At 43.2% G+C, this 115343-nt stretch carries 88 protein-coding genes (2 of these 88 only partly in view); 52 read left to right on the forward strand and 36 right to left on the reverse strand.

The window, feature by feature from the left end; genetic code table 11:
• Window positions 1-806, reverse strand: partial view of a manganese catalase family protein gene (locus MTO98_RS30870; protein ID WP_243483100.1) — the 5' portion only. The gene continues 121 nt to the left of window position 1, outside the view; 806 of the gene's 927 nt are visible here — the first part of the coding sequence; it begins with the start codon at window positions 804-806; its stop codon lies off the left edge, out of view.
• Between the two features lie 179 nt (window positions 807-985).
• Between MTO98_RS30870 and MTO98_RS30875 the strand changes: the two genes are divergently transcribed.
• From MTO98_RS30875 to MTO98_RS30895, 5 genes are all read left to right on the forward strand, one after another.
• Window positions 986-3187 carry a hypothetical protein gene (locus MTO98_RS30875; RefSeq protein ID WP_243483102.1) on the forward strand — a complete coding sequence of 734 codons (2202 nt, stop codon included), beginning with the start codon at window positions 986-988 and terminating at the stop codon, window positions 3185-3187.
• On the forward strand, window positions 3184-3642 hold the full coding sequence (locus tag MTO98_RS30880) for a low affinity iron permease family protein (protein WP_243483103.1): 459 nt from the start codon (window positions 3184-3186) through the stop codon (window positions 3640-3642). Before MTO98_RS30875 ends, MTO98_RS30880 begins: the two co-directional genes overlap by 4 nt.
• A complete protein-coding gene (locus MTO98_RS30885; protein ID WP_243483105.1) occupies window positions 3639-4838 on the forward strand; it encodes a DUF2252 domain-containing protein in 1200 nt (399 codons plus the stop codon). Before MTO98_RS30880 ends, MTO98_RS30885 begins: the two co-directional genes overlap by 4 nt.
• 225 nt (window positions 4839-5063) lie before the next feature.
• Complete coding sequence (locus MTO98_RS30890; RefSeq protein WP_243483107.1) at window positions 5064-5744, forward strand: DUF421 domain-containing protein; 681 nt, start codon at window positions 5064-5066, stop codon at window positions 5742-5744.
• A 54-nt stretch (window positions 5745-5798) separates the two neighbouring features.
• Window positions 5799-6341: a ferritin-like domain-containing protein gene (locus MTO98_RS30895; protein WP_243483109.1), complete on the forward strand. Its 543-nt coding sequence runs from the start codon at window positions 5799-5801 to the stop codon at window positions 6339-6341.
• A 667-nt stretch (window positions 6342-7008) separates the two neighbouring features.
• Here the strand turns inward: MTO98_RS30895 and MTO98_RS30900 are convergent.
• The 4 genes from MTO98_RS30900 to MTO98_RS30915 all read right to left on the reverse strand — a co-directional run bounded on the left by MTO98_RS30900 (window position 7009) and on the right by MTO98_RS30915 (window position 8496).
• Window positions 7009-7596, reverse strand: a complete 588-nt coding sequence (locus MTO98_RS30900; RefSeq protein ID WP_243483111.1) for a DUF4142 domain-containing protein — start codon at window positions 7594-7596, stop codon at window positions 7009-7011.
• Between the two features lie 60 nt (window positions 7597-7656).
• Entirely contained in the window at window positions 7657-7914 is a 258-nt protein-coding gene (locus MTO98_RS30905; RefSeq protein WP_243483113.1) for a hypothetical protein, read from the reverse strand.
• A 161-nt stretch (window positions 7915-8075) separates the two neighbouring features.
• The gene (locus tag MTO98_RS30910) at window positions 8076-8321 is read right to left on the reverse strand and encodes a hypothetical protein (protein ID WP_243483116.1); all 246 of its coding nucleotides are present in this window, start codon (window positions 8319-8321) and stop codon (window positions 8076-8078) included.
• Between the two features lie 16 nt (window positions 8322-8337).
• On the reverse strand, window positions 8338-8496 hold the full coding sequence (locus MTO98_RS30915; protein ID WP_243483118.1) for a hypothetical protein: 159 nt from the start codon (window positions 8494-8496) through the stop codon (window positions 8338-8340).
• Window positions 8497-8797: 301 nt separating this feature from the next.
• Between MTO98_RS30915 and MTO98_RS30920 the strand changes: the two genes are divergently transcribed.
• The 4 genes from MTO98_RS30920 (at window position 8798) to MTO98_RS30935 (ending at window position 15373) form a co-directional block, all read left to right on the forward strand.
• Window positions 8798-9181 carry a PleD family two-component system response regulator gene (locus tag MTO98_RS30920; RefSeq protein WP_243483120.1) on the forward strand — a complete coding sequence of 128 codons (384 nt, stop codon included), beginning with the start codon at window positions 8798-8800 and terminating at the stop codon, window positions 9179-9181.
• A gap of 246 nt (window positions 9182-9427) precedes the next feature.
• On the forward strand, window positions 9428-9625 hold the full coding sequence (locus MTO98_RS30925; RefSeq protein ID WP_243483122.1) for a hypothetical protein: 198 nt from the start codon (window positions 9428-9430) through the stop codon (window positions 9623-9625).
• Window positions 9626-9782: 157 nt separating this feature from the next.
• On the forward strand, window positions 9783-11303 hold the full coding sequence (locus tag MTO98_RS30930; RefSeq protein ID WP_243483125.1) for a GAF domain-containing protein: 1521 nt from the start codon (window positions 9783-9785) through the stop codon (window positions 11301-11303).
• 2 nt (window positions 11304-11305) lie between these two features.
• Entirely contained in the window at window positions 11306-15373 is a 4068-nt protein-coding gene (locus MTO98_RS30935; protein ID WP_243483128.1) for a chemotaxis protein CheB, read from the forward strand.
• A gap of 589 nt (window positions 15374-15962) precedes the next feature.
• Here the strand turns inward: MTO98_RS30935 and MTO98_RS30940 are convergent.
• Window positions 15963-16154 carry a hypothetical protein gene (locus tag MTO98_RS30940; RefSeq protein WP_243483130.1) on the reverse strand — a complete coding sequence of 64 codons (192 nt, stop codon included), beginning with the start codon at window positions 16152-16154 and terminating at the stop codon, window positions 15963-15965.
• An 843-nt stretch (window positions 16155-16997) separates the two neighbouring features.
• Between MTO98_RS30940 and MTO98_RS30945 the strand changes: the two genes are divergently transcribed.
• Window positions 16998-19580 (forward strand): CheR family methyltransferase, encoded by a 2583-nt coding sequence (locus tag MTO98_RS30945; protein WP_243483132.1) that lies wholly within the window; start codon window positions 16998-17000, stop codon window positions 19578-19580.
• A gap of 501 nt (window positions 19581-20081) precedes the next feature.
• Here MTO98_RS30945 and MTO98_RS30950 read toward each other — a convergent pair.
• The 4 genes from MTO98_RS30950 to MTO98_RS30965 form a co-directional block, all read right to left on the reverse strand.
• Window positions 20082-20837, reverse strand: coding sequence for an SDR family oxidoreductase (locus tag MTO98_RS30950; protein WP_243483134.1), 756 nt, complete (start codon window positions 20835-20837; stop codon window positions 20082-20084).
• Between the two features lie 81 nt (window positions 20838-20918).
• Complete coding sequence (locus MTO98_RS30955) at window positions 20919-21341, reverse strand: cupin domain-containing protein (RefSeq protein ID WP_243483136.1); 423 nt, start codon at window positions 21339-21341, stop codon at window positions 20919-20921.
• A gap of 268 nt (window positions 21342-21609) precedes the next feature.
• Window positions 21610-22368: an SDR family oxidoreductase gene (locus MTO98_RS30960; protein ID WP_114941186.1), complete on the reverse strand. Its 759-nt coding sequence runs from the start codon at window positions 22366-22368 to the stop codon at window positions 21610-21612.
• Window positions 22369-22653: 285 nt separating this feature from the next.
• A complete protein-coding gene (locus MTO98_RS30965) occupies window positions 22654-25335 on the reverse strand; it encodes a sigma 54-interacting transcriptional regulator (RefSeq protein ID WP_243483138.1) in 2682 nt (893 codons plus the stop codon).
• Between the two features lie 420 nt (window positions 25336-25755).
• On the opposite strand from MTO98_RS30965, the gene MTO98_RS30970 reads away from it, so the two are divergent.
• From MTO98_RS30970 to MTO98_RS30995, 7 genes are all read left to right on the forward strand, one after another.
• Window positions 25756-27657: a sigma 54-interacting transcriptional regulator gene (locus MTO98_RS30970; protein ID WP_243483140.1), complete on the forward strand. Its 1902-nt coding sequence runs from the start codon at window positions 25756-25758 to the stop codon at window positions 27655-27657.
• A gap of 68 nt (window positions 27658-27725) precedes the next feature.
• Complete coding sequence (locus MTO98_RS30975) at window positions 27726-30056, forward strand: sensor histidine kinase (RefSeq protein WP_243483142.1); 2331 nt, start codon at window positions 27726-27728, stop codon at window positions 30054-30056.
• Window positions 30057-30305: 249 nt separating this feature from the next.
• Window positions 30306-31514, forward strand: a complete 1209-nt coding sequence (locus MTO98_RS30980; RefSeq protein WP_243483144.1) for an NAD(P)/FAD-dependent oxidoreductase — start codon at window positions 30306-30308, stop codon at window positions 31512-31514.
• Window positions 31515-31567: 53 nt separating this feature from the next.
• The gene (locus tag MTO98_RS30985; protein WP_114941190.1) at window positions 31568-32020 is read left to right on the forward strand and encodes a DoxX family protein; all 453 of its coding nucleotides are present in this window, start codon (window positions 31568-31570) and stop codon (window positions 32018-32020) included.
• A gap of 103 nt (window positions 32021-32123) precedes the next feature.
• Complete coding sequence (locus MTO98_RS30990; protein ID WP_256464337.1) at window positions 32124-32690, forward strand: NAD(P)/FAD-dependent oxidoreductase; 567 nt, start codon at window positions 32124-32126, stop codon at window positions 32688-32690.
• Window positions 32691-32701: 11 nt separating this feature from the next.
• Window positions 32702-32986, forward strand: coding sequence for an FAD-dependent oxidoreductase (locus MTO98_RS34340; RefSeq protein ID WP_208645672.1), 285 nt, complete (start codon window positions 32702-32704; stop codon window positions 32984-32986).
• On the forward strand, window positions 32974-33390 hold the full coding sequence (locus MTO98_RS30995; protein WP_243483146.1) for a hypothetical protein: 417 nt from the start codon (window positions 32974-32976) through the stop codon (window positions 33388-33390). Before MTO98_RS34340 ends, MTO98_RS30995 begins: the two co-directional genes overlap by 13 nt.
• Window positions 33391-33497: 107 nt before the next feature.
• Here the strand turns inward: MTO98_RS30995 and MTO98_RS31000 are convergent, their stop codons facing one another.
• Window positions 33498-34283, reverse strand: a complete 786-nt coding sequence (locus MTO98_RS31000; RefSeq protein ID WP_243483147.1) for a sensor histidine kinase KdpD — start codon at window positions 34281-34283, stop codon at window positions 33498-33500.
• Between the two features lie 658 nt (window positions 34284-34941).
• Here MTO98_RS31000 and MTO98_RS31005 point away from each other — a divergent pair.
• The 17 genes from MTO98_RS31005 to MTO98_RS31085 all read left to right on the forward strand — a co-directional run bounded on the left by MTO98_RS31005 (window position 34942) and on the right by MTO98_RS31085 (window position 55023).
• Complete coding sequence (locus tag MTO98_RS31005) at window positions 34942-37068, forward strand: cbb3-type cytochrome c oxidase subunit I (RefSeq protein WP_243483149.1); 2127 nt, start codon at window positions 34942-34944, stop codon at window positions 37066-37068.
• A 17-nt stretch (window positions 37069-37085) separates the two neighbouring features.
• Entirely contained in the window at window positions 37086-38093 is a 1008-nt protein-coding gene (locus tag MTO98_RS31010) for a cytochrome c (RefSeq protein ID WP_243483152.1), read from the forward strand.
• Window positions 38094-38383: 290 nt separating this feature from the next.
• Window positions 38384-38791 (forward strand): cytochrome C, encoded by a 408-nt coding sequence (locus tag MTO98_RS31015; RefSeq protein ID WP_243483154.1) that lies wholly within the window; start codon window positions 38384-38386, stop codon window positions 38789-38791.
• Window positions 38792-38905: 114 nt separating this feature from the next.
• The gene (locus MTO98_RS31020; RefSeq protein WP_154402500.1) at window positions 38906-39187 is read left to right on the forward strand and encodes a group III truncated hemoglobin; all 282 of its coding nucleotides are present in this window, start codon (window positions 38906-38908) and stop codon (window positions 39185-39187) included.
• An 87-nt stretch (window positions 39188-39274) separates the two neighbouring features.
• Window positions 39275-40636, forward strand: a complete 1362-nt coding sequence (locus tag MTO98_RS31025; protein WP_243483155.1) for a TolC family protein — start codon at window positions 39275-39277, stop codon at window positions 40634-40636.
• Window positions 40637-40660: 24 nt separating this feature from the next.
• Window positions 40661-41704 carry an HlyD family secretion protein gene (locus MTO98_RS31030; protein WP_114941197.1) on the forward strand — a complete coding sequence of 348 codons (1044 nt, stop codon included), beginning with the start codon at window positions 40661-40663 and terminating at the stop codon, window positions 41702-41704.
• Window positions 41701-43284: an MFS transporter gene (locus MTO98_RS31035; protein WP_243483157.1), complete on the forward strand. Its 1584-nt coding sequence runs from the start codon at window positions 41701-41703 to the stop codon at window positions 43282-43284. The genes MTO98_RS31030 and MTO98_RS31035 overlap by 4 nt, the downstream gene beginning before the upstream one ends.
• A gap of 669 nt (window positions 43285-43953) precedes the next feature.
• Entirely contained in the window at window positions 43954-44400 is a 447-nt protein-coding gene (locus tag MTO98_RS31040; RefSeq protein WP_243483159.1) for a GNAT family N-acetyltransferase, read from the forward strand.
• Between the two features lie 713 nt (window positions 44401-45113).
• The gene (locus tag MTO98_RS31045; protein WP_243483161.1) at window positions 45114-45764 is read left to right on the forward strand and encodes a sterol desaturase family protein; all 651 of its coding nucleotides are present in this window, start codon (window positions 45114-45116) and stop codon (window positions 45762-45764) included.
• 30 nt (window positions 45765-45794) lie between these two features.
• Window positions 45795-47264 carry a PLP-dependent aminotransferase family protein gene (locus MTO98_RS31050; RefSeq protein ID WP_243483163.1) on the forward strand — a complete coding sequence of 490 codons (1470 nt, stop codon included), beginning with the start codon at window positions 45795-45797 and terminating at the stop codon, window positions 47262-47264.
• A 240-nt stretch (window positions 47265-47504) separates the two neighbouring features.
• Window positions 47505-48182: a Crp/Fnr family transcriptional regulator gene (locus tag MTO98_RS31055; protein ID WP_243483165.1), complete on the forward strand. Its 678-nt coding sequence runs from the start codon at window positions 47505-47507 to the stop codon at window positions 48180-48182.
• A 584-nt stretch (window positions 48183-48766) separates the two neighbouring features.
• A complete protein-coding gene (locus tag MTO98_RS31060; RefSeq protein WP_243483167.1) occupies window positions 48767-49324 on the forward strand; it encodes a hypothetical protein in 558 nt (185 codons plus the stop codon).
• A 310-nt stretch (window positions 49325-49634) separates the two neighbouring features.
• Window positions 49635-50558 carry an AraC family transcriptional regulator gene (locus MTO98_RS31065; protein ID WP_243483170.1) on the forward strand — a complete coding sequence of 308 codons (924 nt, stop codon included), beginning with the start codon at window positions 49635-49637 and terminating at the stop codon, window positions 50556-50558.
• 440 nt (window positions 50559-50998) lie between these two features.
• Window positions 50999-51718 carry an adenylate/guanylate cyclase domain-containing protein gene (locus MTO98_RS31070; RefSeq protein ID WP_243483172.1) on the forward strand — a complete coding sequence of 240 codons (720 nt, stop codon included), beginning with the start codon at window positions 50999-51001 and terminating at the stop codon, window positions 51716-51718.
• Between the two features lie 40 nt (window positions 51719-51758).
• The gene (locus tag MTO98_RS31075) at window positions 51759-52361 is read left to right on the forward strand and encodes an FMN-dependent NADH-azoreductase (RefSeq protein ID WP_114941208.1); all 603 of its coding nucleotides are present in this window, start codon (window positions 51759-51761) and stop codon (window positions 52359-52361) included.
• 409 nt (window positions 52362-52770) lie between these two features.
• The gene (locus tag MTO98_RS31080; RefSeq protein WP_243483174.1) at window positions 52771-54189 is read left to right on the forward strand and encodes an aldehyde dehydrogenase family protein; all 1419 of its coding nucleotides are present in this window, start codon (window positions 52771-52773) and stop codon (window positions 54187-54189) included.
• A gap of 30 nt (window positions 54190-54219) precedes the next feature.
• Complete coding sequence (locus MTO98_RS31085; protein WP_243483175.1) at window positions 54220-55023, forward strand: AraC family transcriptional regulator; 804 nt, start codon at window positions 54220-54222, stop codon at window positions 55021-55023.
• A 372-nt stretch (window positions 55024-55395) separates the two neighbouring features.
• Here the strand turns inward: MTO98_RS31085 and MTO98_RS31090 are convergent, their stop codons facing one another.
• Entirely contained in the window at window positions 55396-56256 is an 861-nt protein-coding gene (locus tag MTO98_RS31090) for an RNA polymerase sigma factor RpoD/SigA (RefSeq protein WP_243483178.1), read from the reverse strand.
• 433 nt (window positions 56257-56689) lie between these two features.
• On the opposite strand from MTO98_RS31090, the gene MTO98_RS31095 reads away from it, so the two are divergent.
• A complete protein-coding gene (locus MTO98_RS31095) occupies window positions 56690-57751 on the forward strand; it encodes an alpha/beta hydrolase (protein ID WP_114941212.1) in 1062 nt (353 codons plus the stop codon).
• A gap of 178 nt (window positions 57752-57929) precedes the next feature.
• Window positions 57930-59405 carry a PLP-dependent aminotransferase family protein gene (locus tag MTO98_RS31100; protein ID WP_243483180.1) on the forward strand — a complete coding sequence of 492 codons (1476 nt, stop codon included), beginning with the start codon at window positions 57930-57932 and terminating at the stop codon, window positions 59403-59405.
• A 49-nt stretch (window positions 59406-59454) separates the two neighbouring features.
• Here the strand turns inward: MTO98_RS31100 and MTO98_RS31105 are convergent, their stop codons facing one another.
• A complete protein-coding gene (locus MTO98_RS31105; RefSeq protein ID WP_243483182.1) occupies window positions 59455-60198 on the reverse strand; it encodes an SDR family oxidoreductase in 744 nt (247 codons plus the stop codon).
• A 1252-nt stretch (window positions 60199-61450) separates the two neighbouring features.
• Here MTO98_RS31105 and MTO98_RS31110 point away from each other — a divergent pair.
• The gene (locus MTO98_RS31110; protein ID WP_243483184.1) at window positions 61451-61639 is read left to right on the forward strand and encodes a hypothetical protein; all 189 of its coding nucleotides are present in this window, start codon (window positions 61451-61453) and stop codon (window positions 61637-61639) included.
• A gap of 165 nt (window positions 61640-61804) precedes the next feature.
• A complete protein-coding gene (locus MTO98_RS34525) occupies window positions 61805-62002 on the forward strand; it encodes a gliding motility-associated C-terminal domain-containing protein (protein ID WP_371825439.1) in 198 nt (65 codons plus the stop codon).
• Window positions 62003-62092: 90 nt separating this feature from the next.
• On the opposite strand, the gene MTO98_RS31115 is transcribed toward MTO98_RS34525, so the two are convergent.
• Window positions 62093-64279 (reverse strand): M56 family metallopeptidase, encoded by a 2187-nt coding sequence (locus MTO98_RS31115; protein ID WP_243483186.1) that lies wholly within the window; start codon window positions 64277-64279, stop codon window positions 62093-62095.
• Complete coding sequence (locus tag MTO98_RS31120) at window positions 64276-64644, reverse strand: BlaI/MecI/CopY family transcriptional regulator (RefSeq protein ID WP_243483188.1); 369 nt, start codon at window positions 64642-64644, stop codon at window positions 64276-64278. The genes MTO98_RS31115 and MTO98_RS31120 overlap by 4 nt, the downstream gene beginning before the upstream one ends.
• A 590-nt stretch (window positions 64645-65234) precedes the next feature.
• On the opposite strand from MTO98_RS31120, the gene MTO98_RS31125 reads away from it, so the two are divergent.
• Both MTO98_RS31125 and MTO98_RS31130 read left to right on the forward strand, forming a co-directional pair.
• Window positions 65235-66416 carry an alginate lyase family protein gene (locus MTO98_RS31125; RefSeq protein WP_243483190.1) on the forward strand — a complete coding sequence of 394 codons (1182 nt, stop codon included), beginning with the start codon at window positions 65235-65237 and terminating at the stop codon, window positions 66414-66416.
• A gap of 166 nt (window positions 66417-66582) precedes the next feature.
• Window positions 66583-68100: a cryptochrome/photolyase family protein gene (locus tag MTO98_RS31130; protein ID WP_243483192.1), complete on the forward strand. Its 1518-nt coding sequence runs from the start codon at window positions 66583-66585 to the stop codon at window positions 68098-68100.
• Window positions 68101-68255: 155 nt separating this feature from the next.
• On the opposite strand, the gene MTO98_RS31135 is transcribed toward MTO98_RS31130, so the two are convergent.
• Both MTO98_RS31135 and MTO98_RS31140 read right to left on the reverse strand, forming a co-directional pair.
• On the reverse strand, window positions 68256-69152 hold the full coding sequence (locus tag MTO98_RS31135; protein ID WP_243483195.1) for a DMT family transporter: 897 nt from the start codon (window positions 69150-69152) through the stop codon (window positions 68256-68258).
• 1 nt (window position 69153) lies between these two features.
• Window positions 69154-69795, reverse strand: coding sequence for an FMN-dependent NADH-azoreductase (locus MTO98_RS31140; protein ID WP_243483197.1), 642 nt, complete (start codon window positions 69793-69795; stop codon window positions 69154-69156).
• A gap of 76 nt (window positions 69796-69871) precedes the next feature.
• On the opposite strand from MTO98_RS31140, the gene MTO98_RS31145 reads away from it, so the two are divergent.
• Window positions 69872-71335, forward strand: coding sequence for a PLP-dependent aminotransferase family protein (locus MTO98_RS31145; protein WP_243483199.1), 1464 nt, complete (start codon window positions 69872-69874; stop codon window positions 71333-71335).
• 84 nt (window positions 71336-71419) lie between these two features.
• The gene (locus tag MTO98_RS31150; RefSeq protein WP_243483201.1) at window positions 71420-71854 is read left to right on the forward strand and encodes a carboxymuconolactone decarboxylase family protein; all 435 of its coding nucleotides are present in this window, start codon (window positions 71420-71422) and stop codon (window positions 71852-71854) included.
• 79 nt (window positions 71855-71933) lie between these two features.
• On the opposite strand, the gene MTO98_RS31155 is transcribed toward MTO98_RS31150, so the two are convergent.
• The 5 genes from MTO98_RS31155 to uxuA all read right to left on the reverse strand — a co-directional run bounded on the left by MTO98_RS31155 (window position 71934) and on the right by uxuA (window position 79224).
• Window positions 71934-73562 (reverse strand): DUF5597 domain-containing protein, encoded by a 1629-nt coding sequence (locus MTO98_RS31155; protein WP_243483204.1) that lies wholly within the window; start codon window positions 73560-73562, stop codon window positions 71934-71936.
• A 39-nt stretch (window positions 73563-73601) separates the two neighbouring features.
• Window positions 73602-74438 (reverse strand): alpha/beta hydrolase, encoded by an 837-nt coding sequence (locus MTO98_RS31160; RefSeq protein ID WP_243483205.1) that lies wholly within the window; start codon window positions 74436-74438, stop codon window positions 73602-73604.
• Between the two features lie 11 nt (window positions 74439-74449).
• Entirely contained in the window at window positions 74450-75562 is a 1113-nt protein-coding gene (locus MTO98_RS31165) for a glycoside hydrolase family 43 protein (protein ID WP_243483207.1), read from the reverse strand.
• Between the two features lie 23 nt (window positions 75563-75585).
• Window positions 75586-77766: an alpha-glucuronidase family glycosyl hydrolase gene (locus tag MTO98_RS31170; protein WP_243483209.1), complete on the reverse strand. Its 2181-nt coding sequence runs from the start codon at window positions 77764-77766 to the stop codon at window positions 75586-75588.
• A 264-nt stretch (window positions 77767-78030) separates the two neighbouring features.
• Window positions 78031-79224 carry a mannonate dehydratase gene (gene uxuA, locus MTO98_RS31175; protein ID WP_243483211.1) on the reverse strand — a complete coding sequence of 398 codons (1194 nt, stop codon included), beginning with the start codon at window positions 79222-79224 and terminating at the stop codon, window positions 78031-78033.
• 156 nt (window positions 79225-79380) lie between these two features.
• Between uxuA and MTO98_RS31180 the strand changes: the two genes are divergently transcribed.
• Together MTO98_RS31180 and MTO98_RS31185 are read left to right on the forward strand one after the other, a co-directional pair.
• Entirely contained in the window at window positions 79381-80412 is a 1032-nt protein-coding gene (locus tag MTO98_RS31180; RefSeq protein WP_243483213.1) for a LacI family DNA-binding transcriptional regulator, read from the forward strand.
• Window positions 80413-80427: 15 nt separating this feature from the next.
• Entirely contained in the window at window positions 80428-81174 is a 747-nt protein-coding gene (locus MTO98_RS31185; RefSeq protein WP_243483215.1) for an SDR family NAD(P)-dependent oxidoreductase, read from the forward strand.
• A 520-nt stretch (window positions 81175-81694) separates the two neighbouring features.
• Here MTO98_RS31185 and MTO98_RS31190 read toward each other — a convergent pair.
• Window positions 81695-83215, reverse strand: coding sequence for an acetylxylan esterase (locus MTO98_RS31190; RefSeq protein ID WP_243483217.1), 1521 nt, complete (start codon window positions 83213-83215; stop codon window positions 81695-81697).
• A gap of 144 nt (window positions 83216-83359) precedes the next feature.
• A complete protein-coding gene (locus tag MTO98_RS31195) occupies window positions 83360-85285 on the reverse strand; it encodes a sialate O-acetylesterase (protein ID WP_243483219.1) in 1926 nt (641 codons plus the stop codon).
• 235 nt (window positions 85286-85520) lie between these two features.
• Between MTO98_RS31195 and MTO98_RS31200 the strand changes: the two genes are divergently transcribed.
• Window positions 85521-87350 carry an ABC transporter ATP-binding protein gene (locus tag MTO98_RS31200; protein ID WP_243483221.1) on the forward strand — a complete coding sequence of 610 codons (1830 nt, stop codon included), beginning with the start codon at window positions 85521-85523 and terminating at the stop codon, window positions 87348-87350.
• A 449-nt stretch (window positions 87351-87799) separates the two neighbouring features.
• Here MTO98_RS31200 and MTO98_RS31205 read toward each other — a convergent pair whose 3' ends face one another.
• From MTO98_RS31205 to MTO98_RS31215, 3 genes are all read right to left on the reverse strand, one after another.
• Window positions 87800-89125 (reverse strand): vanadium-dependent haloperoxidase, encoded by a 1326-nt coding sequence (locus tag MTO98_RS31205; protein WP_243483224.1) that lies wholly within the window; start codon window positions 89123-89125, stop codon window positions 87800-87802.
• Between the two features lie 9 nt (window positions 89126-89134).
• Window positions 89135-92485, reverse strand: coding sequence for a VCBS repeat-containing protein (locus MTO98_RS31210; protein ID WP_243483225.1), 3351 nt, complete (start codon window positions 92483-92485; stop codon window positions 89135-89137).
• Window positions 92486-92642: 157 nt separating this feature from the next.
• Entirely contained in the window at window positions 92643-93656 is a 1014-nt protein-coding gene (locus tag MTO98_RS31215; RefSeq protein ID WP_243483227.1) for a glycosyl hydrolase 53 family protein, read from the reverse strand.
• 171 nt (window positions 93657-93827) lie between these two features.
• On the opposite strand from MTO98_RS31215, the gene MTO98_RS31220 reads away from it, so the two are divergent.
• Together MTO98_RS31220 and MTO98_RS31225 are read left to right on the forward strand one after the other, a co-directional pair.
• The gene (locus tag MTO98_RS31220; RefSeq protein WP_243483229.1) at window positions 93828-94400 is read left to right on the forward strand and encodes a thioredoxin family protein; all 573 of its coding nucleotides are present in this window, start codon (window positions 93828-93830) and stop codon (window positions 94398-94400) included.
• A gap of 109 nt (window positions 94401-94509) precedes the next feature.
• Window positions 94510-95685 (forward strand): TlpA disulfide reductase family protein, encoded by a 1176-nt coding sequence (locus MTO98_RS31225; protein WP_243483232.1) that lies wholly within the window; start codon window positions 94510-94512, stop codon window positions 95683-95685.
• A 78-nt stretch (window positions 95686-95763) separates the two neighbouring features.
• On the opposite strand, the gene MTO98_RS31230 is transcribed toward MTO98_RS31225, so the two are convergent.
• The 5 genes from MTO98_RS31230 to MTO98_RS31250 all read right to left on the reverse strand — a co-directional run bounded on the left by MTO98_RS31230 (window position 95764) and on the right by MTO98_RS31250 (window position 106157).
• Window positions 95764-96864 carry a phytase gene (locus MTO98_RS31230; RefSeq protein WP_243483233.1) on the reverse strand — a complete coding sequence of 367 codons (1101 nt, stop codon included), beginning with the start codon at window positions 96862-96864 and terminating at the stop codon, window positions 95764-95766.
• A gap of 55 nt (window positions 96865-96919) precedes the next feature.
• Entirely contained in the window at window positions 96920-98176 is a 1257-nt protein-coding gene (locus MTO98_RS31235) for a right-handed parallel beta-helix repeat-containing protein (RefSeq protein WP_243483235.1), read from the reverse strand.
• Between the two features lie 32 nt (window positions 98177-98208).
• The gene (locus MTO98_RS31240; protein WP_243483238.1) at window positions 98209-100980 is read right to left on the reverse strand and encodes a TonB-dependent receptor; all 2772 of its coding nucleotides are present in this window, start codon (window positions 100978-100980) and stop codon (window positions 98209-98211) included.
• A gap of 257 nt (window positions 100981-101237) precedes the next feature.
• On the reverse strand, window positions 101238-102881 hold the full coding sequence (locus MTO98_RS31245; RefSeq protein ID WP_243483240.1) for a tetratricopeptide repeat protein: 1644 nt from the start codon (window positions 102879-102881) through the stop codon (window positions 101238-101240).
• Between the two features lie 159 nt (window positions 102882-103040).
• Entirely contained in the window at window positions 103041-106157 is a 3117-nt protein-coding gene (locus MTO98_RS31250; RefSeq protein WP_243483243.1) for an AsmA-like C-terminal region-containing protein, read from the reverse strand.
• Between the two features lie 404 nt (window positions 106158-106561).
• On the opposite strand from MTO98_RS31250, the gene MTO98_RS31255 reads away from it, so the two are divergent.
• Complete coding sequence (locus MTO98_RS31255; RefSeq protein ID WP_243483245.1) at window positions 106562-107068, forward strand: transposase; 507 nt, start codon at window positions 106562-106564, stop codon at window positions 107066-107068.
• Between the two features lie 202 nt (window positions 107069-107270).
• Here the strand turns inward: MTO98_RS31255 and MTO98_RS31260 are convergent, their stop codons facing one another.
• Both MTO98_RS31260 and MTO98_RS31265 read right to left on the reverse strand, forming a co-directional pair.
• Window positions 107271-109748: a glutaminase family protein gene (locus tag MTO98_RS31260; RefSeq protein ID WP_243483247.1), complete on the reverse strand. Its 2478-nt coding sequence runs from the start codon at window positions 109746-109748 to the stop codon at window positions 107271-107273.
• 69 nt (window positions 109749-109817) lie between these two features.
• A complete protein-coding gene (locus MTO98_RS31265) occupies window positions 109818-110060 on the reverse strand; it encodes a hypothetical protein (protein WP_243483249.1) in 243 nt (80 codons plus the stop codon).
• A gap of 213 nt (window positions 110061-110273) precedes the next feature.
• Between MTO98_RS31265 and MTO98_RS31270 the strand changes: the two genes are divergently transcribed.
• Window positions 110274-110741: a DinB family protein gene (locus MTO98_RS31270; protein ID WP_243483251.1), complete on the forward strand. Its 468-nt coding sequence runs from the start codon at window positions 110274-110276 to the stop codon at window positions 110739-110741.
• 62 nt (window positions 110742-110803) lie between these two features.
• On the opposite strand, the gene MTO98_RS31275 is transcribed toward MTO98_RS31270, so the two are convergent.
• A complete protein-coding gene (locus MTO98_RS31275) occupies window positions 110804-111334 on the reverse strand; it encodes an OmpA family protein (RefSeq protein ID WP_243483253.1) in 531 nt (176 codons plus the stop codon).
• A 272-nt stretch (window positions 111335-111606) separates the two neighbouring features.
• On the opposite strand from MTO98_RS31275, the gene MTO98_RS31280 reads away from it, so the two are divergent.
• The 3 genes from MTO98_RS31280 (at window position 111607) to MTO98_RS31290 (ending at window position 115082) form a co-directional block, all read left to right on the forward strand.
• The gene (locus MTO98_RS31280; RefSeq protein ID WP_243483255.1) at window positions 111607-112032 is read left to right on the forward strand and encodes an SMI1/KNR4 family protein; all 426 of its coding nucleotides are present in this window, start codon (window positions 111607-111609) and stop codon (window positions 112030-112032) included.
• 89 nt (window positions 112033-112121) lie between these two features.
• Window positions 112122-113303 carry an alginate lyase family protein gene (locus MTO98_RS31285; protein WP_243483257.1) on the forward strand — a complete coding sequence of 394 codons (1182 nt, stop codon included), beginning with the start codon at window positions 112122-112124 and terminating at the stop codon, window positions 113301-113303.
• Window positions 113304-113669: 366 nt separating this feature from the next.
• Entirely contained in the window at window positions 113670-115082 is a 1413-nt protein-coding gene (locus MTO98_RS31290) for a glycosyl hydrolase family 18 protein (protein WP_243483259.1), read from the forward strand.
• A gap of 167 nt (window positions 115083-115249) precedes the next feature.
• On the opposite strand, the gene MTO98_RS31295 is transcribed toward MTO98_RS31290, so the two are convergent.
• Window positions 115250-115343: the end of a hypothetical protein gene (locus tag MTO98_RS31295; RefSeq protein ID WP_243483262.1), read on the reverse strand. The gene runs 719 nt beyond the window's last position; 94 of the gene's 813 nt are visible here — the last part of the coding sequence; its start codon lies off the right edge, out of view; it ends in the stop codon at window positions 115250-115252.

Raw genomic sequence — 115343 nt, forward strand, 5'->3', positions numbered from 1 at the left:
GCAAGCTTGGTCTGCCCCTCAGTTTCCTTCGCCTGCGCGATTGGATCTTCTACATATACAAAATCCTTGCCCATGCCTTTGATCTCGCCTTCATTCCACGGACCTCGTATGGTGCCTTCAGACATATTATAGGCATTTTGCAGGTATCGCGGATCTGCGGCCAAAACTGCCGGCGGGAAATTGGGCTGGATGCTTTCCAACGCCGCTTCAAACATTTTGTAATGAGTCACCTCGCGGGTCATCAAAAAGGACAGCGTTTCATGGATATACGGGTCATCCGTAAACTTCATCAGGTGTTCGTAGACCAGTTTCGCCCTGGATTCGGAAGCCAGATTACTACGTAAATCGACCGTGAGGTCACCGTTGGAATTAATGTAAGAAGCGCACCAGGGGATGCCCTGACTATTGCGCGGAGTGACCCCGCCGCCGGTAATGATCCCGAATTGCGGGTTAGCAAAGACAGCCTGGTGGATAATATCCTCTTTGGCGGCCTTTCCGTTCATCACCTGCATAATTTCAGAACTATCAGCTGCATTTTTCAGCTCGCCGTTAACGCCTTTGAGCAGCATCTGAATAGTCGCCCCCACGATCTCGAGATGGCTGAACTCTTCAGTGGCAATATCCATCAGCATATCGTATTTGTCAGGGTGCGGGACTTTGGCTCCAAAAGCCTGAGTGAAATACTGCATAGCCGCGGCCAGTTCGCCGTTCTCCCCGCCGAACTGTTCCAGTAATAAGTTGGCGAACCGGGGGTCGGGTTTGGAAACCCGCGCATTGAATTGTAATTCTTTAACGTGGTGAAACATAATTGTAAAATTTAATGGTGATTGGATAGAGATCGGCTCCGTGGAAAGGATCGTACTATTTTTACAACCACAGGCGCTGAGATATGTTTTTTAATTAAAAGATTTAATTATCAGTAAATTTTAAAACAAAAAATTTAATGCTTTAGTTATATAACACACTTTACAACCTTACGCTGATTATGCAAGGACTTTCACCCTGGACTATAGCGGTACAAAATTTATTTCATGGGCAGGATCTTCCGGCCATATTTAAATTTGATCTGGCTGGTTATGCGGTCCACCTCCATCATCTCAATAATTCCTTATGGATATGCGTGACCTGTCCCAAAGGCGTACAGATTGTCCTCCGGCCAGCTTACGCACCTAATGACCACCTGGAAATTACCCGCGTAAGCAAACACGAACTTGGTCTATCCCTTCATCTGAAAGGTTCAATCGGCGATTACACGGTGTTGGTGAACTTTCCGGCACGGGAGAAGCCCATCATCCACTACCAGACGCTCATAAAAACCCATAAGCCGTTATTGTTCCCTTTTTGGCCTCGGGACATGGTTATCACCGGGCCTGACAGCGAAAGCCAGGAAATGGCGGGAACACTTCTTGTAAGTCAGGTAGGAGCCCGTTCTGGCTTGCAGTATGTTACGCTGGACCGGCCCCAAAGCGGAGCCTTGCTGTATTTCCAGAATTTGACCGCGTTAAATGATTATGCCCGGCTAACGGAAACCTCTTTAGGCGATACGGTGGGCGGAAGCTGGCCGGAACTGGGCTTTGCATTACCGCCGACCTTAAATAATAAAGCGATCCCGGCACATCGGGAAGTAGTGCTATCTGATGCCTTCATCGCTTTTGATCCGGAGTATCCCAAAGATGAACTGGCACAGGCCAGACAATTTTTAGAGCTGTTGGCGGATATCTATCTGGTACTGCCGAAACCCGAAACCCGATATTATCCCTGGCCGGAGATGGTCGGCAAAGGATTGCACGACCTGGAATTCAGTCACGGCTGCTGGTCGCACGGCGCGGGACAGGACTACCTGAATGCCTATGTTGCCGATTACCAGACACCGCCGGAATTGATGGTACAACTTGCGGTGTTAATGCCGCTGACAGATTACTACGACTGGTGCAAGACTGAATTGCCAGCGATCCAAAAAATCCGAAATGGGCTGGAAGGATTTTATAGCAAAAGACTGAAAACAGTTGTTCGCTTTCTGCCCGCTCTAGCCGGTCAGTTGAACGGCGAGGAGGAACAGTTACAACCCAACGTGATGGATTCCTGGTACCTGCATCATCCTTTACTTAATTTAGGGCGGCTGGCCATTCGAGGCGATCAGCAAGGGAAAAAACTGTTTTTAGATTCCCTGGATTATACTATCCGGGTCGCCCGGCATTTTAATTATGAGTGGCCCGTGTTATATCACATGGAAACGCTGGAAGCAGTCAAAGCGGAGACCCAGCCCGGCAAAGGCGGAGAAAAGGATGTCGCCGGGCTTTACGCGCTGGTGATGCTGCATGCGTGGCAGCTCACTCGGATGAACAGGTACCTGCTCGAAGCCAAACGGGCGGCTAAAACCCTGCAGGGTAAAGGTTTCGACCTGTTTTACCAGGCTAATAACACAGCGTTTGGCGCCAATGCGATGCTGTGGTTATATCTGGAAACCAAAGAGCAGCTGTATCTGAACCTGGCCTATGTATGCCTGGCTAACCTTTTGAAGAATATGCAGTTATGGGATTGCGATTACGGCTACGCCAGAAACTATCCTACCTTTTTTGCAGTATTTCCTTTGAACGACGCCCCTTATACGGCGGCTTACGAAGAACAGGAAGTATTTGCAGCGCTTCATAATTTCTTGCTTTATGCAGAAAATCAAGCTGTCCTGCCAGCGGTAAATATTCTGTTGCCGGAGTTCCTGCGCTACGTGGTAAACCGGGCCCCATATTATTATCCGCCCAATTTGCCAAAGGAAATGTTGTCCGAAAAGGTAAAGACCGGGCAAGTCGATCATAAATTATGGATCGCGATCGAGGATATGCACGACGGTTGGGAACAGTCCGGCACAGTCGGACAGGAAGTTTACGGAGCGGGCGTGGCTTTTGGAATCATCCCCCGACATTTTTACCGGGTACCGGGCGAAGATTTTTGGATCTTTCTGGATTATCCGAACGCGCATTTCAGTCACAGCTCCGGCCGGCTCAGCTTCAGCGTTAAAGGAGATGAGCGCCTTCACTGCCGCATGCTGATTCTAAAAACAGGTAAAAAAGCGCTGCCAACATTTACTGTAAAAACAAAGATGACTTTACTCAGCGGCAAAAAAGTAAAAAACGGTCATCAGGAATTCACGGTACCCGGCAACAGCACAATTCATATGCATTGGTTATGAAAAAGAAAGAAGGTTTTTTTGAGGCTTTTTCCAATTGGGCTACTGCGGCAGCCGGAAGTTCGGCAGCGTTTATCATAGCCGTTGCGATCGTGGTGGTCTGGGCAGTGACCGGACCACTGTTCCACTATTCGGAAACCTGGCAACTGGTCATCAACACAGGGACGACCATTGTGACCTTTCTGATGGTATTCCTAATTCAGAAATCCCAGAACAAAGATTCAAAAGCCATTCACCTAAAGTTGAACGAGTTACTAGCCTCGCACGAGGGTAGCAGCAACCGTCTCGTGGATAGCGAGAACCTCACCGAGAAGGAACTGGACCGCCTGCATCATTTTTATGCACAGCTATCTACCCTGGCCGAAGAAGATAATGACCTGACCCGGACGCATTCGATCGATGCCGCGGAGGAAAACCACTATCGTAAATCCGGGAGGCGCCAATTGAAAACCAAATGAAACTGAAAGAACGTCTGAAATCTTTTAATCAAGGCTTGTTGCCGGATAAAGTTAAATTAAAATACGAGGCGATGGCAGAAAATGCGTTTCGTTTTTTCCGGGGAACCTGCCACTTGTTTTACGAAGACCTGGCAGTTGCCGAACCCTTGCCACTATCGCCGCTAGCCTGGATCTGCGGCGACCTGCATATCGAGAATTTCGGGAGCTATAGAGGTGATAACAAGCTGGTGTACTTTGACCTGAATGATTTTGACGAGGCGCTGCTGGCGCCGGCCAGTTATGAAACCGTGCGTATGGTCACCAGCATTTTTATCGCTTTCGATAACCTTGGCTTTGAAGAGAAAAAGGCGCTGAAGATGGCGCGTTTATTCTTAAAGACCTATTCGGCCACCCTGGCGAAGGGCAGGGCGATCAGCATAGAACCGCGGACCGCCAAAGGCATTGTTCATGATTTTCTGACCAGAGCCACCAAAAGCACCTATCATGACCTGCTCAAAAAACGCACGGTCAGTAAAAAGAAAAGCATCATGCTTTCGCTGGAAGATGAACGGCATTTTAAGCTGGATCGACCGCTTCGAAAAGCTTTGAAAGCTCATATCCAGGAATGGATTGAAACCAGTAGTGACGGCCCCTATAATTATGAAGTACAAAGCGTTGTTTTTCGTCTGGCAGGCACGGGCAGCATTGGAGTCAAGCGGTATTTGTTCTTACTGAAAAGCACCAATGCCAAAAATCAATATTTACTATTGGATATGAAGCAGGCGCGGGCTTCTTCGGCAATACCTTTTGTACCGGTACAGCAACTCGCATGGGATACAGAAGCGGCGAGGGTGATCGGCGTGCAGCAACGGATGCAAAATGTACCGGCAGCGTTGCTTAGCACGACTGTCTTTCAAAATGATGCTTTTATTATCCAGGAACTGCAGCCGGTCAAGGATAGCATCAAGTTCAGGTTATTAAAAGATTACCGCGATATGTATCGGGTTATAGACGATATGGCGGCACTGACCGCTTCGGCGCAATTGCGCAGCGGCGGGAGGCAGGGTTCAGGAACTTTGGACGAACTGATAGCATTTGGGCTGGACCTCGGATGGCAGGAAGCAGTGATCGCCTACGCACAACGCTATGCTGCCAGAACAAAACAATACTACAACGAGTTTGTAAAAGATTATAAAACCGAAAAATATGAAGAATAAATTTCTTATAGTCATGAACGAAAGCTCGACGGCCTTCGTTGAAATATCGATTTAGATAAAAAAAGAAACGCTTCCGCCTCAATAGAATATCCGGCGTGCTCACACGGGTAAAGGGATCCGCTGGATGTCATTTGTGGATAATACGGATCATTCCTGATCTAACTGGCGGATTTTGGGATTACCGACGCTATCCATTGCGAGCAGAACGGGCGGGACGGTAGGACAATGCGCGATGAAAGCATGGTCGGTGTCACGGATACTTTGCAATTGTTTCCAGATTTTAAAGCGCTGCAGACAGGGAAAGCCAAAGGCCATTTAAATCAGCCGGAATACATCTTTAAAAATTATGATCAACAGGCCGGCAAGCTTATCCGGGTGACCGCCCGGCTGAGCGCCAAGCAGGCCCAAAACTTATTGCGAATGGAAATATTAGTTAAACTTTTTGGAGAGGGTGAAAAGTTGAGCGTGCTGCAAATGAGCAGCCGAGGTGCCCTGATGTTTCTGATCATGCTGGTGCTGATTCGCATCTCGGGCCGCCGGTCATTCGGGATGCGGACGGCGCTGGATAACATCATCGCCGTTTCGCTGGGCGCCATAATGAGCCGGGCTGTGGTCGGCGCCTCTCCCCTTATCCCAGTCGTTGTTTGTTGCCTGGTGATCGTGCTGCTACACCGCGCCGTAGGCCGGCTGATCGCGGCGAGTAAGAAATTCGGCCGCGTGGTGGAAGGCGAAAAGATCTTGCTATTTGAAGACGGTGTGTTCTTAAAAGAACACATGAAAAGGGCTCTAATCTGCGAAGAAGACCTAATGCAAGGCGTGAGAAAATCGGCTTTGACCGAGGATATGGAAAAAATAAAAAAAGTTTACATGGAACGCAACGGGGAAATCAGCGCGATCCGGAAATAGCCACTTTTGGAATGCTATTTGCATAGGTTGTGTACATTATTAAATCTGAATACCATGAAAACAAAAGCAAGCAAAAATGTGAGCCGCACCCCTGAAGCAGAGAGTGCGTTAAAGGAATTATTCGTTGACGAATTAAAAGATATTTATTGGGCGGAAAAACACCTGGCGACTGCCTTACCGAAAATGATTAAGGGCGCCACTTCAGAGGACCTTAAAAACACCATCAGCACGCACCTGGAGGAAACCAAAGGTCAGATCACCCGCTTAGAAAGCGTATTTGAATCAATAGGTGAAAAAGCCGCTGCAAAGAAATGCCTGGCGATGGAAGGCTTGCTGAAGGAAGCGTCTGAATTACTGGAAGATACCGACAAAGGTACCGAAGTACGTGACGTAGCTATTATTTCGGCCGCGCAAAAAGTGGAACACTATGAGATCGCCTCTTACGGCACACTGCGTACGCTGGCCGGAACTTTGGGTTTTAGCGAAGCACAAAGCCTGCTGGATGAGACCTTAGCCGAAGAAAAAAATGCCGATTCCCTGTTGACCCAAGTAGCCGAAAATTACGTGAACCAAGCCGCCGCCGCAGAAGTAGAATAATCATCCGCAAAATTGTGATTAACGAGGGGATGCCGGAAGGTATCCCTTTTTTTATGGCCCGATTTTTAAGTGAATTTTTATAGGAATGCAAACTATGCAGCGCCGCAACAGATAACAGTGCGTATAAAAGATCAGTTCATGGGTCTTAAGTCAGATGACTTTGAATGCACATTTAACGTTAATACCGGATGGACTCCAAGCATACCCGCCACATTTCGGCCTTTGGAACCGGCACTACCTACACTAGAAGATTATTTATGGCATCGCGGAGAAGTCCGAACAGGAAGTCAGAGCGGGATCGGCTGAGTGTATCATTTCAGCTTACCTTTTGAGCATGGATCCACCACAATCACCACGTGCCAGGGTAAAAACAACTCAGCTTATTTAACTTATGAATTTATAACAATCGTAGGAAACAACGGTGCTAAACAGTTGAGAGACGCTCATACCCTCTATCAGCTGTCCGCTTAATTTCAGAGAAATCCAACGATTTGTAAATGGATTCAATCTCTTCACCATATCAAAATTTAGAGCAACAGGCATTTTGAAAAGACCAATGTGATGAAACTTTGAAACCAAAAACGAAATAAATTATTTATGACCTACGGCAATATTTGTTATAGCCTATATGATTGCAGGCTCATTCTGCAACTGCGAACCGCTAATATTAGTCGGGCGTTTGCATTTTTATTTTTTCGATAGTAGCCAGGTGCATCTTCAGCATTGGTAAGGTCTTATCTATAAGCGCCTTCATTTCCGGATATTTTACCTTATGACGTGCGTTTTCAAAGGTAGCGATATCCTTTCCATGATCATCCACCATTGCATCAATATAGGCTTTGTTAAATTCATTAGCGGGTATCGAGGCAAGCTTAACTTTTAGTTCGGCTTCTTCTTTGCCAACGGAGTCTGGTAAGACAATACGTTTGCTTTTAGCCAGTTCTTTTAATTCCAAATTGGCCTTTGAATGATCATCGATCATCATCTTTCCAAAATCCTTTACTGCTTTAGAAGTGCCTTTTTCCTGCGCAAGTTTGCCCAGTTCCACTTCGGCCATCCCCCTGGTTGCCGCTTCTACCGCGAATTTGGCGTCGGGAGCACTTATCGCCCAGTCGCCAGTACCTGTTTGTTTGTTATGGATCGAGTCTTGATGAGTATTTGTACTATCAGCTTTTTCTTTACTGTCTTTGTTCGAATTGCATCCGCTAATCACAATATTTGCAGATGCTAATAATATAATAATTAGCTTTTTCATAATCATTTAGTAAATTTAGTTTTCGACTATCCTTCCCTTAAGGTCCTTTTTAAAAGGTCATTAATGATTGCTTTTCGAAGAGCTGCCGCTTGGATCCGCATTGCCATTGCCATTAGTATCCCCTTTCAACGTATCTTTCCTGGCAGCTTTTCGCTGGTCATTGATCGTATTGGTATCAGGCTGTACCCCGCTCCCTGCTTTGAAAGTTGCGGTAGTGTCTGTAGAACCGTTCAGTTTCTTATTACGATCATTCGGATTACAGGCTGTCAAAGCAAAAGCACTCATTACAAAAAATGCAATCAATTTTAAAGCTTTCATAGATTTGATAAATTAATTATTCAGTTAAACTTCTTACAATTCCCCTACCTGTAAATTGAAAATTTCCCTCCCAAAGGAAACGGCGTGCCTATTACAAGAAAAAGAAAACTCACCGCGTTTGCCGACATGATACATTTGCAATACACTATTATTCGCAAACATTACCTCTTGACGCTATCTATTTTAGAGGTATCCGCTTTTTTTGTTTTAGTACCACCGGAAGCACTGTTATCGATTGTCGATGCATCGCCGGTAGCGCTGGTCGTTTTTGAAGTATCTAAATTTGACGGCGCATCGTGTTTGGCTTGTGCGGTGTCTTCCCCTGATCTGGCAGAATGATCACCATTGCACGCCATGATGAGGCTTACTGAAAGCACGAATAAGCCGGTTAAAATGTTCTTTCTCATATTCGATCTTAATTAATTATTTCTGAGTGGTAGTTTTTGTTTCTCGTTTTACAGGAGGTCCAGGGTCGCCGTTTTCGTTGTCAGGTGTTACCGTTGGGACTCTTGATGCTTCCGGCTTTTTTTGTTCACCAGCTAAACGGCCCTTGCTCGTTTCCGTATTGACTTTTGATTTCATAGGTTTGAATTAAATAATCAGTTGAATACTTCATTTTACTTTTAATTAATAAAAATCCGGAGGGAAAGTTTTTGAAAAATTAAAATGAGAAAGATTTTTTCAAAGTTTTGAACACACAATAGATTCATTTAAAATAGAATATGCATGTTTGTTTTTTGGAAAGATATCTGGAATAGCCACAAATTCAAATTTAATTTTAATTTATATATTTTATTTTCAAGCAATATTTATTAACTTCACTTCTAATAGGTTTAATCAATACCTCAATCTAAAACCAATTAACAACCTTGTTTGAAAGCACATGAAAAAGAGAATTGTTGTAGTCGATGATGATGATGATATCCTACAAATAATCCGCTTTATACTGGAAGAACAAGGTTATTTGGTTGAGGCGGCCACAGATATCCTCTCATTTAATAAATTGGGCGACGTCAAGCCTGATTTAATCCTGCTTGATGACTGGCTTAGCGATGGATATGGCCACTTGCTATGCAGGGCATTGAAGCAGAACCAAAAGACCAAAACAATTCCGGTGTTACTGATTTCTGCAAAGAATGACATCGAAGCCATTGCTGGAAAAAGCCATGCAGATGATTATATTGCCAAACCGTTCGATCTCGGTTTCTTTATGAATAAAGTTCAGTCTTGGCTATCGCCGCATAAAAACGCCCTCAGGCCGGACTAATTTGAGTCTATTCAAATATTTAATGAAGTAATACGGAAAGTTTATCCTTTTAATCAACTGCCACAAGCTGCTGTGATTAGCTCCAGCGTTCCTACAACTATCCCTGTAATTCTTCGTAGCGAAGACCTACATTTTTCCCGAAATTTAATATTTGAAAACTTTTTTTATTGGAGAAGGTTTACAATGTGGTAAATTTTGAAGCAGGAATAAATGGATATAGCACATATACAAAGGTTGTTGTCCGAGATGGCGGAAAATCGCAGGCAGTACGCAGAAAATTATAAAGAACTGCAACGTTCCCTTTTTTTGTTCAAGACAGGCTTGAGCAATGTAAACGGAAAGATCGAATCCACTGCCGAAAGCTATGCCGCTCTTATCCAATCGGAGCAATTGGAACAAACGCAGGATGTCACTCTTGGTCTGATGCACCGAAGGGCTTCCTGATACTCCTATCTGGTGTGAGCGTGAAATTGTTTCCTTAAAGGAAAATAGATATTTTAGCACCCGATCCGCTATTCCCTGAAATCAGTTTGCCGTTACTTTTTTGCTGATATACTTCTTAGCTATATCATTACTACCTGTTTTAATTTGTATTTGGCTGATGGCTAAGAGAAAAAATTATGATTCCGAATTTTGTGGCAGCCTGCCGCTCAACCATATTAATGTTGTTCAGGATTATGGTTATTTGCTTGTGCTGAGTAAAGACCAGTTAACTATTCTGCAACTTAGCGAAAATGCTTCTGATCTGTTTGAAAAACCCCTGAAGTCTATTCCGGGTACACTATTTTCGGATTTTACCGATACCAGCATTATCAAGTCGCTCAGCGAGCGTTTTGATCAAAATTCAAAAGAAAAATTTCCGCTTACCATTACACTCAAATCGCGAAAAATGATGGCGCTGGCACATTTTAAGCCGGAGTATATCATCCTGGAGATCGAAAAAGCTGACCTTCCTACTGAACGCTCTTTTACGAGTGTTTACGAGGAAGTTAAATACGCAATGGCCGCTATTGAGGCCGCGGAAACCATTGAAGACGCAAGTCAGGCGGCTATACATGAACTGCGCCGAATTACCGGCTTTGACGGCATTATGATGTACCGTTTTGACGAAGATTGGAACGGCACCGTTATCGCAGAGGAGAAAGATGCGCCGGAACTTGAACATTACCTCGGGCATACTTTCCCAGGCTCCGATGTCCCCAGGCAAGCGCGTGACCTTTATTTAAAAAACCCTTACCGTCTAATCCCTGATCGTGATTTCACTCCGGTGAGGCTTTATCCGGTGATGAACCCGGTAATCAACACTTTCATCGATCTGTCTGATTGTAACCTTCGTGGCGTAGCAGCGGTACATCTGGAGTACCTTAAAAACATGAATGTAAAAGCATCAATGTCTATTCGTGTGATCGATAATGGAAAACTCTGGGGCTTGATCGCGTGCCACCATGTCCGCCCGCATTACCTGAGCTTCGAAACAGGCGCTGTCTGTGAAATGCTTTCTTCGGTTATTTCAAACCGTATTTCCAGTATTACCCATAAAGCGCAATATGATGCCGATAGCAAGCTGCAACAACTCCAAACAGAGCTGATAGCGCAAACTTATGCTAAGGATGACCTGTGGGATGGGCTTTTTGACGCCGGAGACGTTCGGTTAACAGACCTGTTGAAAAGCAGCGGCGCTGCTGCCAATATAGGTCAGGTCTTATGCACGCAAGGCGATGTTCCTGACCAGGATACGTTGGAAAATTTATTCCTGTGGCTGCAAAACAAACAGGATGGCAAGGGGTTCAGCACCGATAGCCTGCCCGAAGTTTTCGATGAAGCAATCCCACATGCCAAAATTGCAAGTGGGTTACTTTCAATTCCAGTTAACCCGGAAAGCGGCGAATTCATCGTAGTTTTCCGCCCTGAGACGGTACGCACCATTAACTGGGGCGGTGATCCGGCCAAAACGATCAATTTCGACCCTGACGGCAAGAAATACCACCCGCGGGCTTCGTTTAAATTATGGCAGGAAACTGTACGCAATACCGCGGCCGCGTGGACACCACAGGAAATCGCCGCTGCCGAAAACCTACGGGCCTTTATTTTCGAATTCAATACTAAAAAATCAAGACCATAAACGTGGCTGCTCCAAAACATATCACTTTTCCGGAAGCAACTTCGCTGGACCGATATATTGTTGCTATTGGCGCATCGGCCGGTGGGCTGGAAGCTATTCACGAGTTTTTTGATCATATGCCCCAGGATTCGGGGCTAACCTTTATCGTAATACAGCATTTATCGCCGGACTATAAAAGCCTGTTGGTTGAACTGGTTGCCAAGCATACTCAAATGAAAGTTGCCGAAGCAGCCAATGATATGACCTTACAGCGCAACTGCGTCTATATCATTCCCAATAAAAAGCTGATGACCATTAAAGGCCATAAGCTGAAGCTCGCTGACAAGGTTAAAGACAAATCGCCGAATACAGCGATCGACACCTTTTTCTTCAGCCTGGCCAGCGATAAAAAGGATAAAGCTATAGCGGTCATCTTATCCGGAACCGGAACTGACGGCACCAAAGGTATCGAGGCCATCAAAGATGCGGGGGGCATGGTTATCGTCCAGGAACCTGCTACCGCAAAATTCGACGGCATGCCCAACAGTGCCATCACCTCGGGCAATGCTGATTTTATCCTGCCACCCGCGAAGATGAACGAGGAACTGCGCAATTTTATCAGCCAGCAAATCAGTCCTGACCTGCCGGGCAAACATATCGATGATAAGCTACTCGACGAGTTGTTCCAGCTGGTCAGTACCAGCAGCGGACAGGATTTTAACCTTTATAAGACACCGACAATTCTGCGCCGGATCGCCCGTCGTATGCTGGCTGTCGATATTGCCAACGTAAAAGATTATGTAGCCTACCTGCACAATCATGAACAGGAGGTCAAACTGCTGGCCAAGGATTTTTTGATCGGGGTTACGAAGTTCTTCCGGGACAAGGCCGCCTTCGAAGTGCTGGCCAAAGATATTATTCCTGAAATTATAGCTCATAAACAGGACGGTGAATTGCTCAAGGTGTGGGTTTGTGCGTGCAGTACCGGTGAGGAGGCGTATTCCATCGCCGTGCTGATCAATGATTGCGTTAAGAAATCCGGCAAGCAACTGGATATTAAAATATTTGCCACCGATGTAGACGAAACCAGCATTGAGATCGCGGGGAAGAACAGTTATCCCTTAAGTGTAGCTAAAGAGATTCCTGCCGAACTGCTGAAGAAATATTTTGTTAAAGACCGTGAAGCTTATTCTGTCATTCCGTCTATCCGTAAACAGATCGTATTCGCCAGGCACAACGTCATCAAGTCGCCGCCGTTTATCAAGAACGACCTGGTAACTTGCCGGAACATGCTGATCTACATGAACACTTTGTTGCAGCAGAAAGTAATTGCAACTTTTCATTATTCGCTGGTGAAAGACGGTTTTTTGTTTTTAGGTTCCAGTGAAAATGCTGCCGGGATCAAAGAAGGGATCACCGAAATATCCGGTCGCTGGAAAATCTACCAGAAAACCGGTACTATTAATTATGGCCTGCACCATACTTACACCTCAGTCAGCCCGTCTCTTAAGCTCAAAGTAAAAGAGAAAGAAAGTGTACCGGAGCCGGAAAAATCACCGGAACAGGAATTTATTGACTTATTGGCGGAAGAATCGGGGCCTGTAGCTGTATTCATTGACAAACATTTTACAGTCAAAGAAACAATCGGTAACTATCGCCGCTATCTGCACCTGCCTGAGAAAAAAATCGACCTTAACATCCTGAACCTTGTTAATAAAGAAATAGCCATTGTACTGAACACAGCAATCCGCAGGGCCTGGAAGGAACATAAAAAAACATATCTCAACAGGGTTCGATTGAAGCTTAAAGAAGAAGAAGCCTTCCTTCAGATCGTGATCAAACCGCCCGGCTCATCTTCACAGCGTGGATTAACCCTGATCATGTTCACTGAGATCAAAGGGGAACTAAGTGATAAAGACGGGATCGATCTGAGCTTTGCTGGTACAGACCAACATCAGGAGCACTTGCTTGAGGTGGAAGCCGAACTAAATGAAACCCGCGCCAACCTGCAAATGGCGGTAGAGGAAATGGAGACGACCAACGAAGAGTTGCAGTCGAGTAACGAAGAACTCTTATCTGCCAATGAAGAACTTCAATCAGGCAATGAAGAATTGCAGTCCTTGAATGAAGAGCTTCATACGCTGAATACCGAACACCAGGCTAAGATTCGTGAACTGATCGAACTAAACGACGACCTTGACAATTATTTTAAAAGTACAGATATCGGCCAGATTTTTATAGATGGAAACCTGCATATCCGGAAATTTAATCCGGCTGCCGTTAAATTGGTTAACCTTATCGAGGCAGACATAGGCCGTCCTATCAATCATATTTCGAGCAATATTCAGTATGATAATCTGGTGAATGATATTCACATGGTTTTATCTGATGCCCAGGTTGTTGAAAAAGAAGTGCAGCTTAAGAACGGAACGACTAACCTGATGCGCATCATGCCTTATGTCCGTAAGGATAAAAAGCGGGACGGTGTGGTAATTTCCTTTATCGATATCTCTGTCATTACAGAGTTGAACAATATTATTTCAGGCGTATTTAATGCAAGTTCTGCAGCCATTCTGGCTTTTAAAGAAGTGCGCAATCACCACAAAGTCATCGATTACCAATGTATTGCTTATAACAATACAGCATTGGCATTAGTTGGAAAAACAGTCGATGACCTTTCAACAAAGCCTTCATTACATTCTTTCGAGGATTTGGAATCCATTAGTTTCGAGGAATTAGCTAAAGTGATCGAAACCGGAAAGGCGCTGCAATCTGAATTGAAGGCCCATAACGATAAATGGTACCAGGTGGTAACTGCCAAAATGAACGACGGTTTTGTGGTGAGCCTGAATGACGTGACCGATCGGAAAATCGCAGAACAAAAACTTCGTAAAAATTACCAGGAATTAATCACAGCACGCGAAGGGCTCAAGACGCTTAACCTGGAGTTAGAAGACCGGGTGACGGAACGCACACAAAAACTCTCGGAAAGTGAGGAACGTTTTAACCTGGTAGCAAAGGCAACCAACGATACGATCTGGGACTGGGACCTGGTGAGTAATACAATGTGGAGGAGCGAGAATTTTACAACCATGTTCGGTTATCCCCGTGATGAAGAAACTAACCGGATCAGTTTTTGGTTTGACAAAGTTCATCCCGAAGACCGTGACCGCATACAGGATACCGTTTATGAGGCAATCAATGATCATGCGAAGAACTGGTCCGCAGAATACCGTTTTTTAAAATCAGATGGTGATTATGCCTACATCCTTGACCGGGGCAGTATCCTGGAAGATGAATTTAAAACGCCTTACCGCCTGGTTGGATCGATCATTGATATCACCAGTCAAAAAGCTATTGAGATTGAACTGATCAAGGCCCAGACCGCGACCGAAGAACTCATGCGTAAAAAGGATGAGTTTATGAGCATAGCCAGCCATGAACTAAAAACCCCGGTAACAAGTTTGAAAGGTTCTCTGCAGATCCTGCAACGAATAGCTGGAAAACTGGACCCAAAAGATCAAATGGTTTCGTTCATCAATAAAGCAGAAAGGCAAACTCAAAAAATGACCGCTTTACTCAATGACCTACTTGATGTAACCAAAATCCAAGAAGGTAAATTACAGTTGAATTATAGCACTTTTGATGCTTGTCAGATGGTGAAGGAAAGTGTAGATGAAGTTGGCTTGCAGAATAATTCACACCGTTTGATTTTTGAAGACGAATGTGTGCTAGAGATAATAGCTGATCGTACGCGTTTGGAGCAGGTGGTCAATAACTTTTTGACAAATGCCATAAAATATTCCCCTGAAGCCAAAGAGGTTCTGATCAATTGCCGCATTGAAAAAGATCAATTCGTAGCGGAAGTTAAAGACTACGGCATTGGCATTCCCCCCAATAAGAGGGAATTCCTCTTTGACCGCTTTTACCGTGTCCAGGAATCGTCGTCCCATTTTTCAGGTCTTGGCCTCGGTCTTTATATTTCTGCAGAAATTGTCCGTCGCCATGATGGCAGTATTGGTGTAAAGGACAACAATGGCCAGGGTTCGACTTTCTGGTTTAGGGTGCCGGTAAAACCTAAAACCCGATGAACTTTTCTATAAGGCTTTTATTGGGTTGGGCGCTAATGACAGTGCCGCTTTGAATATTGCCTATCAGCTGGATAAAAATATGGTCGCTTGTTTGTTTTTATGAGCCGCTATGCGAAATCTTATGTAAAAGAGCGTTGGAAGGCACACCCTTGCAATGCGCCGAAGATATTACCGCTTTGGCCATCCTTTTTACGCATACCCGTTTGTCAAAAAGTGAATCATCTCCGTGAGACTGACGATTGCTGAAAATTCACGTTGCAATATCTTTTACAAAAACTGGAAAACTTTCATTTGGAGCAATACTTAAAAAAGAGCATTATTAACAAGGAAGATCTTAAAAAATAGCAGCAGAAATTGTACCGGAACAATGACGAACCTTCAAAAGAGCGGGGAATAGTGTGGTCAATGGCACCTTATTCTCTAATATCGCTTCGCTAACCTAGATCAAATCAAGCACATTTAATAAGCTTGATTTCAATTTGCTTATGCATTCAATAGTAATGTATTTACTATCTTTCCGTTAAGATTTGCGCCTCCATTTTCAGGCAGAAAAAACTGGTGAGCCACGCGGTGAGTCGATTTTTAAAAATCACATAATAAACTGAAAACCAAAATGATACATAGAATATCCTGAACCCTCCTTGAAAGTACCGGTGCTTAAACCGGCTTCAACACCGTAGCTTAATTTAATGCTCCTTGAAGAGCCATCTTGCGCCTTTGCAGTTAATATGTTACCAAATAATACGGCTACCAATACTGCTGTTGTCATTTTTGTTTTCATGGTTTCTGTTGTTTGATTAATAAATTATTTATATAATATGTAAAAGAGATCGAGCGCCTTTAGAAAGAGGGTGAAATAGCTTGCACTTAAGAATTTTTTTAAGTTGGTGATTGGGGCTTTGGTAACTTGCGTTTTCATTTGTCTTCTTGATAAAAGTTCTTCGATCAATTTTGGCATATCAAATACATAACTCATTCCAATACATTAAACAATTGACATACTGGTAGTTACTATAAAAAAGAACATCTTAAACCAAACGATATTTCGCCAATTCTATATTATTGGCCCGCCTTTGGAACTTCGATAGAAAGGAAATTCAGTGATGATAAATAATTGCAAATGGGCCTGCTATAGCAGGAGATCCGCTCACATACCTGTTTGCCATTACCTATGATTATATGCATACCGGGAACTTGTCTTTAACGAAATAACATCGCGCGTGAACGATACCCATTTGCATCTTTGCAACTTATAAAAGCTTCGCAATTGGACACTATATCGCAGAAGTTCCGAAAAGATTAATCCCGCATGGGACAACCGGTGAACAGTGATGAGATCGCGCATATCTCTAAAATATTGAAGTAGTATCCGGGATATCTCACTGGAAATCCCGGAACGCGTTGACAGAAAGGATTTGTCGTGACAAAAAAAACTCTTTATTTTACAGAAAGTATTCTGCAAAATAAAGAGTTGTAAATTTAGCTCAGTTGATGATCTTATTTACCATTCGCCGCCGATTCGATCACGGCTGCAACTGCCTTTGCCTGGGTCATGAATAAAGTATGCCCACCACTTACATTGGTGATCTTCGCCTTTGTTCTTTCATTCATCATCAAAGAATATTTGATAAAAAACGGCATCACGTTAAATATTAAAATATTTGCGACCGATATCAACCAACACGCCTTAAACCAAGCATCCCGCGGAATTTACAAAGCACAATCCCTCAGCTCCGTATCTGCTGAACGAAAACAAAGCTTTTTTGATGAAGCCGAATTCGGCTTCAAGATCAAACCAGAAATACGGAGTATGCTTGTATTTGCACAGCATGACCTTACCCGTAATCCCCCTTATTGCAACCTCGACCTGATATCTTGCCGTAACATGCTTATATATGTTAAGCCGTCGCTGCAAAAAATCATCTTATCAAAGTTTACTTTTGGCTTAAAGAAGCATGCATTTTTGTTTTTAGGTTCCAGCGAAAATATTTCTGGCTTCAAAGATGATTATACGGAAATCAGCGCCAAATGGAATATTTACCAAAGAACCGATAGTATAAAGAAATTCGGCTTTGAAAGTTACTTACCCCCTGCCCTAACGGGTATAAATTTTAATGGTGTGCAAAAATCAAACCAGTCCCCTCAACAATTTTCCTCAATATCTTTGGCACCAGACCTATCAGAATTGATACTCCTGGAATCCGGTTACTGCGGTGTTAGCACAGACGAAGAATTAAAAGTTTTGCAGGCTTACGGAGACCTCTCTTTATATCTGAAAAAGGAATTTTTTAACAACAATTTACCGGAATTGCTTCCCGAGCCTTTAATGCTGGCATTGCGGGCTGCAGCCCAAAAAGCGCTGCTTCATTCTGAGCGTCAAAAAATTTCCGGTATTGTGTTCTCACTTGACGATTCGAAAATTCAACGTAGCACCAATTTGATTGTTAGTCCTTTCATTGATAAAAAATCAAGAAAGAGAGGCTTGCTGATACTCTTTGAAGGAAATCATGCCATTTCTGAAAGTGACCTGTCAAGTCCTTTTGATATGGATAAAGTGACCAAGGAGCATATAGAGCACCTTGAAAGCGAATTAATCCGTCTTAAGGAAGAACTTCAGACAGCGAATGATTATCTTGAGTCGTCGCAGGAGTCAATGCAGGCTTATAACGAAGAGTTGCTTTCAGCAAATGAAGAAATGCAGAGTGCGAATGAAGAGATGCAATCTATTAACGAAGAGTTGGAGTCCATTAATAACGAACACAAATACACCATTCAGGAACTGACCTCGGTTAACAATGATTTAAATAACTATTTCAGAAACAATGCAAATAGCCAACTGATCGTAGATCGGGATCTTCTGTTAAAAAAATATTCTCCTGGCGCAGTTAAGCATATCAATATCCAGGAGGGTGACATCGGACGTCCACTCAGTAATATAACCACGAATATCAAACTGGAAACAATCTTAGACGACATCAGGAAAGTTATTTCCAGCGGTGAGACGATTATGCGCGAAGTCGAATCGTTAAACGGAAACTATTATCACGTACTGACTAGTCCTTACATTAAGCAAAAAGAAAAGATAATAGATGGTGCAATCATTTCTTTCTACAATGTTACGGAACTGAGAAATACACGAAAAGAGTTAGATCATAGCAATAATATATTGCGGCTTGCTACGGAATCGGCGGAAATGGCAACCTGGTCCATTAATCTAGGTACCATGGAATTTATCCCGTCTCCGAGACTTAAAAAATTATTCGGCTTCAATGTTGATGAAGACATGTCATTGGAAATGTCCATCAATCAAATCAGTGTAGAATACCGCTCGCTATTTTCGGAAGCTATGGCCGATACAATGGCCAGTGATAAAAAATTTGAATTAGAATTTTCTTTAAGAGGTTATCGGGACGGCGACTTGCGCTGGATCCGGGCCATTGGAAACGTTTCACCGCAGATCGTTGGGGAAACATCCTATTTTATCGGGTTCATGCATGATATCAGCGAGCAAAAGCTGAATGATATCCGAAAGTATGATTTTATAGCTATGGCAAGTCATGAACTTAAAACCCCCCTTACCGCTATCGAGGGTTCGCTCAAATTGCTGACAGGAAATTTACAGGACACGGAAACAAATGCTTTCGCATTGAAAAATGCCAATATTCAATTAAAACGGATGTTTCGGTTAGTGAACGGATTTCTCAACGTCTCAAAAATCAGCGTCGGCAATTTTACGGTCAACAGGAACGTTTTTGAGATCGGAGCATTAATCAGGGAAAGTTTTGCGGAAGTTAAGCTGCTTGCAAGTAATCATATAATAAACTTTCACCCTGCATCGCTCATTGAAGTAGTCGCAGACCGCGAAAAGATCGGACAGGTAATTAATAATATTTTATCGAACGCTGTTAAGTTTTCACCCGAGCAAAGTACTATCGAGATCAATTATCGAAAAACTAAAGGCTATTTGGAGGTCTCCGTTAAGGACAACGGAATGGGCATAAAAAGTCATGATTTGCCAAAGTTATTTGAACGATTTTATAGAATTGAAAATGTCCCCACTCAAGTCATCCCAGGATTCGGCATAGGCTTATATATGTCTGCGGAGATCATCAGGCTTCATAAAGGGAAGATTTGGGCAGAAAGTGAATTTGGTAAAGGGTCCATTTTCTCTTTTATGATACCGCTAAATCCTGAAGGCTTGAATTGATCATTTTGAAAGCCTTTTATTAATGCTCTTAATCCGGCACGAACCAGTTGTTGCTTACTGTTATGCATGAACCATTTAGTTTCGTTTATTTAGATATTCCGGAAGGCTTGACTAGGGTATTCAGTGCGCTTTGGAGCAACGGGTTGTTTAAGCAATCAAGAAACTCACAATAGTAATCAATAAATGACTTGGTCACCGTGTTACTGAAGCTGTTTGCTTTTTGGCAGCGCATCAAATGTATAAATGCCGCGCATGACTATTCCGGGTATACCGCTATGCCATTTGATCCGCTTATCATAAAAATGCAAAACCTGCACTCAATAAAATATTTTTTCGCAAACAGCTTTGGTAAGAATTTGCGATTTAAAAGTCCTCTAAAAAAAACAAATTTTCCGGTCGTTTTCGGCCGGAAAATACAAAGTGGTCTGCATAATAAATACAAACCATAATTTGGGGATAAAAAGACAGGAGTGCTTATTTCTCTCGTCCGGTACCCATAATTTAATTTTTTGCCGCGTTACTGGCAAGCCACTGTGAGAAACTTGTTTTACCTGTATAAGCCTCTCCTGCCGGAACCAGCGCCGACTGCGGAACCGGAGCAGCAATGTATACTCTATCGTTGTTGGCGATCACAGTACGCTGATCATTACCGGCTTTCAGGTAATCTTCGGCAAAGAGATCCATACCTTTACGATCAGGGCCGGCTATATCAATGGTAGTATTAGCAGGTTCCTCCAGAGCAAACCGGGCGATCAGCGAAGCTACATCTGCAGCAGCGATCGGCTGAAAATCCAGTTTTGAAAGATGGACAACTGTCCCTTGGGTCGCTATACTAGTTAAAGTAGGGACGAATTCATGAAACTGGGTGCTCCTGACGATTGTATAGGGTATGCCAGAAAGTTTTACAGTATCTTCCTGAACCTTTTTCGCCTTCATGTAACCAATTTTTTGCATGAGATCGATGCCAACGATAGACAATACAAGGTAATGTCCGATATCAGCCTTTTTACCGGCTCGGACCAGATTAGCGCTGGCAGTCCTAAAAAAATCCATAACAGGCTCATCTTCAAATGTTGCAGAGTTAATAAGATCGAGAACAACATCGGTCCCTTCGAATGCTGCGTCCAGACCTTCACCGGTGATCGCATTGATGCCGGCGGATGGAGATGCCGCAAAGACGGTATGACCAGCGTTCTGTAATTCCTGAGAGACCTTAGAGCCGATCAGCCCGGTCCCCCCAATAATTAAGAATTTCATAAGAATCGGTTTATTGCATGTTTATATGAGAAATAAAATATGATGATGCCTGCACTTATCGGTATCATCCTTTAAAGAAATTTATTTTTTTTCAGGAACTAAGAACGGTTTTCCTGCGTCCCCTACGAATATGGCGAGTAATTTGGCCGGTTTAGTTTTGCTGACATTACGTGTTCCGTTATGCAAACCATTAGGCTCCTCATAAAAAGTATCACCTGCTTTGTAACGGTAAACCTTACCCTCGAAAGTGGATTCGAGTTCCCCTTCAAGAACATAACCGAAGGTTGGGATCGGATGACGATGACCGGAAGACTGTTCACCGGGACCAAATGTTACGACAACCATTTTAAACTCCTGGTTTTTAAGAGACTCAGTGTTCAGTATCTTTGAGAAAATAACCTTTGGAGGTGTCGCAGTTACCGTTTCATGTTCAGCATGTTGGGCACTGACTTTATTAGCAAAAAATGTGGCCAAAAGGATTACTGGCAAAATTATTTTTTTCATTTTATTTAATGTTTATGCAATTGATTGTTGCAATTGCTGTTGCAAATTTATTTCAGGTTTTGACCATCTGATGGTCCAGGCATTCTAAAAAAATGGTCCAGAACGCTATTCGTTGGATCCGGGCAACTTCTTCTTGGTATGTGATCTCAACGACTAAAGAATGCCGCCACCCTGTTCTCAACGACACATAAAAACAATGAATGAACCATACACCTTTCGGCGCAAAAACAAAAATATCGCTCAAACCGGGCAGCAGGCATTTCCTTCATCAGGCGTTTAGAGATTTCGCAGAAGATTCCGCAAACCAGGAATCAAATGTTTGTGCGGCAACCCAATCGGGAAATTCTGGTGACAGACGCGCATCATTTACGAAAACACCGTCATACCCTATTTTGTCATCAGTGATTACTTTTCGGCTGTCCCCTATTTTCTGAAGATAGCGTGCAACGATTTCCGGAAGAATGAATCGTTCTGGACCAGCTATGTTTTTGATCCCGTTCAACGGGGCAGATAATGCAGTCTTAGCAAGCTCAAAAGCGACGTCTGCAGATGAAATTGGCTGAACAGTTGCCGGAGTAAGGTGAATTATACCCTCCTGGGTATAGAGATCTGCAAGAGTACCTAGAAATTCAAAAAACTGGGTTGCTCTGACAATGGTGTAAGGAATACCACTGTTTCTGACAATCGATTCCTGGTTTGCCTTCGCACGGAAATAATTGCTTTCTGTAAGTTGCGGAGTACCTACAATAGAGAGCACAATATAATGCTTTACCCCGGCCTTTCTTGCCGCTTCCACAAGGTTGTTGCCCGAAGTCTCAAAAAACTGCAGCGATTCGTTATAAACCGGCGCATTTGAAACGTCGACAATAACTTCAGCGCCTGAAAGCGCATCAGCAAGGCCTTCGCCCGTAACGCTGTTAATTCCGTTTGCCGGCGCAGCAGCTATCACTTCGTAATGATGCAGCCTCAGATTGCTCACCAGTTGGGTCCCGATCATTCCGGTTCCACCTATGACTATTATTTTCATATTAAGAATTATTTTTTTGCCTCCGTTCAATCGAAGCACAACTTGATTTCCCCAGAGAACGCAAGTGACATTCCAGTTTTTTAAAAAAACTGATTACCAATTAATTACAATAAAGCACTGCAGATATTCCACGCTATATAAAGCGGATTTCATTCCACGCACGATATTTGGCTACCTTTTGTATACCGCTAAAAAAACCGGATCGCTCCGGTTTTCAACAATTAAATGTGACGGGTGATTAGGATGGGTAAGGTATATTTCCTGACGGTGCTGAGTTCCTATTAGTTATAAGGTATGACCTCTTTTAATGCCTAACCGCCTCATTTTGGAATTCAGAGTCGTGGGGGGGACGCCAAGAATCTCTGCAGCGTTTCCGATGCCGGCAATCCTTCCGCCGCAATGGTTTAATATATTGAGGATGTGCTGGCGCTCGTGCTCATCGATAGTTCTTAGTATTACCTGTTCTTCTTTTCCAGGTACAAATACTTGCTCTACTTTCATAAGCGGCAGAGGAACCTGTTTGATGATATTCGTGTTTGCTAGTAAAATACTTCGTTCGATCATATGCTCGAGCTCGCGAATGTTTCCAGGCCAATGATACCTTTTCAGGTCTAAAAGAGCATTTGGTCCTATTCCCTGAATATTTTTACCGCATCTTTTACTATACTTTTCGATGAAATGATTGACCAGCACCTCTATATCATCGCGCCTTTCACGTAAAGGAGGGAGGCTGATCGGAAATATATTCAAACGATAATACAAATCCTTTCTGAAACGCCCGGCAGACATTTCCTCTTCCAAGTCCCTGTTCGTTGCTGCAATAATCCGGACATCTACGGCTATGGTTGTTTTCCCGCCTACCCGCTCGATCTCTTTTTCCTGCAGAGCCCGCAGAAGTTTTACCTGAAGATCCAGCGGCATTTCACCTACCTCATCAAGAAAAAGCGTACCGCCATGAGCGAGTTCGAACTTACCGATCCGCCTTTCTGTCGCTCCTGTAAAACTTCCTTTCTCATGACCAAAAAGTTCACTCTCGATTAGATTCGGTGGAATTGCGGCACAATTAACCTTGATCATCAGTTTATTCTTTCGTGGAGAATTATTGTGTATAGCCCGGGCAAACAATTCCTTTCCCGTTCCGGTTTCTCCAAGGATCAACACAGTACTGCTCGACCTTGCTACTTGTGAAACCAAATGGTATACACTACGGAGGGATTTACTCGTTCCGACGATCTCAGAATTATTGAGAAGTGTACTGATCTCTTCAAAAAGATAGGTTTTTTCTACTTCCAAACGCTGCCTGTAGCGATCCGTTTCCTTAAGTTGGTTTTCGAGCTTTTGATGCGCCGTTATGTTGGTGATGATGATGCCTAATTGAGAACAAAAACTGTCGAATATTTGTCGTTCAGCACTGATTGCGCGCATTCCTTCGCAGGTCATCAGTAAAATACCAACCGCTTCATCGCCTATCGTGATCTTTGCTCCGACAAGCACATCATCGTCTGTCGGCGTGAGCAGGTCCTGAAAAACAGAATTTTCAAGAGTATTAGCAGGAAATCTCAACGGGGTAGGACTTTTCATGATTTCCCTGAAGAGCTCGTGATCCAGGGAAATCTCATTCGCACCATTAGAACGGAATGCCTGATTATTTACGAATTCATGCGCATGGTCGTAGAAAAAAAGTCGACAGGAAGACCGATCCTCCGAAATAACCGTTATTGCAAACTCTCGGACCTGCAACAACTCCTGAATTTGTTTTTTGATAATCTGGGACAGTAACCGGATATCTTTAGTCATTCTTAACTCAATTCCGAAAGATAACATGGTCGATTTTAGCCAAAGTAATTTATTGACTTGCTGCAACGCAAGAATATTGGAAACAGCTACCGAGATCTGATGACCGATACCCGTTAATAACGCCATCGTATCGTTGTTTAACTGCGTCGCTTTGTCGAAAAAGAAAACAAGAATACCCAGTGTTTTTTCTTCAGTTCGAAAGCCATGCCCCCACAATACTTTGATTCCACATTCCTTGTTGACCCGCAGGTAGACTGGCAAATCTTCCGACGCGTAGTCCTCCAGATTAAAACTAACGGTATATGGCGTCGCACTCATTTTCCTGGTAAAAGCGTCATTTAATTCGAAGTTTTTCGTTTTTAATTTCGGATATTCCGGATGGTCTTTGGATTTTGAATGCGGATCCAGCGAAAAAAGATTGTAAGACTTTCTCGACTCATCATATAAAGCAATCGCCGTATGACTGAAACCAAGGTACTTTTTCAGATGCTGGCTTAAGGTCAGCTGCAACTGTTCCTGGTTCCGCACCTTGGCAATAGCAATACTAAGGGACAATAGGAGATCACGCTCTTCCTGTTGTTTACTGATTGTATTATTGACTGTTATTCGATTTACGGTTTGACTAACCTGGTCGCAAAAAAATTGCATAGATGGGGTCCTGAAAGAAACAGGCACCCTTATCCCTTCAAAAATAAACAGACAAACGCCGATTAGCTGCTTACCCAGCCGCAAACCGATAATTTGATGTAAAAACGAATCCTTGAAATATAATTTTTCTACAAAAAGGTCAATAGCCAAAGTTGATACCAGACGATCAATATCAATTGGTAGCTCCGAGGTAATCCCATTCCTGAATTGTTGCTCAAATCCACGGATATTATTAAAGGGAATTTCCGGCCTGAAACAAACCGGCACCATTCCCATTACCTGATCCTGTTCAAGAAAAATGTTTCTAAATGATGCTGTCTCCCGCGAAATCGCATAAATACAAAATTCTTTAATTCCCAATACCGGCGAGATGAGGCTTTTAAGCATTCCAAATAGTTCAGGCGCGGTTTGAATTGTAGCGAGAATTCTACTGAAGCTGGACAAAGAGTCCAGTCGTTCTGTTGATTCGGCAAGCCATGAGACATCTTCAATTGCCTGCGAAAAATTTAAAGCTCCTGACATAATTATGATAATTTTAGTAAACAGGTTATATACAATTCCCGTTAGAGCGACTCTAAAGGTGTGCCACATTTAAAAAGGTCTTATATGACCGTTTGGATTCCGTAACAGCCGAAATACCGTCTCTCAGGCAATTTCATCCGACTGCATATCGTCTGCAAGACACGATACCAGCCATGCCATATTTTAATCAATGCAGAATTATTTTTCCAAATTAAAAAGTGTTTGAAAAGTCGGGGATTTATCCCGAATTTAGGTGTATCTATCTTGAGGAATAAGAAAATTTAAAGTACTAATCACAAGCGTAAAACAAGACTATTTCATTCAGTTTTATACGTAATTGCTGTTTCGGATCACCGGGCAACAGGAAAGGGTAACTGAAAAATAACATGAGACTTACGTAAATAAACACCGGCATCTATTATGAAAAAAATACTGATCGTGGAGGACGAATCACTCGTTTCACAACATATCAAATCGGTATTATGGAATTCAGGCTTCAAAGTTAGCGGGATCGCAGATAACGTTGAAGAAGCCTTTGCATTGATCGAGGAGCATCATCCTGATCTCGTATTAATCGATATCCAGCTGAAAGGAGATCTTAACGGAATAGATCTCGCAAGGTCACTTACCTCCAAAAATCTACCTTTCGTCTTCCTGACAGCAAACTTTGAAGGAAAATTACTCGAACAGGCTAAAGAAACTTTGCCACTGGGTTTCATCGTCAAGCCTTTCCGGGAATATGACCTGTTGACGACATTGGACGTCGCATTTTACAGGCATGAGCACATGATGGATTCCAGATATAAAAATGAGCAGGAACTGAATATCAAATTAAAGAAAATTACAGATGAATCTGGCGATCTCAAGGCTTTGCTACTAAAGATTGCCGAAGCCATACAGCACCACGTTCCCTTTGACTACCTCAATATCGTAAAAATCAACACAGCTACTTCCGGCGAAGATCATGCAGGGTTACTAAGAATAGGTTTTGAGGAATATCAATATATTGAAGACGGAGGCTTTACAAACATAACAGGGTATACGTCAAATGAGATTCAAAATGATTTAAATAGCCGTAATACCTATAAAAAACCTCGAATATTCAAAGAAGCGGAATTTTCCAACCTGCTCCGGGGGAATACAAGAAGCCAGTTGATCTCCGATATATATAATATACAATCAGCATTCTTTTTTCCCATGGATACCGGGGAGCCAGTTGTCACCCGACTGGAGTTTTACAATCGCAGACCTAACATTTATACCATACAGCATGCAGTACTCTTAACCCGTACCCAGGCAACACTGGCGAACTTATTTACTGATACTGTCAATGGTAAAGATCATCAGGCGCTAAACGGGAAATTACAGACAATTACAACAATCAATTTTGACGGCATGGTCGGCCAAAGCCCGGAAATGTTATCGGTTTTGGACAAAATCGAGATTGTTGCTCCCCTGGATACTTCTGTTCTGATCCTGGGCGAAAGTGGCACAGGGAAGGAACGGATCGCCCGAAGCATTCATCAAAGATCGAACCGTAGGGACCGCCCGTTGACCGTGGTAAATTGCGCCTCTTTACCCGTGAACCTAGTTGAAACAGAACTTTTCGGCCACGAGAAAGGAGCGTTCACCGGTGCTGTTGAGCGGCGCTTAGGTAAATTTGAAATAGCAGACGGTGGAACTATTTTTCTTGACGAAATCGGTGAACTCTCGGTGGATATCCAAGTGAAATTTTTGAGGGTGCTCCAGGAGCAGGAGATCGACAGGATTGGCGGTAGGTCGCCGATCAAGATCGATGTCAGAATCATTGCAGCAACTAACCGTAAATTGGAAGCAGAGATGGAGGCGGGCCATTTCAGGCTAGATCTTTACTACCGGCTGTTCGTGTTCCCGATTACAATTCCGCCCCTTCGTGACCGGCCCGGAGATATTGTAGCATTAACCGAATATTTCGTTGACAGATATGCTAAAAAATATAAAAAAGCGATCAGTGGGGTTTCTAAAGAATTGATGGACCGGATGTCCACTTATCCCTGGCCTGGAAATGTAAGGGAGTTGGAACACTTTATTGAGCGCTCCGTACTTTTAACCAGAGGGATGCTCATCACAGATGCAGAACTACCTCAACAGGTGAAACCAACGGCACCCGGGCCGACATCACGCCCTGTGTTGAAGACTATTGATGAAAATGAAAGAGATTATATTCTTGCAGTGCTTGAAAATTGCCACGGGCGAATCCGCGGCGCCAAAGGTGCTGCCGAAATCATGGGTCTGCCGCCGACCACACTCCATTCTAAGATGAAGCGGCTGGGAATACGTTGAGAAATTTGCAGGTGTATCTGATGGCGGCTTTTTAACAAAACAAACGATAGATCAAAGAGAGAGACGGAATGCGCATCACTATTGGGAAATTACTGATTTGCCTTGCATTGGCAGCAATCTGGCTCAGCACATCAGCGCAAAACCGCGACCGGTTATTGCAGAATCTGAAAAGCTCTGGTGTTGACAGTAACCGGATCGTCACACTATTGAAACTGGGGAGATATTATCTGGATAAACCGGGTGATGATAAGATTGATATGGACAGCACAGCTTTCTATATCAATAAAGCTGCAAAGCTCAGTGAAGACCTGCACCTGACTTATTACGTTTATGAATGCGTTCTTGCTAATGCATGCCTCACTGCGACACTTCATGATTTTGAAAAGGCGAACCGGCTATTCACGCAAGCTGCCAGGTATTATGAAAACTCAGGGAACAAAAGAAAAGCTGCTGAGATTTGGGAATTATACGGTAACTGGATATGGTACGTGGATACAGAACATTCGGACTTCAGGGCAAAGGCTTACCTCAATGCTTACGGCATTCTGAGCAGCCTCAATGAAAAACAAAAAGCGGCTGACATTCTTGGACAGGTTGCCGATGCATACCTGCGCGCTGGCAAACTGGACGCGGCTGAGAAAGCAATAGAGTCGGCTATTGAGCAATATAAATTGCTAAAATATTCGAAAATCTATTACGGTTACTACATACTTGGCGAAATACTTTATCGGAAAAACGATATTAAAAAAGGGTTGATCGCAAGAATTGAAACTGCAAATAGTTTTAACAACGATCCGACGGGAAAACCGCTTGACGGAGCACGTTTTTATTTTAATCTCGCCGGAGCGTACTACAACGACATGCAAAACCAGAACGCGCTTGAGGCGTATGTGAGGTGTATGGAATATGCCTTGAAGGCGGGTGCAAAAGATTATTATTATTTGTCTGTGAGGGGCGCTGGATTATGTTACAGTAAATTACATCGTTTTCATGAAGGAATTACTTTCTTCGAAAACAATGATGACCGGTTTCCGAAGAAATCCCCGTATGACGAAATGTTAATACTCTCAGCAAAATTACAGCTTTATACACAGGGAGGGCAACTACAGAAAGCCGCTGCGCTCATCGGCCCGTTCCGAAATGTGGCTCATAAAGTCCTGGCTGACATTGGCAATCAGACTGAGTACTATAAGATTGACAATTACATTGCCATCTCAGACCCCCTTTTAAGATATTTTATAAAGGCTGGAAAATGGGATGAGTTTCTGAATTCCCTGAGGCAACTGGAATCTTTGCCGAAAACCGGTCAATCGATTCTGATCAAAAGGCGTATGCTGGATTATAGTTACACCCGGGATTCCATCAGCGGAAATCTGATGGCTGCGCTCCGAAGATACAGGCAAATTACGCGAATCAATGACTCTATCAACAATGCAGCGGCAACGAAACACATTCGGGAACTTGAGGCCAGGTATCGGTCTCTGGCTAAGGATAAAACGATCCAGGGTCTCCATAATGAATCGCTAATGCAGAAAGAACGGCTGCGGCGGCGATCAACGCAACTCTACGGCTCATTGATCGGCTCACTTCTGTTCCTTATTCTGACCTGTACTTTATATTATGCCTATAACCAGAAGAAAAAAGCAAACGTTGCGTTACGCAGCAAGCAGGCCCAAATCAATGAACAAAACCATCAGCTTTCTGCTCTTCTGACCGACAAGGAAACATTGATCGAACAAAAAGATTCGCTCCTTGTCGAAAAGGAGTTGTTGCTAAGAGAGGTCCACCATCGCGTAAAAAATAATCTCCAAATTGTCATTAGTCTGCTCTATAGCCAATCTTCCCATTCAAAGAACCCGGAAGCAATAAGGGCGATTCGTAATGTTCAGGATCAGATACAGTCGATCTCAATTATTCATCAAAAACTTTACAAAAAATCGGGAATCTCGACGATACGCCTGTCGGAATATGTTCAGGATCTCATCGGCTATCTTTCCGGAGTCTACATGCCCAAGCTCCGCAAGGTTAAAATCACCCAGGAATTGGATGTGATTGACCTCAATACTGGCCAGGCGGTACCGATTGGTCTAATCATGAATGAAGCGATCACAAATTCGATAAAGTATGCGTTTAGTGAGTCTGGTGGTGAAATAAAGATCATTGCCAAATACCTGCAGCCGCGGCTTGTTAAACTGGTTATCGCTGATAATGGGCCAGGATTCAGGGATATAATGAAAAATGATCCACCGTCACTTGGACTTGAAATGATGAAAGCCCTTGCCCGACAGATCAACGGGACCTTTGAATGGAAAAATGAAGGGGGGGCTTTGATTTCTATTGTATTCAAAATAAATAGCCATGAGTTCTCAATGCTGGAAACCGGGATCCTACCCAGGTAACAAAGCACGCCCAAGACTGAATATAACGCCATTTTATTACTTTCTTTTTCCTCCCATTTCCACATACCATTTCCATGCGGCTGCGACCAATCGTCACAGAGAGTAATCCCCGCGATATAACGCCATTGCTAGTCCGGACGACCTTTAGATAAAAATCTGGCGCACAATAAATTCCAGCATGGCACTTCTATTGTTTATGTTGTCAACCAACTTTAGCGGAGTCATACAAGCTTGAGAACTTATGGAACTATGAAAAAAAAACTTGTCGTCATCGGTGCTGGTTTTGCAGGGTTTTGGAGTGTTCTGAGTGCCGTAAGGCAGAGCAGGGCACTCCAAAAACAGGATGAACTGGAGATTTCAATGATCAATCCGGACGAATATTTAACGATTAGGCCTCGCCTTTATGAGGCTTCACTGGAAGGGCTGAGAATCGAACTCGCACATTATACAAAGCCGCTGGGTATAAGACGTATTACCGGTTATGTCAATCTTATTGACCCTGCTTCCCATTTTTTGTATATAACCTCTCTAAAGGAAAAACTGGTATTGAATTACGATTATCTTGTATTGGCAGCAGGAAGCACCCTTCAATCGTTCGACATCCCAGGTATGGAACTCACATACAACATAGATACTTTTGCAGCCGCAAAGAAACTGGAGAACCACATGATAGATCTCGCTGGTAATGGGTTCCGGGCAGATGGCTCGGAAAACTTTGTTATTGTCGGTGGAGGGCTCACAGGTATAGAAGCTGTAACCGGCATTATAGGAAAAGCGGAGCATATCAGCCATTACTATTTAGATGCGTTACCATCTTTTAAAGCGATTGTCATCGAAAGGAAGGCTTCTATAGCAAGCGAATATTCTATAGAAGCACGAAAGTATATCCAGGGCATTATTTCCCTTAAAAACATTGAAGTTATCACCGGAACGGCCGTATCGTCGATTGAGCCGCGAAAAGTTCACCTCAGTAATGGGATGAGCATCCCGACACAAACGGTCATATGGACCGCAGGGATGCAGGCAAGCCGGTTGACAGAGTATTTTTATGGGGAACGGGATATGTACGGTCGGTTGAAGGTTGATCAATTTTTAAAATTGCCTGGATATACCAACGTAATTGTCGCCGGAGACGCAGCAAACGTGACAGTTGATAACGGATTAACAGCTCCAATGGCATTTCAGTACAGCAACTTCCAGGGTCGATGGGCTGGGCACAATGCAGTGAACGACATGTTCGGAATGCCTTTGGAGAAATATATCCAGGAAGGTTACGTTACTTGCCTTGATCTCGGACACGGCGAAGCGCTTTTTACAAGAGGCTGGGAACGGGCTCTTGAACTGACGGGTAGCGACGCGAGCAAAGTAAAAACATTCATCAACACCCAACTGATCTATCCGCCTGCTGATGCTGAGGATGCCGTTACAGCCTCATATCCCGAAATACCTGAATTTTGAGTTCCGCTAATTCGAACTTTTTATCTAAACATTTAATTATTAAATATCATTTTATGAAACAAAAAGATTACGCTCAAATTTTGCTCCGTCTGTCGATTGGTATCGGCTTTCTTTCTGCCGTTCTTGATAGGATTGGATGGCTAGGCGGACCGGGGAGTCATAATATCAATTGGGGAAACTGGCAAAACTTCCTTAATTATACCCATGTCCTTATCCCCTGGGCCTCGCAGGGACTGACCAGTTTTTTGGGTCTTATTGCTACCATTGCCGAAGCCCTGATCGGGGCGCTCCTGGTGCTCGGCTATCAAACTAGGGCCAGTGCGGCCGGGGCCTTTCTCCTCACTTTGACTTTCATATGTTGCATGATTTTTTCGGTGGGAATGAAAGCCGTGTTCAACTATTCTGTCCCATCTGTATGTGCAGGAGCATTATTGCTTTCAGCTTTTACAGATTTCAGGTGGAGCTTGGATAATATCGTGAAAACCAGTGACAGTATACTTAAATAAAGGCTCAGATCGTCATACCGACGCGGATTTCCGGCGCCGAAATAGTAGTCAGCGTCGGATGCTGTTATCATTAATCCCCAATGCAAACCGATTATAATTAGATATGAAAAATTGTACACCTCAAAAGCACCTGGTGATCGTTGGTGGTGGATTTGCAGGACTTAACCTTGCTCAACATCTTATTAACGATAAGAAATTCCGCATTACGCTAATAGCTACGAACAATTACAATTATTTTCCACCCCTGCTTTATCAGGTTGCCACTTCATTTTTAGACCCATCCAGCATCAGTGCGCCTTTTCGCAAATTATTTCGTAGGAGCAGGGTGCACTTTCGGTATGCCGAGGTTATGAGCGTCGACACTGACCTACATTTGTTATATCTCAATAACGGGCTAATAAATTATGATTTCCTGGTTTTTGCAGCAGGAAGCAAGGTAAACTTTTACGGGAACGAGCATTTCCTTGATCACGCGGTCCCGATGAAAACCATCGACGATGCGCTACGCATGCGTAATATAATGGAGAAAGCTGTGATAAATACGGACCCCGCCGAACGAAGAAAACTACTAACCACCGTAATAGCAGGCGGAGGGCCTACCGGAGTCGAAGTTGCAGGGATGCTGGCAGAAATGAGGAACACATTCTGCCGCGGGATTATCCTGAACTGAAACACGAGGTCATGGATATTTATATTGTGGAAGGCGCCCCAAGCCTATTAATGCCGATGGGCAAAAAAACACACGAGGAAGCTTATCTCTTCCTGACCAATCGTGGCGTACGGGTCATCCTGGATACGACCGTAAAAGATTTTGATGGTGATACGGTCAAGCTGAGCGATAATAGATCGATCAGGGCCATGACGTTGATCTGGACAGCCGGGATAACTGCGAATACATTCGATGGCATTCCAGTCACGAGTTTGGGGTTAGTAAACGTATGTGCACTGACAGGATGGCGAGGGTAGCAGGACTGACCGACATCTTTGCTATTGGCCATGTCGCTCTGATCAGTAACGACCCCGATTATCCTAAGGGGCATCCCCAGATTGCCCAGCCGGCAATCCAGATGGGAAAAAAACTTGCCGCGAATCTCAGCGCCCTTGTCCGTAACGAATCATTACAACCATTTAAATATTTCGATAAAGGGGACATGGCCATTATCGGGAGAACAAAGGCCATGGCTGATCTTTTCAAACTTCGTGTACACATTAGCGGACCTTTAGGTTTAATGATATGGCTGTTCATACACCTTCTTTCTTTGGTGAGTTTCCGGAATAAGTTCATCACCTTGTATGACTGGGTGACAGCGTATATCTCTAAAGACAAGTCGCTCCGAATGATCTTTCGTACTGAAAAACACCAGCCCTAAAAAGTCCGCTTCATGAATAATCATGTTTGATGCTTAGCCTATCGGGTTATCGTTTTAAAATCAATGTTGACCAAAACCAATTGTATTTTTTTCCATAATTTCCAGGTTCAGTATATCACCGGCAGGCTAAAAAAGAAATGGGATCCTTCTCCAACGACACTTGATACACCGACCCTGCCCCCATGTTCGTCGATAATTTCCTTAACGATAAATAAGCCAAGGCCGCTTCCTTCAATATTCTGAACAGCTAAAGTATCGGGGCGGAAAGCCTTCTGAAATATCCGTTCGCATAACGATGGTTCGATCCCGATTCCAAAATCCCTGACAGCGACGATCACATCCTCTGAACTGCGAATACAATATATGCTGATATCCTTTAGTCCTCCGGAATATTTAACAGCGTTGCTGAGAAGATTATTCAATACTTGTTTGATCCGGTGCCGCTCGGCCTTCACCACCACGCTCTCGCTCCCGTTAAACTCGATAACGAATTCCGGATAAAGCTGATCGGCTTCCAGCAATAGTTCCCGGATCAAGTCGACCAAATCAAACTGATGAAATGTAAGCGATCTCCCGGATTGTGGACAACGGAATTTTTGCACAAAATCATCGGTCATTCTACTGATCGTATCGACCTGTACATTTGCCTTCTCTAGGATACCACTAACCTGGTCAGAATTTCCGTTGGATAAACGCTGAGCCATTTGAAGATATATCTTGATCAGGGAGAGCGGCGTTTTGAGTTCATGACCGAGGATTTGGATTGCTTCAGCAGAATGATTTCCAGTCGCCTCTGTGCCTGCGACTTCTTTATTCAGGGAATTATGGACCAGATGAGCTGCTCCCAATGTTCGGATTGCTTCGAGCGTTGTTTCAATGTTGTTAATTTTCATAGCTATTTATTTAGAAATGACTGGGAGGGCAATACCAGTTACGTGTCACTTTGACGACCTCCAAGTCTTTGTTTTCAGCAGGTTCGCTTTACATTCTCTTTTGCGAAGCTTATGTTACTCAATGCCGGTGCCAACACTCAAAGCACTGGTAGAAAAGACCTTGGCCAGTATTTATGAAAATATCGCCGCTTAATATCGCGGTTTCAAAACAAAAAAACCATTACGGGCCACTGGCTAACCGCCTACAGAACGGTTAAGGCTGACAGATTTTTATCTTCGGTCCTGCGGGTTCGCTCAACGGATTTTCGAAATCGGTCAGTGCCCTCCTTCAGGTACATTTCAGGTTGGCAACCCACTTTATATCGCGCCGCGGGCCACGCATTAGAGCGCAAGCCCGAATTATCGTATGATCATAATCCTCTCTTTTACATCAATTCGTTGAAATACAAAATTTTAAAGCAATGGCACAATAGTAGCAAAACACCGCAAGCGATACAAAACCGATCAGCATCACGTGTATGAAAAAAAGCGCAGCATACTTAGATCCTCTTTGTATCATCAAGCGCTACATTATCCGGAACAGATCAGTAGTCAGTGTAGCTAATGGCATGTGTGAGCAAATGGAATATCAATGTAAAATCGAATGAACTGTTAAGATATGAGAACAAAAACAAAGATGATGACCGTAATTTTCATGGGCAGCACACTTGCTACACATGCAGATACGATTTCAGGATATTCTGACAACGAAATCAGTGCCATTTTATTAGGGCTACTTATGGGTATGGTTGTATTTATACTCTTACTTCTTTCACTATGGCTTTATCGCCTGGTAACGCGGTTACGTTCGGAAACTAAAGAACGGGACCCCGATTTTCAAAACTGGTGCGAACAGCAATTAACGGGACTTGACCAGGCAGAAATCGACCATCTGATCGCCCGTCACGACATTCGTCAAAAAAAGACAGGAGGAAAAAGCAAGTTCATCCTCCTGATGATTGTAATAATCACAACAACGAAAGCCCATGCTCAAATTACTCCTGCCGACGCAGGGCTGATGAAAAGCCCAGGGATGATCATCATGCTTACGCTCATACTGATCCCATTATTGCTGGCCTTGTGGTTGACCGGTATTAAAATATCGAGAATCATTGCAAGAGCGCAGTACAGAAGAATTAAAAAAGACATTTCAGATCTGACCAATACTGCATTTGCTGATCCGGAATTCTATCGTAAATTGATAGAGAGAAAAGCAGCACTTGATTTTCGGCTCGCCGATACAGAGTTGAGAGGTCGTGAACCTGTTGCAGATACACGTGGTATGTTACATAATGTGTCGGAAGTCCATTCACCTCGATTCCTGTCATCGAAACGCAAGGCCCTGTTACCTCACGAACTGCCCCCCGGGACTGTAAAGTTGATTCTCTGGTATCTGGCCAGTGCAACAGTATGGCTAATTATCGGAACTTCTATAGGGGAATATTTAGGAATAAAATTTGTGTCTCCTGACGCAGATCATATAAGCTGGCTGAGTTTCGGACGTCTGAGACCAGTACATACCAACATGGTATTCTGGGGATGGTCCTCTCTTGCTATGGTTGGATTAGGCTATTATGTTGTACCAAAGGTCGGCAACAGTCATTTCTTCAACCTGAGAATCGCCTACTGGTCACTCATTGCAATAAATACTGCCATCATATGCGGTACAGTATCATTAATGGCTGGCATCAATAATGGCGGCGGTGAATACAGAGAATACACCTGGCCGGTCATGAGTCTTTTCGCTGCAGGCATTCTTCTTTCTCTGTATAACTATTTTCAAACCATTGGAAGCCGCAGAACAAAAGAGATCTATATCTCAAACTGGTATATCGTATCGGCGATGATGTTCATTGCTATCATTGCAATTGTCGGATATGTGCCTTGGTGGCAAAACGGGCTGGGCGAAACCATCGTGCAGGGGTATTACATGCACCAGGCAGTTGGCATGTGGTTTATGCTATTTAATCTGGGGCTTATATATTATTTCCTTCCCCAGCAACTCAACACTCCTATCTATTCATACAGCCTCGGGATACTAGCTTTCTGGGCACAAATACTTTTCTACACTTTAATAGGAACTCACCATTTTTTATTCAGTTCCATTCCATGGTGGCTACAGACCATAGCGATCGTTGGAAGCGTTGGTATGCTAATCCCGGTTTTTGCCGGAACCACGAATTTTTTGATGACCATGCGCGGTAACTTCAACAAGATCGGCAGGAGTTATACGCTTCCATTTTATTTAGTAGGCATTTTATTTTATTTCACCGGATCAACCCAGGGCACCGCTGAAGCCTTCCGCGAAACGAACCTCGTCTGGCATTTTACAGATTTTACCACCGCCCACTCCCACCTGACTATGTATGGAATCATTGCCTTTATGCTGTGGGCCTCAATTTACACCCTTGTTCCCAGACTTACCGGTAAAGAACCGGCGCAACACTGGGTTGGAGCGCATTTCTGGCTTGCATTGCTGGGCCTCTTATTTTATACAATTCCATTAATGATCGGTGGAACCTTAAGGGGTATGGCCTGGCAGACGGGCAGACCATTCATTGAGAGCGTGACCTTAATGGCTCCTTATTGGTTGTGGAGGGCAATCGGCGGCACGCTGATGTGGCTTTCCCACCTGATCTTTTGCTGGAATATGTATTCGATGACTCTGAGGAAAACTGAAAGCGAAATAAGACGAAAGGTACTGGATGCAATAGATGACAGCATAAATATTACAACCGCCATATAAACGATTCATGAATTATTATGGAAATATATTCAAATCATAAAAAGCTATTTATACTGGCCTTGGGATTCTTTGGAACACTGACGCTTTTTGTAGCCATACTCCCAGCTATGAACAACCAGCAATCTGTGAATATCTTGCCTGGGGCAAAGCCTTTGACACCATTGCAGATTGAAGGAAAAGCTGTATTTATAGGAGAAGGTTGCGTTGCCTGTCATACACAACAAGTTCGCAACCTTGAAATGGATAAAGTCTGGGGAAACCGCCCGAGTATCGCCGCAGATTACGCCGTTATAAACAGGACTGACATATGGCGTAATACCGCCACCCTGATGGGATCGGAACGCACCGGCCCGGACCTGACTAGTATCGGCAGCAGGCAACCGAGTACGGATTGGCACCTGCTTCATCTTTACAACCCACGTTCCGTTGTAAAGGAATCAGTTATGCCGTCCTATGAATGGTTATTTCTAAATAAAGAATATCCATTCCCCGAAGAAACTCTGGTCAATGTTCCTGAGGAATTCAAAAGTGGAAGCGGAAAGATTGTCGCATCCCACAGGGCACTGGCACTGGTAGCCTATTTGCAATCCCTCCAGCAGGTGAAATTGCCGGACGGCCGCCCTGTCCCTATATTCCTTTACGGAAAACAAGCGAGCAACGCCCCCCTGCTTACCGGAGCAAAATTATCTGAAAAGTCCCAATTTGACGGCGAGGCCCTGTATTCGAGTAACTGTTCTAGCTGTCATCAACCTAACGGTGAAGGTCTTGTTGGTGCCTTCCCACCACTTAAAGGAAGCAAGATCGTCCTTAACCCCGATCCAAATGTCCAGATTACGATCATCATGAAAGGTTATAACGGTCGTGAAAGCGAAGGCTATAGCGCTATGCCTGCAGTCGGAACAAACAATAACCTGAAACCCGAAGAAGTTGCGGCGATCATAAATCACGAGCGAAGCAGTTGGGGAAACGACAGCAAACAAGTGAGCGTGGAGGAAGTCAAAAAAGTTATATCAGCACTTAAATAATCACCTTTAATTTAACATCCTGAGATAATGAAAAAATACATATTCATCGCTTTACAATTGACGAGCAGCAAATGCTTACTGGCCTGTGAGGCCTGTAAAAAACAACAAAGTAACCCGTTTACAGAAATTACACATGGCCGCGGACCCGAGAACAGTTGGGACTACCTTGTAGTAGCCATCATGGTCCTCATTACATTGTATGTTCTTTTCGCATCCTTAAAATACTTACTGAGGCCTGCAGAGCGAAACAGAGCGCACATCAAGAACATAATTTTTCAACAAGAGCTGACATGAAAGATAAAAGTTTTGTCACCCTATTCATAGATGAACAGCCGCAGCCCATTGGAGAATTTCCGGCCCCCGTCTCCTTTGAATTGGACACGCGAAAATTGACCGACGGCAAACATACGCTGAGGATCATCAGCAGGGACTTGTCTGGCCGAGAGGGCGTTCGAACAATCCCATTTATTGTGCGCAATGGTCCCGCTATTGCTGTCGAAGGCCTGAAAAAAGATGAGATCGTCGAAGGCGTTCTACCTCTGATGATTAATGCCTATGGTAAAGGAGACCAGAAAACATTTCTGCTCCATGGCAGCGAAACGCCTCAAAGTATACCGTGGTGGGTCGTTACCGGGATTATTCTTTTTATTGCCTGGACGGGCTATTTTATTATTTCATCACTTTCAATTAAACTTTGAAACGCAAACTTTGGTATGACGGACATCAACAATGATATATGTATTCAACTGCTCGTAAGTAACTTCTATGATAACATCAAGCAGGACAAACTTCTGGGGCCTGTTTTTTCCGCAATGATCGGAGATTCCGAGGCACACTTGTACACGATGAATTCGTTCTGGAAGGTGGTACTCTTTGGTACACCGGGCTATACCGAAAATCCATTTGCAAAATATGACCAATTCATAATCACTGCCCGGCACTTAGAGCGCTGGCTGAAATTATTTCAAATAACCGTAGATACGCATTTTAAAGGCTCTAAAGCCGAAGAGGCAAAAGTAAGTGCAGGTAAAATGGCGATTGTTTTTCAAAATAAACTGGCCAGAGTAAGAGACAAGGACAGGATCATACTGTGATGTCTATCAAAGGAGCTTAAAATCAAATGAAGTGCCCCCTCCTTACTGTCCATATTAATAGTGATCAGCTTAAAATAAAACCCAATTATGAACGCTCTCAGGTCTATATCGCTTATCCGCTGGATTTTAATGACCTCGACCAGTTTTTTCTTCGGCATGCAAAATCCAAGTTATGCACAACAGAATGTTCCTGCGGCCCAAATCCGACCAATGTCCCTTCAGCAGGCCATCGCACTAGGAAAAACGGAAAATAATTTGGTAAAAGCAGCCGCAAGCGAAGAGGCCGCTGCTTTAGAAGATCTGAAAGATACAAAAATGAATGCGTTTCCGACAATACTTGCAAATTCCGATTATCAGCGTTTTACGAAACTGACTTTATTCGAAAGCGGGCTTGGAAGTGCCCATTCGATCCCTAAGCGCCCCACGCAATATGGTGCAGATGCAGGATTGTCCGCTATTTTCAATATATATTCAGGAGGAAAACAAAGAGCAGCCAAGCAGGAACAACAGCATCGAAAAGATCTTGCGGGAACAAGCAAACTGGAACAAAGTGCAGCAATCGGGCTCCGCGTCGTCAATCAATACCTGGACATGGTTAGACTCCGCGACCAGCGCAGATTGATCATTGATCAAGTCAAAAGGGCCGAAACGCGCTACAGGGACATTACCGCCTTTTTCAATAACCAAAAAGTAACACGTAGTGATTTGTTACGCGCAGAATTGAACCTTTCCGCGGTAAAGCTGAATCTCGAGCAAATAGAAAATGATCTAACCATCAGCAATCAGAAACTGAACGTTCTGATTAATTTTCCCGGTTATATAAAAATCGAACCAACGGATTCGGCCAACATGGTGCGCCCTCAGGCTGCTGAGTTGTCTTCATTGGCGGCTACAGCACCTGCAAATTCTTTCCTGGCGCGCAAAGCCGCTCAAAATCTTCGCTTTCAGGCCGCAAGGGTCGAAGCTTTACGAAGTAGCAACCGGCCTTCGATTTCGCTGTTCTCTGCTTATGGTCTTACTTATCCAAACGCGATTTTCTACCCCCCGGTTGATCAGGCTTACGCGATTGGTTTCATCGGAGTCAAAGTACAATATAATATATCTTCATTGTACCAGAATAAAAATAAAGTATCGGCAGGGCGTATTCGCTACCAGGAATTAGAGTACCTACAGCAAAATGTTAATGACGACGTAATGCAGGAAACCGCGAGTCTGGTAATCAAATATCAGGAAGCATTAAACAGAATAATTGTTGCAGAGCAATCAATCGAACAGGCACGGATCAATTACAGAATTATAAACGCCAAGTACCTCAACCAGCTGGCTTTACTGACGGACCTTTTAGATGCCGATAATCTATTGCAAGAGTCACGGTACAACATAGTTTTGGCACAAACTAATGCTCAACTAATATATTACCGGCTGCTGTACGTTTCAGGTAAACTATGAATAATCTATTTAAATACCTATATCATGAATGGTACTTCTATCAAACACCCGCTTAAAGTTGTTTTCTCAGGACTTGCAATCTGTGTAATTTTGGTGAGCCTATATTTCTATGCCGCGTACCTGTGGAGGGGCAACAGTTTCCAGGAAACTAATGACGCTCAGGTAGAATGCTACATCAACCCAGTTTCAGCGCGGGTTGGCGGTTATATTAAGTCGGTCTCCTTTGAAGAGCATCAAATAGTTGCTGCCGGTGATACGCTTATGATACTGGATGACAGAGAATACCTCCAAAAAGTGAAGGAAGCCGAAGCCGTTGTTGAAGATGTACGGGCCCAGATGCTTGTTTTGAATGCAGGTATAGCCAGTCAGGAAACCGCTTCAAAAGTAAACACTGATCAAATTGAAGCTGCGAAAGCAAGACTTACATTACAGAAGGCAGATATTGACCGTTATAAAAAACTGATAAGAGAAGAAGCGATAACTGGGGCTGACCTTGACGCAGTTCAATCACGATTTGATGTTTCCCGCAGTGAATATAGTGCTGCGGTAAACTCATTGAGAACGAACTATGCTAAGATCAATGAACTGAAAACCCACAGAGCATTGCTCTCCGCTGATTTGAAACGAAAATCTGCTTTACTCGAGTTGGCACGTATTAACATGAGATATACGGCTATCACTGCACCCTACGCGGGAAAGTTGGGGAGAAAAACCATTCAGGAAGGACAGCAAATTCAACCGGGACAACCCCTTGTATTAATTGTAAATGAGCAGAGAAAGTGGATTACAGCAAACTTTAAAGAGACCCAAATAAGTAAAATGTACGTAGGGCAACCAGTCGAAATCAGCGTCGACGCTATAGATGACAAAATTTATCACGGACAGATCGAGGCCATTTCGGCTTCTACGGGGTCCAAGTATTCACTTTTGCCGCCGGATAATTCGACCGGAAATTTTGTAAAAGTTGTGCAGCGGGTTCCTGTTAGGATCCGCTTTGTCAGCAAGGATATCGCGGCGGTGAAAGCGGGTATGAATGTTCTCGTATCTGTAAAAAATAAAAATATATGAATCCTCCTGTGTATCTCAAGCCTTGGCTGCACGCCCGCCCCGCAGTCGCACGCATATTACTGCAGTTTATTATGCTCTCCGGAGTATTTCAATTTGGTGTGTTTGCACTCAGCCAAAACTTTGTTGTATCCTATTTGGGAGCCCAGCCGGAGGATGTAACCTTGGCCCTACAGATGACTTATATCGGGATTCTTGTCATGCTGCCGATACAATTTAGGTTTCAGCGTTATTTCCAACCCAGAAATTATTTGATTGTTGTAATTTCATTAGGAATTTTCCTGGCTGCCGCCTGCATGGTGGTTCAGGACCTGATCCTGTTCTTTATTATCCGTTTTTTACAGGGTATAGTCGTTTGCGGGATGGCTGCATGCATGCTTGTGCACATTACGGCATACTTAACTCCAGCGCACCGTCAGGTAACACCCTCTGTCCTGCTATACGGTACCGTGCTGGCTAATGCCATCCTGATCGGCATGATCGCCTCAAGGGTGACACTCACGGGCGATTTTCAGCACCTGTATTATTACATTATCCTCTTCCTTGTGACCTCTTTACTGATCGTAATCTTTGCTTTTAAAAATTATACTGAACGAAGGCCCTATCCGCTTTGGCAAATTGACTGGGCCGGAGCTGTCTTTTTCGTTTTATCGGCCATAGCGATGGCGTATTGTTTGATCTACGGATCAAAATATGAATGGTTCGCTGACAGCCGAATAAAAATGTCCGCAGTCGCTTTGATTTTCGGGCTAATTCTGTTTTTATCAAGGGAAATAACTTTTAAGCGCCCTTTGATTCAGGTTACAGTATTGAAAAATCCAAAGATGTGGCTTGGACTAATGTTGCTTGGCACTTATTACGGTATGAAGGAAAGTATTAATTTATTGTTTGGATATACCAGTACAATTCTTACATGGAGCCCGGAACAAACCATGCAGCTCGGGTTGTTGAACATAGCCGGCCTAACCATTTGCATAACTATTTCAACTATATGTTTGGTTCGGGGCTTTACTAATTTACCGATGTATATTGTGAGTGGTTTTGGTTTGCTTTTCATTTATCATATTTGGATATACCTGGTCATGACAAACGACCTTTCCTTTGAGGATCTCATGATTCCATTTTTCCTTCAAGGCGCAGCTTCCGGGATAATGTTTATACCGATGGTCATCTTCATAGTGAAGACAGCAACCCCCAAGGCAGGATATACTGGCTTAGTTATTGGCGCTTATGCCCGTTTTATTTCCCTGCTAAATGCCAGCGCTGGATTCTTTAATCTTCAGCTCTATTTTAACCAACAATACAAAGAATCTTTTCTTGGTAAGATCACCGTGCTGGACGGACCAATCAGCGAAAGACTCGATAAACTGTTTGAATTTTATAGCACACGAGGGTTCGCAGCCAGCCAGGCCAGTGCGTTAGCCAACTCAGCATTGGCAAAAACACTCAGCATGCAAACACAATTACTAACTATCAGGGCGATATTTATGACACTTTCAATAATCGCAGCTCTGATCATGGTAACCGCACTGATCATAATTATCCTTTCGGCGATCCTAAAATCCAGACAAATGCAGGTATAATAAAATTTGTCTATATAGAAAAAGTCCGAGCGGTAAGCAGCGCACGGGATATATCGCCAGCCGCTTCTATTGCACGCAGGGAAGGCGCAAACATTAAAAAACACACAAATATTAAAAAAACAATAACTTAAGTCGAACCATATGATATTTACTAACATTTACGACCATGTAAATATGCATTTTGTAATAAATCATGTTATTATGTATTTGTACTTCAGAAGAAACCGAAAGTTAAATTGTGTTATCACCAAAAGTGTAATTGAATTGCATGGCATGGGATACGATCAGGATTTTTCAATGAAAGCCGGGCAACTGATTTGTGTGCAAAATAGCCGACATTTTACCACATATGAAGTAGCTATACGTGTCATAGATCAAGGTTACGATCATGTTGATCATTGTTTTAAATACGTCCACAGTATTGACACTTTCAATGGTGAAAAAGGGGTTTTCATCACGAATGCAATCATCACGAATTCCTCGGTCAGCCCTGTTGAATGACGATTCAGTGGCCGGAAAGCAAAATGCAACGAACATTATACTGGCCCGGTCAATAGGATTTTCTGCCCCATCTTATGAAAAGCTTTCGCCTTTAATGTTACATGAAGTTTCAGTCCATATTTCACTCGAAATGTAACTCAACGATTACCAACATAAAATATCAAATTTATGCTATGCAAAAAAGTGAATTCCCGGACAGATATCGAAGTTTGTAAAAATCTGATCCTGGATTTCAGACCACATCTAAACCCGGCAACAGTAACTGACCTTGTCGAAAAAATGATCAGAAACGATAGTTATGAACTCATATACGCATTTGAGGAAAGCGACCGAAAAGCCATGGCGTTTGCCGGGTATCGTAAATACGAGATGTTGAGAACAGGAAAGATCGTATATATTGACGACCTTTTTACATCACCCGACAACAGAAAGAAAGGGTGCGGTAACTTCTTGCTATCTTTCATCGAGAACGAAGCCAGACAAGCGCAGGTAAAAAGTATCCACCTGGATAGTGGTTACACTCTTCACCCGGCTCACCGCCTCTACCTGAACCGAGGCTTTATACTTGCCTGCAATCATTTTTCCAAAGACATCCCAACCGTTAATAAAAGGTAATAATAAACCAGGTTTTAAAGTTTAAATGACAATAACAAAGTTTTATAGCACCAATAATCCTGTGATTTCGAAAGCATTATGGGCGTCTTTTTCAGGACCTATGAATGTGCTATCCGCGTGGCATTTTTTCTCGCTCATTAGACCGAACACGGTTCCAGTGTTGGAATTAGAGAAAAAACATCAGAAGGAATTGATTAATGTTCAAAACTTAACCCCTGCCCGCTTCATGATGAATTTAGAATTAGCCTAAATGAGCTCACGAAACTCATGCAGAAAACTACTGTAAAATCATTTAATGTTGATCTCTGTATGCCGTTATATTTCTAATACGCTGATTCAAACATTTGACAGTGATATTTTTTCGTTATGCGCTACAACCAGAGTCAATCAGAAAAGTATTAATGAGAAGACAGGTTTCCGTCCGGTAAAAAAATGGCTTCGTGTCCGCACTTTTACTTGGTTTAGACCACATCAAAGAAACAGAATTAATGTATTATAAAGATTTGGATCGCAGGCGACCTCATGCAAATCATTTTTTGTTGGCCCCCCGGCCCTGGTTCAATTGGTCCCTTCAAAGTGTTACTTGTACTTATAATTTTGCGCCCATTCGATCTCCATGACTGGCTTTCTGGTTCACCGGGGAATACTAGATCATTGATCTGGATGCGCTTTTGAATCAAATTAAAAATATAAACTGTTAATCATCGATCAAAATGACTTCTGTTAAAAAAAAATTCATCTCAAACTCTGAAGAATCTGTCAGGATGTTTAAAAGTGGCCTTTTGGAAGCACTTTCGAAAGTTCATTTTACTGTACCGATTTACCTGTTTCTGCCGGTAATTATTTACTGTTGTTACCGTTCCGCGGCTTCAGCCATGCTTTGGTGGGAGTACCCTCCGGTGTTGATTATTGCCTTAATAGTATGGACACTGGTGGAATATGTGATGCATCGCTATGTCTTCCATTTCGAATTACCCGGGACCATTGGCAGAAGACTTCATTTTATCATACATGGAGTCCATCACGATTACCCAAGTGACAGACTGAGGTTGGTCATGCCGCCATCTTTAAGTATTCCACTTGCTTTTGGATTTTTCTCGCTCTTCAGGGCGCTCTTACCGGCCCGCTATTTTTGGTTTTTCTTTGCCATTTTCTTGGTGGGTTATCTGGTTTATGACATTGGGCACTATGCAATGCATCACTTTAATTTTAAAAGCGGTATTTTTAAGAAAATCAAGCAACACCATATGCGCCATCACTATCAGGAGCCAGAAAAGGGTTATGGCGTCAGTTCGCCTTTATGGGACCACATTACAGGATCTTTGTTTAGTAAAAATACATCGGCTGGACCATATCGTAAATAAACCGGAATTTGAAGATAATGAGCAAAGAGCATGTTACCATTCATTAATCTTATCGTAGCTGACCGTAACTCCAAAATAACAATCGCTAAACAGGTTGGCAATCAAATCGTGAAGCTCATCAGGGATGGCGTAGTAGTTCCTGGCGCACTGCTTCCGGCGACAAGGGTGCTTGCCGATCTGATCGGAGTGAACAGGAAGACAATAAACAAAGCCTATGCAGAGCTACTGAACGAAGAATGGATAGAGTCGGTTCCCAGACAGGGCTTTCGGGTCAAAACAAATCTTCCTCTGATAAAGCCCAGATCTTTCCACCCGCAAAATAAATTCGAAAAAACAGATTTGGAACAACCGCCACTAACAGAACACGAGGAGATTCCCAAACTCCAAAAACGCCGGATAGCTGATAATGAATTGTTGATCAATGACGGACTTCCCGATTACCGGCTTACGCCCTACCAGGAAATGAATCGAGAATACCGCAAACATTTCAACAACACTGCGCTCAACCGGGCTGCATACTTTTTAGACCAAGGCGGTCATCCTTCATTAAAAACTGCCACCGCTACATTTCTGAACGGAACGAGGGGGTTAAATGCAGGAGAGAATAATATCATCATTACCAGGGGAGGACAAATGGCGATCTATCTCGCAATCACTCTTCTTGTTGAAAAAGGAGAAACAGTGGTGGCAACAGAGCCGAATTATATATTTGCTGATGAAACTTTTAAGAACGCCGGAGCAGTGATTAACCGGATAGCCGTTGATGAAGAAGGGATGATCATTGAAGAGTTTGAAAAAATACTCCAAAGTAAACCTGTAAAAATGCTCTATCTCGCTCCACATCACCACCATCCCACAACGGTAACGATGAGTTCCGAAAGAAGGCTCCGGTTACTCCAACTCATGTCCAAATTTGATTTTTGGGTATTGGAAGATGATTACGACTATGATTATCACCACAGTAACCGGCCTATACTACCGCTTGCTACAAGTTGCCACAACGGCAAAATCATCTATGTAGGATCCTATAGCAAATTACTGGGCCCTTCGGTACGGCTGGGCTTTATGGTCAGCTCCCCCAAGCTTATACAGCGTGCACTACAGTTAAAAAGATTATTCGACCTGAAAGGGGATGTTTTTGGCGAATATGTAATCGCACAAATGATTATGTCAGGCGCGTTGGACCGGCACATACAGCATGTAAACAAAGTCTACACATCCAGGTGTCATTTGATGTCAACACAGATTACGACATATCTTGGGGATAAAGTTTCCTTTAAGATACCTCAGGGGGGACTGGCCTTATGGGTGAAATTTGATCACTCGTTTGAATTGAAAAAGCTCATCAAGAAGGCGGCAGAAAATGGCTTGCATCTTCTTGGCAATGTCTGCCACAATAAACATTCACGACATAATAATTCGATCAGGCTCGGCTTTGCTTCCTTGGAAGAACAAGAGATTACCCAGGCAATCAGTATACTTAGCAAACTGATTACTTAGACCAATCAGCGAACCGTTCGCCCCCTCTTCTAGTCACACTTAAACTGAAGATGCCGCTACGTGTTTATACAAATGTTCGCCATACGACCTTCAGACTGCTGTACTGACAACCCATGAGATTAAGCAGTTACGCGAAATAAAGTATACAATAAGATGCCGACCCGAAATAAAATACTGGCCAACAGGTGTTTATAAACAGGCATTCTTATTGGAACGCTTTGACCGGAAACCTTTACAATTATGCAAGCTGCAACCAGATTATTTCCCACAACTATTTTAACCGGTACAAACATGCGACCTGTTGCCGGCGCAAGGATGGATTCAGAGCAGAATGAATGGGATGAGGCATTCAGAACATTGATTCAGTACGTTCAGTCCTACACCGGGGTCAGACTGACAACGGAAGAAACTACCCTGCTTTCTCAAACTATCAGATTTAAATCGTTGAGAAGAAGGCAGTATCTGCTTCAGGAAGGAGATATTTGCCGGTATCTGACCTTTGTTGCGAGTGGGGCGCTGAAAATGTACAATCTTAACGACAGGGGATATGAAGCGATTATAGCTTTTAGTATCGAAAAAAGCTGGATGGCGGACAGGGAGAGTATGGAGCTGCAAACAGCTTCGATCTACAACATTGAAGCCATAGAAAAAACACAGATCTTCCAGCTTACAACAGGACAATTGGATACCCTGTCTCAAACCGTCCCGGCCATTGCTGAAATGGTCAGGCTTCAAAACAAACAACTTGCAATCGATACACAAAAACGCATCCGCGCGGCGATAAGCATGACCGCAGAAGAAAGATTTCACGATCTGATCGCATGTAATCCCGAATATATACAGCGATTTTCGCAAAATATGATCGCTTCTTACCTCGGCATCAAAGCAGAAACACTAAGCCGCCTCAGAAAGCGTTGACCTTATTGATATATGTCAAATACCGAATTGATTTTGTTTCTGACCTGCAAAACTGTTTCTGTTAAAATTCCATCCACAATTTGACCGGATTCAATCTCTCAGATAGATCGAAATCCGATCCGTCGCTGAAATACTGAACTTTGATTATATCATCTCCAGCCTGGCTTCTCCCTTACAGGTAATAATGACTCGTCGTAAGCTAAATAGCCGGCGCTTAATGGCAGATGTCCTCACCCCATAAGCTCTCCATTCAACGAAAGCAACTATGTAAAGGCAGCCTCCCCCCGGGATGCTTTCGCTATATCGTAAGCAGGACTGGAGTTTTCAGGAAAAAGGGGTAAATAAACAATCGGAATTGGACCTGATTTTCCGCAGCGAATCCCCGTTATAAAAATTTGCCATATTTAGGTAAATCCTATAAATCCAAACTGATGAATGCTAGGATGCTTTGCGATAAGTCAATTTCTATTATTGACTTTTATCAAAGATCTTTTTTGACGAATGTCGCTATTACAGTATACCCTCTCCATGCAACTTTGTAACGTTCGAACGATAGATCATACAATTTTTAAAAACGAAAAATTATGAAAAACTTCATCAAATTATTCTTGACATTGGTATTGATAAGCCAGATTACACTGAACAAAGCCTTAGCACAAAACACAAAAACCAATTCCGGAATCCGGTTAAGCGTTGGTCCGGAATCCGGAATTCCTGTCGGGAACATGCATGACCGGTACAATTGGAACCTTGGAGGTTCAGTGCAGGTTGATGTACCGATCAGCGGGAACCCCATATATTTAACAGGGCTTGCAGGCTTCAATAATTTCTTCTCCAAAAACGAACTGACCAATGTCCCGGATCTGCAGATAATACCGGTAAAAGCGGGTCTGAAATATTTTCCGCTAAACAATTTTTACATTCAGGGCCAAGCTGGTGCATCCTTCCTTTTAGATAAAGCAAAAAACGGTTACGATAATTCGACAGCTTTTAGCTATGCTCCTCAAGTTGGCTATCAGTTTCCCGTAGGCTCGAGTTATATTGATGCGAGTGTGAAATGGGAAGGCAATACTAAATTTAAAACGGGAGGAACTTCTAATAATTTCATCGGCTTAAGGTTAGCTTATGGATTCGGTGTTTAAGAACAAACGTCCAAATTGCCGACAAGTGGCCGTCTCTAAGGGGATGGCCATATTTTAACCTTTTATGCATTGACAAAATAATTGATCGGAATGCGTTTAGGCCGGGAGGCCTGATTTCGGCAACATCTTCTAAAAAGCCGAAAGATACTTTTCTCCTGCCGGGCGAGGAGTTTGAGGTAATCTGACCGCAATAAATCAGCAATACTCAAATTTAATGATAGGACTAGTTTAAAAATCATGAAGGGCCTCTCAATTAATTTTTAACGCTATGCCATCATTCCATGAAAGCAAATTACATTAATTTAGTTCAATGAATAAATCACCCAAAATATCTGGTATCAGAACTACAGTCAAATCCCATATCACCTTTGATGAAAGCCGTTTAGAGACCTTTGGGATCAACAATTTTGATCCGTTCACCACTACAGAAGAATTTATTCCGTTAAGCAATCAAGGTTCCCTGAAAACCGGGCCACCGTTAAGAACAGATTTTTACATCCTGGTACTTTGTTTGAAAGGAGAGTCCCAGAAAAACATTGGCCCATTCACAATTGACGTTAAGCCCCTGACCATTCATTTGGTATCTCCGAAATATATCAGTTCCTATCGTGATAAAACAGACGATCTGGAGCTTTATATGCTACTCTTCAAACTGGAGTTCCTCACCCGGTCATTCATAAAAGAAGAAGTCATTCTGCAGCTGTTGGAAATCTCCCCCGACATGACCCCTATTTATGATCTTAGCGAAGATGCTTTCTATCAGCTAAAAGCACTATTTGAACAGATTGACCGGGAATACCGGGAGCGAAAAGCCTATAATCGACAAATAGTAAGGCTCTTGCTGATTCAGTCCCTTTTTGAAATGAGCAGAGCCTGCGAAAAGTGTAAAATTTCTGCGGCAAAACAAGCCAGCAGGCAAAGTAAGATCGTAATGGATTTTAAAAAACATGTTGACCGCTATTTTTTGGAGAAGCGCAGCGTTCAGGAATATGCTCAAATATTACATATCTCCCCTAAGTACCTCCTTGAAGTTGTGAAAAAGGAAACCGGACAAACTGCTTTAAACATCATCCATAGCCGTATTTATCTCGAAGCTCAATTCCTCCTGAGCCAGTCACAAAAAAGCATAAAGGAAATCGCGCTGGGGTTGGGGTTCGATACAAGCTCCCACTTCAGTCGATTCTTCAGACAATTTGAAGGCAAAACGCCGTTACAATACCAGCAACAACTGTAAAATTGGTTCTATTTACCGAAATATAGGGACTATTCCCGCTCGCTATAACCGGAACTTTGGCGTGTTCAATAAAACGAATAACACTAATATTCATAGGTCATGGAAAGCAAATATAATAGAATAGTACCCCATTCATATTGTGCCAGCTTGTTTCAGCAAATACAGACTGAAAGAGACTTACATCGAACCCGCAAATTGTCTCTCAATCGGTTAATCCGAAAAAATGGTTTTCGCTTCAGGGTTTACATCGGTATTCCACCTTCAGTTAATAACACGAGATTAACGTGTTGTTTTGCGTTAAAAGCGGTCATAACAAAGCTTACCGGAGGGTACCGCTTTGTTAAAAAGCTGCGATATTTTCTGGTACACACTCCGATTAATTCCCTCTGCTGAACATTTTAAATCCTGCCCGCCACCATCAACCACTAAATATCATTTCGATGTACTGTGTAAAGCTAAATAACAACGAGATTCATTGCCCGGATGTAAATTCAGAAAGTCATTGCCTTGCCCGACGCTCTCTTGGCAGGGAAAAGCAGCTTGCTATATTTTTCCTTGATATCAGGAACTACACGAAGTTAATGGATACATACGCTCATTACGATGTCCTTTTTATCGCCAGAATTCTTTTGGAAAGCTTTTGTAAAACGATCATTTCACTAGGCGGCAAAATTATTGAAGTAAGCGGCGATAACATTTACGCAGTCTTTGGAATCAACTCTGATCTTCGGTCAGCGGTGAGGTCTTCTTTAAAAGCCGCAAGAGCTGTACTCGCCCAACTCAAGGAATTCAACCAGGAACATATTTTTCCCTATTGCAATTCAATCCTGGAAATAGGCATCGGACTGCACCAGGGAAATGTTATCGTAGGCAGGACTAAAATTTTGGGGAGATCACAACTGACCGTCATGGGCCTTCCGGTAAATATAGCGTCACGTATTCAGGGAGAAACAAAAATACTCAACAATAATTTGTTGGTTTCCGAGGAGGCCTTCTCCATGCTTGCTGATGAGGATTTAACTCATGAGTCGTTTTCCGTTATGCTCAGGGGGGTGTCCAATCCGGTAAAATTACATCTTTTGGGTAACCCTTACGAAAAAGTCCCGCCCGTAGCCCCGGCTGAAGATCAGCTACCATATCATATGGCCGTGGCAGGTTAATAATCCACAAAAATTCACCATATACAAAGTCAAATCATACATGAAAAAGATCCTTCATATCATTTCAAGCCCGCGAGGCAATTCATCATTTAGTATCAAACTAGGCGAAGCTATAGTTAACAAAATCCAGGAGACTTACCCAGGGAGCACCATACGTAATTATGACCTCATTTCAAAAAATTTCCCGCATCTGGAGGAACATCACGTAACCTCATTTTATACTCCGGCCGATCAGAGAAGCCCGGAAGCTATTCAGGCGTTGTTCCATTCTGACGATGCGATCGGGGAAATCAGGAGTGCAGATATCATTGTCATCGGAGCTCCGCTGTACAACTTTGGGATCCATTCATCATTAAAGGCCTGGATCGACCATATCACGAGGATCGGAGAAACCTTCAATTATACTGAAAATGGCCCCGAAGGCCTTGTTAAAGGAAAGAAAGTCTATATCGCTATGTCTTCCGGCGGAATCTATTCGGATGGGGATGCAAAGCGTTTTGATTTCGTTACACCTTACCTAACGACGATCTTAGGATTTTTAGGGATGACGGATGTGACGACATTCAGGGTAGAAGGAACCGGTCTGGCTGAATTTAAAGACAATGCAGTCGAAAAAGGTATTGCCTCAATAACCCTGGATTAAAAAAAAAAAATTTTAATTTTCAGAGTTCAGCAATAGTATGAGGTCGCTTGTTTTACAAGGTGGCCTTTTGTATCAGGTAAGGCACAGGTTATTCTCCCGGTAGCTTCTGAAAACAATGGCTCGCATTCGGCCACGTTCCCATTGTGTTCGGAAGAATCAGCTGTACATGATTAATTATTGTCTACACTTTATATCGCTACTGATCGGGTTTTCTACGTTATTTCGAAGTACAACCAAAGCAAAAAACGACAAAACAGCTGTTAAACAGACACTTGAAAAACAGGAACATTCCTTGCTTTTGCAAAAACACATTGATGAAAAAATTGTCCTGGACTACTCAACAAACCAAAATTGAACCACCGGGCAAAGTATCGAAGCACAATCAGATTTATTTTTGTAAAAAAAACATATGAAAACAGTAAATCAAATTTTGGTTGACGGAAAACTGATTCAACCGATCGGCAGTGAAACGATGCCTTTATATAACCCATCAACAGCCGAAATTATCGGCGAAGTTAGGCTGGGAAACGAACAGGATGTAGAACTTGGAGTGCGGGCTGCAAAAAAAGCGTTCAAAAAACATGCGGTCCGCTCTGTTGAAGCGCGTTCTGAAATACTACAGAAATTGCACGATGCCGTTCTGAACCGGGAAGATGAATTGAGTGAAGCAGCGATACTGGAATATGGGTCCCCGGTAACGGCAACCAGGGGCAGGACAAAACTGGCCGCCCAGTTCTTTCTCGACGCCAAAAATGCTTTAGAAGAAATTAAATTTGAAACACTTTTCGAAAAAGCAGCTGTCATCAAGGAACCACTTGGCGTTGTTGCTGCAATAACACCATGGAACGCTGATTATATACACATCTGCGGCAAGATCGCACCTGCGCTGGCTGCCGGATGCACCATTGTCATAAAACCAAGTGAATTTAATGCCATCGAGACTCAGCTTTTGGCTGAATGCTTTATAAGTGCGGACATTCCCGCAGGTCTGATAAATATCATAAACGGAACCGGGGCCGTCGTGGGTTCTGCACTAACAAGGCACCCGGATGTCTCGATGATCTCATTTACCGGCTCGACACAAACAGGGAGAGCCATTGGCAAGATAGCTGCGGATACCATGAAAAGGACAATTTTAGAACTTGGCGGAAAATCTCCAAACATCCTTCTGGATGATTGCGATTTTGAATCCGCTATACCCCGAGCTATAGCGATCTCGTTCAGCAATAGCGGGCAGGCCTGCCATGCAGGCACACGCCTGATTGTACCTGCGCACAGGCTTGAATTGGTTTCAAAATTACTGACGCAGACTGTAGCGGGAATAAAAACAGGTCATTTAAATGATCCGAGCTCTTCAATCGGTCCTATGGTCAACGCCCAGCAGTTTGACCGTGTACAGTCCTATATACAAAAAGGCATCGATGAAGGAGCAAAATTACTTATTGGAGGGCTGGGACATCCTGATGGCCTGGATGGTTTTTACGTGAAGCCCACCGTTTTCACAAATGTCACTCCAGATATGGTTATCGCACGGGAGGAAATCTTCGGCCCGGTATTATCAGTGATCAGCTATCGTACTGAAGAAGAAGCAATTTCTATTGCTAATGATTCGATCTACGGACTTTCAGCTTACATAAGCTCAGGAGATGTTGCAAGAGCCCAAAAACTATCAAGGCAAATTGAATCCGGCCGCGTGATCATTAATGGGATTATCAATACAGAAACCAGGACACCTTTCGGGGGATTCAAACAATCCGGTATCGGGCGCACTGGCTGGAGTTATGGCATAGAAATGCACCTCGAACCTAAAGTTATTGCCTGGAGTTGATACTTTATTGAATTACTGAATATTTATAACATGAATGGAAAATCACAGGCAATCAAAGCTCATTACAGCACGAAATCAGTAACAGGGGAAAGCTTCATCAGCGACCATATGTTTGCGTTCCAGACGGCCGGGACGCTAAAGGTTGTTGATGGGGCCTTAACCTCATTATTTAAAGCGGGCGACTTCAGGCTTGGTATAAGGAACAGCCTGGCACGTTTTGTAAAAATCCCCGTGAACGGCGATTACGGATCCGTAACGCTGACGTTTTCAAGAGAATTTCTTCAGGAATTTGCATCTGAGCGTCAGATCAGCATTTTACCAGTCAGGCAAAAAAAGCCGCCGGTTCTGAAGCTTAAAGACCACCGTTTCTACCGCGCTTTCATATCTTCTGTTCAGCTATATTTCCCGTTTCCTAGCGGCGATGATGACTCTTTGGTTAAACTTAAGCTGGAGGAAATTTTGGTTATTCTCTTAAAAGTACAACCAGAATTAAAAAATATTCTGTTTGATTTTACTGAACCGTCCAAAATTGATCTTAAAGCCTATATGGAACAGAACTTCAGGTACAATCTAAAAATATCACGATATGCATATTTAACAGGGCGGAGCCTCTCGGCATTCAAACGTGACTTTGAAAAAACATTTCACTATTCCCCTTCTAAATGGCTAGTCAGGAAAAGATTGGATGAAGCTTATTTTATGATTCATGAAAAAAAAATGAAGCCGCTTGATGTATTTATGGAAGTTGGATTCCAGGATCTCTCACATTTTTCATACGCCTTCAAAAAACAGTTCGGAATATCCCCATCACACGTGCGGCACAAGTCAACATAAATTATAATTATCCTATTGAAAAATTCCCGTGCCGCAGGTTCTGTCAAAGATGATAAAATAAACTAAATACTTAAAAATGAAGCCATAGCGAACACCGAAGAAGATTCGTAATGAAGCTTTGTATTCCATCGCGTAGCGGTTTCCGAATAATTTCCCGGCAGGGGTCTGGCCAAGACATTGCTTTATCAGGTCGATCGTTTGCACGGAAAAATGCCATTTACAACTTACGGGCCGATACCAATTTCAAGAACACAGCGATGCTAAACTTTTTTAATAAATTCGGCTATATCTATTGTGGAGAGGACATGTTCAGGGGAGTCCACGGGAAGCATTCGAATATTGATTTTCCTTATAAGTTATTTTTTCGCATTTTCAAATGAAGCAGCTTTTTAACCTGTGGACGTGTTTCGATTCCCTCAGCTTCTGAATCGCCCGATCTTTGATTCGACCTGTCTGTTTCGATGACAGTCTCACAACCTGCGCGATTTCGTCAAGCCTGGTAAGCGGTTCCCCGTTCAAACCGAAATAAAGATTTATGATCTTTCGTTCTCTAATATCCAGATTTTCCAATGCTTTCGAGATTTCCCAACGTACTGATTCATCCATAAGAGATTTATCCGGGCAATCATCCTCGTGATGAATTAAATCTGATAATACCATATCCGTTTCGCTATTGACTGGCCGGTCTAACGATGTGGTTGCTTGTGTTTTGACAAGCAGTTCCTCTAACCGCCAGACCTCTGTCCCCAGCGCTTTTGCAGCATCTTCCATAGACGGGCTTCTACTATCTTTTTGTTCGAGTTCCGAACAGATTCTTAAATACTGGTTCAGCAGACAAACCTTATTCATTGGAATATGAATAAACCGTGTATGATCTTCGATGGCTTTAAGCATCGCCTCCCGTATCCACCACACCGCAAAACTAACGAAGCGAAAACCTCTGGTATGGTCGAATTTCTTTGCGGCACGGATTAATCCCAGGTTTCCTTCATTAATAAGGTCATTGAGAGTTAGTCCTTTGGTTTGGTGCTGTTTTGCTACCGAAATAACGAAACGAAGGTTTGCTAGTACAAGCTTGGTTGCCGCAGCCGGATCACCCATAGAAATAAGCCGGCATAATTCCACTTCTTCTGACATGTTAATCATGGCAATTTTGTCAATATCCCTGAAATACCGGGTCAGCGAGTCGCTTTCCCTCTTCGTAAACGAATTTGGAATCGCCAATTGTCTCATATTTGTTTGATTAATGATCGATTATTACAAAAATCAGCACGAAGGTTGAAATTCAATATTGACAAAAAGCACAAAATATCATTGACTTTTATCATTAGTAATTTCTTATCATATACAGGTCAAACAGTTCCTTAAGTCGGAAAACCAATAATTACATCGCCATCCGGTTTTATTATCAAACACTCTGAGGCCTAATGACGGAGTTTATTCATCATGAGATTCATGCCGGCTGGTATAATTCCGAACATTTCAATTTTCACTGCTTGTAGGCAGCACCAAAACAGTCTATTTCGTCAAAACCAATATTTCTGGCGATATATGATAGGATACAGAAAATTCAATTTAAGTCCAAAACGCTGACTATCAGAAAATTAACAAACAGGCATCATCATTGATCAAATCGCGTATATTTTAACCTTTAATTTACAATTCAATGAAAAACAAAACGAACGCGCTTCTAAAAAATGCCAGACGTCCTATTTTACTAATTGCATTGACCATTGCGGGGTCTTTCGCGACACAGGCTCAGGTAGCGGATTATTCAACGGATGAGCACCTTAGCCCCGAGGTACGAACATTTCTCAAGGCCCTTAATAATGGGGGACCTGCGGTAGAAAGCTTAAAGCCGGCAGAAGCACAAAAAGTCCTGGTAGATGCTCAAGCCGGGGTAAAAGTTGATTATTCGGGGATAACCGAATCTGAAAAAACGATCAAAACGGATGGGTTTACTATAAAATTGAATATTGTTCGCCCTTCAGGTGCCAAGGGAACCTTGCCGGCCTTCATTTTTATTCATGGCGGCGGTTGGGTTCTGGGCGATTATCCTACTCATAAACGGATGGTCCGTGATCTCGCCGTAGGATCAGGTGCCGCCGGCATTTTTGTTAATTATACCCGTACCCCCGAAGCACAGTATCCGGTGGCTATTAACGAGATCTATGCAGCCCTTAAATGGGTATCTGAACATGGAGCAGAAATTCATGTAGACGGGAAACGGATTGGAGTAATTGGAAATAGTGTAGGGGGAAATATGACAGCGGTAATGTCACTGATGGCAAAAGAGCGGAAGGGACCTGAGATCAAAGTCGCCGTTATGATGTGGCCGATAGTGGATGCCGGATTCGACACCGAATCTTACCGGCTATTTGGCCAAGATCGTTTTTTGACAACTCCTCTAATGAAATGGATGTATGACATGTACATCCCACAACCCGAAAAGCGCAAGGAAATCTACGCATCTCCGCTGCAAGCCAGTATCGAACAGTTAAGAGGGTTGCCGCCTACGTTAATACAAACTGCAGAAAATGATATTCTTCGTGACGAGGGTGAAGCTTACGGCCGAAAACTTCTGGAAGCTGGTGTTAAGGCTACGACAGTAAGATACAATGGCGTGATACACGATTTCGGCCTGCTCAATGGACTGGCTACGATTCCACAAACGGAGGCTTTGTTTGTCCAGGCTTCTGCTGAGCTAAAGAAGTATCTCTTTAAATAAAAAGCAGGTTTAACCAGAAAGCCCGAATCATCTTGTGCGTTCGGGCTTTCTTTTTTTCCGCCGCTAAACACTTAGACAATACTTCCGGTTAGAATTTCAAGAAAATCGTTCTATTTCATTTTAATTTTATGCCTAAATTAGAATTAAATTGATGAGTTTGTAAACAGCACCGACCTTAATGTCCATTCAGACCCTACCTTACAGCAATCTGCTAACGATTGACAGAACCTCAGATACGCCGGTGTTCAGACAGCTAGCGAATGGTTTAATGACACTGATCAGAAACGGCAAAATTCAACCCGGACATCAACTACCTCCCAGCCGTGAGATGTCTGCTATGATAGGACTTAATCGTACTACAATCATTGCTGCATATGATGAGTTAAAAGCCCAGGGATGGCTGGAAGTAAACGGAAAAAAAGGGGTGTTCGTTGCCGGGCATTTGCCGGTCGTCACCCCAAAGTCTTTCAAAACTGAAGCCCGGTCAGTTTCTACTGCTCCCGATGAAACGAACTTTCAAAAAAAAAATCATTTTAACCGGCCTCCTTTCCGGGAGGTCAAACCATTTCAATTACTGATCAATGATGGTTATCCAGATCCACGGATAGCTCCACTTAATTCGATAGCCAATCGTTATAAAACATTATTGGACAAAGCGGCTTTACACGGCCCGTTAATGACCGGCCACGCTGCGGGTAGTCTGTCGTTAAGAATGGAACTGGCTGAATTCTTATCAAGAACCAGAGCTTTGAATATCAAAAGTGAGCATGTACTGGTCACACAAGGCGCTCAATTAGCGATCTATATCGCGGCCAGCCTATTATTGAAACCTGGCAGCTCAGTTATTGTAGCGGATATGAATTATATCCTAGCGGATATGCTGTTTGAACAATTAGGGGCCACATTAATCAAAGTGAAGGTGGACGAACATGGAATTGATGTAGACGAGATCGAAGAGGTTTGCCGAAAGTCCAGGCCGGATCTATTATATATTATTCCGCATCACCATCACCCGACGACCGTGACGCTAAGTGCGGAAAGGAGGATGAAATTATTGGCTATCATCCGAAGGTATCAACTGCCTGTGATCGAAGATGATTACGACTATGATTTTCACTATAATAATGGTCCGACCTTGCCCCTTGCAAGTGCAGACCACAACGGCTATGTGCTTTATGTTGGCTCCATTTCTAAAACATTAGCACCTTCTGTCCGCCTAGGTTATCTCATAGGCAGCACGGACTTTATCATTAAAGCTACACGGCTTAAGCAATTGGTATCGATACGTAGCGATGTATTATTCGAAGAGTCCGTAGCGCAATTGTTTAATACCGGCGAAATGCAGCGCCATCTGCGGAAGTCGGTCAAGTTATACATGCAGCGGCGCAACCGGTTTTGCGAACTTTTAAAGGTGGCTCTCGGAGATCTAATACAATTTACCAATCCCGAGGGCGGCATGGCCGTCTGGATTGTCTTTCCGGATAATTATTCCGTAAGTGAACTGGCGATGAGATTGTACGCTAAAGGGATTCATATGAATGACGGCAGTATTTATCCTTACTCAACTACCATTAACGGCACGAGAGTAGGATTTGCATCATTGAATGATTCGGAGATGGACATGTTCGCGCAGGCGCTTGTTCAAGTTAAATAACCGAAGGCAGGTCTTTACCGGGCCTGACTTCGGCTAATTTTGACCCATATTAATTTGCTTTAAGCCAGTCATCAAAAAGGATCGAACCGGCCCGAAACTCACCAAGCGGAACCAACAGGTCTTTTGGGATGTCAAAAAACATATATTTGTCCTCATCGTTCGGAATAAGAACCTTGCTATTACCTTTATGAGTAATATATCTTTGGACAAAATCAGTCATTGACGCACGTTCAGCACCTGCGATCTCCACAGTTCCGTTTTTAGGTTTTTCCAAGGCCAGCTTTACGACAAGATCTACGACATCGGCAGCAGCGATCGGCTGGTACTCAACGGTAGAAATATTCACTTCCGTCTCGTTACCCTGAACCGCAATTAAAGTCGTGATATGTTCATGAAACTGGGTAGAACGAATAATCGTGTAAGGGATCCCGGAACTTTTGATGTTATCTTCTTGTTCTTTCTTAGCTTTGAGGTATCCGATATAGGTAGCGCGGTCTGTCCCTACGATCGACAGTACTAGGTGGTGTTTAACGTCTGCTTTCTTTTCCAACGCGGCAAGATTCTTTCCTGCGGCCCTAAAGAAATTCAATGCCGTTTCATCATCCGGCGACGAAGAATTGGACAGGTCTATAACCACATCCGTACCATCCAGCGCCTGTTCCAGGCCCTCGCCAGAAACAACGTCGATACCTTTTGAGGGTGATCCAATGATCACTTCATGACCTGCTTCAGTCAATTTTCTGCTGACGTCCTTGCCAATCAGTCCGGTCCCTCCAACTACTAAAATTTTCATAAGTGCTATATCTTTTTATTATCTCAATTAGCGAACACAATGTACTCCCCCTTGATCAAGATTTTCGGTCTAATGAGAACATTACAATAGCGATCGCTTTATTTAAGCAAAATAAAGGATCCTGTGGATGAAGGTAATCATCCAAGCTTCAAAAACATGACCATCCAGAAGGAAACCATAATTGGTACTCTGTGGCCGGCCGGGAATTACTTTTGATGAAAACTTATTCCTCTTATTTGGCAAGTAACCTAAATTCAATCACAACCATGAAATAATCTTATCGACAGTTTAAACGAATCTCGTTTTCAGAAATTCAAAAAAACGCCATTTTCTTGCTATAATTTCATTCAAATTATCATTACAAGGAGCTTTTAGTTAGTTATCTTTATAAGGCCGCCGCCAAATATTTTAATACCCCTAGATGGCCTTAAATCTACCTTAAGCCCGCCTGCAAGACGGGCTTTTTTTAGTGCAACGCCGAAACCTTTATAAGTTAATAAAGTTTGTATATCAGGTTATTTTAATAGGGGTATTAAATAGCCAATTGTGGCAATGCTTTTAAAAAGCATGGCTTCTTCATAGCTTCTTCTGGGCATAAACCGGCTTAATGGTGGGTATTCCGGAAGGCATAACCAGGCCATTCCGTGCGCATTGGAGCTCCAGGTTGTGTAAGCATTTAAGAAAATCGCAATTAGTACTCAATAAACTACGATGATCAAAGTGTTACGGAATTAGCTGTTTGCTAATCCGTGAAAGGGTGATCAATGACTCCGGAATGTCCAGTTTCGGGCACTTATTAAAACCCACTTAACTACCCCAAGCGAAGACTCCGGGAAATCCCTGAAGACACAATTAGAAATTTGGAAGCACAACCATGATCAGCTCTTGCGATCTCCAAAAGGGATGATTCCTCCAGATATATTTTCGATAAATAATTCAAATTTTAGAATATGATTAGTACCTACATCTTATCTTTGCGTAAGATTTGCGTCCCCATTTTCAGACAAGAAAAAACTGGTGAGTCACGCGGTGAGTCAATTTTCGAAAAACTAATAATTGACTGAAGATCAAAGGAATACAGAGACAGGTTCTGAACCCTCCCTCTCCGCTGATTTTGATAAAGAATTTTTCAAAAGCCTGCAATTAATAATTTGCAGGCTTTTTATTTTTATTATCCGGCAGTAAAACGAAACAAGTATCTTCGGGGGCTAATAATGTTACCCTAAACTATGCACAATAAGTTACTGGCAGTGTGTTTTATCTGCCTTTTTGTTTAAACTCACTGGTATCACATGCACAAATTATAACAGCTGCTGCCGCCACCGGCACCATTACCGGCTGTGCAGGCTCTGCCTCAGCAAATCCCAACCTGCAACAAATTGTTGTTACCGGAAGCGGCCTATCATCTGTTATTACGGCTACGGCACCGGCGTACTGGTAAATGCTACAGTGAAAACGTTGCCAATGGTTAACGCTATTACTGATCAAACAGTTGCTGCCGGTAATTTAACGGCTCCGGTTAATTTCGCCGGTTCGTCGCCAGTTTACCGGTAATACTTTTACACCCAATGGTGACGGCATTAATGATCTGTGGGTTATTAAAGATCTGCAATATTATCCCGGCTGCGCAGTAGAGATCTATAACAGGTATGGCCAGCATTTATATCATTCACGTGGTTACAGCCAGGCATGGGATGGTACTTATAACAACCAGCCATTACCCTTCGGCACCTATTATTACATCGTAAACCTGAACGACGACTCCAAGGCAAGGCTTTCGGGGTATGTGACCATTATTCGGTAGTTGTATACAGCATATCGCTGATGAATCGTTAAACGGAAGAAGCCGCCTCATCATTGCTTATGAAACGGCTTCTTCTATTTAACACCTCAATTAAACCTTTTCGTAGAACTTCGAAAACAGTTCGGGATTTTTGATGCCGTAATCCTTCATATCTGTTGTCAACGTTATCCAGTCGTTAACAATATATTCTTTAGCACCAGTCCGTTTTTCACCTATAAACCGGAACCTTACATGATCGCCATACTCAATACCTTTAAAATCAGGCGCATTGGGTTTAATATTAAATTTGATATGATACCCGTTCACTACCTCCACAACCGCACTTTTCCATTTCCCATTTGGATATTTTGTTATCGAAGTAATCTGTCCATCGGCAAAGCGCACTCTGTTGGCTTCATATAAAAACGGTTGCGTAGGTATCTGATCAGCTTCAACAAGCTGAAATATTTTTTCACCGTTAAAAACCACAGTTGCCGGCTGTATTTGAATGGGCTCTCCCTGGCCCATCGCCGCTGTAAAAACTTTAATGTTCAACACATCGCCTATCTTGAATTTATTTTGCAGTTGTTTTTCCTGGCCGTAACTGGTGCGCATTAAAAATGTATAGCCATCATTTTCAAGCTGGATGCAACTTTTATTTCCGGTAAGGCCAAATGTACCAAAGCCAACTACTTTAAATGGCAGGTCTTTGCCCAGCACACGCCCGGTTTGCTCAAACTTCTGTTTATACTCATCTGTTTTTTTAAAATCCTCATATTTCTTGTGTTCCTTTTCAAAGGCAATTTCCTGCTGTGGTGTGCGCTTTATTTTTTGACGATATTTAATGGTATCGCTTGTAAATAAGAAATAGTGTTTGTAACCCGACAGGTCAACACCAATATCTGCCTTGGGGCCGGCATCGATAGAACCCGCGCTAAAAACAGTTAGCTTTTGGTCTTTGACCATTTGCTCAAGCTTATCAGCATCAGCTTCGGTATAGATCTTTTTACCGCTTACCAGGGCTGGCTTTTCATCAATGGCAAGCTGCGAACTCATGCTTCCGCCGCCCGGCATCTGAAAAAACACTTCATCGTACTCACTGCCATCCTCATTTTTTAATCGTAGTCTTGAGTAAAACTTTCCCGCCGGGATAGCCGCCTTCTTTATCAGGTTTTCTTTTTCAACCGGCGTCATTGTCAAAATAACCTGCCTTTTGGTAAGAATGCTTACCACGCCGTCTTTAGCTTTTGCACCATACTTGCTGGCACCGGAACTGAGGATACTTGATGATGAAAGGCACCTGCCGCTAATCGTATAAAGAATATCGTCCTTATACTCCTTCCCATCAATAATAACAAGCGGGTGTTTGCCGAGCTTGCTAAGATCGCCAACAGCGCTTATGCGTTTGTTTTTTTCATCAGTTTTGCCTTTTATGTTTGCAAAAGCCAGGCAGCTTACTACTGCCAGCGGCAGTATCAGCAAATAAATGATCTTTTTCATATTAGAAGAGGGTTGGTTAAATAACATGGTAATACGTTTTTTAAGCGGCGCTTTACTAAAGCTGTTATAAAGCAGGTGGTTTCCGGATATTGATAGGCGAAGCATCAGGTTGGCATAAATACCCTTATCGGCATCCCGGGCGGCAATACGGTCAACCTCAAACTCGTGATTTTCTTCAATAGAGCGTATATAACAATATACAAACGGGTTAAACCAAAGTACTACTTGTACAAAGCGGGCTATCAACCTATCAACCGAATGCAACAGTCTGATGTGCAGTACTTCGTGAGCTAACACCTGCTTTACCTCTTCGGGCTTAAGCTCATCATCGTTCAAAAAAACAATGTTGCCAAATGAGCTATTGGTGGTGCGCTTACTGCTTTTTATTACTTTGATATTGCCCATTTGCAGGAGTTGGCGGCCCCTGGTACGCCGCCAAAAAACCAGAAGCGTGATTAATAAGTGTATAAAAAAGGCTATTGCGATTATATAATAAGTATTGGCCAGCAACCCTGCCCAGTTAAACGGAGCAACATCGCTAACCGCATTAATGGTAGCCTGTATTTGCTGCGGTTGCTTCATATAATACTGGTAAATAACAGGTTGCTGAACTACCAGTTGAGGCACCGAACTAACCGGAATGGTAATGAGAGGGATCCCGAAGCTCGCAACTGGTGTTAGCAGCAGGTACCAGCGGTTAAGTCCAAAAAAGGTAAGTTTACGCAAACACACAAAGTAAAACAGATAAAACACGGCAGTACAGGCCGATACCTGCAGCAAATACATTAGCATGCTCATGATTGTTGGTTTTTATCGATAATGTCTTGAATTGTCTTAATATCGTCGGCGCTAAGCTTTTCTTCTTTAGCCATAAATGACAGCAGGCTTGTTGCCGAATCATCAAAGTATCCCGCCAGCATTTTTTTGAATGATACCTTCCGGTATTCAGGTTTCGATATCAGCGCAAAGTATTCGTAGGTTTTACCATAGGCTTTATAGCCTACATAACCTTTTTTTTCCAGCAGCCGCACAACAGACGATATAGTATTGTAAGGCGGTTTCGGGTCATCGGGCAAAGCATCAATAATGTCTTTTACGAAAGCTGTTTTCAACTTCCAAATCACTTGCATCACACGCTCTTCAGTCTTGGTTAATTCTTCCATAACCAAATCTAAAACTTAATTTTCAGTTTTACAACTTATTTTTCAGTTATATAACTATTTTTTCAGTTTTAAATAAAAACAGCTTTGGTCAAGTCTGTATATTAGAGCCTGTATCCGCAAAGCCACATGTTTACCACGTTGATGTTAATGATTTATGTATTTAGTTTCGGTATTAGTTAGTACTAAAAAAACATAGAAAAAACCTGTGATATTGAGCTTTCAAAAGCCTGCGATTAAAAAATCGGCGGGCGTTTGTCTTCCATAATCTCTGCAAACTGCCCTCCAATTACCCCTCAATTCATCTCTTATTACGAGGATAGACCGTATCAGGCAAAAAAAAATAATTTTTTTTGCCACTAAAGCAGTCTCCCTAATCGCAAAGTGCAATTGCGGATAAAGCGTATCGGCACCAACTCATCTTGCTTTTAATCAATAGTTTACAATAATTTTGTTTTGTCAAACCAATTATCGGCACCTTTTTCAACAACGGCAAAAACCTAATACGAGGCAAAAGTACGCCCCGGTAATTCCCAAACTGCCTGTTTTATAAGCTACGCCGGTCATAACAATTGTAAACTAAAAATCAATTTATGAACAACAAACCAAAAACTACCTTTGCAACCCTATTGGGCCTGGCACTGTTTACAGCCCTGTTTTTCACTTATTGCACCAAAAAACAAGTAACACCGGCGGCGGCCAATAACCCGGCTTCGCCTGCATTAAAAACCCAGGCTACCGGCTTTATCCACCCCGGTATCCTTAACACGCAGCAAACGCTTGATTATGCAGGCCAGCAAGCAAACTCAAACGACGCCAACCGATTGGCTACTTACCAGTTTGTGCTCAACTACTGCAACAACCATAGTCCCAGCGGTGCATACAAAGCCACTGTACAGGTTGCAGGCGGCGTTACCACTCCCGATGAAATTGCTTTTAAAGGCGACGCCTTGCTGAGCTACGCCCTGGCGTTGCGCTGGGCAAAAACCGGCACTGCATCATACGCAACTACGGTAAAACAAATTCTTGATGGCTGGGCCAGTCATTTTCAAAATTTCAGCGTAACAGGTTCACAGCCTAACCAGGCTTCGCTTGAGGCATCATGGGCTGCACCCACTTTTGCTGCCGCTGCCGAAATTATCAAATATTACATCCCGGCCAGCGGTGTGGGCGGCGGCTGGACCACAGCCGAAAACACACAGTTTGTAAGCTTTCTGAATAACATGAAAGATAATTACATCAATAACGTACCCAATTTTAACAATAACTGGAACGTATCTGCAGGTTACGCAAAAATGGCTATCGGCATATTTGAAGATAGCCAGGCTGTGTATCAAAACGGCATCACCGCTGTAAAAACCGTACTGCCTAATGTAATTGCTTCAGACGGCTCGATGAACGGTGAAGTTTGCGGTTCACATAATGATTATGTACACTATCAGTATTCACTTACGGGTTTAAGTTATGCAGCTAACATTGCCGGCATTCAGGGTGATCTATCTATTTACTCGGCAAGCAGCAGCCGGCTTTTAACCGGGTTCAATTATCAATACAAGCTGATGCATGGCACCGTGTCGCCGCCATGTTCGCCTAACGGAAATGTCAATAATCCTATCTGGCCGGGCATAGAAGTGGCTAACCGTCATTACGGTACTGCAGAAACCAGCTATATTGCCAGCCACTATGTGTGCGACAGCAATGGCCTGCCCAATGGCGATATAGGTTTCCTTTGCTGGACAAACTACACCCATTATAACGTACCTACTACTTTTTAACAAAACACATATTAATAAAAATATATAACAGCCACCCCGGTCATTCATCACCGGGTGGCTGTTATATATGAATGAAAACAAGAAGTAATGAAAGGATAAAAAGGCATCTAAAAAATGAATAATAGCAATGTGAAACATATTTAACAATGCATTTATTATTCATTACATGGATCAAAACAGTGTGTCACTTATATTTCCGCACCAGTTGTTCAAGCACAATACCCTGTTAAACCAATTGCGACAGGTTTACCTGGTAGAGGAAACCCTATTTTTCAACCAATACAATTTCAACAAGAAAAAACTGGTCTTGCACCGTGCGTCGATGAAGTTTTATGAACATCATCTTTCCGGGCAGCATACCGTGGTGAAATATATTGACGCTCAAGATCCGCTTGCAGATGTTGGCCGGTTAATTACCTCATTGGCTGAAAAAGGCATAAAAAATATTCATTACACCGATACTGCCGATAATTGGCTGGAAAGCAGGCTAAATAAAGCCTGCCTTAAAAATAATGTCCGGCCTATCAAATACCCAAGCCCCAATTTTTTGAATAGCCCTGAAGATGCCGCTGATTTTTTCGACAAAAAGAAAGCCTATTTTCAAACCGATTTTTACATACACCAGCGCCGGCAACGAAATATTTTGCTTGAACCAGACGGGCGGCCCATAGGTGGAAAATGGACTTATGACAGTGATAACCGGCACAAATTCCCCAAAAATGGATTGATCCCTCTATTGAACGCCCCTCCGGAAAACGAATATTTGAAAGAAGCCCGGCTTTATGTAGATACACATTTCCCCAATAATTATGGCAGCACCAAATCTCCTTTTGGCAACCTCGGTGGTTTTTATCCAAGTACTCATGAGGAAGCAGAACGCTGGCTGGATGATTTTTTGCAGCATCGCTTTCGGGATTTCGGTATCTACGAAGATGCTATGGTAGCCAATGAAAGTTTTTTAAATCATTCAGTGTTAACCCCTATGCTCAACATCGGCCTGCTTAACCCTCAACAAATCATTGATAAAGCCCTGGATATGGCTGCCGGCACAGACATTCCCTTAAACTCTTTAGAAGGATTTATAAGGCAGGTGATGGGCTGGCGCGAATTTATCCATGTGGTTTATGAGCGCGAAGGAACGAGGCAGCGCACCAAAAATTACTGGGGCTTCAACCGCCGCATTCCTCATTCGTTTTGGAAGGGTAATACAGGTATCCACCCGGTTGATGTGGTGATCAAAAAGGTGTTGGCCACCGGATATACACACCATATTGAACGCCTGATGGTGATGGGCAATTTCTTTTTACTATGTGAATTTCACCCCGATGATGTATACCTGTGGTTTATGGAAATGTATGTAGATGCCTATGATTGGGTGATGGTGCCCAATACCTACGGCATGACCCAATTTGCCGATGGGGGCCTAATGATGACCAAGCCTTACATAAGCGGCAGCAACTACCTGTTGAAAATGGGCGATTGGAAAAAAGGCGACTGGCAGGATACCTGGGATGGCTTGTTCTGGCGCTTTATGCATGTGCACCGCAACTTTTTTCTGCAAAACCCTCGTTTGAGTATGCTTGTGAAAACTTTTGATAAAATGCCCCCGGAAAAACAAAGAACACATTTAAACAACGCCGAACAATTTCTTAGGCAGCTTGATGAAGATGCCAACTGTTTATAAATTTTTAACTGTTTAAATGGATTTAAACCTATTACCGATTAAAGCAAATACGATAACTATACCCCCTACCCTAAAAACTAAAAAGGGCCAAAAGAATTTGTAAAACAGCATAAAATGTATTCGAAAAAAGGTATGATCTTTCTTCGAATACATTTTTAATGAACCTGCATTTTCTTCCCCACATTCATCAATACCACAGCAAGCAAAATAAATACAACCCCCAGCCACTGCAGCCATCCAACATACTCCTTTAGCAGTATACTTGCCATTATTATAGATACCGGTATCTCCATAGATGCGATGATTGCGCCTAAACCCATACCGGTAAGCGGCATACCTCTGGTAAACAACAGCGGCGGAATGATAGTTCCGAACAGGGATAAGAAAAGGCCCCAGCGCATAAATATCTTACATGAAAATTCGCTGTTTAACGATGAATGAAAAACAAGGATAATTATTATCAAGCCCCCCGTAATCATATACAGGCTTCGCTTTAACGGCGGAAAACCGAGTTCAACATTGTTTGACGAGTACATACTTGCAGTGTATGAAAGGGCGGCCATAACACCCCAGCCCAATCCTACCCAGTTGATACCGGCCGATTGCTCAAACATGCCTGTAGCCAGAATGGTGCCGCCTAGGATAACAAAAACCGACATTATTTTACGCAGTCCGGGTAATTTTTTATGCAGTATCGCTTCCAGCACCATACTTATCCACACCGTTTGCATTAACAAAACAATCCCAATACTAACCGGAACATATTGAACCGCCTGATAGAAAAAAACACTGGTTAGCCCCAAAGAGATACCAGCCATTATTAACCTCATTATCCCTTTAGTACCCGGTGTTTTTGCTGCGGTTGCCGGTTTCTGCTTACGGAATAGTGTTAAAATCAGTAGTCCTAAAAAGCCCAGGCCAAATTGTGAAACTGTTACTTCTGCCAAACTAAAACCTTCGCGATACGCCAGTTTCACAAAAGTTGCCAGCATCCCGTAACTACAGGCCCCAAGTGCAATAAAAGCACTTCCTTTCAATACGCTGTTTTTCATCTTACACCAACTCCAGGCCTATCAAATCTTTTAGCTCCTGGTACGATGTTTCTACAGTAGTTTGAAGTTTCTCAGGTGCGTAGTTGATTCCGTTAATTGTAACTACGTGAATATTGCTCACACCTATGATATTAAATACCGTTTTTAAATAAGTGCTCTGAAAGTTAAGATGTTCGTTATAGTCTCCCTTTTCGTATCCTGGTGCACCCCGCGAAAGTAAAAGGAATACCGTTTTATTTTTAAGCAATCCTATATACGGGTTCTCAATATCAGCCTTATTAAACTCAAATGTTTCATTCACCCGCACAACCTGGTCAATATAGGCCTTTAATGCACTCGGTACCGACCAGTTATACATTGGCGAAGCAACTACAATAATGTCGGCTTCCAGCAATTCCGAAATATAAATGTCACTTATCTTTAGCGCTTCCTTTTCTGCCTCCGATCTTTCCTTTTCGGGTTTAAAAGCAGCAGCAATCCAGTTTTCATTAATGTGCGGCACATCTTCGGCACCCAATTCGCGATATCTGATAACCGGGTTTGTTTCAATACTTTTCCAGTGATCAACAAATGCTTCGGCAAGTTTCCGGCTTTGTGATTTAGCTGTCCTTGCACTTGCATTAATAACCAATACTTTTTTCATTTTACTAATTTTATACAAAAGTACCGGGCACCTGGATTATATTTACATACCAGTTTACATAAAAACTACAGCCCAGATGTTACCATACAAATCGCTGATGCAGGTTGATCGAAACGCCTCTGTATCGTTACATATCCAGGTATGCAATATGTTTATATCGTTAATTACCAATGGCACATTGCAGCCTGCCGATATTTTACCGGGTTCCCGCGTACTTGCACAACTTATTGGTATTAACAGGAACACGGTAAAGCTGGCTTACGAAGAACTGGTTAGCCAGGGCTGGGCCGAATCAATTGAACGTAAAGGTGTTTTTGTACTTTCAAAATTACCTGTACTTTCCAAACCCGTTGTTCCTGAGCACGGCAAGCACAAACCCAGTCAGGAAGCTTTCATCTGGACTAACAGATTTGAAAATGCTTGGATCACCAAAGGGCCCGAAAAAATGATGCTCACTATTGACGGTGGCTTCCCGGATGTAAGGCTGGCACCAATAGATTTGCTGATGCGGGAATACCGGAGCCTTTCAAGGAGACTACATGGGAAAACCTTTTTGAAATACGGAAGCTCTAAAGGATCAGAAAATCTTCGTGCAGCCATTTGCAACTATCTATCCCACACCAGGGGGCTAACTGTCCCTGTCGAAAATATAATTATCACAAAGGGCAGCCAGATGGGGATCTATTTAGCTGCGCAGTTATTGCTCAATCCTTCGGATAACGTTGCTGTCGGGCTGTCAAATTACGTTTTGGCAGATGATACTTTCAAGTATGCCGGCGCTAATTTGGTACGGATCCCTGTTGATGGTAACGGGATGGACATTGATCACCTCGAAACAGTTTTACAACATACCAAAATCAAGGCAGTATACATCATTCCGCATCATCACTACCCAACAACGGTAACCATGAGCACGGAGCGCAGGCTAAAATTGTTAAAACTGGCAAAGGAATATCGTTTTGCTATTATAGAAGATGATTACGATTTTGATTTCCACTATAACAACAAGCCCTACCTGCCACTGGCCAGTATCGACCATAATCAAAATGTAATTTATATAGGCTCCGTTACCAAAACATTTGCCCCCGCCCTGCGCATCGGCTTTATGACAGGGCCTTCGGCATTTGTTGATGCAGCTGCCGCGTTCAGAGAACTTATAGACAAACAGGGCGACACCGTGCTGGAAGAGGCCTTTGCCGTGCTTTTTAACAATGGGGAGATGGACAGGTATTTCCGAAAATCGCTAAAAATTTACAGACAGCGCAGAAACTTGCTTTGCCAGATCCTGCAATCAGATTTTAGTGAGCACATCACATTCAACGTTCCAGAGGGGGGACTTGCCGTGTGGACTAATTTTAGCGAACAGGTTAATTTAGTTAAACTGGTAGAAGATGCTGCAAAGAAGAGGCTTCAGATAGATGACGCAAGTTTTTACAGAAACGAATCTTTTGCTGTTAACGGAACCAGGATGGGCTTTGCATCACTTAATGAAAATGAGATGGTTGAAGCGCTTAGTATCCTCAAAAAAGTACTTAATTAACATTGCTGGGCCACCCTTTATTTCAAAGCTGGTATAATTACCGCCTGTATCGTAGCCCTAATTTTGTGTCAAATATTTTTAAAAATGGAAACACGAATTAAAATCGACAAAGTATCACCCGCCGGATACAAAGCTATTCTTGGTCTGGAAGGATTTATTGAAAGCACCCCTCTCTCAAAAAAACATAAAGACCTCATCAAAATCAGGGCCTCACAAATAAACGGATGCGCTTTTTGCATTGACATGCACACTAAAGATGCCCGCAAAGCAGGTGAAACAGAACAACGCATTTATGCCCTTAATGCCTGGCGGGATACGCCATTCTTTTCGGAAGAAGAACGGGCGATATTGGCATTGACAGAAGAAGTTACTTTGATCAGTAACCATGTAAAAGACGAAACCTATCAACAGGCGGCCAAAGTACTGGAAGAAACCTACCTGGCACAGGTGATCCTGGCAATTATTACTATTAATGCATGGAACAGGATTGGGATTACCACCAATCTGATACCTGCATAGTTTTAGCAGATAAAGCAAAGCGTCGCCTTAAGTGGAAAATGTTTTTTAAACATCTTCCACTTTTTAGTGCTACCGGAAATCATTTATAATTATAAAGCTTGATCCGCTGTATCCCATATTCGCCCGCAGGGATCCGCAAATGTCTTCCCTGGTGATCTTCATCGCCATTTAAACGGCGTCCGGGCTGCCATTTTCCGTCAACAAATACACCTTCGTCTACCTGTAAGATACCTGCACGCTCCCCATCTTTGATTGGTTTAAAGCTGATGACCAAACCTGTTCCGCCTACATAAAACTCATTGTTAGTTAAAGCGATGATAATACCACCTGTTAACGGCCAGTTTGCGTCCTTAGCTTTTGGCGACCAGCCCAAGGTTAAATCGTGCGCAACCGTCAGGACATAATCACCCAGTTGCAGGCGTACCGTATCCGCATCCTTACTTAACAACACGCCCTCCATAGTTCCCTTGCGTTTTGCCTTGCTGATCTCTCCCGATAACTGCTGAATGATCTTGTATGATTGGCTAAGTGGTTCGCCTGCCGTTTTATTATCTGTTTCGATAGAAAAAGGAGAAAAGCCGAGCGCCTTGTAATGGCCAATGGCATAAAGAGCCTTAGCATCCACCCCATCCTCAAAACGATGCTCGGGGATAAACAATGCATTATCCGGCCGGGTATAGTGGTCATTCCAGTACTTAAAGTTAGGGTTATAAAAATCGGGAGATAGCAGGTCAAGATCCGGCGCTGCGGCTTTCCAGATATCAATTAAATGCGGCAGCGGGCCCGCAGAAGGATATTGCCCGGGCTTTTTGCCCGGGGCATTAAGGGCAGCGTTCACATACATTGGGAGCGGGTAAATGGCCTTGCCTGCTTTAGCCACAGCGTTGGCATATTCGGCAAAATACCAGGCCATAAACAGTTCGTCGGTAGCCAGGCTTTTACCAAAAACTGCTTCCCAGTTGCCTGAAGTTTTATTTCCACCCTCCTGCCATATTTTTTGCATCTCGGGCACAAGCCCGGCTTTGTGTGAACTTAAATAAGAAATAAGCTTTGCAGGAACCGGCTGATTGAAAGCTTCGCCCGCCAGCGTTGAATGATCACGGGCATCGGGCAACATCCCTATTTCGTTTTCAACCTGTACCATTATCACGGTGTGAAACTTGCTATCAGTTTCTTTAACATGCCGCATTAACGAACTAAATGCTTTGATATCGGCCAACGAAGCATCTTTGGAGAACGGTGTAATGATCTCTTCAGGCCCACCCGTACTGTTTGCCACACGCGGAAAACGCTTTTGATCAGTTTTAACCCAACCCGGAGCATAACAGCTCATGCTATTTTTCCAGGTGCCAAACCAAAGCAGCACCAGTTTCATGTGATACTGCCGGGCACTTTTTACCAGGTCATCAATTAGTGTAAAATTAAACCTGCCCTCCTGCGGTTCCAGTAACTCCCAATAAACCGGCGCTATCACCGTATTCAGGTGCATTTTTTGCAGCTTGGGCCAAATCGGGTTCATGTATGCCATGCTTGAGGCACTTGAGTTTCCGAGTTCGCCGCCTGTTATTAAATACGGAGCCCCATCCACCAACAGCTCGGCATTACTGCCGTAATATTGGATATGAGGTATTGCTTGTACTGTAGTTTGTGCCTTAAGTTTAAAGGTGATCAAACAGCACAAAACAAATATTAATAGGCGTGGCTTCATTTTATTTTGATTACGCTGATATAAGAAGAAACCTTACTGTTACTTATGCGCATATGCCCACGCCAAAGCTTTCAGCATGGTAACAGGCTTGCCCGATAAATGGGTAACATCGTCAATAATGATATGCTTAAAAACAAGGTTTTCATAATGCCGGCTATCCAATAACGCCGTCAGTTGTTTGTTAGGTTCAACCTGGCCTGGTGTTTCCAACGCGCCTACTTCCATAAAAACATTTACGGGCAGGTTTTTATGTTTGGCAGCGTATTGCTTTTCAGTTGCAAATACCGCTCCGTTAGCATAACCCAATGCCGGGCTGCCTATCAGGATATTTTTAAATAGTGTTGGCTTTGTAAACAAGGTATAAGTTGCAAACAAGCCCCCCATCGAATATCCATACAGCGTACGGTTTGTGGGATCGGATTTTAAGCTTGCATCTACCGATGGGATCAATTCCTTTTCAATAAAATCAAGGAATACCGGTGCTCCGCCGCTTTCGGCCGCATTTGGGTTTACAACTGGTGTAAAATCCCGGTTGCGTTTGTTACCGGGGGTACCAATCAGGCCACCATCGCCAATAGCTACCAATATGGGTTCGGGGATATGATATTCGGCCATTAATAGTCCTAAATACTCAAGCGATGGTGAAAAGTCATTATCACCATCAACCACGTACAATACCGGAAATTTCCGTTTGGCGGTATCATACCCCGCCGGGTAATGAATATAAATATCATAGTCATTCCCCGCCAGCTTAGAGTGCATTTGCCGGTGCTCGGAGTGGGGGATAGTCACTAACTTGGCCTGCTGGGCGAAACCAGGCATACCCGGCAAGTTAAAGCACAGCAGTACCAGGGTTAAAATTTTAAGGATTTTCATATCGGTGAGGTTTACAAAAACGGATCGATCAGCTTGATAGAACCATCGGCATTATGCTGTAGTTCGGTTACCTTCACGTTGCGCAGGTGTGTTTTGCCCGATAATTGGGTGTCATGATAAAATATGTACCATTTGCCTTTTATCTCAATGATGGAATGGTGGGTTGTCCAACCCTGTACCGGTTTCATAAACACGCCTTTATAAGTGAATGGCCCCAGCGGGCTGCTGCCTATCGCATAGCAAAGCAAATGGGTATCGCCGGTTGAATAGGTGAAGTAATATTTACCGTTGTATTTATGCATCCATGAGCCCTCAAAAAAGCGGCGGTCATGATCTTTGGTCAATAACGGTTTGCCCAGGCTATCTACAATAACGGCGTCTTTTACTGCACCATCAAAAGTTTTCATATTCGGTTTAAGCAGGGCTACCTTACAGCTTATGGCCGGGGCATCTTCCTGTTTCGAGTCGGTTTTTGAACCATCGGCTTCATATTTCCCGGTCATCCAGCGCTGAAGCTGACCACCCCAGATCCCGCCGAAATACATATAGGTTTTACCATCGCTATCAGTAAATACAGCAGGGTCGATACTGTAACTGCCTGCTATTGGCTCAGGTTCGGCCTTGAATGGGCCAACCGGACTGGCAGAAGTTGCTACGCCGATATGGAACACATCTTTCTTGTCTTTCACCGGGAAATACAGGTAATAAGTACCGTCTTTAAACGCTGCATCCGGAGCCCAAAGCTGCCGGCCCGCCCATGGGATATCCTTAATATTAAGTGCCACACCATTATCCGTAACCTTACCGCCAATGCTATCCATCGACAGGATGTGATAATCCTTCATGGCAAAATGGTCGCCGTTGTCATTTTCGGGGATCCCGGCGTTGATATCATGCGAGGGATAGATATAAATTTTACCGTTGAATACATGGGCTGAAGGATCGGCCGTATAAATAGAACTAATCAACGGCTCAGAAAGGTATTTTACTTTCTTCCCGGTATCTGCTTTTGTGCTGTCGGCAGCATCGGCTGTTTTCTTAGCTGACGAATTACATGCACTCAAAATGCACAAGGGTGCAAAAAGCGTGAGGACTAATTTTGCTGTGGTAAACTGCTTGGTCATTAGCGTTTGGTTTATGGTGATGATTAATTGGTCATGTAATTATTGCCCCCGATACCCGGCACATAATAAAATTTCATGCTTTTATAGTAGTTAAGCGGATACTGCGGTTTTGGATAGGCAGCTCCTATGGGCATTTTTGAAAACGTTTGGAAATATAAAACACAGGCATCCCGCCAGGTTGTAGCCTCATTGAGCTGAACCTGCATCAGTTGCTTTACTTCGGTGAAACGCTCCGCGTCAATCTTGCCCTGCATTTTACCCCAGGTTAAGCTCATTTGTTTAACAGAATCGGCCCCCATGTAATAATGATGAACCAGTTCATCCCACAATGATCTGCCTGATCGCATTTTGTAGGTCCAGCTTAAATGATGGAACCACAGCAGGTATTCATCGGGGCAGGTTTGCAGGTTTCCCCAATAGGCTTTAACCTCGGGTGCATATTGTGACAATGCGTTACTGCCCGTACCTGTACGGTCAAAGCCTATCCCCGCCGAATCTGCCCTATGATAATAAGTAGCATTCCAATCCGGGCGACCGGCATTATCAGTCCACGGGCCGGGGCCATAATGGGTTGATACGCCCATAATATGGTGCAGCCCGAGCGGGGTCATATAATCAACCGTATTTTCTCTTGATTGCAGCATAAACTTTTTTACTGGCGACACAAACCCTGCATCATTGGTAAAGGTCATTTTGAGCCAGTCGGCGGCAATTACTGCCGGGGATTGATCCGGGTTCCAGGCCATACGGCCGAAGGCATACCAGTTGGCCTGCGCAAAAGGGTGCCCGCACCAGTTTAAATCAGTACCGATATTAGCTACACCCGCCATGCCGGTTATTAGTTTTTTGTTAAAATCACCTTTGATTACCCGTGCAACTGCTGAGCCTTTCCCCTGTGTATAGGTATCCGATTGCAGGCATTCGGCAAACAATGGCGCTTCATAAACTAAATGTGTTGAAAAACCAAGGTATTCCTGTGTCAGTTGAAATTCCATCATCAGCGGGGTATTGGGCATAGCTCCAAACAATGGGTGAAATGGTTCCCTCGGCTGAAAATCAATCGGGCCGTTTTTAACCTGGATGATCACATTATCCTTAAACTTTCCGTCAAAAGGTTTAAACTCGTTATAGGCTTGCTTAAAGCGGTCGTCGGGTACTTTATTATCATAAACAAAGGCCCGCCACATCACTATGCCATGATGCGGGGCTAAAGCATCGGCCAGCATATTGGCACCATCGGCGTGGGTACGGCCATAACTTTGCGGACCAGGCTGCCCTTCTGAATTAGCCTTCACCAAAAATCCCCCGAAATCAGGGATGTAGCGGTAAATTTCATCGGCTTTATCGGCCCACCATTTTTTCACAGCAGGATCGAGCGGATCGGCAGTTTTTAAGCCGCCCAGCTCAACCGGGCTGCTGAATTTTACCGACAGGTAGATCCTGATGCCATACCTTCTGAAAACATTGGCCAAAGCCTGCACTTTTAATAAATATGAAGGCGAAAGGATCAGCGCGTCGGCATTTACATTATTGACAACCGAACCATTGATACCTATCGAAGCATTGGCCCGGGCATAGTCAATATAGCGCTGATCAACAATACCAGGGAGCTTGTGCCAGTTCCAGATAGATGAGCCCGCATACCCCCGCTCAATTGTGCGGTTCAGGTTATCCCAATGATCCAATACCCTGTACATGATACGTGGATGATCGGCAAGATCCAGTTTATTAATAGGTTGGTTAGTTTGTATGAGCTTTAAAAAATTAAAAACGCCATACATCACCCCTGCATCGGTGTTAGCGGCAATGACAATGCATTTTTTTTGATTGATCAGAGCAGTTTTGATAAGATACCCTTCACTCCCTAAACTATCAGGAACAATTGTCGAAAACGCATTTAATGTTCGCGGCGTGCCGATTATAATGGTTTGCCCGCCCGTTATGTTTTTAGTATCGGTTGGTTTTAATGCCAGCATGCCATCCAGTCCGGTTAAAAGCTCGGCCTTTGCCGCTTTAAGCTGGTCTGATTGTGCCGGAAAGATCATGTACTGCAACTGTTGCCTGTAAGCCGCTGCCAATGGACTATTGGTTATCTTATTATATTCAAGCCATAACTTATAGCCATTATCCGCATAAACGTTGTTTATCGCCGCAAAGAAAAGCAGCGCCGGCAAACACATGTTCTTTATTGAATATTTAGCCATAGCGTTATTAGTTCAGCTTTATAAATCACTAAGGCGATTTATAAAAAACACAATTGATCTGTTGAAAAGTTCATGAATGAAACAGGCTAAGATCCTGCCTCATTTAGTACGGTTTATAAAATCTTTAATCTTATGCAATCGATTGCAAGATATAAACTTTCATGACATTTAGCAATAGGAATTTAATTATTGACTCCTTATTTAAGCAACTATTTAGATTTGGAAAACCGCATTTAAAATCTCCCCATTTTATTATAGCTATTACTAATCGTACAGTGCCCGCTTAATCCCCATCTCCAACCCACGTAACTCGGCCAGGCCTTTAAGCCTGCCGATCACGGAATAACCGGGATAGGTATTATAATTAAAATCATCAAGCAACTTATGCCCGTGGTCTGGTCGCATAGGGATAGCGATATCACTCCGACCTGCATTTTTGCGGGCTACCTGTTCGTTAATAATGGCCTTCATCACGGCATACATATCAACACTTCCTGCTAAGTGATCGGCTTCATAAAAACTACCATCCTGCTGGCGGGCCACATTGCGCAGGTGCAGGAAATGGATCTTATTGCCTAATTGAGCTATAATTTGAGAAATATCATTTTTCCCCGATGCCCCTAATGAGCCTGTACAAAGTGTTATACCGTTAGCAATTGAAGGATAGCTGTTTACGATATCAGTTAAATCATCCAGGGATGAGGCTACACGGGGCAGCCCCAAAATAGGAAACGGCGGATCATCCGGATGGATACACATTTTAATACCCAGCTTTTCGGCATAGGGAATGATCGCCCTTAAAAAGTAAAACAGGTTTTCTTTTAATGTATTAGCATCTACCTCACTGTATTTATGGAGATGTTCTTTGAATTGGGCAATGGTAAAAACCTCATCTGTACCGGGTAAGCCGGCCAATATTGTATTGGTTAACAGTGTTCTATCATCATCGTTCAGCCCTTCGAGGTAAAGCTTTGCAGCAATTTGTTGGTCGGTACTAAATTCGTCAAAAGCGTTCTCCCGCTCTAAAATATATAGGTCGAAAGCAGCTAAAGCAGGGGCATTATAAAGCAACGCCGAAGCGCCGTTTGCTAAACGATGATCAAGATGCGTGCGGGTCCAGTCCAACACGGGCATAAAGTTATAACACACAGTAAAGATCCCTTCATGCGTTAAATTTTGCAGCGTTTGGATGTAGTTATCAATGTATTGGTCACGCCTTGCACTACCGGTTTTAATACTTTCATGAATATTCACGCTTTCCACAACAGCCCAGTTAAAACCTGCATTTTCAATCACGGCCTTCCGTTGCCTGATCTCTTCCCGGCTCCAAACATCACCGCAGGGGATCTGATGAAGTGCGGTAACTATCCCGCTTACCCCGGTTTGTTTTATTGCACTTAAAGTTACCGGGTCGCCGGGGCCAAACCACCTGAAGGTTTGTTCTAAATCTGGTACCATACTATTTAAACGGAATTTATCAACGCGATAAATTTATGCAACCGATTGCATAAATTTCAATAACTTGTTAATATTTTTATACTTTTATCCGTTAAACAATTTTGTAACTGCTATCATTAAGCCAGCAACATCGTTTAAGTACTTTAAAGCAATTATATGCCGGGCAGCGAAAAAGAGATAACTATATATGACATTGCCGAAAAACTACAGGTTTCGGCAGCTACGGTTAGCCGCGCGCTTAAAGATCATCCGAGGGTTAATAAAAACACCAAAAAGAAGATCGTTAAAGCCGCCGAAGAAATGGGTTATCGCTCCAATTCATTCGCCAGCAATTTACGCAGCAAAAACAGCAATATCATTGGCGTGATCGTTCCGCGGCTCAACAGCAGTTTCATGTCGGATGTTATTGCGGGCATCGAAAAAGTTGTGAACGATAATAATTATAACCTCATCATCAGCCAGTCGTTAGAGACAATGAAGAAGGAGATCAGCAATGCCAAAGCTATGCTGAATAACCGGGTTGACGGACTGCTGGTTTCATTGGCTTATGACACCACCGACATCGAGCATTTTGAACCTTTTATAAAGCGCAATATCCCGGTGCTGTTCTTCGACAGGATCATTGAACATGCGCATTACCCGCAGATCTATATCGATAATTTCAAGGCTGCCTACGAGGTAACCAACCACCTGCTTCAGCAAGGCTGCAAAAGGATAGTTCATATTAGCGGCAACCAATTACGCAATGTTTACGCGGAGCGCCTTCGCGGGTATAAGCAAGCGCTCGAAGCACATCATATTAAATTTGATGGGCAGCTGGTGATCATCAATGATCTGAGTGCTAAGGAATCTGCCGCGGCGGCCGAAGCTATTTTAAAAATGGACCCGTTGCCCGACGGCATATTTACAGTTAACGATGTGAGTGCCGTAAGCTGCATCCAGGTGCTGAAAAAAGCAGGTATTAAAATCCCCGAACAAATAGCCATAGCCGGTTTTAACAATGACCCGGCAGCCTGCGTAATTGAGCCAAACCTCACTACCGTAAATTATAAAGGATATGAAATGGGCGAAGTTGCCGCAAACATGCTTATCAACCATTTAGCCAACCGGCAGGACCTGCAACAAACGCATAGCCTTATCCTCAGATCGGAATTGATAGTACGCGAATCATCTTCCAGAAAAAAATAACATTTTTTAAACTCCATGAACTCAAAAACCAAACTTGCTATTGTAACCGGGGGTGCCTCGGGCCTTGGACTTGCCACCACAAAAAAATTCACCGAACAAGGCATTAGAACCATCATCATTGGCCGGGACGAAGCAAAGCTGATCGCGGCAGCACAGCAGTTTGGGGAGCTTTGCAGTTATAAACAATACGACCTGAGCGATACAACCGGTATCCCTCAATTGATAGCAGAGATTGAAGCCCAATTTGGCGTTCCTGATATTTTGGTTAATAATGCCGGTATCAACCACAAAAAAGCTTTTACCGATGTAACCGACGATGAGTTTTCAAGGGTGATCCAAACCAACCTGACTTCGGTATTTGCCATAAGCCGCGAGATGGTAAAAAGCATGTTAAAAGCAGGCGGAGGTAATATTGTTAACATCAGTTCGATGGCGGCGCAATACGGGATTCCTTACGTTATTGCTTACACCGCATCCAAAACTGCTATTGAGGGCATGACAAGGGCTATGGCTACCGAGCTTTCGCCGCAGGGTATCCGGGTTAACTGCGTTGCCCCTGGTTTTATAGCTACAGATATGTCGGCAAAGGCGCTGGATAACGATCCATCCCGCAAGCAAAAGGTAATGGGCCGCACCCCGATGGGTAAATTAGGCGAGCCCGCCGATGTAGCCGAAGCCGTTTATTATTTAGCTACCGACAGCGCCAAATATGTAACCGGGGTTATTTTGCAGGTTGATGGGGGAAATTCGATAGGGTTTTAGATACGATAATTCAAACGTCATGTTGAATTTATTTCAACATCTCACTCGCTAAGCCATATGCTAAGTAAATCGCCTACCTTTCTTGTGGGGTACTGAAACAAGTTACCCATGACATAATAAATAAAGAATGTTCTTGTCAGCAGGTAAGCTTCGGGTGAAAGCGGGCAGAACAATGATGGCCTTGAGCGCAGGAAAGGGCATAGCAAGTTTTTGCAGAAGCATTGGAAGAGTGCGAGCGCAGCAGGGCAAAATAATTGCAGCCCGTGGTTCTGCCCGTTTTGCAGGGCAAAGGCCTTTGCGCAAAGAAGCCTATCTGCTGACTTGACTTTTTGGATACTTTTGTGTCAAGACAAAAGTATCTGGCCCCGCGCGGCCAAGAGCGCGACGATGTAAGTCAATAGAACAAAGATCGTTACCTCCCTGTCGGGGATTGCTTCGTGCCTCGCAATGACGTGGTGAAGATGTCATTTCACCTTCAGAATCCAACGGATTTATACACTCGGGATGACGCGCTGATAAATCACTTCCCTCCTTCCTTCCCATAATGCATCAGTTTATTGGCCCAGGCAATAAAGTATTTTACGTTTGGGGCATCGGTATGGCCGCCGTCGTGTTGCCGCCAAGCCAGCTCGCCATCAAGCAAACCGGTATTAACCGGTGGCATTTTTTCAGTTTTGTAATCGTTTGAGACACCGATATCTTTTGCACCAAGCAGTTTAAATACAGAGCCGGCGGCTACAGTTGCCATATAGCTTCCCTGCTGATCAAGCCATTTTGCATCGCCCTGCTCGGGGATGCCGTAGCTTATAAAAGTGAAGCGCGGGGCACACAAGGCAATCAGCTCATGTGCATCTACCGGAATGTCTTTCGCCGTTTTGGCACCGAACGTAGCTTCCGATGCGCCATACTTCATAAAGTTACCGGCCATCCAGTAATATTCGCCGCCGGTAAGGCTTTCAACCGCCTCGCCAAAATTACGGCGGTGCAGTTTAGCTCCCCCTTCTCCCGAAGAACCGATCAATCCCATGGCAAACCTTGGCTCAAAGGCCAGTGTTACCAATGCGGCCTTTCCATAACGGGAAACACCTTCAATGCCTACATGTTTAGCATCAACTGAGGTTTCTGTTTCTAAATAATCCAATGCCCGTGCTGCTCCCCACGACCAGGCGCGTAAAGCCCCCCAGTCTTCGGGTTTGCGTGGCTGGCCTTTGTTTACCAAACCAATGATCCCTTTGGTCAACCCTTCACCGTTGTCAGCCTGTATCGAGGAAGGGTCTATCAACACATAACCCCAGCCGTTGGCTATTAATTGCGTGGCAGTCGGCGGGTCACCTTTTGCCACCTGGAAACCACCCGGCCCAAAAGGGGATTGTTCAGGAATGGGGTTATAGGCAGGATATTGTTCAAAAATGGTCTTTAACTCCGGGTGCTCTTTTACAAGCAGTTCCTTTAATGCCGTATTGACTTTTTCAACATCTGCAGGTGAAGGTTGGGCTGGCGCGGGCAAAGCGCTACGGCCAAACATCATCAATACAGGTACTGGGCCTTTGGCATTTGCGGGCACTACTAAGGTCATTTCAATATTCACATTGATAAGTGGGTAAGCCGAATTATCAACATGGCCTATCAGCTGTTTGGCAATCACCGGGAAAAAGCCGACGCGCTCCTTATCAGTTACTTTAACCGTCCAGGTTACTTTGGGTACATTAGCCGGGATGCGGCCATAAACCTCGCGCTCCATATCCTCCACAATTTCGGGGCGGCGCTGTTTCCACCACATTTCGGCAGTAGTTACCTTTTTGCCGTTCTTTAGTGTAAGCGCATCCGGTAAATCGGGGTAAGGATTAGCCAAGGCCTCATCATAATTGGCATGGTTAGGGGCCGATTCATCACCGCTGGGGCCATTACGCAAGGTTTTGATCCCTAACTGTTTCATCATATTCTGATGATCCTGATCGGCAGTAAAATTTACCGGAGCGGCGTTTTGCGCTTTTGCCGTTACAGCACACGCGAGTAGAAAAAAGAATACAGTAGTTTTCATTCTCCTGGATTTAGGTTATGGTTTATTGTTGTTAAGTCGATGCACTAAGTCGGAAGTCATAAGTCCGATTTTTTTCTTTTCGACGATACTTAGAACTCATGACTTCGGGCTAAAGACGATGCGTCAATTACTGTTGACACAAAACTATGGTTTATCGGTTTGGAAAGGTGATGCCGGCAAACCTTCTTTATTATACAGATTTGCACCCTCCGGGTTATCAGCCCAGGCATATCTCACATAAAGCGGTGCAGTGATCTTATCATTCCAAACCAGCAGCTTATCCCCCTTAATGACAGCCTTTGCCCAAACAAACTTTTTATCAGCACCGGCTATTGCAAATTGCGACAGTTCATCGCCACCCTCAGCAACAAGCCCTGAGCCTATGTTTTTAAAAGTAACTTCGATTTTATTCCCGTCAACCTTAGCCGATTGATAGATCGGGCCGGATGGCACCACATTTACATCACCATAAGCAACATATTCAGCAGCCCGGGCAAGTCGCTCCCCTACAGTTTTTTTATTTAGGGGATGGATATCGTTCCATTCGCCGGCCTCAAGCGTAACCGCCATGCCTGTATTGGGGACTTCAAGGGCACTTAGCTGCCCGTTGCGCAATTGGGCCAGGCTGCTTTCTGTAGGCGAATACTGCACCTCGTTAAAGTTTGGAAGCTGGGCGTAAATAAAAGGAGTATTACCCTGCTGCCAGCTGTTGCGCCAGTCGGCAATAAGGGCCTTTAGCAGCTTACCATATTCAAACGCCCGGGAAGTATTACTTTCGCCCTGGTACCAAACCATCCCTTTAATGGTGTAATTAATAACAGGAGCCACCATGGTATTGTAAAGGCCGGTCGGCTCATTTTGGGCCGAAAATTCAGGTTTTAACCTGACCGGTTCAAACACCTGCCCTACCTTGTATTGCCAGTCGCCCCGGAGATCGATAGTATCACCGGCTATTGCCAGGTAGTACTTTTTATCGGGTACAAAACCACCTTTACCCGATGTATTGGTAACCCGTACCACAATAATGTTTTTGCCCGGCTTTAATAAACCGGCGGGCACTGTATAACGCCTTGGCGGGTATTGATAAATAATGTTCCCAACCTGCCTGCCGTTAACATAGGTTTGATCGGCATCTACTATCCTGCCTAAAAAAAGTTTGGCCGCTTTACCCTGTACCGATGCAGGCATAGTAATTTCTTTCCTGAACCATACTACCCCATTCAGACCTTTTACGCCCTGATCGGCCCAGTAGCCGGGCAGCCAGAAATGGTGCCAGTTATGCGGCAGATAAGTGGTATCATACCATGGTTTGGCCTTATTTAAACCTTTATCTGCATCAAGCGGTTCCGCTGGCTCCGGGTGCTTTTTCAACACGCTATCCATAAAAGCAGTATTGCTAAATTGAGCAATGCGGTTATGGTACGATTGGATGTCCTTTAATCCATCGCTGCTGATCCAGGCCTCGATAGGCGTACCGCCCACACTTGAGTTGATGATGCCTATAGGCACATGATATTTTTGATAAAGCTGTTTAGCGAAAAACCAGGATGCAGCGCCAAAACCCAAAACAGTTGCAGAATCGGCTTTAACCCATTTGCCGGGTAACAGGTCCGGATGCTGCTTGGTAACATCGGCCTCAGTTTTCACAAAAAAATCCCTGATCTGCGGGTAATTGGCATTGGCAATTTCGTCTGGATACCTTTCCTTTACCCGCTCCATGGGCAAAACCATGTTCGACTGGCCCGAGCAAAACCATACATCGCCAATTAAAATATCGCGGAGAGTGATATGATTATTACCGGTGATTTCCATAGTATATGGCCCCCCGGCTTTCATTGGTTGAAGGGTTATTTTCCATGAACCGCTTTGATCAGTAACAGTACGGTATGCTTTATGCTGAAAATTAACAACGATCTTTTCTCCGGCATCAGCCCAGCCCCAGATCTTTACTTTGGCGTCGCGCTGTAATACCATGCCATCGGCAACTAATTGCGGCAGGCGTACTGCCCCATAGCACGGTAATATAAAGCAGGTATACAGCGCGACAAGTAATAGCTTCACTGACCTCATAACTCCGAAAGTTTTGTTGATGGTTTATTTCACTAAGTAACAAATAAAAAAAGATTTGTGCAATCGATTGCACAAATCTTTTTTTATTTAATTATTCAATGTTTAGTTCTGTATAAAGTATGCGTCTTCCACGTAACTGCATTGGTCAGCAAATGATCATAAATGTGCTGACAGCCTGTATTTCAGTATCAATGATTATTTTTTTGTTTAAAATCGCATTCATCAAAACCCGCAGATGGCAAAAACAAGAAATAACAAACCAGAACAAAAGATCTCGTTTAAGGAGCGCCTGTCTGCATTAAGCAACCTTCCGGGATTTTTCAGGCTGGTATGGCAAAGTAGCCCGCGCAAAACAACCATGAGCTTTCTGTTGCGCATTGTGCGTTCGGCCATGCCGGTAGCGTTGTTGTATGTGGGCAAGCTGATCATTGACCAGGTAGTACTGCTAAACCGACATGGAGGGGACCAACATGAGTTATGGAAACTGGTTATTATCGAATTTCTGCTGGCTGTGGCAACCGACGGATTAAACCGGATGATCAGCCTGATGGACAATTTGCTCGGTGACCTTTTTGCTAACTACACCTCGATGCGCATTATGCGACATGCGGCCACGCTTGATCTTGAACAATTTGAGGATTCCGTGTTTTATGATAAACTGGAACGGGCAAGGCAGCAAACTGTTGGCCGTACGGTACTTTTATCGCAGGTGATGAGCCAGATCCAGGATTTTATATCCATGGCGTTCCTGCTTACCGGCTTGCTGACTTTAAATCCCTGGCTAATTCTGTTATTGCTCATATCTATTATCCCTTCTTTTATGGGCGAATCCTATTTTAACAGCCAGAATTATGCGCTCAGCAGGAGTCAAACACCCGAAAGAAGAGAGCTCGACTATGTACGTTATCTTGGCGCAAGCGATGAAACAGCCAAAGAGGTCAAGATCTTCGGCTTATCTGATTTTATCATTAACCGCTTTAAAACATTATCAGATAAATTTTATGCCGATAACAGTAAATTGGCTGTGCGGCGCTCTGCCTGGGGTACCTTCTTTTCTGTTTTAGGCAGCGCAGGCTATTATGCGGCTTATGGTTTTATAATTTATCAAACGGTAACAGGCAAATCTTCCGTCGGTACACTAACCTTCCTGGCCGGTTCATTCCGACAGCTTAGCAGCTTGATGGAAAATTCGCTGAACCGCTTTACATCCGTTTCACAGGGTGCTATCTATCTTAATGATTTCCATGAGTTTTTTGAGATCAAACCTAATATCAAAGTTGCTGCCTCTCCTTTGCCATTTCCAAACCCGATAAAGCAGGGATTCACATTTGAGGATGTTGGTTTTAAATACCACAATGCCGAATCATGGGCCAACAGGCACCTGAACTTTACCCTGCATCCCGGCGAAAAGATTGCGCTGGTTGGCGAGAACGGTGCTGGCAAAACTACGCTTGTTAAACTATTGGCCCGTTTATACGACCCTACGGAGGGGCGCATCCTGCTGGATGGTGCTGATCTGAGAGATTATGATATTGCCGGTCTCCGGTTAAACCTGGGCATCATTTTCCAGGATTACATCCGTTACCAGATGAGTTTTTCGCAGAACATTGCCGTAGGAAATATCGATGAACTGGCCAATACCGAACTGATTCGTAAGGCCGCCCATGAAAGCCTTGCAGATGCACTCGCAGCCAAACTGCCATTAGGCTATGAGCAATGGCTGGGCAGGCGGTTTAACGAAGGGGTTGAATTATCTGGCGGGGAATGGCAGAAAGTGGCGCTGGCAAGGGCTTATATGAAAGATGCCCAGGTGCTTATCCTTGACGAGCCTACAGCAGCGCTTGATGCACGGGCAGAATACGAGGTTTTTCAACGTTTCGCGTCTTTGACACACGGAAAATCAGCCGTACTTATTTCACACCGTTTTTCAACAGCACGCCTGGCCGACCGTATCATTGTACTGGAAAAAGGCAAGATCCTTGAATCGGGCACACACCAGGAGCTAATGGCCAACAACGGCCGTTACGCCGAACTATTTAGCTTGCAGGCAGCAGGGTATCAGTAAGAGATACATAAGCAAATTAACTGTTGATCTTGAAGAAGATATGATGCATCTCTATCTTGTCATGCAGAGTAGGTAAAATCCAAGAACTTTGAAGGGAAAAATGACATTTGCCCCTTTGTCATGCTCAGGCACGGAGCATCTTCTTCGCTCTGTATAGCCATAGCCGTTAACTTAAAAGAGTAATTTGGCGTAGGCCTTTTAAAATCCCCTCTCGAGAGGGGGAGCGATGGAAGAAGCGGGAGCAGGGGTGTGTTATACAAGCGATAAGCCGCGCGCAGACTAACACACCCCTCCACCCCTCTCAAGAGGGGAATCACACAGCCCCATGCTTTTTAGGAGTTTTTAACCCCTTAAGTTAACGGCTATGCCTGTATATGTTGAAGAAGATCCTTCGTACCTCAGGATGACAGTTTTTTGTAAATTATACCATCGTACGCATAGGCATCTATCTATGACTTCTTTTGCCCGCTTAGCTTAGCAACAACCAGGTTGCCCACCTTGTTACCCTGAATAATACCATTATCAATAGCATCCATAAAATGGATCCCACCCCAAAATCGTGAAATAGCGGCTTCTTTGGCAGCCTGTGTAAACGAGTTATAATGTCTTGGTGGTATGCCAAAATTTACTTCCACATTATCGGTATATTTAAAATTATCTCCCAGGTAGTGCGTAAGAATAACCGCCGCAGTTGCCGAAACTACCGAATGCCCGCTGATATACTCTGGAAAGGGCGGGGTTTGCAACAGAGGTTTCCAATGGGGATCGATATATTTACGGATAGCAGTTTCGGGCCTGATACGGTTGGTTCGATATTTATCTTCCCAGCAGCAAATAAAACCATCAAGCAAACCAATGGCTACAGCAGTATTTACCTGTACCGTTTTGGAGAACCCTATTTTGGCTTGTTTACAGGCAATGGCTGTTATTCCCATCCAATGAGCTCCCGGCGAGATCTTTTTAAGGCCAAAAAGCATATGCCCGTCATTTTGAACTGCAAAAGGGTTACAATCCCAGAAATTTGCAATATCCTTTTCCTCCTGTTTTAGCCCATTGCCACTTTTAGCATAGCTCATTTGCAGGAATTTGTAAAAAGTTGAGCTTTTATCAGTTGAAAAAGGAATAGGTGCCTCAGGAACAAATTGCGCAGCCGAATCAAGCGTCATCGGCCGTATGGTATTAAAATAAGGTTCAACCGGCAACATATAAGCAGGAGGTGTAAGGTCCCAGCTGCCCGGTGTTTGTTTAAGCTTATAACGTGGATAATTGTTTATTTTGCGGTAACCATCAGCCTTGGCGTAAGCCAGTATTTGCTTACTTATTGTTTTGGCATAACTTTTTGAACTATCAATTACCTCGCTGCTAAAGCCAATATTTTTGCACGAATCAATAAAAGATGCCTCATATCCTGTCATCAAAGTACCTGATGGCAGCAGCTTGGCGGATGTTTCAAACATGGCCAGCAATGCGCTCAGCTGATAATTATAGTCGGTATTTTGCCTGGAATGCTTGATATCGGGATATTGGTTCAATACGCCACGCATACTGCTGATGTGTTTGTCGTTTTCGGCAACTACTTCGTATCCGGCGAGGCAGGCATAGGTAAAAAAACGGGCGGCCAATGGCGGATTGGTAACATCATGGATCATTACGCTGGTCATGTGGCCAACAACCTTACTCACATCCTCATTGCTTAGTTCGGGTTGCTTTTTGTGGCTGCAGCTTGTAATTACAAATAAACTGCAGATAGATATTAGCATTAACAATTTTTTCATTGCCTCTTATTATTGCTTGTATGCTTTTAGTTTGCCTTTATCAAGGGCAAAAAGTAAAGTGTTATTTAATTGAAGTACACTCCTTACATCGCCCCTGATGTTAAAGCCGGATTGCATTTGGTTTATATATTGGTAACTACCTTTACCATCTCCTTTAAGCAGTACACCGTAATTAGCATCATATTTACCAAAGCGGATGCGGGCTTTATTGATGTTGCCGCAAAGCAAGAGATCATCTTTGCCATCATGATCATAATCAAGCGTGGTAATAGTGAAAACCGGCGAATATTGAGCCTGCAAAGGCAATGCAGCTTGCTTCAGATGCCCCTGGGTGTTACTGATAAACAAGACGGTTGCAAGCTCATTGGCTGTCAGCTTTTTCGCGCCTTTCAATTCTTCAGGGGTAAAGATCTTGTCCATTGTAACATCGGCATAGCTTTTATAGTCAGGGAACCGGCCACGCATAACACTTAACTGGTCAAGCAATTCATCGCGACTTACAAAAGGATAGCTTTTATGTTGAATATAGAAGCAAAGCATCGGGTCAACAGAGCCGTTATCGTCAAAATCTTTGTAAAACATTTCGGCCGGTTCTGCATCACTTGCTTTGCATTGAGTATTTAAACCGATGTTCCCGGCAATAATATCGGGATGACCGTCATGGTTAATGTCGCTCACCTGCAAACAGTTCCACCAACCGGCATATTTTTTATCAAAATATTTAGTTGTTGCATCCGCAAGCTTATTGCCATTGTTTTCAAAAACGGTGATCGGCATCCATTCGCCAACAACAATCAGGTCAGGCTTTTTGTCGCCGTTCATATCTACCCAGGCGGCATCAGTTACCATACCTATATTTTTGATCGACGGATTATATTTTGCCGTTTCATCTGTAAAATGCCCTTTGCCATCATTAATCAAAATATAGCTTTCGGGTGCTTCAGGATATTGGCCGGGTACTACCCTGCCGCCAACAAAAAGGTCAGGAAAACCATCCCCATTGATATCGGTTGCTTTTACACAGCTTTTACTGCTGATCATTTTAGGTAAAGCATTGGTTGCCTTACTAAAATTCCCTTTACCATCATTAAGATACAACCGGTCCTGCAGCAGCACATCATCCGGTTTGTAATCGGCATAACCGCCGGAGCATACGTACAGGTCAGGCTTACCATCGCCATTGGCATCAAAAAACAATGCTGCGGCATCGGTACTATTCTTATCGGCATCAAAAGCAGCAACGGCTTTGCTTATAAACTTGCCATCCTTTTGCTGCAGGTATAACATACCGGCTTTACCATCATGCCCACCGGCATAAATATCTTCAAGTCCATCGCCATTTACATCGCCTTTAGTTAGGATGGAACCCGAAAACGATATGGAGTTTACCATTAAGGGCTGCCGCTTAAAATCATTTGTGGCGTTATCAGTTTCGCGGGCTGCTATCGGGGCAGATATTTCTTTAAATATCGGGCTGATTTGTTTTTGTACCGGCCCCATGCCCGACGCATCCTTTTCATTCAGGACAAGTTGTTTATCGCCCTTTACTTTTTGAAGTATCTGTGATTTACCGCTTTGCCAGGTGATCCTTAAGGAATCAACCTGTTTATCTTTCCCAAGGCCGAAATGCAGTATAGTTGACATGGATGACTGATAACCCCGGTTCGGCATTTGCTCCAGGTATTGTATTTTGCCGCCCGAGTAAATGCTGACCTTAGCACCAACCCCTTGTGTATTAGCCCCGCTGCCATTTAATTTTATGGATAAATAATGATTGTCATTTTGTTTAGCAGCCTGATTTTCATAAACAAATGCAGGCTGGTTGATATTGTTCACCACCAGGTCAAGATCGCCGTCATTATCCAGATCGACGTATGCTGCACCGTTACTGTTTGATGGCAGCGTTATACCCCACTGTGCACTTGTATTTGTAAAGGTTGCATTACCGTTATTTTTAAACAGGTAACTTTTCATTTGTGATGATGGCATCTGGTTTACAATATCCAGGAGGTCCTGCCGCATCACGCGCCTGTCTTTCAGGTTATCGCCCATAAACTTTAAAAAGTCCATATTGGTATAATCGCGGGTATAGCCGTTACTTACAAACAGGTCTTTCCAGCCATCGTTATCGTAATCGGCGAATAATGGCGACCAGCTCCAATCCGTATTAGAAACACCGGCTAACTGCCCTATCTCACTGAACGAATTGTTGCCATTGTTGATCTGCAGCATGTTACGCATATACTGGTAATAAAACCCAACCCGCAGGTTAAGGTCAAAAGCCTCGTAATTATCAACGCCAAATAACAGTTTTTGCCGTTTATTATCCTCCGGAAGCATATCCAGGGTATAAATATCCGGTTTGCCATCATTGTTGATATCAGCTACATCATTCCCCATGGAGTAAAACGAGGTATGACCAATCTGCTTCTGAAGTTCATCGGTAAAAGCACCTTTGCCATTGTTGATATACAACCTGTCGGGAATGCTGTAATCATTTGATACATAAATATCCGGCCAGCCATCACCATTAATATCGGCAACACCGGCTGCAAGGCCGTATGATAGTGATGTATTAATGATACCGGCAGCACCGGTAACATCAACAAAATGGTTATTATCATTCCGCAGCAGCCTGATCCCCGATTCGTTATCTTTTTTGGCAGTCATCTCTTTAACAAATGCATCATCAAGAATGCTGATCCGCGCCGGGTTGTGATTAACTAACAACAGGTCGAGGTCGCCATCCCTGTCATAATCAAAAAAGTATGCCTGTGTGCTGAATGATGGGAAATCAAGGCCGTAGTCGGCCGTCATATCTTTAAATACGGGTACGCCGGCGGCATTGTTTCCCTGGTTTATAAACAGCTGGTTAACCCGCTTTTCGGCCCTTATTTTACCCGAATAGCATATATATATATCCAGTTTACCATCGCCGTTAACATCGGCCATTGTAACACCCGTTTTCCAGGGACCGGGCCTGCCAGCTACTCCGGCATCAACAGTAATATCCTTAAACTGCATACTGCCTTGGTTCAGGTACAGTTTATTATCGGTCATATTGCCGGTAAAATAAAGGTCCTGCAAACCATCGCCGTTTAAATCACCAACAGCAACGCCACCGCCATTATAAAAATATTCATACATCAGCACATTGGTGTTCAACCCTTCGGTTAAGTTATTGGCAAAATCAATGTGAGTTTGCTCCGGCTGCAATAGTTTAAATAAGGGTTGTTGGGAGCTGGCTGAGGGCTTGCGATTACATCCTGCTGATAGCATAAAAATGCATAACGCAGGGAACATCGAAAACGAGCGTTCTTTTCGCTTTTTAAGCGGTAGAGGGCACCGGAATATCTTCATTTGGTTTATCGTGGTTGCGATAAATGGGCATCGCAAATTTGATGTCAATATAACAATTATTCTGCATGGAAAATATGTTTAGAAAAATCGCTTTTAAGAAACTTTACAGCGCACCTTTACAGGTTAATTTTGATATGTGAAACGCATTTGAAACCCGTTACCGGCTAATATGGTATTGCTTGCTGATGCTATCATAGGTAGCCAAATGAGCATTGGCATTACCCTGTTTATCAACAAAGGTTTCGCCCCAGCTAAAGGGCTCCCAAATAAAAGTACCTTTAGTTTTATTGCCGGGCAATGAAAAGGCAATGTCATTTACTTCGCGTTTGCGCTGCGAATATTCAACCACTATAACATCCTGTTTATACCGGGTGTTAAGGTCTGTGAGGTTATTTTTCAAGCTATCTGGCGTACCATGCCATTCGGGATAATATGATTCGCCAATAATGTCAAAAGTTATGCCTCGTTTAATCATGTTATCAACAAAATACCTCGATTCGGTATTTTGGCCGCCGCAGGCAATGTGGATCATAACCCTGATCTTGCTGCTTACTTCTTTTACCGCGCCTATTCCGGCTTTCAGGAAACCGGCCAGTGTATCCAGATTTTTAACCCTGCCATCGGGCCATAAAATACCGTGATTAATTTCGTTACCTACCTGCACCATATCGGGCAAAGTACCTTGCTTTTTCAGGGCCAGCAGGGTAAGCCGCGTAAATGCTGTTATAGAATCCTGGAGTTGCTGGTTATTAAGCTTTTTCCATGCGGCAGGCTTATGCTGTTTGGCAGGATCGGCCCAGTTATCGCTGTAATGAAAATCAAGCAGAAAACCCATACCCGCCTCTTTAATACGTAAAGCCATCTTTTTAGTATCATCCAGGCCACAATACCCTTTTGCCGAATAACCGCTATCGGCCCCTGGGTTGTTAAAAATGCGGAGCCTTACATAATTAAAGCCATGATCTTTTAAAATAGTGAAAGCATCTTTGCTCACACCATTATCATAAAATTTGCGCCCCTCTGCTTCAAGCTGGGGGATAAAGGAAATATCTGCGCCCATGATCTGTTTAAATTTAACCGGAGCATTTAGGGCCGGAGAAAGCTTATAAGCCGATAAGATACCGATGCTTACCAGGGCGATTGCGATCAATACCAGTTTTCTTGTTGTCATGTTAATGTTTATAGGTTTGCGTTGCAACCAAATTTACATAGTATATTTAATCATAGCCTTGTAAAGCTTGCCGAAATTAATCTACATCAACAAAATTCATCTGCACAATATTTAATTTCATGTCGTAAAAGGAATTACCATTAAGTTGAATGGTATTAAATAAAACGCATTATGGATTTTGCAGCATATCAACAGCTATTTTTCGATATTTTAAACAACCCCAATCCGCCGGCTCCTTATGATAACCCGGATTATTTAAATTATACAAAACTTAACTGGTCGCGCCAGCAGCGGTGGCTAAAGGTTGGCGTATTGAACCCGGATTTGACAACCGCGATTGAAAAGATCAATAAACCACAAACCTGGACAGTTATTACCGAAGCCTGGTGCGGCGATGCTTCGCACACCATACCCTTCCTGCACCGCCTTTCGGAGCTTAACCCGCTCATTAAAGTTGACTACCAGCTACGGGATTCGCCGCCCTTTTTGATTGAGCGTTACCTTACCAACGGTACCCGCTCAATTCCGAAGATCATTATTACAGATGAAAACAACCAAGATCTTGGAGTTTGGGGGCCCAGGCCTGCCGAATGCCAGCGGCTTTATCTGCAAATGGTTAAAGACCATGTGGAAATGAGTGAAAAAAAGATAGTGCTCCAAAAATGGTACAACGAGGACAAAGGCGAAAGTTTTCAGTTGGAGTTTTTGACAATTATAAGCCAGACTTTGCCTGCAGGCAATTAAATTATCCACAAATATCTTTAGCAACAAAAAAGCTAAACTATAGGGTTCGGTTAATAATAATATGGTTAAATGTCCGTTTCTTGTATTATTATAAACCAACCTTATCCTTATGAATCACAAGTTCTCAATCCCTGCAATTCTTTTCTTTTTATTTCTGTTTGTATTTCAAGCCAATGCCCAGTCTGCCAAACAAGGCGAGTTCTTAGTTAAAGGAACAATCAAAGGCGTAAGTTCCGGCGTTATTCATCTATTATCAAATGGAGCAGTAGCTACCGATAGCGCAGTTATTACAAATGGGCAATTTGTAATGCGTGGTAAAATTGGGCAGCCAGAGCAAAAGCCGTTTTTTATTACTCCGGGCAACTGGGCTTTTCGCGCTATCATTGAAAACGGCGACATCACCCTTGAAATAGATACTACCGGGGCCCAGCACCAATACGTCAAGAATTCCGATTATCCTCTTATATGGGAGATCAAAGAAAGCGGTTCAAAGGTTGCAGATGCTTACAACCAGTTTAAAAATGAAAGCGGACAGACAGCCAACATCGCCATTCTCCGAAAACTAAAAGGGCCTAATAGCGGATATGATGAAGCTACCGCAAATAAAAAGGCCGATTCCATTAGCACAGTTCTCATAACCAAACAGAAAGCGTGGATAGAAAATTACATCAACAAATATCCTGAATCCTTTGCCGGCGTTTTTATTTACAGTCAGTTTTGCGAGCTATTTAGTCAGCTTTATAATTCGACTCCTCCTGATTTGGCAAATATTCTTGAAAAATTTTCAGGACCAGCAAAAGAATCTGATTATTATAAAGCGCTGGCAGCTGAAGCCGCGATTGTAAAAAACACGCAATTAAATAACATCGCGCCCGATTTCACCTTACTAAAAAGAGATAAAACAAAGTTTACGCTTTCTGCCACCAAAGGTAAGGTTACGATGATTGATTTTTGGGCAAGTTGGTGCGTACCATGCCGAAATGCCATACCTAACTGGAAAAAAGTATATGCAAAATACCATCAAAAAGGGTTGGAAATTGTGAGTGTAGCCAATGATAAAAATTGGAAGGATTGGATAACGGCGCTTGACAAAGAGAAAATGCCCTGGATACAAGTTATTGACGAATTTGTATCAACAGATAAGGGTTCAAAATCAAAGGCGCTTGATATGTATAGCACCCATTATATCCCTTTTTATGTTTTATTAGATAGAGAGGGAAAAATACTGATGACTTCGGGCAATGAAGATGCCTTGACGGAAAAGATAGCGGAACTTTTACAGTAATATCTACAATACCTATAAAAACAAAAGGTGCGGGCAAGTTGCCCGCACCTTTTGTTTTTATAGCAAATAGCTTAGTAGCTATTTCACCGTAAGTTCCTTGCCAGCAATATCTTCCCACCGGTAATAGTGAAAAGTTTTATCGGTACTCATCACCACGAAAATGCCATGCTTAAAGGTATCATTTAAAGGCACAGCAGTTACATCACTGCCATCACTTTGCCTTGCGGCAACATTGGCTATTTTTAGCAGCTTATGTTCAAAGGGATTTGCCTTTGAACCCTCACGGCTAAAGATCTGAAAACGGTTAGCGCCCTGGTCAGATACCAGGATGTAGCCTGTTTTATCGGTTAGTTTATAAATAGAAATGCCTTCGTGATCGGCGTTAAAACCCGATGTACCGAATATGGCCAGCTCCTGATCTCCTTTTTCAGGATCGGCATAATACTGGCGTACGCCTACCTGTTCGTCTGAGTAATATATATATCCCAGCTCGTTATCAACTGCTATTGACTCAATTTCTTTTTTACCGCTGTATTTACCAAACTTGCGTACCAGCGTTGCTTTAACATTACCCGTACCGTCATCCTCAAGCAGATACTGCCAGATGTACCCCCCTGTTTGCGGGCCATTTTTGCGACCGGCTATTGCATACATTTTTCCATTTTTTGCTGTATAAATGGATATACCCATCAAATCGCGGTATTCAAAACCTGTTTCACCAACAAAGGCATCAATACCGCCGTTATCTACAGGCTTCATATCTGGTAATGAATAAATTCTGAGTTTGTGGGTTATGCGCTCGGTGGTTATTGCAATATCGGTTGGTTTGCCGCCAAGCATTAAACCATACGCCAAATCGACATTATTGGGACGTTTTAAACCGTGAACAACTTTGTCTTTAATAATTTTCCCCTCCAGGTCAAACACATAAAGCGCACCGTCGCTGTTTTTGTCGGTGCCGATGATAAGGCTTTTAGCCTTGTCTGCCGGGTTAATCCATATAGCCGGATCGTCTGTATCATATAAAACCGGCTCTGTAGTTACCACGGGTTTTATTTCAGGAGCTGTAATGCCGGGGATGGTGAGGTTTTTATTGTTGCGCACCTGGCTTTGGCCCCAGGCGGTATTACCAACGGCAACAGCGAATGCCACAAAAGCTAATTTTCTTAACTTATTCATTATCAATATCAATAAAAAAATGATCCTGCAGGTGTGCAGGATCATTGCGATGAGTTTAATTTTTTGTTCCGAAAGCGCCGATGTAATTAGCAGGGTCAGGAGATACGTAAGTTATCCCGTTAACTGTAATACCTGCAGCATGGTGACGGGTAAAGTTGGTTACGCCATGATTTAAAGCCGGGGAACCGCTTTGCAAATGAAAATCCCAGTTGGTGTCATAAACAGCATTCAACACTGGTGTAGATTCGGGATAGTTCACAAATTTAGGGTCGTTATCGCCGGCGTTTGTACCTCTGATCTCATTAACACCGCCAACAATATCTTTTGAAGGCTGAAACTGGTTTACCGTGGTTTGATCATAACCGTAATAAAGGTTATTACTGATAACGGTACGTTTATCTTCGGTAGATTTGGTATCGCGTTTGACACCAAAACGGGTATTGGCAAACAGGTTGTTATAAAGATCGGCGTGAACGTTGTTCTCCAGCCAAACAGAACCACCTTTTGCCGATGGCCTGCGCCAGCCGGTGTTCACCATCGTATTATTGTAACATATAATGTATGCCTGCGGGTCACGATCGCCCGAGTTTGATAGCTTCAGCGCGTTGGTATTGGCGCTGTAAACAAAGTTAAAGCCAACATCGGCCAAACAACCCGATTTAAAGTTCATGGCCTCACCGCCGGTAACACCTGTTGTGTAAAAAGTATTGTTGGCAAAAATGATCTTGCCGCCTTCAATATAGGTACAATCTTCCTGGAAGTTACGCACAGTTGAGTTTACAACAATCAGCTTGCCGTTAACATTTGAAAACCAAAGCGCAGGTAAGTTTTCGCCTGCTGCAGCTTTATAAAGGCCCATCTTTACCGACGATGAACCATCAGACGTAGTGTTACCCCCATACTCCAGAATAGTATGATCAAGCACCAGCTCGGCACAGGTTTTAGCTGCAAGTATACCACCCCACATTTTTCCGAATTTTTTTGCATCGGTTCGGTACTCTGGGTTTACGGTTATCCTGACAGGATTTTCGTCAGTTCCTAAAGAGTATAAGTTACCCTTTACTATAAACTCGGGTTTGGCAAGGGTATCCATCAAAACGGTTACGCCCTCTTCAATAGTAAGCGACTTACCTTCGGGAATAATGATATCTCCTTTAATAACCTGCGTACTGCCTTTTGCCCAAACACCTGACACCTCGCCATTTGCCGATCCATCGGCAGAGCTGGTATCAACATCAAGATTAGCTTTTCTGCAACTGCTAAAGGCCACAGCCGAAAGCAGTATTGCGGTGAATATTTGTTTTAGTTTCATTGTAATGCCTTTTATTTATGGTTGATAAATTATTAAAGTTTGTAGCGTACGCCTATCAGGTAAGTTTGCTTATAGTAGTCACTGCGGATCAACGTTTGACCGTTTGCAACGATATTATCATCTTTCAGCGTTGCGTTTTCAGGGTTGGTACCTTTCAGGAACAACTTAGCCGGGGTGTTAAGCAGGTTGCCCGCTTTAATGAATACGCTCAGGTTATTTTTGAAACGTTTTTCGGCCGATGCATCCATCTGGATAAAACCGCGCTGCCAAAGGTCATTGTTCAGAAACTGCGATACGGTATTGATACGCGGCCCGGTGTAAGCTCCGGCAATTTGCGCATCCCAGCCTTTTTTGGTGTTTTTGTACAATAAAGACAGGTTGGCAATATGTTCTGACTGACCATACAGCGGCCTGGTTTGATCCACCGAAATCTTGTGTGTATCACCAGAGGTGGCATCAGTTACATAAGTATCTTTAGGTGTAGTGATGCGTGAATGAGTGTAGGTATAGTTTGCTTTTACACCAAACTTGTTAAAAAATTTAATGAAATCGAGTTCTAACCCATAGTTTTTAGCTGTACCAAAATTACCAGGAATGTAATAGGTATCCTGTCCGCGAGTAGCATCAGCCTGGAAACTATACTCTATCGGATTTTCGATCTGTTTATAAAACGCACCGGCTAATAATTGCATACTTGCATCCGGGAATAACTCGTACCTCAAATCGTAATTATCCGCAACAGCGTGTTTCAGATCGGGGTTACCGCGTTCATCATATTCATCACCCGGCCTGCCGCCTGGTATAAGTTCGTAAAAGCCAGGCCTGTTAATTGATTTAAAATAAGAGGCATGAAGCTGCTCTTTATCACTTAAAAAGTATTTCAGCGTTAAGCTTGGCAATACGTCGGTATAAATTTGATTACCGGTAGGGCGTGATTCACCCTGCGGAAAAAGCATACGATATCCCTGGTTAGTATGCTCAACACGGGCACCGCCAACCACCTGGATAGTTTTTGTTGTAAATTTAAACATACCATATCCTGCGCCTACTTTTTCAGATGCATCATTAGTGAGGGAGTTGTTAACTGCTCCGGCCGGGTTGGTTACGTTAAAGTTAAGCTGGGTATAATTTGTAAAATCGGTACCGTACAATGCACCTGGATTAGCAGCAGTAAGATTGTAATTGTTATAAAAGCTGCTGCGCTGTTTATCACGATATAAACCACCGGCAGAAAAATCAACATTAACTCCGCCAACAGGTGCAGTGTAAGTAAGATCAAGGTAGCCTGCTTTATCCTCATCAGTATTACGTTCCCAGCGGTGGGTAAGCGATGTGCCATTTGTTAAATAAGTGGGTTTATCCACAAAGTTTTCGCGTACGCCATTTAAGTCGATGGTAGTGTTATTAGGTACCTCATTTTCGGCAGAAGAATAAACTGCCGACCATTGTACCTTAAGTTTATCGTTAAACAATTTATGATCGCCTCGCAGGGTTCCACTATAAATTTGCTGTTCGGTAAAACGGCTGCGGGTTGAATAACCTAACTGGGCATTTCCTTTATCCGGATCATAATCGGTTGAGAAACTGGTAGATTTTTCATCACGCACCTGAATACTGGTCAGGTTAACATAAGTATTAAACAAACTCAATTTATTACGGCTGTTTATCACATAATCAACTTTTGAAAACAAACCGTAACGCTTTTGCTGTTCTGAATATTCCCTGTCATCTCTACTGGTAACCGCAGCATACTCAGAAGTTGGAACAACCTTGGTGTTGTAGAAAATACTGTTGCTGCCGCGGTAGGTGTTTTGGTAACTTCCTGCTACCAATACGCCCAATTTATTGTTGAAAAAACGCTGACCCAGTGATAAGCTGCCCACAACGTTTGGTGCAGGGTGCTTAAGCGAATAATTTAAAGTTCCGGTACCAAAATCGGCCTGGGTTGCCTGGTAGGTTTTACCGTTTAACTCATAAGGCGATTTGTGGTTAATGCCTGAATAATCGTAGCTCATAAACTTACGATCAAAAAGTAACTGGCTATAACCACCGGCAATGTTAGCGTTTACTTCAAAACGTTCAGGAGCATCTTTCATCACCATGTTAACAACACCACCAACGGCATCGCCTTCCAGGTTAGGGGTAAGTGTTTTATAAACTTCCAGCCTTGATAGCAGATCGGAAGGGAAAATATCAAGCGGTACATAACGATATTTGTTATCAGGACTTGGGATTTTAATGCCGTTTACCAGGGTATAGTTATAGCGTTTATCCATACCGCGTAAAATGGCGTATTGCCCATCACCGTTGGTATTACGCTCAACCGATACACCAGATACGCGGGAGATAACGTTAGCCACCGTTAAATCGGGAGATACCTCGATGGCCCTGCCCGATACAATGTTCATTACCTGCGTGGCCTGCTGCTCAATGTGGCGGGCGGTTCTTTCCGTTCCACCATTTTTTTGCGATACTACGCTGATCTCCTGTAATTGCTTGTTTGCCTCTTCAAGGTAGATTTTCAAATGCGGGTTATCATCTTTGGTTATTTCAACCTGTTGCGTTGCGGTTGTATATAACACGTAAGAAACCCGTACCGTATAAGTACCTTTTGGCACGTCCTTCAATTCAAACGATCCATCCAGACCGGTGGTCGTGGCAATCTTCGTTCGGTCGAGACTAACGGTGGCCCCCACCATAGGCTCGCCGGTTTTGCGGTCATAAACATGACCTTTTAACTTTGTTGCGTTGGCAGCGGTAACGCACAAAAGCATGAATAATAATGTTTGTAAGTATTTTTTCATTTTGCGAAACGTTTAATGCAATTGTGATTTGCTTTTTGACGGCGCAAAAGTGTTTAAACCGGCTATACATCTGTTAAAATATGCCGTTACAAAAAGGAAACAGCGTTACATGATGCATATACACAATAGCAACAAAAAAATACAATCAAATGATTTTCAATGAATTAACAAAAACACAAACCTCCATTATCATTCAGTTACCGTTACATTAAGCTAATGTTAACAACCCCCAAACGGTAAAACGGATAGCAATTGAACTATAGGGCTTGTATGAAAGTGGTAAGGTTTTCACCCTGATCAATATTGAGTTTTTTCCTTAAACGGTAGCGTGCAACCCGTAAACTATCGATAGAGATGCCTAACAAACCGGCAATATCCTTCGAATCCATATTCACTTTAAGCAAGGCTATCAGGCGCAAATCTGTTGAGGTAAGATCGGTACTGCGCTGCTTTAATTTGTCGAAAAAGCTTTGGTGAACCTGTTCAAAGGCAACCGTAAATTCCTTCCAGTGCTGCTCGTGGTTAAAGCTTTGGTTTATTTGCTGAATAATCTGCTGCATCTGCCGCTTTTGATCGCGCTTATCTTCCTTCACCATATCCTGCAGCGTATTGCGCATACTCTCCAATAGCTGGTTGTTTTTGATGAGGTTTAGGGTGTGGGAGGATAGTTCCTGCCCTTTATGGTCAAGTTGTTGTTTAAGACTCTCTTCTTCAAGCCGCTTATTTTTCAACTCAAGCTCCATCAGATCGCGCTGGGCTTCAAATATCGACCGGTTCTGTTCGGCCAGAACCCGTTGGTCTCTTATTTTGAGGCGCTGCCTGCTAAAGGTTACAAAGCCAAGTACAACAAGCAGCAAAAAGATAGTAATACCCGCAATGGTAATTATCTGGTTGGTTTTACGGATATTATTGAGCCTAACAATTTCATCGCTTTTTTTATCCATATCATATATCACCTGCAAAAACGAAGTTTGCTTTAAACTCTCCTTAGAATACACATCAAGCGAGTATTTACGGCTCAATTCGAGATAATGGTAAGCGCTGTCCATCCGGTTAAGCAACTGGTACGATTTCCCGATGTCGCGGCACGAGGCCGCCAATTGATACAGGTTATGTGTTTTTAATGAGAGCATATATGCCTTCCGCGATTGCTGAATCCCTTCTTCATATTTACCGGTTTTCCGCAAAATATCGCCAATGTTATTGATCACCTCAATGCTGGCAACTTCGTTATTGTATTTATGATAGATCTCTAATGATTTTTTAAAGCAGGAGTACGATGAATCATAATTGGCCAGGTCTTCATGAATGCTGCCGAGGTTTTCGTATATTTTTGCCTGCCCGTAATCGTCGCCTATACGCTTATAACTACTTAGGGCCAGGCGCTGGTAATAAAAAGAACTGTCGTATTTATGATGCTTTTCATATAAGTGGCCTATAGCGCCAAAAATCTCGGCCTGCCCTTTTTTGTTATTGGTTACCTTATATAATGACAGCGCCCTTTTGTATAACTGGAATGATTTATCTGATTGCCGGTTATAATAGTACAGGATCCCCATTTTACCCCAATTTTCGGCCAGCAAATCCTTATTTCCTATCTGCCCAAACACCTTATCGGCGTGCAAATAAAAGTCAAGGGCCTGTGCGTAATGCCCCTGGTTAAAACAAATCTGGCCCATTTGCTGCAGGCTCATGCCGGCAGTAAGGTTATCATTATCTTGGATTGCATCGGCATGAAGTTTTTTCAGAATGATAAGCACCGAATCGGGATGCTGCTGGGCCAACGATTGCAGCTCCTGAAACCGGTCGGTTTTATTTGACTGTGCCAAAACCGCTGTACCAGCTATTAATAATAGCAGAAACAACATTGTTTGAATAAGCCAGGCGTAGCGTTTAATCATATCTGAAAATTGAGCGGAGTGATCATCAAGCAGCAGTAGCCACTTTTAATCATCAAAGTATCAAAGAGCAGACAAAGGAAACATTTCAATGTTACCTTAATGTTAACCAACCTGCGTCATGTTAACTATATTGTATTTACCAGGCCGCTCACCCCGCCTCTATTCGTCGTCCTGAGTTTCCTTCAACTCGTCTTCGTTCTTGCCCCTACCCAAATGGATCAGCGGTTTATCCTGCGTACCGGTAATAGTCATCGGGATACCGAAAATGCCGAAAGGCGGTAATCCCAACCTGAATTTCAGGTTCAGCTTACCGTCCAAACCTACCTGGCCTTCAAACCTTGGCCTGAAACCCGCAATGCGCATTTTAGTACGCTCGATGGTCATGATATTATTAGCTATAGTGGTTTTAATATCAACCTTTTTCACATCGCCATGACCAACACTGTCGTGCCCGGTTTGTTTGCCTACGGCACTCAATAGCTTCAACCCATATACTTTTACCTGTTTTACGGAGAGAACGCCACCGCCTTTTAATGAAGGGTAAACAGGTTTCATATCACTGTTAAGTTTGCCGGCCAGTTTATAATCTAAAGATACAACACCTTGTACATGCTCTGCCGAAGTAGCCATGTCATGGAACAATTTGATCTCGCGGTAAGCTCTCTGAATATCAAACTCTTTGGCATTGATGTGATAATCAAAAAACGCTTTTTGCGGATTAATGCTGCCATAAGTAGCATCCATAACAACGGGAGCACCTATCAGACTAAATCCAGCCTGTTTAAGTACGATTTGCCCGTTGGTTATATTCATTGTGCCTTTGGCATCACTGATATCCAACCCGCTATATTTTACCTTTTTAACATCGGCAGCAAAATTAAGATCAAGATTGGAAGGTACCAGTATCACGCCTGATGATTTGGTTGGCTTGGCCGATGGCGGCAAACCCGCAAATGCCATAAAATCATCAGCAATGATCAAATCGCTCTTCAGGTTAAACTCCCCTTTCAATGGTGAGTTTGGCTGCATAGCATAACCTATTACATTGGATAAAGCACCATCAAGCACCACTATTGATTTACCATAGTTGGCCTTAAACTGATCGAACTTCATTTTGTCCTGATTAAAGCTAAACACGCCATTGGTAATAAAAAACGGCTTGGGGAACAGCTCGGTGGTAAGTTTGATATTCTTCACCTTCATGCTGCCTGAGTTGTCCAGTTTATCGTAATGCCCCGAGGTAGCATCGCTTTGCTTACCTTTCAGTTTAAAGTTGGTGCTTACAAATCCATTTACATCATATCCTTTAACAGCAAATACTTTATAAATTTTACCCAGATCCAAACTACCGCGTGATGCCACATTGTAATCAAGATCATCAAAATTGCGAAGATTGGCCCTCAGCAAAAATGGCTGTCCCTCAAAGTTGAACGACACTGGTTTGATATTTACTTTGAGCCCTTTTAACGAACCGGTATTGTTAAAAATGTTAACACTAACCTGTACGTTTTGCATAGGATGCGGATAGTATTTGGTTTGGATGTAGCCGTTTTTCAAATTGATCTCCGCATTGGTAACCGGGAAGATCCGACGGGCAGGAATATATCTGCCTTTCGATTGCAGGTTGGCATCAAAATCACCACGAAAATCAATGCTATCAACCGGGTAAATCTGTTTGATATCGTTTAAATGGAATTTAGCATTTAGGCCTGCATCAATCAATGCACCAGCTTTGTTGCTGAGTTTCAGGTAGCCTTTGATGTAGTTGTTAAGCGCGTTAACATTCAGATTGCGCACATCCATAGTGGCATTGGCAATATTATGATCGGGGCAGGCAGCATCCAAATCAAAACTGATATTGTTGATGGCTTGCGGTAGTCTGGTATATTTAAAATACCCGTTCCGGAATGTTGACTTAAGCTTAAATTGAGGGATACTGGTTATCACCGTATCTACCTTTTGTCTTAAGCCTGATTTTTTTACACCGGTTGTGTATTTGCCTTCAGCCAGTAAGTGTAGCCCGTACCGGCCTTTTACCTGGAATGGCTTGATGCCGAAAACCTTATACCATTGCTCCAGATCAATTTCGGTATTTATCTTGGCATAAATATAAGGCGATTTAATGCCCTGCACTTTCAGTACCGAACCAAAGTAATCTTTACCTATATTGAAATAAACCGAATCAATATTGAGCTTTAAACTGTCGGGGTTAAGGCCCGGCAGACTGGCATCCATATTCAGGTACAGGTTTTTAACCGGTGCAGGGGTACTTTTGTTAACGATGGAACCATCACGCACTTTCATACTGATGCTTAAATTAGGCATGATATTTTTTGAGGCGATGTACTTTCCGCTAAGGTCAAGCTGGATGATGCCGTTACCGCTGATATCCATATTATCAACATATTTGGCGTATTCATCCGGGATAGCGGTAAAAACATCACCAAGATCATTTTGATCGCTCCTGATCTTGAAATCCATATCATAGCCATCTTTCAAAAACTCAAACCGGCCTTTAAACTTAACCGGAAGCTGGTTGATGAGCAGATCGTTTTTCTGAAAAGCAAAAGCGAGTGATTTGGTATTGATACTGGTAACCAGGTCGGCGTTTACTTTTTTCTTAAGCACATATGCCTTATTGCCGTAATAAAAATCAACCGAAGCAGCATCTACATGACTGTAAAGATCAAAGATATCCTTACTTAAATCGCCGCTGCCTTTATAGTTAAGTTCCCGTGCGTTGATTTGCATGGGAAGCGAGCGATCGTCATAAACCAGGTGACTTTTGTCTATCAGGATCTGTTCAATCCCTAATGATGCACTGGCGGTGTCGGCTTTGTTATCTTGTTTTGGAGGAGATGATTTATAAACGTTGTAATTGGCTTTACCGGCACTATCAACCTGTATATTGATCAATGCATGGTCAAGATAGATCTTATTTACATTGATCTTGCTCTTAAACACCGACGAAAGATCAATAGCCAATGAAATTTCTTTGGCCGAAACCAGTGTGTCATTTTGAAAAGGCACACTACCATTCAGCACAAAATCATTAAGTGTAAGGGTTAGCGAAGGAAATTTTTTAAAGAATGATAACCGCGTACTTGAAAACGAAAGCTTGCTGTTTACGCTGCCTGCGGCCCATTGTTTTATTTTTTGTGTCACTGTTTCGGGGAAAAGATAAGGTAACAGGAACATCAACAGCAACAAACTAAAAACGGTAATAGCGCTAATTTTAAGCGTTTTAACCAATATTTTTTTCAAGGGGAACGGCATATGAAATTATTATAGCTAACGAAGCATGAAAATAGTCATAAAACCTAATTGTTGGATATCAAATTATGATGATTGTAATGTTAGGGAAAAGTGAGGAAGAGCGGTGTAGTGCTGTAAACTGATGACACGCTACATGGAACTCCAGTTCTGGTCGAAGTTACGCTATCGCTAAACTTCGACCAGAACTGGAAGAAAGAGTGGTGCGGTGAAAACACCGACCACAGGCTGATCTTATCGGGAATCATAAAACCCAAAAGCCTATGGTCGGTGTTTTCACCGCACCACATGATTTCTTATAACATATGCCCACTATAAAAGGAACTACGAATAAAACCCCAACAGCCTGTGGTCGGTGTTATCACCGCACCACATGATTCATTATATTCGTATTACAAATAACAACAATGCATCAAGGCATAGAATTTTTCACCGCAACCTGTCTTAACTGGCAACCTTTACTTTATCCGGATAATCATAAAAAAATCGTGATAGACAGTTTGAACTTTTTGGTAAAAAACAATAGAATATGGCTTTACGGTTATGTGATAATGCCGAATCATGTACATATCTTATGGTGTAAGCAGCCTGATTGGATAAACAAGAATGTACAACAACATTTTAGCAAGTTTACAGCTCAACAACTTAAATTCAGTTTAATAAATAATTTGCAAAGTCTCGATGGCTATAAAAGCACTCAAAATGACCGTGAGTTTCAGTTTTGGGAACGCAGGCCGCATAAAGCCACAATGTATAACCGCGTAGTGCTCGAGCAAAAATTAGATTATATACACAACAATCCTGTTAAAGCCGGAATCTGTCAGCTTCCTGAAGAATACATTCACTCATCGGCTTCATATTATATAAGCAATGAAGAAAATGAACTGATAACGCACTATATGGAACACATGTAGAAGAAAAAAGTGGTGCGGTGATAACACCGACCACAGGCTGTAAACACATGTAGAAGAAAAGTGGTGCGGTGAAAACACCGACCACGGGCTAAGCAAAAAACAGAAACGGGTTTGCAATGCAAACCCGTTTCTGTTTTTTGTTAAATTTATCACAGCCTGTGGTCGGTGTTTTCACCGCACCACTCTAATAACTAACAGATACTTACTTACCCGCCAGTTTATCTCTCAAAGTTTTCATATAATAACCTCCAATTACACTACGTGCCTGGAAGCCTACCATTTTACCGTTGGTAGTTTCATGCCAATCACTTAGCGGCACACGCGATGAAGTTTCGGTTGCAAATTTGTAAACTGGGGCAACTAAAGCGCTGAAATCGGCTCTGTTATCAGCCATGGATGCTGTCCAAAGGATCCAGTCGCTTTTGGTATAAGTTTTACGGCTATCCAATGGTAAACCAAACTCATTTTGGTGTGTCAGATAGTATTTAAGCTCGGTATCGTAAACTTTTTGAGGGAACAATTTTAAGCCCAATACTTTATCCCAAACCATATTATATTTCTGGCTCCAGGTATCTTTACTGTCAAACACCAGGCCGTAGTGGTCGCCGGCGTTGGCTTTTTCCTGCCATTTTTTAGCCATATCCTTAGCCATCGCCCTGTATTTTTTAGCAGTAGCGGCATCGCCCATCATACCTGCCAATTCGCCGTAAGCATCAATTGCAACAATAGCTTTTACAGATAGGTTGGCGTTGTGGGCCAGGTGACCTGCAAAGTCATCGGTACATAACTGACTACCCGGATCAAAGCCCGATTTGGCAAGGTATTCAGTCCAGATGGTTAATGTTTTCCAGTGTTTTTTGGCATAGTTTGTGTTGCCTTCAACTTTTGCCAAAGCAGCGTTAAGGATGATCATGTTACCGCTTTCTTCTACCGGCATGTCCTCACCGTAAGTTTGACCATTGGCTAATGGATAAGTACCTAAATCATGCGATGAATAAGGTTTATTCCATTTACCGCTTTCGCTGAAATAGAAAATACCGTTCATCATGCCTTTCAACAAATCAGGATTATAAAGCAGGTACATTGGAGCCGAGGGGTAAGTAATGTCGACCGTATTGATAGAGCCATTGCTGAAATTCTCTTTTGATAAGAATAACAATTCGCCTTCAGGGCTTTTAACCAACTGGTGGGCTGCAATGCTTTGACGATAAGCCATAACACATAACTTAGCATATTTTTCGCCACCTGCCTTAATTGCATCGGCCCAGATCTTAGCATCTGTTTTTACACATGATCCTATCACTTTAGCATAAGCTTTGGTAGCATCGCTCAATATGCCTTCGATAGTAGCACCCGGAGTATTTCTCCACCATGGCCTCAAATTGGTTTTGAAGTACTGGATAGCGTAGATATCATCATACCCAACCGAAATAAATTTTGATACCGGGGTTGCCGTCACTTTACCAAATGGCAATACGGTATTTAACATTAACTGCTTACCTGTTACGGTAGCAGTTAATGTTTGTGCTCCCATAAAGGCTGATACAGCATCGCCTTCGGGAGTGATATATTGTTTAGCACCTGCTGTTGACGAAGCAACATAAACATAGCCCCAGTCAATACGCAGGTTATCACCTTTTTTCTGTAGTACAGGTTGTTCAACTGTACCTGCTTTTAGCAATTTAAGTCCATTCTGGCTGTACTTTGATGCAGTAACCTCTTGCGATGGTGTATTTACAGCCAAATTACTTGATACACCCTGATAAATCTGAACGTCATGCGCCTTACCATCGGTTGATTTTAACTGGTAAGTGATGTATGATACCGGGGTGGTAAGCAATTCCAGGTCGCTCATAACCAATGGCGAAGTGAAAGTAAGCTTCAGGTTAACTTCACCCGCTTTAAAGTTATACACTGTTTGGGTAGCTGTAACTTTAACGCTGGTTTGTTCGGCCAGTTTAACGGCCTCGTCATCCTTACTCAATATTTCTTCGGCAAGACCGGCATCAATAAATGAACCGCCGCCAGTGTTTTTGCAATGGATAGCCAAAACATTTTCGCCCACTTTCAGATTTGATTTTGCACTGGCCGATAATGCAACGGTTTCAAAATCGCCGTTAGCACCCCCTTCAGCAGCAATTTGCTGACCGTTTAAATATACTTCGGCTTCATCATCATGATAGATTTTCAGCATTAAACGACCCTTCGGCAATTCGGCGATATTGAATTTACGACGCACCCAAATATCTTTACCCCGCCAGTCGGTGCCTTTACTTGCGCGCTCATCGCCAAATGGTGCAGCACCGCTTTTCCAGGCCTGATCATTAAAGCCCGGTTTTTCCCAGCCATCTGCCGGGGCAGTTTCGGCCTGGTATTGGCTGGTATATGATTTTTCGTCGGTTGCAGCTAAAACTGTTTTGTAATTAACGGCCGATGCGCCCATAAAACGATAGTAATTGCCATCAACCTTAATAAGGCCCAATAATGACTGGTCTTTTCCTGTCCAGTGTTTGGTGGTTGATTCATTCAGTTTATCGGTGTTTGACCAAATACTGAAATAGGTGTTGTGCGTGATCAGCGGATAAGACGGCATCTTATCCTGAGCCAACGCTGTTTGTGCCACAAACGACGCTGCCAGTCCGGAAACGAGCAGGTACGTTTTTTTGAAAATGCGATTCATAAATTATTGATGTTCGGTTTTAAATTACTTATTGTATTCGTGTTTTATTGGTTTGCATTATTTGCCCGGTTATGCCAAAAGGCTATCTAACCGGTACATCTTTTCCGGATGCCTTGTTTTCAAATCAGTTGTTTTGGATTTTTCCTGCCAGAGATCGTGTTTATCATTATTTAGCAAATTGGCTACAACAATAGTATTGGACAGCTGCATCGCCTGCTTAAGGTGCTTAGCAAGGTTGCTCTGCCATGCATCCGAAACAAGCGCTATTGCACCTGTACAAAATAAACCGGCATATAGCCTACATTTATTCATAGTTGATCATACTACCTGCGCCAGGGCTGGTTAAATTTATGTTTTCAATAAAAGCAGGATGGTTAAAAATAGCCGGGGCTGCTATGCATGAACATATACAGCACAACGAACAGTTTTGCAAACTCCAAATTAAAGCAATCATTTTACACAAAACGGCTCAATTATTGGTAAAATCGTATCATTTTTGTGATAAACTCTGTATCCATCAAGCATATGAGCTTATACATCTCCCTTTCCGAAAGATTAAAAACACAGCACTTCACAATTAAACAATTGGTTTCAGGCATAAACGTTGATAAACTCACCGCATCTTCTGCACCTGGTAAATGGAGCGCTTTAGATAACATTGCCCACTTAACCCGCTATCAAAAAATATTTACAGACCGTGTACACCGGATACTTGATGAAGATACGCCAGTTTTCGACCGCTATAACGGTGATCTTGATGTTGAGTTTACATCTTTCAGATCGATGAATTTAGCACAGCTGCTGGATATCATCAGTGCAGACAGGGTAATTATAACAGATCTATTATCGGGGCTTAGCGAAGCCGAGCTGTGCCGCATTGGTGTACACCCCAAATATGGCAGACTTACCATTTTAAAATGGGCTGAGTTTTTTGTGCTGCATGAGGCCCATCATTTATTTACTATTTTTCAGTTGGTTAACGGTTCCGAATAAATTCCCCAACAAAAAAGGCAGCCCGATTGAGCTGCCTTTCATATTTATTATTTGATTTTCTGTTACTGCGCTAACTTTACTTCAACACGGCGGTTAAGTACACGACCTTCTTCTGTTGAGTTATCAGCAATCGGTTTGCTTTCGCCCCAACCTTTTACAGTCAGGTTATCTCCGTTAACACCACTGTTAACTAAATACAATTTCACAGAGTTTGCCCTATCAACTGATAAAGATTGATTGTGCTCTGCAGTACCTTCGGCAGATGCATTACCATTTAAAACAAACTTGGCCGATGGGTCTTTTTTCAGTTCTTTAACAATATGATCTAAAGTTTGGTAAGAGGCAGTTTTTAACACTGCTGAGTTAAACTCAAACTGAATATTGGTAAAATTATAATCTGGTTTTTCCGGTGCCGGAGCAGGTGCAGGCGCGGGGGTCGGAGCTGGTTTTGCTGCAGGCGGCGGTGTTGCAGGTTGTGCTGGCTGCGCCGGCGCCGGTGTTTGCACAACGGCTTTTTTGGTTTTGCAGGCTTGGGTTGTGATAGCTAAAACGGCTATTGCAAGAGCTAATAAAGGTGTTTTTAGAGTTTTCATATCTAATGATTTGCGTAAACATAAAAAACGTTGGCATAATGTTTATAGTGCCTAACCATAATTTTATGGTTAAATAATGCTTTTTACGTACGGGTGTAGATTATTTAATCAATAGTTATGCCATTTGCCTCTGATTGAGTTCAATTTCACCCTTTACCCGGATTATCAATTGGGATTAAATATATTTGTTAACCTTATTCACATATTACAACGAATATATTATGCCCAATACTGTGCATCTTATTAAATCCGTATCTGATGTTATCAAGTACTTGAAAAGTCATTTAGATGAAACCGATATTTCATTATATGAAGGCGCAAGCGACCAGCAGATAAAAGAACTTGAAAATAGTGCAGGTGTGAAATTGCCCGACGATGTTAAGCAGTTTTATCAGTTCAGTAATGGTTTTTTATCAGAAGAGGACCAATTTCGTATTGTCCCGCTTGATGAACTTATATTTCGCAATAGAAGGCGAGACATACTTTACTTTGGCGAGTATCTATGCTACTGTGATACGTGGGCATTGATCATCGATCCAGAAAACAACAATTACCAAATAATTTATCCGGATGAAAGAGGTATCGTGTTAACTAATTCATTTTCTGAATTTCTTTCAAGATTTTTTATAGGAGGCGTATTTGAACAAAACGGCCTTTACGATTGGAGCGACGAAATAAGGGCAAAGGAAACCAAATAGTCCCCCCCACAAATCCCCTACACACTAAAAACACCAATCTAATTCCCTGGGCTATTCTTATCTTGTCGGCACCATTGTAAATCATCGCCATGAAAAAATTATTTGCTGCAACATTAATAGTCGTAATAACCCTCACACAATTTGCTTTTAAAGCAGATCAATCAAAACCAGACAAATCTCCTGCAGAAAAATCCGCTGAGCAAACGCTTAAAAAACAAATAATGACCGAAGCTGCCTGGGCTATGCAACAGCAGCCGGTTACTGTTACAGCGTCATCGTCACCCAGAAGTGCGGGCGGCAAGCATGATTTTTTTTCGGAAGCCGATTATTTCTGGCCCGACCCTAAAAACCCCGACGGCCCTTATATCAACCGCGATGGCATGACCAATCCGGATAATTTTATTGAACACCGTAAAGCCATGATCCGCTTCAGCAAGATCATTGGTGCATTGGCATCGGCCTATAAACTAACAGGTGATGTTAAATATGTAAAGCAGGCAGTAATTCACCTTAAAGCCTGGTTTATTGATCCCGAAACCTTGATGAACCCAAGTTTGTGGTTTGCACAAGCAGTTAAAGGGCAATTTACCGGTCGCAATTATGGCATTATCGATACCATTCACCTGATGGAAGTTGCGCAGGGCATTATTGTGATGGAAAAGGCCATAGACACCGAAACCACAACCGGCGTTAAAAAGTGGTTTGCAGATTATACTAACTGGCTTATGACCAGCAAACCCGGCATGCAGGAAAGAGATGTAAAAAACAACCATGCCACCTGCTGGGCTATGCAGGTTGCCTCTTTTGCCAAACTTTGTAAAAACGAAGTAGTTCTTGATTCCATACGGATACGATATAAAACCATATTACTTCCCCGGCAAATGGGTACAGATGGCAGCTTCCCTTTAGAGTTGGAACGTACCAAACCCTATGGCTATTCTATTTTCAACCTTGATGCCATGACCATGCTATGCCAGATCCTTTCAACCCCTCAGAATAATTTATGGGATTTTGAAACACCGGATGGCAAATCAATAAAAAAGGGCATAAGCTACCTTTACCCCTTTGTGGCAGATAAAAGCAAATGGACTTTAAAACCGGATGTAATGTATTGGAACAACTGGCCGGTTGCCCAACCCTTCCTGCTATTTGGCGCTAACACTTACCATGAAAATGCCTGGTTAACCGCATGGCAAAAACTGGATCACAACCCTCAGGTTGAAGAAGTTATCCGAAATTTACCCATCAGGCACCCGCTTATCTGGTTTTAACCGGATAAGCGATTTTACCTAAACAGCTCATTTCTCAGTCATAATAATATTGCAAGTGTGGGTTAAGCGTATCACAAAAATATTTCTTCGCTGTAAAGACGGCATTTCCATGTATGTCAATACACTACAAAAGCACTACTACGCTTGCGACCGGGCCGTATCGGGCTTATTATTAGGTATTTATAATAAGATGTTTATATAATTTTACTCACACAAAACATCTATTACACCTATTAACGCGCCTTTCCTGATATTAGTATATGATATTTATAAGTATCATGAATTTGGTTAACAGGTTTGTGTTTTATTACCCGGCTTATTTATAAACCCAATAATACATCAAAAACCACTTAACAAACTTAACTTATGAGATCAAAATCTAACTCCTGTCTCCTTGGCTTTTTTCTGCTCATGCTTGCAGCGTTATCATCCTGTAAAAAGGATAACATGAACCAATTTAAAACCGGCGATGGTGCTAACACCGATAATAGCAGTAAACCGGTTGCCGTTGATAACGCCGTGCCGATTGCTTCATTTAAAGTAATAGGCTACCTGCCCAGTTGGCAGGGTGATGTAAATACGGTTCAATACAGCAAATTAACTCACGTTAATTACGCTTTTCTTACCCCAACCAATACCGGAGGGCTGAACCCGCTTGATAATCTTTCAAAATTTACCACTCTTGTATCAAACGCGCATAGTAATAATGTAAAAGTTATCATTTCTGTAGGCGGCGGCGGTGGCGGCGATGCCTTCCATCCCATTGTGGCCAATGCCGGATATCGTACCACATTTGTTAATAACATGGTTAACTTTTGCAACCAGTACAATGTTGATGGTGTGGATATCGACTGGGAGTTTCCATCGGCAGGCACCGAAACCAATAACTTTTATTTACTGCTGCAGGAGTTATCAACCGCCATGCACAACAGCGGCAGGGTTTGTACCATTGCTTCTATCTCTGTTGGAGCTACTTATGTTACCAATAACATGTTTACCATCCTCGACTGGATCAATATCATGGATTATGATGACAACAACTTTCAGCACTCTACCTACCAATCGGCAGTTGATTGTTTGAGTTACTGGGCTGGCCGGGGTTTGCCTGCTGCCAAAACCATATTAGGTGTTCCGTTTTACGCAAGGGATAACCGGTATGATTACTCTACCAAAAACTACGTTGATGTATTGGCTGCGGGCGGAAGCCCCAATTCAGATACATTCCAAACTTTTGGCTATAACGGCATCCCAACCATAAAAAGCAAAACTACATTAGCACTTAACCAGGCAGGCGGCATGATGATCTGGGATTTGGGTGGTGATGCCTCCGGAGCAAACTCCCTGCTTTCGGCCATGAATTCGGTTATTACCGGCGGCACTACCACTCCGCCGAATACGCCGCCCATTGGTACTGTAATTTCACTTAAAGGTTTTAACAACAAATACGTAAGCGGCGAAAATGGTACACAAGCCATGAACTGCAATCGTGCCACTGCTGGTGATTGGGAACATTTCACCGTACTTGATGCAGGCGCGGGAAAAATTTACCTGCGCAGCATGGGGAAATATGTATCGTCAGAAAACGGCACACAAGCTATCACCTGTAACCGTACCACTCCCGGCGACTGGGAAAAATTTGACTGGATAGTTACTCCCGACGGCAAAATCACCCTGCGAGGCAATAACGGCAAATTCATTTCCAGCGAAAACGGAACCCAGGCCATGACCTGCAACCGGGCAACAGCTTCGGGCTGGGAAGCTTTCGGTTTAAATCAATAAACTATTAACTATCTATAACAAGGCCGGGCTATGATGTTTAAATCATAGCCCCGGCTGTTTTTATTTTCTTTAATGTAGAGACGCATAATTGCGTCTCCGAATATGCAGGTCTTGTGATGCCTTCTTGTCCTGCGGGAGACGCAATTATGCGTCTCTACGACGTGCTCTTACTTCACAAACCTCGGCAGCAGATTAATCGCGGCCCCCATCATTTTTATTTTGTAGCGATAGCCCCCACCAAAAGCATCTTCCTCTTTTAAA

This window comes from Mucilaginibacter sp. SMC90, from assembly GCF_022811725.1.
In the GTDB taxonomy this organism is placed as follows: domain Bacteria; phylum Bacteroidota; class Bacteroidia; order Sphingobacteriales; family Sphingobacteriaceae; genus Mucilaginibacter.

Bases quoted from the DNA above. Each gene is read 5' to 3' on its own strand.
- MTO98_RS30890 (WP_243483107.1), top strand. From the start codon at position 5,064: ATGCGCGATGAAAGCATGGTCGGTGTCACGGATACTTTGCAATTGTTT.
- MTO98_RS31085 (WP_243483175.1), top strand. From the start codon at position 54,220: ATGAATGGAAAATCACAGGCAATCAAAGCTCATTACAGCACGAAATCA.
- MTO98_RS30970 (WP_243483140.1), top strand. From the start codon at position 25,756: ATGAAAAAAATACTGATCGTGGAGGACGAATCACTCGTTTCACAACAT.
- MTO98_RS31090 (WP_243483178.1), bottom strand. From the start codon at position 56,256: ATGAGACAATTGGCGATTCCAAATTCGTTTACGAAGAGGGAAAGCGAC.
- MTO98_RS31080 (WP_243483174.1), top strand. From the start codon at position 52,771: ATGAAAACAGTAAATCAAATTTTGGTTGACGGAAAACTGATTCAACCG.
- MTO98_RS31215 (WP_243483227.1), bottom strand. From the start codon at position 93,656: ATGACAACAAGAAAACTGGTATTGATCGCAATCGCCCTGGTAAGCATC.
- MTO98_RS31155 (WP_243483204.1), bottom strand. From the start codon at position 73,562: ATGAAGCCACGCCTATTAATATTTGTTTTGTGCTGTTTGATCACCTTT.
- MTO98_RS31115 (WP_243483186.1), bottom strand. From the start codon at position 64,279: ATGAGCATGCTAATGTATTTGCTGCAGGTATCGGCCTGTACTGCCGTG.
- MTO98_RS31145 (WP_243483199.1), top strand. From the start codon at position 69,872: ATGTTACCATACAAATCGCTGATGCAGGTTGATCGAAACGCCTCTGTA.
- MTO98_RS31025 (WP_243483155.1), top strand. From the start codon at position 39,275: ATGAACGCTCTCAGGTCTATATCGCTTATCCGCTGGATTTTAATGACC.
- MTO98_RS30905 (WP_243483113.1), bottom strand. From the start codon at position 7,914: ATGAAAGCTTTAAAATTGATTGCATTTTTTGTAATGAGTGCTTTTGCT.
- MTO98_RS30895 (WP_243483109.1), top strand. From the start codon at position 5,799: ATGAAAACAAAAGCAAGCAAAAATGTGAGCCGCACCCCTGAAGCAGAG.
- MTO98_RS31255 (WP_243483245.1), top strand. From the start codon at position 106,562: ATGCATCAAGGCATAGAATTTTTCACCGCAACCTGTCTTAACTGGCAA.
- MTO98_RS34340 (WP_208645672.1), top strand. From the start codon at position 32,702: ATGGATATTTATATTGTGGAAGGCGCCCCAAGCCTATTAATGCCGATG.
- MTO98_RS31005 (WP_243483149.1), top strand. From the start codon at position 34,942: ATGAGAACAAAAACAAAGATGATGACCGTAATTTTCATGGGCAGCACA.
- MTO98_RS30875 (WP_243483102.1), top strand. From the start codon at position 986: ATGCAAGGACTTTCACCCTGGACTATAGCGGTACAAAATTTATTTCAT.
- MTO98_RS31055 (WP_243483165.1), top strand. From the start codon at position 47,505: ATGCAAGCTGCAACCAGATTATTTCCCACAACTATTTTAACCGGTACA.
- MTO98_RS31070 (WP_243483172.1), top strand. From the start codon at position 50,999: ATGTACTGTGTAAAGCTAAATAACAACGAGATTCATTGCCCGGATGTA.
- MTO98_RS31075 (WP_114941208.1), top strand. From the start codon at position 51,759: ATGAAAAAGATCCTTCATATCATTTCAAGCCCGCGAGGCAATTCATCA.
- MTO98_RS30900 (WP_243483111.1), bottom strand. From the start codon at position 7,596: ATGAAAAAGCTAATTATTATATTATTAGCATCTGCAAATATTGTGATT.
- MTO98_RS30880 (WP_243483103.1), top strand. From the start codon at position 3,184: ATGAAAAAGAAAGAAGGTTTTTTTGAGGCTTTTTCCAATTGGGCTACT.
- MTO98_RS30940 (WP_243483130.1), bottom strand. From the start codon at position 16,154: ATGAAAACAAAAATGACAACAGCAGTATTGGTAGCCGTATTATTTGGT.
- MTO98_RS31030 (WP_114941197.1), top strand. From the start codon at position 40,661: ATGAATGGTACTTCTATCAAACACCCGCTTAAAGTTGTTTTCTCAGGA.
- MTO98_RS30980 (WP_243483144.1), top strand. From the start codon at position 30,306: ATGAAAAAAAAACTTGTCGTCATCGGTGCTGGTTTTGCAGGGTTTTGG.
- MTO98_RS31020 (WP_154402500.1), top strand. From the start codon at position 38,906: ATGATCGGAGATTCCGAGGCACACTTGTACACGATGAATTCGTTCTGG.
- MTO98_RS31165 (WP_243483207.1), bottom strand. From the start codon at position 75,562: ATGACCAAGCAGTTTACCACAGCAAAATTAGTCCTCACGCTTTTTGCA.
- MTO98_RS31100 (WP_243483180.1), top strand. From the start codon at position 57,930: ATGTCCATTCAGACCCTACCTTACAGCAATCTGCTAACGATTGACAGA.
- MTO98_RS30955 (WP_243483136.1), bottom strand. From the start codon at position 21,341: ATGAAAAAAATAATTTTGCCAGTAATCCTTTTGGCCACATTTTTTGCT.
- MTO98_RS31195 (WP_243483219.1), bottom strand. From the start codon at position 85,285: ATGAGGTCAGTGAAGCTATTACTTGTCGCGCTGTATACCTGCTTTATA.
- MTO98_RS31015 (WP_243483154.1), top strand. From the start codon at position 38,384: ATGAAAGATAAAAGTTTTGTCACCCTATTCATAGATGAACAGCCGCAG.
- MTO98_RS30910 (WP_243483116.1), bottom strand. From the start codon at position 8,321: ATGAGAAAGAACATTTTAACCGGCTTATTCGTGCTTTCAGTAAGCCTC.
- MTO98_RS31105 (WP_243483182.1), bottom strand. From the start codon at position 60,198: ATGAAAATTTTAGTAGTTGGAGGGACCGGACTGATTGGCAAGGACGTC.
- MTO98_RS31050 (WP_243483163.1), top strand. From the start codon at position 45,795: ATGTTACCATTCATTAATCTTATCGTAGCTGACCGTAACTCCAAAATA.
- MTO98_RS30990 (WP_256464337.1), top strand. From the start codon at position 32,124: ATGAAAAATTGTACACCTCAAAAGCACCTGGTGATCGTTGGTGGTGGA.
- MTO98_RS31135 (WP_243483195.1), bottom strand. From the start codon at position 69,152: ATGAAAAACAGCGTATTGAAAGGAAGTGCTTTTATTGCACTTGGGGCC.
- MTO98_RS31000 (WP_243483147.1), bottom strand. From the start codon at position 34,283: ATGAAAATTAACAACATTGAAACAACGCTCGAAGCAATCCGAACATTG.
- MTO98_RS31260 (WP_243483247.1), bottom strand. From the start codon at position 109,748: ATGAATCGCATTTTCAAAAAAACGTACCTGCTCGTTTCCGGACTGGCA.
- MTO98_RS31045 (WP_243483161.1), top strand. From the start codon at position 45,114: ATGACTTCTGTTAAAAAAAAATTCATCTCAAACTCTGAAGAATCTGTC.
- MTO98_RS31035 (WP_243483157.1), top strand. From the start codon at position 41,701: ATGAATCCTCCTGTGTATCTCAAGCCTTGGCTGCACGCCCGCCCCGCA.
- MTO98_RS31065 (WP_243483170.1), top strand. From the start codon at position 49,635: ATGAATAAATCACCCAAAATATCTGGTATCAGAACTACAGTCAAATCC.
- MTO98_RS30920 (WP_243483120.1), top strand. From the start codon at position 8,798: ATGAAAAAGAGAATTGTTGTAGTCGATGATGATGATGATATCCTACAA.
- MTO98_RS31180 (WP_243483213.1), top strand. From the start codon at position 79,381: ATGCCGGGCAGCGAAAAAGAGATAACTATATATGACATTGCCGAAAAA.
- MTO98_RS31290 (WP_243483259.1), top strand. From the start codon at position 113,670: ATGAGATCAAAATCTAACTCCTGTCTCCTTGGCTTTTTTCTGCTCATG.
- MTO98_RS31270 (WP_243483251.1), top strand. From the start codon at position 110,274: ATGAGCTTATACATCTCCCTTTCCGAAAGATTAAAAACACAGCACTTC.
- MTO98_RS31125 (WP_243483190.1), top strand. From the start codon at position 65,235: ATGAACAACAAACCAAAAACTACCTTTGCAACCCTATTGGGCCTGGCA.
- MTO98_RS31040 (WP_243483159.1), top strand. From the start codon at position 43,954: ATGCTATGCAAAAAAGTGAATTCCCGGACAGATATCGAAGTTTGTAAA.
- MTO98_RS31230 (WP_243483233.1), bottom strand. From the start codon at position 96,864: ATGAATAAGTTAAGAAAATTAGCTTTTGTGGCATTCGCTGTTGCCGTT.
- MTO98_RS31130 (WP_243483192.1), top strand. From the start codon at position 66,583: ATGGATCAAAACAGTGTGTCACTTATATTTCCGCACCAGTTGTTCAAG.
- MTO98_RS30925 (WP_243483122.1), top strand. From the start codon at position 9,428: ATGGCGGAAAATCGCAGGCAGTACGCAGAAAATTATAAAGAACTGCAA.
- MTO98_RS31205 (WP_243483224.1), bottom strand. From the start codon at position 89,125: ATGAAAAAATTGTTAATGCTAATATCTATCTGCAGTTTATTTGTAATT.
- MTO98_RS31225 (WP_243483232.1), top strand. From the start codon at position 94,510: ATGAATCACAAGTTCTCAATCCCTGCAATTCTTTTCTTTTTATTTCTG.
- MTO98_RS31275 (WP_243483253.1), bottom strand. From the start codon at position 111,334: ATGAAAACTCTAAAAACACCTTTATTAGCTCTTGCAATAGCCGTTTTA.
- MTO98_RS31200 (WP_243483221.1), top strand. From the start codon at position 85,521: ATGGCAAAAACAAGAAATAACAAACCAGAACAAAAGATCTCGTTTAAG.
- MTO98_RS31170 (WP_243483209.1), bottom strand. From the start codon at position 77,766: ATGGCTAAATATTCAATAAAGAACATGTGTTTGCCGGCGCTGCTTTTC.
- MTO98_RS31220 (WP_243483229.1), top strand. From the start codon at position 93,828: ATGGATTTTGCAGCATATCAACAGCTATTTTTCGATATTTTAAACAAC.
- MTO98_RS31285 (WP_243483257.1), top strand. From the start codon at position 112,122: ATGAAAAAATTATTTGCTGCAACATTAATAGTCGTAATAACCCTCACA.
- MTO98_RS31060 (WP_243483167.1), top strand. From the start codon at position 48,767: ATGAAAAACTTCATCAAATTATTCTTGACATTGGTATTGATAAGCCAG.
- MTO98_RS31095 (WP_114941212.1), top strand. From the start codon at position 56,690: ATGAAAAACAAAACGAACGCGCTTCTAAAAAATGCCAGACGTCCTATT.
- MTO98_RS31240 (WP_243483238.1), bottom strand. From the start codon at position 100,980: ATGAAAAAATACTTACAAACATTATTATTCATGCTTTTGTGCGTTACC.
- MTO98_RS30995 (WP_243483146.1), top strand. From the start codon at position 32,974: ATGGCGAGGGTAGCAGGACTGACCGACATCTTTGCTATTGGCCATGTC.
- MTO98_RS31250 (WP_243483243.1), bottom strand. From the start codon at position 106,157: ATGCCGTTCCCCTTGAAAAAAATATTGGTTAAAACGCTTAAAATTAGC.
- MTO98_RS30915 (WP_243483118.1), bottom strand. From the start codon at position 8,496: ATGAAATCAAAAGTCAATACGGAAACGAGCAAGGGCCGTTTAGCTGGT.
- MTO98_RS31185 (WP_243483215.1), top strand. From the start codon at position 80,428: ATGAACTCAAAAACCAAACTTGCTATTGTAACCGGGGGTGCCTCGGGC.
- MTO98_RS31120 (WP_243483188.1), bottom strand. From the start codon at position 64,644: ATGGAAGAATTAACCAAGACTGAAGAGCGTGTGATGCAAGTGATTTGG.
- MTO98_RS31235 (WP_243483235.1), bottom strand. From the start codon at position 98,176: ATGAAACTAAAACAAATATTCACCGCAATACTGCTTTCGGCTGTGGCC.
- MTO98_RS30975 (WP_243483142.1), top strand. From the start codon at position 27,726: ATGCGCATCACTATTGGGAAATTACTGATTTGCCTTGCATTGGCAGCA.
- MTO98_RS30885 (WP_243483105.1), top strand. From the start codon at position 3,639: ATGAAACTGAAAGAACGTCTGAAATCTTTTAATCAAGGCTTGTTGCCG.
- MTO98_RS30950 (WP_243483134.1), bottom strand. From the start codon at position 20,837: ATGAAATTCTTAATTATTGGGGGGACCGGGCTGATCGGCTCTAAGGTC.
- MTO98_RS31210 (WP_243483225.1), bottom strand. From the start codon at position 92,485: ATGAAGATATTCCGGTGCCCTCTACCGCTTAAAAAGCGAAAAGAACGC.
- MTO98_RS31140 (WP_243483197.1), bottom strand. From the start codon at position 69,795: ATGAAAAAAGTATTGGTTATTAATGCAAGTGCAAGGACAGCTAAATCA.
- MTO98_RS30965 (WP_243483138.1), bottom strand. From the start codon at position 25,335: ATGTCAGGAGCTTTAAATTTTTCGCAGGCAATTGAAGATGTCTCATGG.
- MTO98_RS30985 (WP_114941190.1), top strand. From the start codon at position 31,568: ATGAAACAAAAAGATTACGCTCAAATTTTGCTCCGTCTGTCGATTGGT.
- uxuA (WP_243483211.1), bottom strand. From the start codon at position 79,224: ATGGTACCAGATTTAGAACAAACCTTCAGGTGGTTTGGCCCCGGCGAC.
- MTO98_RS31010 (WP_243483152.1), top strand. From the start codon at position 37,086: ATGGAAATATATTCAAATCATAAAAAGCTATTTATACTGGCCTTGGGA.
- MTO98_RS31265 (WP_243483249.1), bottom strand. From the start codon at position 110,060: ATGAATAAATGTAGGCTATATGCCGGTTTATTTTGTACAGGTGCAATA.
- MTO98_RS31150 (WP_243483201.1), top strand. From the start codon at position 71,420: ATGGAAACACGAATTAAAATCGACAAAGTATCACCCGCCGGATACAAA.
- MTO98_RS31160 (WP_243483205.1), bottom strand. From the start codon at position 74,438: ATGAAAATCCTTAAAATTTTAACCCTGGTACTGCTGTGCTTTAACTTG.
- MTO98_RS31245 (WP_243483240.1), bottom strand. From the start codon at position 102,881: ATGATTAAACGCTACGCCTGGCTTATTCAAACAATGTTGTTTCTGCTA.
- MTO98_RS30930 (WP_243483125.1), top strand. From the start codon at position 9,783: ATGGCTAAGAGAAAAAATTATGATTCCGAATTTTGTGGCAGCCTGCCG.
- MTO98_RS31190 (WP_243483217.1), bottom strand. From the start codon at position 83,215: ATGAAAACTACTGTATTCTTTTTTCTACTCGCGTGTGCTGTAACGGCA.
- MTO98_RS30960 (WP_114941186.1), bottom strand. From the start codon at position 22,368: ATGAAAATAATAGTCATAGGTGGAACCGGAATGATCGGGACCCAACTG.